This window comes from Pseudoalteromonas sp. BSi20439 (genome assembly GCF_000241165.1).
Taxonomy (GTDB): domain Bacteria; phylum Pseudomonadota; class Gammaproteobacteria; order Enterobacterales; family Alteromonadaceae; genus Pseudoalteromonas.
Map to the genome: position 1 here is coordinate 1 of NZ_BADW01000099.1, position 115,343 is coordinate 115,343.

A 115,343-nucleotide genomic window follows, 5' to 3' on the forward strand; every position below is an offset into this window, starting at 1 on the left:
CGCAGGCTGTTTTTTACTGTTGGAAAACCTTTAATGCAAAGCAAACGTTAGTTATTACAGGTAATGGAAATAATGCTGGAGATGGTTATGAGGTAGCTCGATTAATTAAACAAGCTGATAGGCATGTAGTTGTTTGTGCTATTAATCCGGGTAAAGTCTTAACCGGAGACGCGGCAAAAGCGCAAAAAAAATGGATTAATGCGGGTGGTCAGATATGTGACTTTTCGCAGGAATTACTTGATGAGTGTGATGCCATAGTTGATGCATTGCTTGGGACAGGTTTAACTAATAACGTGCATGACAAATTTGCTGAAATGATTAAAGCAGTTAATCAAAGTGCAAAACCTATCCTTAGTATTGATGTACCGTCAGGTATTAATGCAGATACTGGCTGCCCCCACGGAGCAGCCATTATGGCAACTAAAACGGTTACACTAGTTGGGATAAAACAAGGGCTCACAACGGCTACAGGGAAGCAGTATGCGGGGGATTTGCACTTCGATGATTTAGGCGTTGGCGAGCAGTTTATGAAATTAGCGACCCCTTCAGCTCAGATTATTAATATAGACAGCTTCAGACCATTGCCTGAACGCTTGGTGAGTAGTCATAAAGGCAGTCATGGTAAATTATTGTGTATAGGTGGAAACCATGGCTCTGCAGGGGCTATTAGGTTAAGTGCTGAAAGTGGATTAAGAGCTGGTGCTGGAATGGTAAAAGTATATACCCATGAACATGCCGTTTTACCTGTGAGTATCGGGCGACCAGAGCTTATGGTAACTAGTGAACATTTGGATGATGCTTTAGCGTGGTCAACGTGTGTAGTTATCGGTCCTGGTTTAGGTCAAGATGAGTGGGCCCAAAAAACCTTTGAGCGAGTTATCCGTTATTGCCAACAATATAATATGCCTACTGTTATTGATGCAGATGCCTTAAACTTATTAGCTAAGCAATCTTCTTCTTATAAATTAAGTAATACCGTGCTAACGCCTCATCCCGCAGAGGCTGCACGATTATTAGAGTTAACTACCACTGATATTGAAGCTGACCGTTTCTATTATGCTCGACAATGTGCAATTAACTTTGATGCGACCTCTATTTTAAAGGGTTCAGGTACGCTAATTGATAACACAGAGCATACTTGGGTATGTGAAAATGGTAACCCCGGTTTGGCTGTAGGAGGCAGTGGTGATGTGCTTAGCGGGATAATTGGGGCGTTAATGGCTCAAGGATTAAATAGCAGTGATGCCGCGTGCTATGGTGTTGTGTTACATGCAACGGCGGGTGATAGGGCTTGTGAACAATCAGGACAAAGAGGAATGTTAGCTAGTGATTTATTTACTCATGTAAGAGCACTGATAAATCATTTATAATTGAGCTAGTCAAAGCAGCATTGACTTGTATGTACTCGCTAATGTCTTCGCTGCTTACTTTGGCTACTATCTGTGAAGCTCACCAGCTCTTTCAGGCTGATAAATAACTTCTTTGATTGTTACTGTAACTAATCCACCGCCTGGCTTAGGCCATTCAATTTGATCTCCTTGTGAAAGGCCGAGTAGTGCACTACCGATAGGGGCTAAGATTGATATTTTGTCACCACTTGAGTCAATGTTTTTTGGGTAAACAAGCGTTAAAGTAAACTCCTCACCTGTAGATTCAACAACAAAGTTCACGGTTGAATTCATGGTTACCACAGTTGCGGGAACTTCATGCGGCTCAACTATGTTGGCTCGTCCAAGCTCTGCTTCAAGTTCTTTTTCACCCGCAAAGCTGTTTGCAGGCAACGACTCCATCAGTGCATATAATCTATCTGCATCCAGCGATGAAATGATAATTTCAGGTTTTGTATTCAACTTAATATCCTTAATCATGTTAAATAAAATTTACTCTGGGTATAGCTTGCAGGAACTCAGTTGCATTGAAATACACTGAGGTAATTTTATTGTTGTCTAGTGAATTTATTTTATCTCTATTGCTAAAAACCCAGCCGAAGCTGGGTTTTTATTTGAGCTAAGTGGTTAGGGGATGATTACATCATACCGCCCATACCACCCATGCCGCCCATGCCACCCATATCAGGAGCGCCCGCTTCTTCTTTAGGGATTTCAGCGACCATTGCTTCTGTGGTGATCATTAGTCCGGCAATCGATCCTGCAAATTGTAATGCAGAACGCGTTACTTTCGTTGGATCTAGGATGCCCATTTCAATCATGTCGTTGTATTCGCCAGTGGCTGCATTGTACCCGTAGTTACCTTCGCCGCCTTTAACTGCGTTAATAACAACTGATGCTTCATCACCTGCGTTTGTAACGATTTGACGAAGTGGTGCTTCCATCGCACGAAGTGCCACTTTAATACCGTGGTTTTGATCTTCGTTGTCGCCTAGTAAGTCTACTAATTTGCTAGCAGCACGAACTAATGCAACACCACCACCTGGTACTACGCCTTCTTCAACCGCTGCGCGAGTTGCATGTAATGCATCTTCAACACGATCTTTTTTCTCTTTCATTTCCATCTCAGTAGCGGCACCTACTTTGATCACTGCAACACCGCCAGCTAACTTAGCCATGCGCTCTTGTAGTTTTTCTTTGTCGTAGTCTGAAGTCGCTTCTTCAATTTGTGCTTTGATTTGTGCAACACGGCCGTTAATGCCGTCTTCTTCACCAGCACCATCAATGATTGTTGTGTCATCTTTAGTGATTACTACACGTTTAGCTGTACCTAAGTCTTCAACTGTTGCTTTTTCAAGCTCAAGGCCGATTTCTTCAGAAATCACAGTACCGCCAGTTAAAACCGCGATATCTTGTAGCATTGCTTTACGACGATCGCCAAAACCAGGTGCTTTAACCGCTGATACTTTTACAATACCACGCATGTTATTAACTACTAGTGTCGCTAACGCTTCACCTTCAAGGTCTTCTGCGATAATTAGTAGAGGTTTACTTGCTTTAGCAACCGCTTCTAATGTTGGTAATAATTCACGGATGTTAGATATTTTTTTATCTACAAGTAAGATAAATGGGTTATCTAGTTCAACCGCGCCTTTTTCAGCGTTGTTGATAAAGTATGGAGATAAGTAACCACGGTCAAACTGCATGCCTTCTACAACATCTAGTTCGTTTTCCAGTGATTGACCTTCTTCAACGGTGATTACACCAGTGTTACGGCCTACTTTTTCCATTGCATCAGCAATGATTTCACCAATTTCTTTATCAGAGTTAGCTGAAATAGTACCCACTTGTGCAATCGCTTTAGTATCAGCACATGGAACAGAAAGCGCTTTAAGTTCTGCAACTGCAGCAATGATTGCTTTATCAATACCGCGCTTAAGATCCATTGGGTTCATACCCGCAGCAACTGCTTTAAGACCTTCGTTTACAATAGACTGAGCAAGCACAGTTGCGGTAGTAGTACCGTCACCAGCAGCATCATTTGCTTTAGACGCTACTTCTTTAACCATTTGTGCGCCCATATTTTCAAACTTATCTTCAAGTTCGATTTCTTTTGCTACAGATACACCATCTTTGGTGATCACTGGAGAGCCAAATGATTTGTCTAGTACAACGTTACGACCTTTAGGGCCTAATGTTACTTTTACTGCGTTTGCTAAAATGTTTACGCCAGTTAGCATTTTTGCACGTGCGTCGCCTGCAAACAGTACTTCTTTTGCTGCCATGTTTAATTTCCTCTAAATTCTTAAAATGTGTGTTAAACGAAAAGTAGGTTTAGCCTACAATGCCTAAAATATTGTCTTCACGCATGATCAGGTACTCTTGACCTTCGATCTTTTCAGTTTTTTCAACATATGAGCCAAATAACACAGTGTCACCGGCTTTCACTTCTAACGCGCGAACGTCACCGTTTTCTAAAACGCGACCATTACCTACGGCAACAACTTCTCCGCGAGTTGATTTTTCAGCTGCAGAGCCAGTTAATACAATACCGCCAGCAGACTTGGTTTCTTCTTCTAGACGCTTGATGATTACGCGATCTTGTAAAGGACGAATGTTCATGTTTTTAGTTCTCCTAACAGTTTCTGAACAGTACAGAAAAAAGTGTATCTAATTTGCTTTCATTAATGGGGGTAGAGTGAAAAATTCCAAGAGAAAAAATGATAAATTTTTAATCTTTTCGCTCGTATTCACCATCTATGGTATTGGGACGGTTTTCATCTTGCTCATGATGCATAGATTGATGAGGTTGTGAAAACCCTGAAGTACTCGTTTGGTGCATACTAGCGCTCATTCTCACTGTTGCTTGGCTGGCAAGTCCTGCGGCTAATTTATTACGAATTGCAGGAGTAAGAAGCAGTAAGCCAAATACATCCGTCATAATGCCGGGTGTTAATAAAAGTACCCCTGCAATAATCACGCAAATACCGGTAAACAACTCTTTAGCCGGCATTTGCCCTTGAGCCATTTGCACTTGTACGTTTTGTAATGCGCCCATCCCTTGCTGTTTCACCATTTTCGCACCCACAATAGCGGTTAGTACCACCAAAGCGATTGTTGCGAAGCCACCTATTACGTCACTAACCTGAATTAGTAAGGCAATTTCAATAATAGGAATGATGATAAACAGCAAAAATAAAATTCTAAACATAAGACTCTCTAAAATGACACTCATTAAGGTGCTAATGAAATATAAGTGAGGGTTGTCGGGTCTATTTTCAAGCTAATAAGAGTAAGTAATAAACTTTAATGTTAGTAAAGTTATAGCTAGTGGGTTTAAGTCACTTTACTGTAAAGACCTCAAATGTTGACAGAGTTCGTGTCTACACATTATACCCGCTATCAGCTACTATGGGGCTAGACCCCCGTAAACAAGTAAAGGTTCACTATGACAACGCAATTTAAACTTATTTTTACCACTTGCAGAGATAACCATGAAGCCCGTTTATTGGCTATGGCGCTAATTGAAAAGAAACTGGCTGCTTGTGTAAATATTTTACCTGCCATGACTTCAATTTACATATGGGAAGGTGAAGTAGCCGAGGCAACTGAAGTGAAGCTGCTAATTAAAACCAAGGCCGATAAAATGAACGATGTATTTTTAACTTTGAAAGATCTTCACAGCTATGAAGTACCAGAAATACAAGTCGTTGATGTAGCAACCGGTAACTTGGCTTACTTTAATTGGATGGATGAGGTGCTTCATTAATGCGCTTTATTTTATTTTTTTTATTAAGCGTATTAATGGCGCCTGTTTGGGCAACACAAAATACCCTTGATGATTTTCTTAAACCAACTCAGCACACATTTTTACCGGTAAATGAAGCGTTTGTATTTGATTTTGATCAGCAAGGTAGTACGTTATTTGTTGGTTGGGATATCGCTGATGACTATTATTTATACAAAGATAAAATAGAAATTATTGCTAAAGGTGCCAGCATTGACTTGCCTGAGTTGGGCTCTGGTGAAGTTATTGAAGATGAGTTTTTTGGTAAAACTGAAGTGTTTTTTAATTCTCTCAGTATTATCAGCAAGCTTAGTAATGTGAGTGAAGATGGCGTTGTTAAGGTGCGTTATCAAGGCTGTGCAAAAGCAGGGCTGTGTTATCCACCTGAAATTATAAGCATTCCATTGAGTGTACTGGCAGGTGAGAATAATACTAATGACAATACCGCAACAAGTAGTGCATTCTCGGCACTTAGCCAACCTGTAGAAAAACCTGTTACTGCAGCAACACCTGAGAAAGAGCTCACCTTTACAGAGCAACTAGCTAGTCAGAGCTTAATGGTTAACCTAGCTATATTTTTTGCTGTGGGTGTAGGTTTGGCATTTACACCGTGTGTATTCCCGATGTTCCCTATTTTATCTAGCTTAATTGCGGGTCAAAAGAACCTGTCTACCAAAAAAGCATTTGCACTGTCATTTGTTTATATTCAGGGTATGGCGGTCACCTATGCTGCATTAGGCTTAGTGGTTGCTGCATTAGGCGGCCAAGTGCAAGGTTACTTACAGCACCCATATGTATTGATAAGTTTTAGTTTGCTGTTTGTATTGTTGGCTATGTCGATGTTCGGTTGGTACGAAATAAAATTACCTAGCAGTATGATGAACAAACTAACCCAAGTGAGCAATAACCAAAAAGGCGGTAATTACATTGGGGTATTCCTGATGGGGGTTTTATCAGGGCTTATTGCATCACCCTGTACCACTGCACCTTTATCAGCCGCATTATTATTTGTAGCGCAAAGCGGCGATTACTTAGTCGGTGGACTAACGCTTTACGTACTTAGCCTAGGAATGGGCTTACCACTGTTACTCCTTGGTACATCGGGAGGTAAGCTATTACCTAAAGCTGGCGGGTGGATGGAACAAGTTAAAACTTTATTTGGTTTTATTATGTTAGTTGTGCCACTTATTTTGCTAGAGCGAATTATCGATATCGAGATAATTTTATTATTAGCTGGTTTATTAGCTATCTCCACAGCGCTTTATTTTCATCATTGGCAAAGCGCCCAATCGCAAGGTAAGTTAAAAACTTTACTGTGGTTTATGGCTGTTTTATTAGTGCTCACAGGAATTAACTTAACCAAAAACTATTTTTGGCCAACACCAACAGTGAATTTGCAAACAACCTCGCAAAGCAATGAGTTTAAACATGTTGCTAACTTGGCCGAGCTTAAACAAGCCGTATCACAAGCAAATAGCGAAGGCCGCATGGTTATGGTGGACTTATACGCTGACTGGTGTGTAGCGTGCAAAGAGTTTGAGCATTACACATTTCCTGACCCGCAAGTGCAAAGTGAGTTTAGCCATTACCAATTGATTCAAATTGACCTAACCCAAAGCGATAATGAAACAATTGAGCTTATGGAAGCATACTCAGTGTTTGGTTTGCCGAGTATTTTATTCTTCAATACCCAAGGTGAAGAGTTAAGTGCACAACGTGTAACTGGCTTTTTAAATGCGGATGATTTTGCTAAGCACCTAGCTGCAGTGCGTGCCAGCGCTGAATAATCATTCTATATGGTACAACATTATATTAATGTTGTGCCATATCACTTCCCTCAAAGCATGTCCCCATAATAGAGATTAGACCAGTATTTTGCTGCTATTTACTTCGAAATCACTATAATAGTTGGTTAACGTGAGAAATTGTTGCTATCTTACTTTTTTCTGCTTACTTTTTAGAGAAAAACTAGTTAGTAACCGCTTAACTCATTACTTATAGGATATATCGCGTATTATGGCTGCAAAATTAAAGATTTTAGTTATAAATGGCCCAAATTTAAACATGCTAGGAAAGCGTGAACCTGATAAGTACGGTTCGCATTCTTTAGAGCATATTATGAGCGAGTTAAACAGCGCTGCTAATAGTTTAGGTGTGGCATTAACGCATTTCCAAAGTAATAGTGAGCAAGCGCTCATTGAACGCATTCATGATGCTTGGCAAGCGGTTGATTACATAATAATTAACCCAGCAGCATTTACGCACACAAGCGTCGCATTACGTGATGCATTGCTAAGTGTTGATATTCCGTTCTTTGAAGTGCACTTAAGTAATGTGCATGCACGTGAAACGTTTCGCCATCATTCTTATTTTTCTGATGTGGCGCAAGGCGTTATTTGTGGATTAGGTGCAATGGGTTATCACGCTGCTTTAAATGCAGCAGTCAGCCGATTGCAAAACTCAAACTAAATTTAAACTAACAAACTAATAGGCGGGCCGTTTATGGATATTCGCAAGATCAAAAAACTAATTGAATTAGTAGAAGAATCAGGTATTGCAGAACTAGAAATCACTGAAGGTGAAGAATCAGTACGTATTAACCGTAACAACATGAGTGCCGGTCCTGCGTACGCGCAATTTGCACCACAGCAATACGCTCCAGCACCGGCTCCAGTAGCGGCTGCACCATCAGCACCTGCGGCCATGGAATCTGAAGCACCTGCAGGGCCTACAGGTCATCAAGTTAAGTCTCCTATGGTAGGTTCTTTTTATGCAGCAGCTTCTCCAGAAGCACCAGCATATGTTGAAGTGGGTTCTCAGGTTAAAGTTGGCGACACACTATGTATCGTTGAAGCAATGAAGATGATGAACCAAATTGAGTCAGATAAAGCCGGTACAGTAAAAGCTATTTTAGTAGAAAACGGCGAGCCAGTAGAATTTGATCAACCTTTATTCATCATTGAATAATAGCGCAACGTAAAAGGCCAACTCTCATGTTAGATAAAGTAGTCATTGCAAACCGAGGTGAAATTGCACTTCGTATATTGCGCGCCTGCAAAGAGCTTGGGATCAAAACGGTTGCTGTGCATTCAACGGCGGATCGCGATCTTAAGCATGTATTGCTAGCAGATGAAACCATCTGTATTGGTAAACCTGCAGCAACTGAAAGTTACTTAGACATTCCACGCATTATTGCCGCAGCAGAAATTACTGATGCGGTCGCTATCCACCCAGGTTATGGTTTTCTTGCAGAAAATGCAGATTTTGCCGACCAAGTTGAGCAAAGCGGTTTTGTATTTATCGGTCCTCGTGGCGACACTATTCGTCTAATGGGCGATAAAGTATCGGCAATCGAAGCGATGCGTAAAGCGGGTGTTCCGTGTGTACCAGGTTCTGATGGTCCGGTATCGGATGATAAAGAGCGCAACATGCAAATTGCTAAGCGTATTGGTTACCCGGTAATTATTAAAGCAGCTGGTGGTGGCGGTGGCCGTGGTATGCGTGTTGTTCGCAACGAAGCTGAGTTAATCAATTCAATTGCGCTAACGCAACAAGAAGCGAAACAGTTTTTTGGCAACAGCATGGTTTACATGGAGAAATTCCTTGAAAACCCACGCCACATTGAAGTACAAGTATTGGCCGACGGTCAAGGCAATGCGGTTCACTTAGGTGAGCGTGATTGTTCAATGCAACGTCGTCACCAAAAAGTAGTGGAAGAGGCGCCAGCGCCAGGCATTACTGCAGAAGTACGTAAGTTCATTGGTGAGCGTTGTACACGCGCATGTATCGAAATTGGTTATCGTGGTGCGGGTACGTTTGAGTTTTTATACGAGAACGGTGAATTTTACTTCATTGAAATGAACACCCGTATTCAGGTTGAGCACCCAGTAACTGAAATGGTCACCGGTGTTGATTTAATCAAAGAGCAATTAAAAATTGCCGCTGGTCAGCCTTTATCATTCACTCAAGAAGATGTGGTTATTCGTGGCCATGCTATTGAGTGTCGTATTAATGCTGAAGATCCAGAAACCTTTATTCCATCACCTGGTAAAATTACCCGTTTTCATCCAGCTGGTGGTTTAGGTATTCGTTGGGACAGCCATATTTACGCTGACTACACCGTTCCTCCACATTACGATTCAATGATTGGCAAGCTAATTACTTACGGTGAAAACCGTGATGTAGCTATTGCCCGTGCACGTAATGCACTTAATGAACTCGTTATCGATGGTATTAAAACCAACACCCCACTGCATAAGCGTATTCTTGCAGATGAAAACTTCAAAAATGGTGGTACAAATATCCACTATCTTGAGAAGAAATTAGGGCTGTAAAGTCTATGCTAATTAAAAACCGGCTTAAGCCGGTTTTTTTATCTTTAAAAAAGAGGCAGTATCACCTTAAATAAATAATCTGGTATGATTAACAAATATGCGCTTTTCGTAAATTTTGAGGTAATCATGTCGTGTAGTTTTAATTTTCATTTAGTCGATGAAAATGCCACTGTTGCTATGGGTAATAAATTAGCTGCCATAATAGAACAGGGCGCAGTTATTTATTTGCATGGTGATTTGGGGGCAGGTAAAACGACATTTACTCGCGGTATAGTGCAAGGTTTTGGTCATACAGGTAAGGTTAAAAGTCCCACTTATACACTTGTTGAGCCCTACGAACTTGCGCGTGGCAATGTTTATCATTTTGATTTATACCGATTAGGTGACCCAGAAGAGCTTGAATTTATGGGGATTCGTGATTATTTTTCAGCAACGGCAATTTGTATTGTTGAGTGGCCGGAAAAAGGTGGAGAATTTATCCCTGTTCCCGATCTAAATGCTACGCTAAGTTATGTAGGTGACGAGCGTAAAATTGTTATTAACAGCGCCAGTGAGCGTGGTGTAGCAATTGTCGAAAAACTAAATAATAGATAATAAAATAGTTAAGGCAGTGATTATCAAAATGAGTCGTGGTTTAGTTAAACTTTTTATTTACCTCATGGTTTTTACAGTGAGCTTGCCATTGTGGGCGCAAAACACTATTAATAGTGTGCGTGTTTGGCCATCACCTGATAGCACTCGGGTGGTGTTTGATCTCGACGATAAACCCGACTTTAGTTACTTCATGTTAAAAAACCCAAGCCGTTTAGTCGTTGATTTAGAAAATACCGATGAGTTGAAAACATTGCCAGGTGTGCCACCAAAACACCAAATTGTTAGTAAGTTACGCTACTCAAAACCTAAAAATAAACACAGCGTGCGTTTAGTGTTTGAATTAAGCGGACCGGTCAAGCCTGTGGTATTTGCGTTGGCACCTACGGGGCCTTATAAAAACAGGTTAGTGGTCGACTTATACGACAAGAGTCAATCTCAAGGGGCGGTCAGTCCGGCACAAACGGCAGCTAAAAAACGCCAGTTAAGCCAAGAACGCGACATTGTTATTGCCATTGATGCAGGCCATGGTGGTGAAGATCCAGGCTCCATTGGTCCTTCAGGTACTTACGAAAAAGACATCACTTTACAAATTGCCAAGCGTTTAGAGCGCATGATTGATGCTGAGCGCGGTATGATTTCGCGTATGGTTCGTAGTGGCGATTACTTTGTAAAACTTAATACACGTACTAATCGTGCTCGCCAGAAAAAAGCCGATTTTTTTGTTTCTATTCATGCTGATGCGTTTACCAGTCCAGGGCCAAATGGGGCTTCGGTATGGGTGTTGTCGTTGCGACGCGCCAACTCAGAAATAGGTAAATGGATTGAGGATAAAGAAAAGCACTCTGAGTTACTTGGCGGGGCCGCTGATGTTATTAAAGATGCTGCTAATGAAAAGTACTTAGCGCAAGCCTTGCTTGATATGTCGATGGATCATTCAATGAAAACAGGGCTTAATGTTGCAGATGAAGTAATAAAAGAATTAAGAAAAGTAGCAAAAATGCATAAAAAGGCACCGCAACATGCCAGTCTTGCAGTATTAAAGTCGCCAGATATTCCGTCTATTTTAGTTGAAACTGGGTTTATCTCTAATCCACGTGAAGAGCGACTGCTTAAAAGTGCCAACCATCAAGAACGTTTGGCTAAAGCCATGTTTACCTCAATTAAAAATTACTATTTGCGCAACCCACCCGACGACTCTCTGTTTGCGTCATTAAAGTCTCAATACCCAACAAAGCACAAGGTACGTCCGGGGGAGTCATTGAGTATGTTGGCAGGGCGATATGGTGTCAGTATTAATCAAATTAAACAGGTTAATAAGCTCAGTTCAAATACGCTATTTATTGGTCAAGAACTTGATATTCCTCAGAGTTAATTTTAAAAGCGCACAACATTTAGGGTTTTTATGAGTATTGAAATATTACCTGCGCGCTTGGCAAATCAGATTGCGGCGGGTGAAGTTGTTGAGCGTCCTGCATCGGTGGTTAAAGAGTTAGTAGAAAATAGCCTAGATGCAGGCGCGACACGTATTCAAATAGATATTGAGCGCGGTGGTCATAAGCTGATTCGAATTCGTGATAATGGCTCAGGGATTGCAAAAGAGGAGCTCACATTAGCGCTCTCTCGCCATGCTACCAGTAAACTAAAGTCGCTAGACGACTTAGAAAATATTTGTTCTCTAGGCTTTAGAGGCGAAGCTCTCGCGTCCATTAGCTCAGTATCTCGCTTAACTTTAAGCTCTAAGCCCGAACAGCAAGAAGCTGCTTGGCAAGCCTTTGCACAAGGCCGAGATATGGCCGTGGAGGTAAAGCCTGTGGCACATCCCAGCGGTACTACAATTGAAGTAAAAGACTTATTTTTTAATACCCCAGCACGGCGTAAGTTTTTACGTACCGAAAAAACCGAGTTTAGCCATATTGATGAGCTTATAAAGCGGATTGCGCTGAGTCGCTTTGATGTATCAATTACGTTAACTCATAACGAAAAAGTAGTACGGCAATATCGCGCTAAAACCGATCCTGCTCAAGCGATTACACGAGTTGCCCAAGTCGCGGGTAAAGCGTTTGCTGAACAGGGACTACATATCCAATCAGGCGAATCAGGGCTGCAACTACATGGTTGGGTGTTGCCAGTTGGCTCGGCCAATACCACACAGTACACCTATGTAAATAATCGTATGATGCGCGATAAACTTATTTTGCATGCTATTCGCCAAGCATTTGAAGAGGTCAGTGGTGAGCAAGAGTTACCTGGGTTTGTGATTTATATTGATATAGATCCACGTCAAGTAGATGTGAACGTACATCCTGCTAAACATGAGGTGCGCTTTCATCAAGGGCGCTTAGTACATGACTTTATTTTACAAGCGATTAAACAAGTTGTTGTGCCCCTGCAAGCTGAGTTTGTTAATTCGCCAGCCGCTCACACGCATCATTCACCGGTTACATCGTTTAACCAAGAACACACGACCAATAGTGAACTTTTTGATTATCCTAAGTCGTCATTACAACCAAGTCATTCGCCATCTACAAGCGGTGCCTCTTATAATGGCAGTCGTCAGGGCGGAGGCGGACAGGTGCGTGCCGAAAGCCAAAATTACCATGACGTAAATGCGTTTTATCAGGGCGTGAATGAGCAACAAGCGCAGCACTTTGATAATGCGGCAGCATTTGTGCAATCTAATGAGACGCAAGTATCAGATACAGCACTGCGCACTGTCGATATAATAACCATTGAACAGGGCGTTTGTGTGTTCAATGATGCAAACCAACTTTATTGTTCACACTTTAAATATGTGCTAGCAGATGATTGGCTTGCACAAATTAAAGAGCAAGGCAGCCTTGAGGGCAAAGCATTGTTATTACCCGTGCGGGTTAACGTATCAAAACAGGATACTGAGATGCTGGCTGCGCAACAATCATGGTTTACTTTGCTTGGTTTTGAACTTTTAATTGAAAAACAGTTTGTTATGGTTAAAAAATTGCCTGTTTGCTTGTACTTACTTGATGTGAGTGCCGCAGTAGATGCCTTACTTGAGGGGTGTAAAGCCCAATTAGAAAGTATTGATAAGTGGTTAGCGTGGCAGGTAAATGTAATACCCACACGGTTCTATGCCAGTAATGCCTTTGCAGCACAGCAAACTCGCTTACAAAATAATGCGCAAACAATTGAACGTTTACGTGAAAAAGCGGTTAAAATAGAATTAAAGTCTTATCTAGCGCAATTTAATTAGGGTATTCGTGTTGAGTAATTTACCGGTCATATTTTTAATGGGCCCCACCGCTGCTGGTAAAACAGCATTGGCAATTTCACTGTGTGAGCATTTAAATACTGAAATTATCAGCGTTGATTCGGCACTGGTTTATAAAGGTATGGATATTGGTACCGCTAAACCGGATGCCGACGAATTAGCACGTGCTCCACATCACTTAATTGACTTACTTGATCCAAGCGAAACCTATTCAGTGGCTGATTTTAGACGCGATGCGATAGAAAAAATTGATAAATTTCATCAACAAGGTAAAGTGCCTGTACTGGTTGGAGGTACAATGATGTACTTTAAAGCCTTAATTGATGGACTATCTCCTTTACCTGAGGCTGATGAGCAGATAAGGGCAGAACTTGAAATGCAGGCGAAACAGCATGGCTGGCCACATTTGTATCAAGAGCTATTAAGAATAGATCCTCAAGCAGCGCAAAAGATGAGTGAAAATGATTCACAGCGAATTAATCGCGCTTTAGAGGTTTACCGTATAACAGGTAAAACAATGACTGAATTGCAAAAGCAAAAACAGCCACCTTTACCTTACACTTTTCATCAATTTGCTATTGCTCCAGATGATCGTAAAGAGTTACACCAGCGAATTGCAGAAAGGTTTAAAATAATGATTGAACAGGGGTTTGAAAAAGAAGTTTCGACCCTATATCTACGTGAGGATTTACATCCCAATATGCCTTCTATTCGTTGTGTAGGTTATAGACAGATGTGGGATTACCTTGCGGGTGAAATAGACCATGATGAAATGGTTTTTCGCGGTATTGCTGCCACTCGTCAATTGGCTAAGCGTCAATTAACGTGGTTAAGAAGTTGGCCTGACGTTACGTGGTTAACAACCGGTGATGAAGAAAACTTGCATCGTGTAGTAAGTTCGCTAAGCTAGTAGTAGCTGGACAAAATTTAGCTTTATTAAATTAGTTCAGCCACTTAATTATAATAACACCTAGAACGAAGGAATAATAACATGGCAAAAGGCCAATCGTTACAAGACCCATTTTTAAATGCATTACGCCGCGAGCGCATTCCAGTATCAATCTTTTTGGTAAATGGCATAAAATTACAAGGTAAAATTCAGTCATTTGACCAATTTGTAATTTTACTGGAAAACACTGTTAATCAAATGGTGTATAAACATGCAATTTCAACAGTTGTACCTGCACGCGCAGTCAACTTCCAAGGTGTACAGGGAAATGAAGACACTGAAGAAACTGAACCTGGAAACTTTTAAATTAGGAGCGTAATGCTTGTTTGACCGCTATGAATCTGGCGAACAGGCAATTTTAGTCCATATCGACCTACCTAAAGATGGGGATCGTGAAGATCTTCATGAATTAGAAATGTTGGTATCTTCTGCTGGTGTTAGTAGTTTGGCGGTTGTGCAAGGCAGCCGTCAAGCACCACATCCTAAGTTATTTGTCGGTACCGGCAAAGCGGAAGAAATAGCTGAAATTGTCAAAATCCACAATGCCGATGTTGTCATTTTTAACCATCAGTTGAGCCCGTCTCAAGAACGCAATTTAGAGCGTGTTTGTCAATGTCGGGTGCTTGACAGAACAACACTTATTCTTGATATTTTTGCTCAGCGTGCCCGTACTCATGAAGGTAAACTTCAAGTTGAGTTGGCGCAGCTTCGCCATATGTCTACACGCTTAATCCGTGGGTGGACTCACCTTGAGCGCCAAAAAGGGGGGATAGGCTTACGTGGTCCGGGTGAAACGCAGCTAGAAACCGATCGACGTTTATTGCGCGCACGTATTAAAAATATTCGTGCACGACTTGCCAAAGTGGCTGTACAGCGTGAACAAGGTCGACGTGCTCGTACACGTAATGAAATTCCAACAGTGTCGCTGGTGGGTTATACCAATGCCGGAAAATCAACACTGTTTAACTACATTACCGATTCAGATGTGTATGCAGCCGATCAACTATTCGCCACTCTAGATCCAACGCTACGTAAACTCGATATAGGTGATGTTGGCTCCGTTATTTTAGCGGATACTGTAGGGTTTATTCGTCACTTACCGCATGATTTAGTGGCTGCATTTAAAGCAACCCTAACCGAGACGCGTGAAGCCGATTTGCAACTGCATGTGATAGATGTAGCTGACCCTCGCCGAAAAGAAAATATTGAACAGGTACAAGAAGTCCTCAAAGAGATTGAAGCCGACGAGGTACCGCAGTTATTAGTTTATAACAAAATTGATGCGCTGGATGAGGTAACGCCACGTATTGATCGTGATGACGAGGGCCAACCTATAAGAGTGTGGCTATCGGCAAAAACTGGCGAAGGCTGTGAATTACTTAGTGAAGCTATTAGCGATTTACTCGCTAAGCAAATGCTTAATGAAACGTTATTACTCGCACCACAATATGGGCGTTTAAGAGCATCACTATTTAATTTAAGTGCAGTACACAATGAGCGGTTTGATGAACAAGGTAATTGGTTGCTTGATGTACGATTGCCTATGATTGAGTGGAACCGTTTAATTAAAGATTTTGGCCCTGAAATTGAAAGTTTTATTAGCTGCGATTAAAAACTGCAAGATTAATGTCGGTTTTAGTATAAGAAACGCAGAAGATTTGTTAGATTTAACACAATTTCCGAATTTATTTAGATAACAATGGAGTATAGCTATGGCCTGGAATGAACCGGGTAATAATGGCAATGACAAAGATCCGTGGAATAACAAAGGCGGACGTGATCAAGGCCCACCTGATTTAGACGAGGTGTTCCGTAAATTCAGTAACAAGTTTAACGGCTTATTTGGCGGTAAAAAATCCGGCAATGGTAGCGGTGGTGGACTTGGCGGAGCCGGTATTTCATTTGTACTTATTATCGCTGCAATTGTATGGGCGCTAAGCGGTATTTATACGGTGAAAGAAGCTGAGCGCGGTGTCGTTCTTCAATTTGGTAAGTTTGACCGAATTGCAGATCCAGGCTTGCGTTGGAAAATGACCTTTATTGAAACGGTTATTCCAGTTGATATCGAAGCTGTTCGCTCGTTATCAGCATCAGGTTTTATGCTAACCGAAGATGAAAACGTAGTAAGCGTTGAATTTGAAGTACAGTATCGAGTAATCGACCCTTACTTGTACAAATTTAGTGTTACTAACGCTGACAGCAGCCTTGAAGAAGCATTAGATAGTGCGTTGCGTTACGTTGTTGGTCATTCAAAAATGGACCAAGTACTGACGAACGGCCGTGAAGTTGTGCGTCAAAATACCTGGGATGAGCTAAATCAAATCATCGAACCTTATAATTTAGGTTTAATCGTAACTGACGTTAACTTCAAGGACTCACGTCCACCAATGGAAGTTAAAGATGCGTTTGATGATGCAATTGCAGCCCAAGAGGATGAGCAACGCTTTATTCGTGAAGCAGAAGCGTATGCCCGTGAAATTGAGCCGCGTGCGCGTGGTCAAGTAACTCGTATGACGCAAGAAGCTGAAGGTTACCAAGAACGTATTACTTTAGAAGCGCAAGGTGAAGTGGCTCGTTTTGAGAAATTACTTCCAGAATACCAAGCAGCTAAAGAAGTAACACGTGAGCGTTTATACATAGATACGATGCAAGAAGTGCTGGCTAATAGCTCTAAAGTATTGGTTGATGTTAAAGGCGGTAATAACATGATGTACTTACCACTTGATAAAATCATGGAGAAACAGGGTTCATCAACACGCGTTGCTTTACCTAGCTCAAGCGATATTAACGATTTACGTAACAAGGTAAATACGTCACGCAACAGCACTGTTAATAGTGGTAACGATCGCTTTAACAATGATCGTTTTAACGACGGGAGATAAGAGCAATGAAAAACTTTAGTTTAGTAATCCTATTAGCCGCCATTGTGATGTCTTTCTCGTCGGTGTTCGTGGTCTCTGAAGGTCAAAAAGCGATTGTACTTTTATTTAGTAAAGTGCAAAAAGACAGCGATGAACAAGCGGTAGTTTATGGTCCGGGTTTACACTTAAAAGTCCCATTTTTTAGCCAAGTACGTCGCATTGATGCACGTATTCAAACGCTAGATGGTACACCAGATCGCTTTGTAACTAGCGAGAAAAAAGACTTAATCGTTGATTCGTTTGTAAAGTGGCGCGTAAACGACTTTAGCTCTTTTTACCTGCGTGCACGTGGTGATAAGCAATACGCTGAAACACTACTTAAGCAAAAGGTAAACAATGGGCTACGTACTAACTTTGGTACGCGTACTATTCGTGAAATTGTATCTGGTGAGCGTAGCGAGCTGATGGAAGAAGCGTTAGTACAAGCCTCTGAAAGTGCTAGTGAGCTTGGTATTGAAGTACTTGATGTGCGTGTTAAGCAAATTAACTTACCACAAGAGGTGAGTAGCTCTATTTACCAACGTATGCGCGCTGAGCGTACTGCAGTTGCTAAAGAGCACCGCTCTGAAGGTCAGGAAAAAGCCGAAACAATTCGTGCAGGTGTTGACCGTCGTGTAACAGTAATGCTTGCCGATGCAGAACGTAATGCTCGTTCTGTTCGTGGTCAAGGTGATGCTGACGCTGCTGCGATTTACGCTAGTGCTTACAATAAAGACCCTGAGTTCTTTAGCTTTGTTCGCTCTTTAGAAGCTTATAAGCAAACTTTCAAAGGCAAGCAAGACGTGATGGTGTTATCACCGGATAGCGACTTCTTCCAATACATGAAAGGCGCGAAGGCTCAGTAATCATAGCTTTAGTTAAATTTGAAAAAGCCCTGCAATTGCAGGGCTTTTTGTTATCTCAATTTTAAGGCTATAAATGATTGTTATTTATGTGATTATTAGCTAAACACTGATGTTTACTAGCCGCACGAGGAAAAAATAAGCTAAACGGGGTGAACATTGCTTTAGTTTTCTGGTAAAATCTCGTCCTAATTTTCTCTAAGTGAATTTGCAATGGGTAAAAACGTTGTTGTACTAGGCACCCAATGGGGTGACGAAGGTAAGGGTAAGGTAGTTGACCTCCTTACAGATAAAGCATCTTTAGTAGTTCGTTATCAAGGTGGTCATAACGCTGGCCATACTTTAGTGATCGACGGTGAAAAGACAGTTCTACACCTTATTCCATCGGGTGTATTACGTGACAATGTTAAATGTGTGATTGGTAATGGTGTTGTTTTATCACCAGAAGCGCTAATGAAAGAAATTGGCATGCTTGAAGAGCGTGGCGTACCTGTACGTGATCGTCTTTTAATCAGTGAAGCATGTCCGCTAATATTGCCTTTCCATGTTGCATTAGATGTAGCTCGCGAAACTGCGCGTGGCGATAAACCAATCGGTACAACGGGTCGTGGTATCGGTCCAGCGTATGAAGATAAAGTAGCACGTCGTGGTTTACGTGTTGGCGATTTATTCAATCCTGAATTATTTGCTACCAAGTTAAAAGAAGTATTGGAATACCACAACTTCACATTAGTGAACTACTACAAAGTAGATGCTGTGGATTTTCAAAAAACGTTTGATGATGCAATGGCTGTCGCAGACATTTTAAAAGCAATGGTAGTTGATGTAACTGAGCTTTTAGATCAAACGCGTAACGCTGGTGACAACATCTTATTTGAAGGTGCACAAGGTACACTACTTGATATTGATCACGGTACTTACCCTTATGTAACATCTTCAAACACCACCGCTGGTGGCGTTGCTACAGGTGCGGGTTTTGGCCCATTACACCTCGATTATGTACTAGGTATCATTAAAGCGTACACAACACGTGTAGGTTCAGGTCCTTTCCCTACAGAGCTTTACGACGGTCTTGATAAGCAAGACCCAGTAGGTAAGCATTTAGGTGACAAAGGTCATGAGTTTGGTGCTACTACAGGTCGTTTACGTCGTACTGGTTGGTTAGATGCAGTGGCTATGCGCCGTGCAGTCCAAATCAACAGCATTTCAGGATTTTGTTTAACTAAACTTGACGTTTTAGATGGTTTAGAAACACTTAAAATCTGTACTGGTTATAAGCTTGAAGATGGCACTGTGACAAACGTGACGCCATTAGCAGCTGAAGGTTACGATAAAGTAACGCCAGTATACGAAGAAATGCCTGGTTGGTCTGAAAATACAGTGGGTGTAACATCGCTTGAAGGTTTACCTAAAGCGGCAATTGATTACATTAAACGTATTGAAGAAATCACTGGCGTACCTGTTGATATTATCTCTACAGGTCCAGATCGTGTTGAAACGATGATACTTCGTAGCCCATTTGCATAATTGGGTTTATGTTGAAAAAAGCTGCCATGTGCAGCTTTTTTTATGTCTGCAGAAAAGTGACGCTATTAATAGTGGAACGATCTTTGTATATTATTTGGTAAGTTTATTTTTAAAGTGGTTAATATGCGTTTATCTTCTCGTTGCTCTGTGTGGTCATTATCACTACTCACACTTTCTTTATTTAATGTAAGCAATAGCTTAGCTGAAGAAAGTCCTGCAGCTGTGCCGCTGTATACTGAATCTGAGTTAATAGCTTTAATTAATGAGAACACTCATCTAGCCCGCGTAAAGGCAGATAATTGCCAGTTAGTACAAGATATAGAAGCGCGAGCCAATAAAATGGCATTGCCATCATATCAATTCCTATACGGTGATATGCTCGCTTATAAAGTGTGTGTTGAGCGTGATGTTGCTTTAGGTGTGTATCACATGAAAAAAGCGGCTGAGCAGGGCTTAGCGGCTGCATTAGAGCAACTAGGTCGCTACTACGACGTTGGGCAGTTGGTCCAAAAAGACAAAACCATGGCAATAACCTACTTACGTGAGGCGTCAGCGCAAGGCAACTTAAAAGCGCAGTTACGATTAGTTGGCTTGTTTAATCAAGGTTATGGTAGTCCAAGAGATTTCGAAGATGCTTATCGTTGGCTGTTTAACACCACGGTAGCCGATAAAGCGACACATAAAAAAATAGAGCGAGCATTAACAAAACTTGCTGAAAAAATGCCAGCCAGTGTCGTTACCCGCGCGCGCTTACCTATGTAACCTAAACTCTGGATAATAAATCTATCTCTGGCTAGAGAGAATTAACCTAATTATGACTATGATTTAATATGTTAGTAAATCTCTTAACCAGAGTTCAGGTATGTAAATAAAAAGCGAGAATGCCTTTGTGGCAATCTCGCTTTTTAGTTATTACTCGTCTTTTTTATTGTCTTTGGCTTTGTTATTGGCCGGATCTTTTAATAGCGATATCTTAGGCGGCTGTAACGCAACCACTCGCTCACCTTCTTGTGGTGGCTTTTCCATATCACTGGTAAAAGGCCTCATTTTCACTGGTGCGTCTTCATCACTGTCTTTATCCCCTTTGAGAATAAACAGTGGGATCGCTTCAGGATTCATTTCTAAATACTGCTGCCAGCTAAATTCTTCAGATATTCGCGTTGCACTCACTTTGCCGCCTTTGGCTATCACGCTACTTAAACGAGCATATGCGCCGTTTTCACCGAACAAAATTTGTCGAGATAAGAACGTTGCACTGTCTTTATTTGCTTTAGCATGTGATGAAGATGAGCGTAGTGAAAATACATTTTTTTCATTCAATAAATGAGAAAAATACTGCACCCCTAATGCGTTATGATGGCGATTAGGTGAAAGCGCTAAAACACTGCGAATAGTGGTTAAAGGTAAATAGCGTTCAGCATGCTCAGATTGTGGGTTACCGTAATAACAAGGTAAACCATCCATACGTGCCATTTTACAGTTTTCCCAAGCAGGGTCTGATAAATGAACGGGAATGTTTTGTTCTTTCAATCCACGAGCAATCGCTCTAGATACATGGTTTGCACCAATAATTAAAATAGTATTAGGGGAGGGCTGGCGCACCCCAAGCAATTTAGCAACAGGGATAGCGGTTAAGCTTTGCAGTACCACAGTGACAATAATAACCGTGAATATCAATGGCACCATTTTTTGTGCATCGGCTACACCGGCTTCTATCATACTTAATGCAAATACAGAACCTACGGCTGCAGCAACTATACCGCGAGGCGCAATCCAAGCCAGCACCAAGCGAGACTTCATTGGTAAATCGGTGCCAAAGGTTGAAATAGCAATACACAATGGGCGCGCAATAAATAACACAATAGCTAAGAATATAAATACGTCGCTGTCGAGCATCATTAAGTCAGATAGTTGTAATCTGGCAGCTAGTAATATAAACAAGGTTGAGATCAGAATCATCGAAAGATCTTCTTTAAACTCAAGCACCGAATCTATTTCTAAGTCATCTTGATTAGCTAACCAAATGCCAAATACAGTCACGGCCAATAAGCCTGACTCATGACTTAAATGGTTTGAAATCGAAAAACTAATTAACACTAACGCTAAAATGCCAAATTTATGTAGCTCAAATGGCAGCCATTCGCGGCGCATTAGTTGCGTTGTGATCCAGCCTGAAACCACACCAATACTCAAACCAACGCCAACGGTTTTAACTAGTGCAACGATAGTGTGGCTAAGCACTTCACCCTGACCAACTAACATCACGGCTTCAAATACTAATACCGCGAATAATGCGCCAATAGGGTCTATGACTATGCCTTCCCAGCGTAAAATACGGTCGATGTCTTGAGTGGGTCGCATTGAGTTGAGCAGTGGCGCAATAACCGTTGGTCCGGTTACAACAAGCACAGCGCCAAGTACTGCTGCGACTCGCCAATTTAGCTCTAATAACCAATAGGCGCTTAAACTGATAACGACACAGGTCATAAGCATACCAATAGAACAGAGGTTTCTTACGACTTTACTGATCCCTTTAAGCTCCCGGAAATGCAGTGTTAATGATCCTTCAAATAAAATCACAGCAACACTTAAAGACACCACAGGAAAAAGTAAATCGCCTAATAAAGCATCAGGGTCTAATACGCCAGTAAATGGCCCTAATAAAAGCCCAGTAAGCAACAAAAACAGAATAGCGGGTACTCTGAATGCCCAGGCGACCCATTGGGCTAGCACCGAACACAATGCAATACCGGCTATATAAATTGCTGACATAGAGTAAAAACTCCTTAATATTAATAATGTTTAAAAGTATAACTGTTACCTACCAGTAATACAGTGGGTATACACGTGTAAATTCAATTTAGCTAATAAATAATACTTATTTATTTAGTGTTAACGTCATTCTCTAAAATGTTATCAAAGTTATAGTCTCTATAACTCCTATTTATAGTAGTCTAACTGTATGATAGTTAATGTAAAAAACACTCGTTTTAGCAGTGTGGACCTATTTAGCTTGAATTTTAGCCTTGATCTAAGCCGCTACTTTGACGTATTATACTTCGTGTTCGAATAATTAGTTATCTAACCAAGTTTATAGTTTAAATACTTAATCATGTTAGATATAAACATTTTAACTCTCTTACTGATTGTTTTTACTTTGTTTTGTAATATTTGAACATACAATATCATTTACCGAACTCTTTGGTATGGTTTTGCTCAAGGTGTTTATTTGCTCAGTGCAGATAAATAAAGGTTTGAGTTGAACTATTACCTTTCAATATTTAATCCCCATCGTGGCGGTTAAATCTCGGTCCTTAAGTCATCACCCTATCTGTTGGTGTACCAGACTTAAGAGGCTCTATGTATGTTGTTAATAAAAAGGCCGCACACAGCTTTTTACAGCGATACATAAACAACACTTTATATTTTTTTAGTTAGTACGATCCGATTTATTTATTGGGTTAATACTATTTATTTTTGCATCTTAATTTAAAACGCTAGTTTTAGAGACGGTGTACGTGTGTGTAAAAAGTGTGGGCAATGATAAACAAATTCGACGCTGTGTTATAAACATAGCGACCTGGTTTCATTCATCTATGTGATGAATACAAATTAAATGGAAAGTTGAGCACTTATGCAAAAGTTAAATTGGCGACGTATCGTACTTAAAGTGGGCAGTGCCTTAATTGCACCCGATCAAGATGGCTGTCGTTCACGTTATTTATTAACCATCGCACAGTTTATTGTTCGCTGTCGCGCACGTGGAATAGAAGTTATTTTAGTTTCATCTGGTTCTGTAGCGGCTGGCTCACACTTATTTCCATCAGAACAACCTCGTTCAGTGGTAATGAAAAAAGCGATGGCAGCAGCAGGTCAAACAGAAATGATGGCTATGTGGGATCGTTTCTTTGATTTTCCATCAGCACAACTATTATTAACTCATGGTGACTTACGTGACCGTGAGCGTTACCAGAGTATCCGTGAAACCGTATTTACATTGCTAGAGCACGGCGTGCTACCTATCATTAATGAAAATGATGCAGTAACAACAGATGATTTAAAAGTGGGTGATAACGATAATCTATCAGCCATGGTTGCAGCAGCCGCTGATGCCGATGCATTAATGATTTTCTCGGATGTAGATGGCTTGTATGATAAAAACCCAAATTTGCATGACGATGCCATATTATTGCCTGAAATAAAATCAATTGATGATTCTATTTATGCTATGGCAGGATGTGCTACCAGTGCGGTAGGTACAGGTGGTATGAAAACCAAAATAGAAGCGGCAGAGAAAGCGACTTCACATGGTATTGCAACTTACATTATTAATGGCTTTAAAGAAGAAACCTTTACTCGCTTGTTAGCCGGTGAAAACCCAGGAAGTGTATTCTTGCCTTATGAAAAACCAATGCAAGATTCTATTCACTGGATGACACACACCGCCAATGAACAGGGTGAAGTTGTTGTAGATGGATCGTTCGATGATTCATTAGAGGGTGAAGACGGCTGCTTACGTGGCGATGAGATCAGAGAAGTACATGGCGAGTTTGCTGTGGGCGACACTATCTTAGTGCGCAGTGAAGATGGTACGCGTTTAGCTAAAGCCACAGCAAATTACAGTAGCTGCTTGTTAAACTTTATTGCAGATAACGAGCAGAGTGAGTTCAGCGAAAAAATGCAGGATTCAATTGGACCAATTATTTCAGAAAAAGATATCGCATTATTGGAGAAGTCATGAGTTTAATTACGGATATATCACGCCAAGCAGCAAAGGCTGCACATACACTTGCTTTACTCGATACCGAGACTAAAAACAAAGTGTTAACCGATATGGCAGCGGCATTAAGAGATCAAAAAGAATTTATAATTAAAGAAAACGAAAGTGACCTAAGCGCTGCACGCGACAATAACTTAGCGGCATCAATGATAGACCGTCTAACATTGAATGATGAGCGTATTGAAGCCATGGCTGAAGGTATCGAAGTGATTGTTTCACTTGATGATCCTGTTGGTCAGTTACGTGACATTACTGAGCGCCCTAATGGGATTAAAATTCGTAAAATGCGTGTACCACTAGGTGTGGTATGTATGATTTATGAAGCGCGTCCTAATGTAACGGCTGACGCGGGTGCATTATGCTTTAAATCAGGCAATGGTGTTATTTTACGCGGTGGTAAAGAAGCGCTTAAAAGCTCACAAGCCATTGCCAGTGTAATGCATAGCGTGCTTACTAAACATGGTCTACCAACGGCGTTAATTTCAGTGATCCCAGATCCTGACCGCGCCTTGCTCATGGAATTGATGCAACAACGCGATAGCATTGACTTAATCATCCCTCGTGGCGGTGAAGGCCTGATTAACTATGTTACTGAAAACAGCACAATCCCCGTTATTCAGCACTTTAAAGGCGTTTGTCATTTATATGTAGATAAAGATGCTGATTTAGAAGTAGCGCTTAATCTACTGCTAAATGGTAAGACTCAACGTACTGGCGTATGTAATGCGCTAGAGGGCTTAGTGGTACACCAAGATGTAGCTGATGAGTTTTTAAATCTGTGTGCAGTTGTACTTCGTCAAGAAGGTGTAAAAATTAATGCTGACGCTAAAGCGGCTGAGTACTTTGATAACGCTACTGTACTTGCTGATAACGAATTTGGTGAAGAGTACTTAGACTTAGAGTTAGCAATTCGCATTGTGCCAAGTTTTGATGCAGCGGTTGAACACATTGCTCAATTTGGCTCAAATCATACTGAAGTTATCTGTACTAAAAACGATGCTGCGGCAGAGTTATTTCAGCGTAGTGTGGATGCATCGGTTGTTATGGTTAATGCGTCATCACGCTTTTCTGATGGCTCACAACTAGGCTTAGGTGCAGAGATTGGTATTGCAACGACTAAGCTACATGCTTATGGTCCTATGGGACTTGAGTCATTAACCACTGAAAAATATTTAGTGAATGGTGTTGGTCAAGTTCGCGAATAACTAACCGAACCCAATAAATGATAAAAATGCCGGGCTTTGCTCGGCATTTTTGATCTCGATTTAGCAAAATTAAACAACTAAGCAAACATAGAGATTAAAAAGATACAAAGCATTATTAACAGAAAAATTTATTTAGAATATAAAAATAGGGTATTAATAAAAGGAGAGAATAGGAAAGTGGTGGAGCTAAGCAGGATCGAACTGCTGACCTCCTGCGTGCAAGGCAGGCGCTCTCCCAGCTGAGCTATAGCCCCACATTCCTAATTTACATATACTGCAAATGCTTAAGTGCTGAGTCTTAAGCGGGGTGAACTTTAAATATTTTTACGTTTTTGGTCAAGTATTTTTTCACAAATTTTTCCGTTTTAACTAATTTTTGTTAAACTCGGCCTCAATATTTACTAAAACGACAATACATAATGAAAAAATACGCTTTAGTTTTAATGGTTTTCCTTTTTGGTTGTGCCAGTTCGGTAGATGAGCCTCCTTATGAAATTAATAATAAACAATTTTATGACACCCTTGATGAGCAAGGTAACAAGCTTTTTGCCTATGTGGTCTCTGTAAAGGCTAAGAGCCGCGAGCAAATTAATATCAATAAAAAGCTAACCCGAAGCGATGTAAAGCGTTTTGCCGAACAAGAGCATTTTGAAGAGTCGAGCGTGCTTAAGTTGCAATTAGAAGATCAAGCGGTAGAGTTTCTTAATAAAGAGCTTGCACAACGTAACTATTGTGCAGACAAGCATGAAATAAACGAAGTGCTATGGCGTGATTTAAGTGTGCAATTAAGAGGGCGTTGTTTGTAGTATGTTAGCGGATAAACAAAAATTAGCGGCGGTGTTAGCCCAACTTGATATTAACTATGATGTGATTGAGCATCCAGCGTTGCATGGTAGCTTAGATGCTGACGAGCTGATGGTGAATCGCCCAGGAACACGTTTAAAAAATCTATTTTTGCGGGATAACGAAGGTAAGCGCCATTTTTTAGTGATCACCGCGCACGATAAACAACTCGATTTAAAATCACTTTCTAAACAACAAGGACTATCGCGTTTAGGGTTTGCCTCTAATGAGCGCTTGGCTAAGTATCTAAAGGTTGCGCCGGGTTGTGTATCGATGCTCAGCTTAATGAACGATAAGCAACGAGATGTAACGCTCTGGCTTGATCAGGATATTTGGTTTGGCGACTTATTTCATTGCCATCCATTTATAAATACCCAAACATGGCTATTAACTAAGCCTGATTTACTGCGTTTCTTTGATTTTACTGAGCATCAGCCGCGGGTAATGTTTTTGCCATCGCGCTGAGCCCACAAAATAAGCCCCAGCCCACATAAGCAAACCGCAAGAAGTGTTGCCATAAACGCGGTTTGCCCATGCGTTTGATAAACCACCCCAGGTAATAATGATCCTAGTGCGCCACCGCTGTAATAAAATGACACGTAACAACCATTAGTAACACTCGGTGGAGCGTGACTAATTTTATTAGCTAGTGGGGCCGCCGTTGAATGAATTACAAACATAGCGCCACAAAAGAGTGTGAATGCAACTAAAAATAACATCAGTGAATGGCTCATTAATAACACAATACTAAGGTTATAAAATAGGAATACCAATGCTAACAAGCGCCAAGCTGAGGTCATTTTTTTTAATAACCACGGGGTAAAAATAGAGGCTAACGCGCCAATGAGATAACCGCTATAAACTAAGCCAATGTCGCGGGTGTTATTAATTAAAAAGGTCTTTTTTAAAATAAAAGGCAAGTAGTTTAATAGCGCTGCAAAGCAAAAAAACATACAAAATATGGCACCGTAGAGCTTAAGTGCTGAACCTTCTTTAAGTTGTTTAATATAATCTAATGGTGATAACACCTCATTGGAGTTACTCAGGACAAAGCGTTTATGGGGAATACTGAGCGCGAGTATTATCAACATGGCAGCAATTAAGTAATAAAAACTTTGCCATGACCACAGGTCGCTAAAGAGCGCAGCCAATACTCGGCCAAAATAACCACCGACAATCGTACTACCAATATAAAGAGTCATATTTTTTTGCAATGTATCGGCTTGATAACTCATACCAATATAACTGGTCATAGCGGTCAATGCGGCAGGCAAAGTCAACCCCTGTAAAAACCGAACCAGTAACAGTAGCTCAAAGCTAGGTGCATAAATAAATAATATACAGCCGACACCGAGGAATAACATTGCAGTGCGTAAAATTAATAATGGGTTTCGCTTGGCTAAAAACAACCCATACACCAAAGGGGCAATGGCTAAAGGCAGCATAGTGGCAGTCATTAAGCTGCCCGCAATGGCAGGCGCTACATTAAATTCAGTTGCAAATAAACTTAACAATGGCTGTGGTGCGTATAAAACAAAAAAATGAAAACAGAACAAAAGAGTAAGTGAGGTAAGCGCATCGACTGCCGTTAACATTGCTTATTAGTTGAACCGCATTATATCCCAGGGTTTTCATAAATTAATCTTTATTGCGCTAAATCATGCTTTGTTTTCAGTAGTTTGTTAGATTAATACCAATAGCGCTGTTATTTACGCTCGTTGGTGATTAAAATAGCATTAATATTCGTTTTTAGTGGGAACACGCCATGGGGTCACTACAAGAGCAATTGCTCCAAGCTGGTTTAACAACATCACATAAAGCCAAAGTTGCTAAATCAGAAAAGCGCAAGCAACAGAAAAAGCAAAAGAAGGGAGCGACAAGTAACCCAAATGATTTGCAAAAACATATTCAGCAAACCAAGCTTGAGCAGCAGCAAAAAGCCGAAGAGCTTAACAAAACGCGCCAAGAAGAATTAAAGCAACGCGAGCAAGTAGCCCGTGTTAAGCAAATTCTAGAGCATCATAATCAAGAATCAATTCGCGGTGAGCGTACCTTTAACTTTACTTATGAAAATAAAGTGAAAGGGCTTGATGTGAATGAGAAAACGCAAAAGGCGCTCTCGGGCGGACGTTTAGCTATTTGTGTATTAGAAGGCCAGTTTTACGTATTAGAAGACGAGCCTGCACGCAAAGTGGCTGAGGTTGATGAAAAGTATATTGTGTTTCATGTCGAACCTGAGAACAAAGCTAAAGACGAAGACGATCCGTATGCTGATTTTGAAGTGCCAGACGATCTTATTTGGTAAGGTGTTATTAAGTATCTGCTCAGCTAAGGCAAGCTAATATTTGTTTTATGAGGGATACACGTATTTGTTCTGATTGATCGTCAAACCTTATCAAGGACGTATGCTTTTTAAAGATTTATTGACTACAATTATCACAACCGTTTTTTTTAACCGTAAAAAGAAGAGTAAATACAATGAGCAAGATAAAAACACTTTTATTAGGCGCGGGTATTGGTTTAGCCGCAAGTTTTTCATTTTCAGCCGCCGCTGCTGATGGCGCTGCACTTTACACCGCTAAAAATTGTCAAACATGTCATGGTGCAGATGGTAAAGCACCTATTATGGCGATGTACCCTAAACTAAATGGTCAAAACAAAGAGTATTTAGTAGCGCAAATGAAAGACATCAAGTCAGGCGCACGTAGCAATGGTATGTCTATGGCGATGAAAGCAATGGTTGCGACTGTGACTGATGAAGAATTTGAAGCAATTGCCGATTACCTATCAAAAGTACAATAATCGCTAACGCAATCTAAAAAGAGCCACACCTTTGTGTGGCTTTTTTATTTGGTGATTGCCATCATGCAAATACTCATTTAGACTTCTAAACATCTACAATCACTAGCGCTATGCTGTGTTTTAAAAGGCTTGTTATGTTTGATTTACCCCAGCTCGATTTAAAAAATAAAGTATCAGAACAAGAGTGGCAACTACGTGTTGATTTAGCCGCATGTTATCGATTGGTAGACCATTTTCGTTGGGGGGATTTAATTTATACGCACCTTTCTGCTCGCCTACCGGGTACGGATCATTATTTAGTAAACGCGTTTGGTTTAACGTTTGATGAGATCACTGCATCTAACTTAGTTAAAGTCGATTTAAATGGCCGCATTATTGACGACACTCCATTTGATATTAACCCGGCGGGGTTTACCATTCACAGTGCCATTCATGAAGTACGTGAGGATGCCCATTGCGTCATACACCTGCACACTAAAGAAACCATTGCAGTTGCAACACAAAAAGAAGGGCTGTTACCGTTAAGTCAGTATTCGATGTTTTCATTACCTTCTCTGTCTTACCATGGTTATGAAGGTCTAGCGGTGAATGATGATGAGCGTAAACGCCTGCAAACAGATTTAGGCACCACCAATCATATGCTATTGGTGAACCACGGCGGCTTAACGGTAGGGCCAACAGTAGGTGATGCGTTTATGCGCTTTTATGACCTTCAGCGTGCCTGTGAAATACAGTTAGCCATTCAATCAAGCGTCCAAGAAGCGATTGCAGTACCACAAGCTATTATTGATAACATTTATAACCAAGCGAACGTCGTTCACAGCGGCAGTACTGGGGGGCAGCTAGCATGGCCTGCCATGTTACGAAAAGCGTATCGTCTTGACCCAAGTTTTGAAAAATAACCGATAAAGGTTAATAAGGAATTTTTTATGAAAGTAAATCGCGTTGAAGTCTTTGATATTCATTGTCCTGAACGTCCTGCATGGACGCCGGTATTTGTTCGCATTCATACCGATGAAGGGATTAGCGGTGTAGGTGAAGCCGGTCTTGCGTATGACTTAGGTCACAGCGCTGCCGCTGCGATGATCAAAGAAATGGCCGATGCCTTTTTAATTGGCCACGACCCGTTTCAAACTGAAAAACTATGGTCACGTATGTTGCGTGAAAGCTTTTGGGGTTTAGGCGGTGGGCCTGTAGTTTATGCAGCAATGAGTGCAATTGATACGGCGCTTTGGGATATAAAAGGTAAAGCATTGGGTTTACCTGTTTATCAGTTACTTGGTGGTAAAGTTAATGACAAACTACGTACTTATGCATCACAGTTACAGTTTGACTGGGACAGCGAATTTAAAGCATTGGTGCAGCCACAAGAATATGCTGAAGCGGCGCTTAAGGCAATTGCAGAAGGTTACGATGCAGTAAAAGTTGACCCAATTCAATATGATAAAGATGGCAATACCTATTACGATCGTACAAATATTATTTCCCGCCCAGAAATGAAACTATACCGTGCCCGTATGCAAGCTATTCGTGAAGCCGTGGGTGACGAAGTCGATATTATTTTTGAATGCCACAGTTTACCGGGTGCGACATCAGCAATTCAAATTGGTGAGATTGCAGAAGAATTCGACTGTATGTATTTTGAAGAGCCAGTGAATTATTTGAACCATTCGTTACATGCCAAAGTGGCTGATAAAGTGGCTGTGCCTATTGCTGGCGGCGAGCGCTTATATAACCGTTGGGGTGTGCGTCCATATTTGGAAGATCAAAGTATTGATGTATTGCAGCCAGATATTGGTTTATGTGGTGGCTTTACTGAAACTAAAAAAGTATGTGATTACGCCGATATTTTTGACGTGCGTATTCAGGCACACGTATGTGGTGGGCCGGTTGCAACCGCGGCAGCATTGCACTTAGAAACAGCGATCCCTAACTTTTTAATCCATGAACATCATACTTATGCGATTAAAAAGTGGAACCGAGAATTATGCTTACAAGATCCACAACCTAAAAATGGCTTTTTTGAAGTATCAGAAGAACCAGGTCTTGGGATTGAACTTAACGATGAAATTGTAATGCGCTCACAACGCGTAGAAATAAAATAAATAACCTGAACTCTGCTTGAGATGGATTTATTATCCAGAGTTCAGGTTAAATAGCTCTATTTATGAATAGCCGGTAAGTGATAACTCACTTACCGGCTTTTTATCGCTGTGGATTTATTTTACAAAGCACCTGTTTTAGTTCAATGGTTGCTTTGCTATCAAGGTGGCGAACAAAACAGCGCTCTCCCTTAATCATCAGTTCAAACTGATCCGGCATATTAAGCTGCTTGCCCATAATCGGATTTCCCTGAGAGTTTTTGTGATTAAGTTGCTCAAGCGTAACTGTGCTTGAGGTTACAAAAACGTCATCGGCTAATTGAACCTGCGAGCTATGTAGCAGTTGCGTAATAGCCTCGGCTACTTTAGCGCTATTTGGCTCAACCAGTAACGCATGTTGCAACTTAGGTGTGGGTTCTGAGCTTTGCGCTAAGCAACCCGTTAGCCCTAATGTCGCTGCAGCCATGCTTATTGCTAATAATATGTTCATTGCTTATCTCATGTTATCACTAAGAATAGTATTTTGTTCTAGCATGGTTTGAATTCGCATATCTTTTACTTCTGGTATATCGGTGGCGATAGTGGGCGCAAAACCAAGAACACTATTTATCGAGCTTGGAGCTGGGCAACTGCCAGTTGCTCTATAGCTCAGCGCAGTATCGAGTAAGCCTTCACTTGCATCACCTAAGCGTTTAGTAAAGTCATCAGCAACAGCACACCCTGCAATACGAACAGGTTGGCGTGCGTCATCAATAGTATTTTGCGGTGCAAAGCCATCTGAATACTCACCAAAACCTTTATTGTTTTCGCCAGTAAATTGAATGGTAAAATAAGTGGTGTCGCAGTTATCGGTAGGGTAAAAGCCATAGGGTTTACCACAGGTGCCTGCGCCTATCTGAATAATTTCAACATCTGCTCCGCGCAGCCCGTTAATGATAGCCTCACTAGCCGAGCAGGTACTGCTGGTAGTGAGTAAAAATACCCTTTCCAAGTTCAAGGTGGGTAACGGCGTGCCTGCTACAATTGCAGGATTATTTTCAAAGCCAACAAAACGATTTGTAAAAGGCATCGGTGTCAGTGTTTGCCCTGTCACAGGGTTAGTATTGGGGTATTTATCGTTAAAAATAGTGCGTTCGAATATTTTGCCCTGCGTGTTATTGCCCCCTACCATGTAGCCTACTTGGCTAGCCATTTGTAATAGTCCCCCTCCGTTATAGCGCACATCAATGACTAAATCTTTAATGCTACTGGCAGCGAGTTGGTTAAAGGCGTTGTAAAGCTGTGTCTCGGCTATGGCGTTGTGGCTATTAAATTGAAAATAACCTACATCACCATCGGCTAAATCGGTACGAACATTCATTACTGGTTGCGATTCGATATTTTGAGACGTGAGCGTAACAGTGCGATTTTCATTGGTGCTGATATCCCTAAATACAAATTCGGTAACTTTACCCGTTTGCTCGGGGAATAAACCTGCATTAATAATACCTACCTCACTCGATGATGTGGTGTTAATAAAATCAACACCATCAACTTCTAAAAGCTCAAAACCACGAATAATATTTTGATTACTAGCTGGGGTATTTGGCTCGGTGTAGCTAACAATAGCTTGGCGTGGCGCACTACCTGCAATTATTTTTATGTTAAAGCCATAACCAAAGCTCAGGCCAGATTGGCTTTGTCTTTGCCACTCATCGGTCGGCAAACTAAAGTGAAAATTATCTTTTTGCGCACCCGATTCAGTCAGTTGCTCAGTTTTTAAAGTATTAAAGTAATCAATAACGCCTGATGTTAATGCCGGATTGGTATCAATAATTTCGTCATACCATAGGTAGGTTTCGTTACTCCAAGAGCGTAGCCAGTTTTTTTCATTAATTGCTTGGCATTGACCTTTAAATTGTCCTGAGCTAGCAAATACACCTGAAGTCCAGCCGCTATTATCCGTTGTTGGGTTGGTCGCATTGTCGCTACCTCCACCGCCACAACCTGTTAATAAGGCGGCTAGCGAAAAAGGAAGTAATGTGTATTTAAGAGAAGGTGAATTAAAAATGGCCATACGCATGCTCGTTTTTTAAACTGTTGAGCTAAATATAGCGGTTTTTATTTAGAGTTGATAGAGGCGCGCTGCATTTTTGTAACTCAGGTGCTGCCAGATAATAGTATCGTCACATAGAGTGCGGTAATGTTGCCATAACTCATTGTAGTTAATGTTAATTTGGCACACTGGGAAGTTGCTAGCAAACATCACTCTTTGCATACCAAAATGCTTTAATATATGTTTAAAACATTGGCTTTGCTGCTCGCTATTAAGCATGAGTAACTCAAAACCTGAAAACTTAATCGCAACATTAGGCTGCTTTGCAAGTAGTTCAATTGCAGCTGTCCAGTTAGCAAGGTTGTGTGCAAGCCCAGTGTGATTAATGATTATTTGTAAGTCACTAACTTGGTTGGCATAAGAAATGAGCCGCTCGGTGATGTTGAGGTTTTCTACTTCAAATTGGGCTTCAAAATGCAGCTTTAATTGGCTCAAGTGCCGCAGGTTATCAAGGCATTGTGGGCTCAATAAGCGCTCGGCATCATGACCTTCAGTGATATCTCTAATGCCTACAAGAGAGCAATGTTCTAGCTGCTGAAGTGCTAGTTTAAATGCGTTATTTGGCTGGTTAATTGTTGCAAAGCTAATTGCTTTATAAGGTATAGTTTTAATATGTTTGGCTAACCAGTTTAACTCTTTAACGGGCTGGTTATTATCAAAGCCTGCTTCTATGTGCACTAAACCAACGAGTTCAAAGTCCGTACTTTTGATCAGTTCAGCAACGCTAATCGGTTGTTTTATTTTATCTAAGTTAGACCAAGCTGGTGGGTTAGCACCTTGCAGCCAAGTGTATTGACCCTCCAGCAAATTAAAAAAGTGCAGATGCGGGTCAATAATTTTAGTGCTCATTGTGCTGTGTAGCCGCCATCAATACGTTGCAAGCTGCCAGTAATAAAGCTGGCATCTGCACTTACTAAAAAGCTTACCAGTGCAGCAACTTCATCGGCTTGACCTAAACGGTTGAGCGGTTGTAAGGCGGCTTCTTCTGCAACAATATCGGTTTTGTTAGCACCACTTCTTTTACAATATGCATCAATTGCATTATGAAATAACGGCGTTTCTATGGTGCCAGGGCACACTGCATTAGCGCGAATATTAAAGTTTGCGTAATCCAAGGCGGTGGTTTTAGCCATTGAAGCCAATGCATGTTTAGTCAGGTTATAAGCAAATGAGTTTTGTTTACCAATAATGGCCTGATCTGAGGCAATTAACACAATAGCGCCATCTTGCTGTGCTTTCATAGTTGGTAATACGCTTTGTATAGCCGCGTACGCACCTTTAACATTAAGTGCCATTAGCGCATCGAATGTCGCTTCATCGGTTTGCTCAATTGTGGCACTTAAATGTTTACCAGCATTTGAAACAAGTACATCAATTCGTTGTGTTTTTTCAATAATAGCCTGTATACACAGGCGTACGGCGGTTACATCACTAACATCACATTGATGAAAAACACCACTCTCACTGGGCCCAATATCTAAGTTATGAACCTGATAGCCGCTCGTTAATAATCGCTGAACCACAGCAAAGCCAATGCCTTTAGAGCCACCGGTTACTATTGCAACTTTTGACATACTTGTTCCTTTAATTAGCAATTAATGTGCGTGGCCGCAACCACCTTCAGCATGAACATGGCCGTGAGAAATCTCTTCGTTTGTTGCTTCTCGAACTGAGACAACCTCAACATCAAAAGTCAGCGTTTTACCAGCAAATGGGTGGTTTAAATCACAATCAGCATTAAAGCGGCCTACTTTTACAATGGTTACTTGGTGGCGACCTTGGTTTGATTGCACCATAGCAGTCATGCCTGGTTTCCACACTTTTACATCACCTTGAAGGTGCTTAAGCGGAATGCGCTGAATTAAGTCATCAACACGCTCACCGTATGATTCACTTGGAGATAACGTAACGCTAAATTTATCACCAGCGGCTTTACCTTCAAGTGCGGTTTCTAAACCGGGTAGCATGCCTTCGCTGCCGTGAATATAACTTAATGGCGCGTCGTTTAGGCTGCTTTCGATTTGTTCACCCGCTTCGCTTAGGGTGTAATGAAATTCAACGGCCGAATTTTTACTGATTTGCATGCTTGTCTCTTTGAGTTTTAAATTAATTAAAGGCAATTTTACGCGAAATACTGCGCTTTAGAAACTTAACGTGGATGATTTAATGTATTTTGTAAGTCGAGTAACAGGTCTTTTTTCGCCGGTGTAGTTTTTGGCGTAGCGGCTTGAGGTATAAATAAAACCAACTGAGTCCCAGGTTTTAATACGCTTGAGGCAGATAATTTATTCCAACGCGCTAAATCGCTATGAGCAACGCCGTATAACTGACTTATATTCCAAAGGTTATCACCGGGTTTTACGTGGTAATCTACCTCGATGGTTGGAATGATTTGCTCTTTTTGTTCTAAGTAAGGACTTATTTTATAGTTAATAGTGAGCGACTCAGGCAAAGTTTGCGGCTCCCCTAAAACAAGTTTTTCGCCAACGCCAATAAAGTTATTTTGCTTATTATTGAGCTGTTTTAGTACTTTTAAGGGCAAGCCAAAATGCCTAGCAATACCGTATAGCGTGTCATTTTTTTTGACTATGTATTCCCCTGCAAAATTGGCTTTAAAAAAGCGGTTTTTTAATAAAGCTTGTTGCTCAATAGGGAGTAGCAAAGTGTGCGGGCCATGGGGTGAGCTTTGGTTTTTTAAATAGCCTCGATTAAGAGCATGTAGCTGTTTTGCACCCATACCAGAGAGCTTGGCCATAATTGAAAAATCAAACTGTTTTGCCACATTTAACGAGGTAGTCAGTGCTTTATAAGGAAGCTTTGGGCGTTTAAACTTTGCCTTAGGGTGTTTTACTAAATAGCTTAGTGCTAATAGTTTTGGTACATAGTCAGCTGTTTCATTTGGTAGGGTTAGTGCCCAAAAGTCAGTTGATTTACCTCGTTTTTGATTGCGTTTTATAGCGCGCTTAACTCGACCTTCACCGGTATTATAGGCAGCAAGTGCATGCAGCCAATTACCATCAAAACGCTTATGTAAATAGCTTAAGTAATCAAGTGCCGCATCGGTTGAGGCCAATACATCTTGGCGTCCGTCGTACCATTGATCAGATTTAACCCCAAAATGATGCGCGGTTGCTGCAACCAGTTGCCACACACCCACAGCGTGCTCACTTGAGCGGGCGGTAGGCCTAAAGCCACTTTCTACAAATGGCAGTAATGCCAGTTCCATGGGGAGCTGCTTTTGCTCTACTTTTTTTACGATATGATATAAAAAAGGCTCTGCACGGCGAGACACTATTTTTAAATAATTCGGCTGTTTTAAATACCAGTTAATGCGTTTTTTTAACGCCTGATTTTGCTCAACCGGTAAATGTAAGTTATCAGCAATATGTGCCCATAAGTCAGTCGGTTGAGTCACTTTTAGGGCTTTAGGTATTGTTTTTTTATTAATAACTTTGTTGGTGTTTGTAGAGGTTGGCGTGTTTGATTGTGCGGCTTTTTGTTCTACAGGTGCAGGGGCTACAGGCGCAATGATCTCTGGCTGTGTGGTTTTACAGCTACATAGCAATACAATGGCAAAGCATAAGATCAAGTGACGCATTTTGTTCCTTTTTAAAAAATATATTTCCATATTTTAACACAATCCATTGTGTTCAGTTATTGGCTGTTTTTAGCGCGAAGTAATCCCGATTGCAAAAACAAGTGACTTGATTTTATATCAAGTGGTTCTTGTTGATAAGGTTTTAGAGCTTCACTTGGAAAGTTTTTTTGTAATTGCTCAATATTGGCGTCGGGGTTGTTTTTAGCATGCTCCGTAATTGCTTCTAAAAAACGTGAGTGATTGTTTTAATTTAACTTTATCTACCAAATTGCCATGCCCAGGAATAAAAAGTGACAGCGTATTATTATTTATATATTTTTTTAATAAGTTTTGCCATTGCTTAAGCTCGCCATGCCCTGGGTAGGGTAGCCAGTCAATTATATCACCACCTATTAAGGTTTTACCCTTGTCGGCAAGTAATGTTAAATCGCCATTAGTATGTGCCTGATGCGGGCTTATAGTGAGCGTATAGCCACCTAAATCTAATGTTTTAGATTCACTAATACTCATTTTTGGTGGTGTTAGTTGATAGCCTTGCCAGCGAAATAAGCGTGTTTTAGCGCGAGTGAGCTTTTCTCGCCATTGAGTTTGCTCAGCATCGGGTAAGGTGGCTAATCGCTGATAGCTCAGCTCAATGCTTTTCTCGAACCCCTCTAGCTTGTCTGTTAATGCTTGCTGATAACGGGAAAAATCGTTAGCGACTTGTTGGTGAGTAATCAGTTTTGCGTCTGGGAAGTAATGCTGCATAACCGCCATGCCCAGCAAGTGATCGTCATGAAAATGAGTTGCAACCAAGTAACATAAAGGCGTCTTTAGCTGTTGTTTTAGTTCGGTAACCAGTTGTTCTACTGCTGCAAAGTTACCACTGGCATCTACCAGTAAGGCACATTCACTGCCCTGAATTAACACTTGATTAGAGTCGTAAAAACGTAACCTATCTGGCTGCTGGATAAATTGAATATTAGCCGATAACGATTGCCACTCAACTGCTGCATTGCTTTTTGTATGTATAAATAGGCCGATTAAAGGCAGTAAGCACTTACCTATTTTTTGAGCTTTAGTTAAAAATGGTTTCATCTTTTCTCTAGCTGTATTTTGACGGTAAAAACAATAAAAGCGCAAAATGCGCTTTTATTTAATGTGCTCAGGGTTCGAGCTTAAGTACTGACTCAGCTTATCAATCAGTTGATCTTGATGTTCAAGTTCAACTGATTTTTGCGTTTTTGCTTCAAGCAATTCGTGGCTTAAGTTCAACGCAGCCATTAATAATGCTTTTTGATCGTTTCTGACCGTTGAACGTTGTTTCATTTGTTCAACTAAATCATTCAAATTTTTAGCGGCCGCTTTTAGTGCCTCTTCTTGCCCAGCCGGACAAGCAAATTGCTGCTCTTTCCCAAGCAATTCAACAGTGACTCGCTGGTTTTGCAGCTCAGACATTAGCTTGCCTGTTGTGCGCTTTGTAATTTATCTAATAATGATGACAAGGTGGTGCTTGCATCTTTTTGCTTTTCTTCGTTTTCGAGAGCCTCTAACTGTAATAATTCATTTTCATCAAGCAGTTTACTATTTTGTTCTTTAAGCTCTGAAATATCAGTTTGCAACTGATTATTACGGGTAATTAGTTGGTCGATCAGTTGTTCGAGTTGTTGAAGAGTATTGTTGTTCATAAATGCGCTCATATAACTGTAATTAATGTCATGCAAATGTAAAGCAAAGTGTGTTTATTTGCCAGCATTTACGCTGGTTTTAGGTGATTTTTATTCTATGTTAAGGGATAATTCATGCTATTGGCTTTTTCATTCATAAATGGTTCACGTAAACACTAGCTAAAGCTGGTATCGATTGCCAAAGTAGTGTGCTTTATGGTTCACTAATTTTATTAAATAGCGTATGGCGAAAATAAATAATGCTTAGTTACAGACACTCCTTTCATGCGGGTAACCCTGCCGATGTACTTAAACATTTAGTACTAGCGCAAGTGCTGGGTTATCAAACTATAAAAGATAAGCCGCTTGACTATATTGATACGCATTCGGGGGCTGGTTTTTTTGAACTGGCAGCACCAGACGCGCAAAAAACCCAAGAGTACCAAGACGGTATTGAAAAACTGTGGCAACATACTAGTCAGCATAGCGCACTAAATGACTACATTGAGTTAATAAAATCTTTTAATGAGAGTTCGTCTCTGACGTTTTACCCAGGCTCACCAAAAATAGCCGAGCACTTTTTACGCCGTCAAGATAAGGGCTGGTTTTTTGAGTTGCATCCGCGAGATTTGGTATTACTTGAAGAAAACATGCAAGGTAAACGCTCTATTCGGGTGCGCGGCGAAAATGGGTTTGCGGGCTTAATTGGTTTATTACCGCCAGCTTCACGCAGAGCCTGCGTGTTAATAGACCCACCTTATGAAATAAAAGACGATTACAACACGGTAGTACAAACCATTGTAAAAGCCCATCAGCGCTTCGCGACAGGGACTTACATGATTTGGTATCCGGTTGTAGACAGAGAACGTATTGATACTATGGAGCAGGGATTAATTGACGCGGGAATTAGAAATATTCAATTATTTGAATTAGGTACTGAAGCAGATACAGAAGTACATGGTATGACCGCCTCTGGAATGATAGTAATAAACCCACCATGGAAATTAAAGCAAGCAATGGATGACGTGTTGCCTGAACTAGTAAGTTTGTTGAGTAAGCCAGGTGGCTTTTACCGTAGCGAGCAGTTAGTCGCCGAATAAAAATAAAAAAGCCCAGTTTAACCGGGCTTTATACTGATCTACTTAGATGCGGAGTATCGTTACGCTTAATTAAAAGTAAACAGCGTTAAAGGTTGCAAGTTGTTTGCCTGCCTCATTTTGTAATACTAACTTTTCACCGTTAATTTGCCATTGCGATGCTGCTTGCAGCACACCTGCCATTGCGCTTTCTTGTTCCATATTGTCATGACACATTTTTTGCGTGGTTGCTAACTGGGTAAAAGTAACCATTTGCTTCGATACTTCATAACCGCCATTAAAGTTATTGCACCCTAAAAAGCCGTGCACAGTGTTGTCACTATTAAATTGAATAAATGGTTCTTTGGTATTCACTACAACGGGGTTGCCGTCGATTGAAACTGCTTTGAAGTAGGTATTTACTAAATCAACGTCTGGCTTTGGCGCTACTTTTGAAACAATAATCTCTAAAGGTTCAGATGAGCTAGTATCAGCAAAAGGCGAGTTACTGGTTGTACTGGTGTAAATTAATTTCCCTTGATTATTAATGGTTGCACGCACGCTATAGCGGTGAGTTGGGTCAATCTTTTCAAGGTTATACTCAAGCTCTACTTTATAAGGCGGTGCGCCTACTAAATCAATTACCTGCTCAGAAATAACGGTTGCTGCCACATCCATTTTTGACACATCAACCAAGGTAACGGTTAGCTGTGAATTAGGCGCAATTAGGCTGCGATCTAAGTAACTAACTTGCACAGGTAAGGTGGTCATTGTTTGCGCCACAGCACTATTTTGCTGCGCTGCGTCATCGTTACATGCGCTCAGCATAAGTGTGCCACTTGATATAAAACACAAGCCTGCAATCGACTTTAACATTGAATTTGGCTTAGATGAGAACATAAGAGTTCCTTGATGGAGTATGGTATAAGGTCGCTAGCATACGGTTGAATTGCTTAATCATTGCTTAACTAGCAAATAGAGCAAATAATGAAAGTCGAGATATAAAAAAAGGCGCTACGCGCCTTAGTTTGTTACTTATTTTTTACGTATTTAGTTAAAATAACAATACGTTGTCCATCAACACGCCCTTCAATGTGTTCAGGGTTGCTAGTTAAGCCAATATTGCGCACGGCTGTACCGCGCTTTGCTGTTAAGCTGCTACCTTTCACATCTAAATCTTTTATTAACGTGACGGTGTCGCCAGCTTGTAGTACTACACCATTGCTATCAATGTGTTTAATATCATCATCTTCAGCAAGCGCTTGCTGCGCCCATGTTAATGTGCCTTCTTCAAGGTAAATCATATCTAGCGCGTCTTGTGCCCATCCGTTATCAGCTGCTAACTGAGTCAGCATGCGATAAGCAACAACTTGTACCGCAGGTGTTTGACTCCACATACTGTCATTTAAGCAATGCCAATGGGTCGGGGTTAAATCGCTATTGCCTTCAATTTGATCTTTACATGTTTGACAGGTGTAGATACATTTATCTGAATGAGCTTCGGTAACAGGAGGAACTTCGTATACAGTTAGGTCGTCTGTTGCTGCGCAGAGTTCACATTGGTTACTGCTACGTTCTATTAAGGCTTGTTCAATGCTCATATAAGGGACTCTTTTTTGTGAGTTTATAAAAAATTAATAATCGCATTATACCTTATAACCATAACCTTTGGGTATGCTTAGAGCAGTTGTAAACTCAAAAACCCTATAAAAAATGAGGATACTAATAATTCTGCTCTAGGGTTATAAATTTAGTCTTATTTGTTTGTTTTTAATCTAATTAAAATTGCAGCAAGTCTTTAAAGTTTCACTATACTGGTTAAATAATAAAAAATAATGATGACATCACTGTTAAGTAGGAAGATTAATGCCAAATAATCTAGAGGTAAAAAATTCATCTATTTTGGTTACTCAATATATTGCTAGGCAACCAATTTTTGACGGTGATAAAAGTATTTTTGCTTATGAATTGCTCTATCGAGATTCAGTTAATAATGCCTTTCCTGCGGGAACAACCGACGGGCAGGCCACTGGGCGACTTTTTTTTAATGCGTTAATGCTGGTTGGGGTGGAAAAGCTGGCGCTCAATCAAACTGCGTTTATTAATTTATCGAGCGAGGGGCTTTTAGAGGATTTGCCTAAATTATTACAGCCTGAGAATACTGTAATTGAAATTGTTGAGCGTACTGAAAATATAGAGCTTGTTGTTGAGAGAGTGATAGAGTTAAAAAAAGCAGGGTATGTATTTGCGTTAGATGACTACGACTCACATAAAAAATGGCAACCATTACTCAGTTTGGTTGATTATATTAAGCTTGAAGTTGAAGAACCTGTAATAAAAACCAGCATGTTGCTGAAAAAGCTCAAACGCAATTTTCCTAATATTAAAATAGTGGTTGAGCGAATTGAAACCTATGATGAATTTAGGCAGCTTAAAGAGGCTGGATGCGATTACTTTCAAGGGTTCTTTTTTGCACATCCGGAAATGTTAAGTTACAACAGTATCGAACCTCTAAAAATGGCTGTTTTAGACTTACTGCGTTGCACATCCCGCACAGATTTAGACTTTAATGAAATTAATCAACGCATTTCTAAAGATGTCGGTTTGACTGCACGCGTCCTAAAACTAGTGAATACTCGCTCTGCTAATAAAAATTTAGTGATAACGTCTATTCCTCAGGCGGTTGTTTATTTAGGGGAAGATTCTATTAGAAAGTTTGTACGAGTATTGGCGCTAAGCGAACTTGGCTCAGACAAGCCCAGTGAACTTACTCGTTTAGGCTTATGTCGAGCGCAGTTTATGCAAATAATTTTAGAACCAGGCGGAAAAGTCATTGCAGAGCAAGGCTATTTAGTCGGCTTGATGTCGGTGCTTGATGCTATTTTAGATATGGAACTGGAAGCTATTGCCAAAGAGTTTAGTTTAGGGGCTGAGTTATCTGGTGCACTATTAAGTTTTGAAGGCATGATGGGTCATTCTTTACATTTAATAAAAGCGGTAGAGGAAGATAATTGGCAATTGGCTAAAAAGTTGTTAGAGACTATTCGACCTGCATCAAATATAGAGCTGGTGTATACAGCCATGTTAGATGCACGCCAATATGCGGATGAGTTATTAGCCACCATTATTGAGCAGACTAACGCAAAACGTTTGGGTATGATTGGCACATATTGATTTTACTTAGTATTACACCATGCGTTTATTTTTACCTATCACGACTATTTTAATTGCCTTAGCTTTATTAATTCCCGGGGTGACCCAGCCAGTGCTGAGTATGGAAGGCAAAATTGATAAATCTAAACTTGCTCAAGCCGGTATTGAAATGCTGGCAGATGAAGGAAATCAAAACACCCGTAATATGCTAATGATGGTCTCGAGTATGTTGGGGTTAGACAAACTTGAAGGTGAGATCAGCGCTTATCAAAAAACGCGTAGTATTTGGGGCACCGTTAACGAACTGGCCGATAACAAAAACTACTTAGTGGCGATATTAGTGGCGTTTTTTTCAATAGTGATCCCAACTATTAAGCTGTTGCTTCAATTGTTTTATTGTGCACTGAAGGAGACTTCGTTTAAGTACAAGCTTGGTAAAGTGATAATTGGCTTAAGTAAATGGAGTATGGTGGATGTGTTTGTTATTGCATTAATCGTGGCTTACATGGCTGGTAATGCAAACGCGAACTCAGAAGACTTACTTAATATGCATGCTGAGTTTGGTACTGGTTTTTGGTATTTTACCAGCTATTGCCTGTTCGCTATTGCGGCTAGTAGCTTGATAAAGCCAGTGGTAAAAACCAGTTAATGATTGAGTTTTAAAGCCAGTTACCATAAACTTTAAATGTTTATTTATTTTTAGGTTAATTCATTGCAACGTATTTACTGTATTTTACTCACGCTAACTTTGTTACTCACTTTTGTGGGTCAAGCTGTTGCGTCTGTATCTATGGTATGTGATGTGCCGCATATGAACATGGCAACCCATGCAGCATAGTGAAATGGCAATGAGTGACGACGCTGATACAACAACCATGTCTATGGATTGCTGTAGTGAGCAAAGCACGTTAACCCAAGATTGCAGTTGCCCAATGAGTGCTTGTAATTCGCATTCGGCCTTGCATGTAAACTCGCTATTTATAGCTTCCAAATTACCCTCTGAAAAAGTGCACCTTGCTGTCATGCAGCGCCAACCTAATTTTGCACGATCTCTTTATCGTCCTCCTATGCCTGCATAACCGCAGGATAGGTGTATTCAAAATCTAGCCATTTAGCTTTTTGTCATCTATCTGCTTAAAAATTTAATCGTTTTTTATTTTTTAAATTTAAGTGGAGCAAGTGATGAATCACTTCGCAGTATTAAAAGCCGTTTGTGTGAGCAGCTTATTGAGCATTAGTGTCTCTGTACACAGTGCTGAACTGAGTTTAAATGAGGCAATTAACTATGCCTTAAACCATGAGCCTTGGCTTAAAGCCAGCAAACAAAAACAAGCATCAATTGAAGCAAAAAGTATTGCCGCAGGTACCTTACCTGATCCGGTACTCACGCTAGGACTAATGAACCTACCAACCAATGGTTATGCTTTTGATCAAGAAAATATGACCCAATTTAAAGTAGGAATTAGCCAGTCGTTAAGCCGGGGCGATAGTTTAGCATTGCAGCAAAAGGCACTGTCTCAGTCGGCTGCGGCAGAGCCTTGGCTCCGTAAAGACAGACTTGCGCAGGTAAAAACCACAGTGACCGAGTCATGGCTCAATGCTTACAGAGCGCAGCGAACTGTTGCGCTTATTGAGCAGGACAAAGTGTTGTTTACTCAGTTAATCGATATTACCGAATCAAGTTATGTAAGCTCGGTGGGTAAAACACGCCAACAAGATATTATTCGTGCGCAATTAGAGCTAACCCGCCTTGAAGATAAATTAATGCAACTTGATCAACAGCTACAAGGTGCTAAAAAGCGGTTAACACAATGGTTGCCCATCGACATGCTAAGCCAGCCTGTTGGTGAGGACTTTTCACAGGTTTCAGCGTTAAAAAACTACACGGAATTAGAGTTTCAGCAATTAATGGCATTGCTATTAAAGCACCCCGCTATTATGGCGATTGATAATGCAATAGAGGCAAAGCAAACTCAAATCAGTGTGGCTGAGCAAGGCTATAAACCGCAAATTGGTGTGAATATGGGATATGGTTATCGCGATGATATGCCAATGGGGGGCTCGCGAGCCGACCTTTTCTCTGTAGGAGTGAGTATAGATTTACCGCTATTTACCGATAATCGCCAAGACCAACTCGTTAATGCCGCTGTTGCTGATAGCGAAGAGGCAAAAACACAAAAATTAATTGCCCTTAAAAAGCTAAAAGGAATGTACTTTAAGGAAGTCAGCCAACTAACACGATTAAGTCAGCGAGCAGCGCTCTATAAAACTAAATTATTGCCGCAAATGGCCGAGCAATCCCAAGCGACCCTTAATGCCTACACCCGCGATGATGGTAATTTTTCGGATGTGATGCAAGCGCGGATCAGCGAATTAAATGCCAAAATAGACGCACTTAATATTCACGTTGATCAAAAAATTATTATTGCACGGTTAAATTATTACGCCAGTGCTGATGACGCCAGCTTAAAGAACTTAACACAACAGGAGCTAACCTATGAATACTAATTTAAAATTGTCATTGGTGGCTATATGCAGTGCATCGCTGACGGCCGGGGTGTTATTGAGCTTGCCAGCTGAGCACACTATGCCAAGCAATGACAAAACCAGTAGTAAAAAAGAGCCGCTTTATTGGGTGGCACCAATGGACAGTAATTATCGTCGTGATGAACCGGGTTTATCACCTATGGGTATGGATTTAGTGCCTGTTTATGAAGAGTCAGACAGTGATGTAAATGAAGGCCCCGGCAGTGTTAAAATTTCACCTACCGTGATCAATAACTTAGGTGTACGCACGGCACCGGTGGAGTTTGCAGCGCTGGAAAATGAAGTCAACACGGTAGGCTATGTACAGTATAACCAAGACCAGCTCATTCATATTCATCCGCGGGTAGAGGGCTGGGTAGAGACATTATATGTGAAGGCAGCAGGCGATCAGGTTAAACAAGATGAGTCACTTTATACCTTGTATTCACCGCAATTAGTCAATGCCCAAGAAGAGTTTGTTTTAGCGTTAAAGCGCAATAATCCGGTGTTAATTCGGGCGGCTAAAGCACGTTTAAAATCGCTTAATGTGTCTGAGGGTTTTATTTCACGCTTACAAAAAAGTCAGCAAGTGCTACAAAACATTACTTTTTATTCTCGCCAAGGCGGCGTTGTTGATGAGCTTAATATTCGTGAAGGGTTTTACGTTAAACCAGATACATCAATGATGAGTATTGCTCAGCTTGACGAAGTGTGGGTTGAGGCTGAGGTATTTGAACGCCAAGCAGAACTTATTCGTGTTGGCTTACCGGTAACCATGACACTCGATTATTTAAGTGGTCAACGTTGGCAAGGGCAAGTGGATTATATTTACCCTACTTTAGATGCTAAAAATCGTACTTTACGAGTGCGTTTGCGCTTTAATAACGAAGGTCATCAGTTAAAACCAAATATGTTTGCGCAAGTGAGTATTCATAGCCAAAAAGCTGAAAAGCAGTTAATTGTGCCTAAAGAGGCGGTTATTCGCACTGGTAGCCAAAACCGCATTGTAATTGCGCTTGGTGAGGGGCGTTTTAAATCGGTTGAAGTAACCTTAGGGCGAAGCGATGCGACTCATACTGAGATTTTATCGGGTGTTATGGCTGAAGATGAAGTGGTTACTTCTGCGCAGTTTTTAATTGATTCAGAGTCGAGTAAAAGCTCTGACTTTAAGCGTATGCAAGCCCCTTCGCACAGCACCATGACAATGAGTGATAGTGCCCCAAGTATGGCTACTGTGAATGGAGTGATTAATAGCATAGACCCTAGCACACGGGTTATGAATATTAGCCGTGAGGCGATTGAAAAGTGGGGGCGCGGACCTGCAACTATGGACTTTGTGTTAGCAAAAAATGTAACCATTGAGGCGTTTAAGCTAAATGATGAAGTTACATTTACCTTTAGTATTGAGCAAGGTGAGTTTGTGATCCATACAATGACTTCTGTGCATGCTATGCACAGTCAGCACGAGTAGGAGTGGTTATGATTACTGCAATTATTCGCTGGTCTGTTGTTAATCGTTTTTTTGTACTGTTACTGACCGCAATACTTATTGGTGGCGGCTTGTATGCTGTAAAAAACACCCCAGTAGATGCCTTACCCGATTTATCTGATGTACAGGTTATTGTTAAAACATCTTACCCTGGGCAAGCGCCGCAAGTAGTGCAAGATCAGGTCACATTTCCTATAACCACGGCGATGTTATCGGTACCAGGGGCGCAAACAGTACGCGGTTTTTCGTTTTTTGGTGACTCCTACGTGTACGTTATTTTTGACGAAGACACCGATTTATACTGGGCGCGAAGTCGTGTTCAAGAATATTTAAGTCAAGTATCTGCGCGTTTACCCAATACGGCAATTGCAGAGCTTGGCCCCGATGCCACAGGAGTTGGTTGGGTGTATTTATATGCACTCACTGATACCACAGGTAAGCATGACCTAAGCCAGCTACGCAGTTTACAAGATTGGTTTTTAAAGTTTGAACTGCAAACTGTGCCTGGTGTATCCGAAGTAGCATCAGTAGGTGGCATGGTGAAACAATACCAAGTTAACGTACAGCCCGATAAGTTACGTGCTTATGGTATTCCGCTAAGCCTTATTCAAACTGCCATTAAGCAAGGCAACCAAGAAATGGGGGCATCAGTTGTTGAAATGGCAGAAGCCGAATACATGGTTACCAGCACTGGTTATGTAAAAAGTGTGGCTGATTTAGAAGCGATTCCTTTAGGTATAAACGCTAACGGTACTGCACTACAGTTACGTGATGTTGCTAATGTGCGTTTAGGTCCTCAAATGCGCCGTGGTGTTGCCGAGCTTAACGGCGAAGGCGAAGTGGCTGGTGGCGTAGTGGTTATGCGCTTTGGTGAAAACGCCCAAAAAACCATAGAACTCGTCAAAGCTAAATTGGAGTCTCTTAAAAAAGGGCTACCAGAGGGGGTTGAAATTGTACCTGTGTACGATCGCTCTCACTTAATAAAAGACGCAGTTGATAACCTCACCTCTAAATTGACGGAAGAACTTATTGTAGTGGCTTTAGTGTGTGTGGTGTTTTTATTTCATGTACGCTCATCGCTGGTGGCTATTATTACCTTACCGTTAGGCATACTCACCGCTTTTATTATGATGTATTGGCAGGGGATTAACGCCAATATCATGTCATTAGGCGGGATTGCTATAGCGATTGGTGCTATGACCGATGGTGCGATTGTGATGATTGAAAACATGCACAAGCACATGGAGAAAAAACCGCTAACAGATGAAAACCGTTGGCAAGTGGTGATTGATTCTGCCAGTGAAGTAGGGCCTGCGTTATTTTTTAGCTTATTAATAATTACAGTGAGCTTTATGCCGGTATTTATTTTAGAAGCTCAGGAAGGACGAATGTTTGCGCCATTGGCTTACACAAAAACCTATGCAATGGCGGCCTCTGCCGGCTTAGCAATTACCTTAGTACCCGTACTGATGGGGTACTTTATTCGCGGTAAGGTGATATCTGAAAATAAAAATCCAGTTAACCGTTTACTGGTAAATAGTTATAAGCCGCTGTTAAATCTAGTATTAAAATTTCCGAAAAGTACCTTGCTGATTGCGCTAGTTATCACTTTAATGGGCTTTTATCCGATAAATAAAATAGGCAGTGAATTTATTCCACCTCTTGATGAGGGGGATCTGATGTATATGCCGACTACTTATCCAGGAATTTCAATAGGTAAGGCGCGCGAGCTATTGCAGCAAACCGATAAATTGATTGCCACTGTGCCCGAGGTGAAAACCGTATTTGGTAAAATTGGACGAGCGGAAACGGCAACTGATCCGGCACCACTGACCATGATTGAAACCTTCATACAGTTTAAGCCTAAAGATCAGTGGCGCGAAGGCATGACCACTGAAAAACTCAAACAAGAGCTGGATGCTTTAGTTAAGTTTCCTGGGCTGACTAACGCTTGGGTAATGCCAATTAAAACGCGGATAGATATGTTGGCTACAGGGATTAAAACCCCTGTGGGTATAAAAGTAGCGGGGCCAAATTTGAATGAGATTCAAAAAATAGGTCAACAAATAGAGATATTACTTAAAGATCTTCCCGGTACGGCGTCTGTTTACTCAGAGCGTGTAGCGGGTGGGCGTTATATTAAGGTAGATATTAACCGTGAAAAAGCAGCGCGCTACAGTTTAAATATTGCTGATGTGCAACAAGTAGTCGCAACCGCTATTGGTGGCATGAACGTGACTGAAACGGTTGAGGGTCAAGAGCGCTACCCGGTTAATATTCGTTATCCGCAAGCGTACCGTGACTCCCCCGAAGAACTGATGCTTTTACCTATAGTTACTCCAACGGGGCAACGAATTGCACTTGCTGATGTGGCGGATGTATTTATTAGTGATGGTCCGCCTGGCATAAAAAGTGAAAATGCCCGTTTAAATGGTTGGAGCTTTATTGATATTAAAGATACTGATATTGGTAGCTATGTAGCAAATGCTCAACAATTATTGAATGAGCAGCTTATTTTACCTGCTGGATACTCTATAACTTGGGCTGGGCAATACGAATACATGGAGCGCGCTAAAGCTAAACTGAGTTATGTGTTGCCGTTAACCTTAGCCATTATTGTAGTGCTGCTTTATCTTAACTTTAGAAGCTTCACCGAGGTATTTATCATTATGGCGACTTTACCACTAGCAATGATAGGTGGCATTTGGCTAATGTACTTAGAAGGCTTTAACTTCTCTGTTGCTGTGGGGGTCGGCTTTATTGCCCTTGCAGGGGTAGCTGTTGAAATTGGCGTTATAATGTTGGTGTATTTAAACCAAGCTTATAAAGCGCAGGTAGAGGCCGCTTCTCAAGTGGGAAAAAGCTTGAGTATTGAGCAGCTTAAGCATGCCATATTAGAAGGCGCCGGTTTACGTGTTCGCCCGGTAATGATGACGGTAGCAACCATAGTAATTGGCCTATTACCTGTATTATATGGCACCGGCACGGGGAGTGAAGTAATGAGCCGTATAGCGGCACCTATGGTCGGTGGTATGTTCAGTGCTATTATTTTAACACTGCTGGTGTTGCCTGCGGTGTATTTATTGTGGCGAAAGCGAAACCTATAATATTTACATTGGTTGTGTAACTTGTACTGAAAATATCAGTACAAGTTAGGCAACCTTTTCTTTATCTACTGATTTTATTGTGTTTTTTATTGGCATGATTCACGCATCTATTTAATCATTAGGGTTAAAAAGTAAGGAACGCACATGCAAGTAAAAACAATTCAAGAAGTGTTCGATTGGACCGTTCAATTTCATACACAAATGGCGGCTAATTTCTTTAGTGTTAGGGAGTTAATGGGTGAGCGAAATGTGGCGCTGGCTGATTATTGTGTTGATTATGAAAAAAAGCTCGCAGAGGATTTAATTGGATTCAAGGCAATCAGCGAAATTAATACCTTAAACACCTACTGTTATGAATACTTTTTAGAAAATAACGAGATTGTTCAATTTACTGATTTAGACCGAGACCAAGATCTTAATGCACAAGCGATTCAAGAATACTTATCTACGCAGCATCAAAAAGTGCTGGATGTTTATAGTTACTTATCGGATAAGGCTCAATCGCCCGAGGCGCAAGAAAAGTTAAATCAGCTTCATGAATTAGAAGAGCAAGGTTTGAAGCAAATGATGCAAAGTATTAATCGTCATGCTGATATGTAGTTTTAAGAGTTACTCATAAAAAGGGCGCTATAGTTAGCGCCTTTTTTGTGTTTTGAATTATAAAGCAAATTTAACTTTGTTCTATATCAACCACTAAGTCGCTAGTAATTGATTCAAGTGCGTTAATAACCTCTTCTTTATTCAGTCCGTTAGGTAAGCTCACGGTGGCAACGGCACTAAATATAGGCACTCCCCAGTTTGGCGCACTTTGCTGCCTAGAATTTAAGTTTGTAATATTCGCGCCTTTATGGCGAATAACACTTGCCAGCTCTTGCACTATACCTGGGCGATCATTACCGGTAATCACAAAATTAAGTTGCTCCAGCTCTACAGGCTCAATTTCAATGTTACCCTTTTCAATACGAACATCTAACTTAGGAAGCCCGTTAAGCGCATCTTGAAATGTCTGTAAATGCTCTTCAGCTACTTCAACTTGAATGATGCCTGCAAAGTGACCGAGTAAGTGACTTAAATTACTGCTTAACCAATTGCCGTGGTTTTCCAATATAACCGATGAAATACTTTCTACTAAACCGGGGCGATCTTCCCCTAAAATAGTTATTACCAACTGCTTCATAATAGTTCTCTTTTTTAAGCCCAAATGAAAAAAATAAATGCATAGGCATTAAGTGATGCGATCTAATGTATGTGATTCTAAATGTATGTAAAAGCTAACCACAAAAGGATTGTTACAGCTTAAGAGGTTACTTTATTGTTGTTATATTAGATGCCCATTGAGTATTGTCTTGGATAAATAGTTTGTCCAATTAATAATTGATTTAGTTCATTAATAACGCATAAATAAATACAATTACTACTACAAACAATACTTTAATATTATTTAAAATCGCAATTTAGCCTAAAATCCGCTCATAAAGCTGAAAATTTAATCTGCAAAGATGAACAGACTCTGTATAAGTAAAGAATTATTACGACTGTAACATTACTGTCACTTTGATGAAATATAATGCGCCCAACGTTAAGATATAAGGGTGTTTTGATGACTTCAAATCCGAATAAACCGACTTTTAATACGGATCGAAGCCGTCTATTTAAAGACCGGTTTGCTAAGTTTGGCATAACCGCAGGCGGTATAATGGTATTAATAGCACTGCTATTAATCTTTTTTTACCTTCTTTATGTAGTGCAGCCTATTTTTGAGTCAGCCAAAGTTGAAAAGCGCGCTAGCTTTAATGTTGCTAATACTGAGCAAATAGTAGGGCTTGGTGTTGAAGAGCAAACTGAGGTTGCTTACTTACTTGATAATCAAGGTCAAGTTAACTTCTATAGTGTTGATAAAGCACAGTTTGGTAAAAAACTAAAAACACTTAATGCCACTTTACCCGCGCAGGTAACCAGCTTTGCAAATAGTGCTCCTTTTCAAGGGCATTATGCGTATGGCCTAGAAAACGGCACCGTGACTATTGTCGCACCTAAGTTTTTAGTTACCTTCCCTAATAATGAACGTAAATTAACCCCGCGTTTAGGTTATCCACTGGGGGAAATGGCACTCGAAGTTGATGAGCAAGGTGCCGCTATTAAGCGTTTTGCCTTTAGCCATTATGAAGACAAAACAGCCGTGGTGGCACTTACCGCCGATAAACGAGTGGTATTTAGTAGCTTTGTAGCCGAAGAAAACATGTTTACTGGTGAAGTTGAGTGGCAAGTGGAACGCACTGAACTTAACGTTGATGGTCGCGTAGATGAGCTATTAATGTCGCCAGATACCACCCGTACCTTTGTTCGTTCAGCTAATCAAATTTATGTATTCGATACTCGCTACCCAAGTGAAGTTGAGCAAATTCAATTATTATCTGCCAATGAAGAAAACGCCAATATAGTGTCATCGCAATTATTGGCGGGTGCAAACTCACTGATGTTGGCCAATGATAATGGTGAAATATCGCAGTGGTTTGAAATCAATACAGATTCAGGACGTGAGTTTCAAAAAATCCGTTCATTTGAAACGACTAAGCAAAGTAAGCTGAATATTTTTACCGAGTTTTACCGTCGCACCTTTTTTACAACCGGTCAAAATGGTGAATTAGGGCTTTATTACACAACCAGCGAAGCAAAGTTATGGCAAGGTAAAGTCAGTGACGGTGCAATTGAACAATTTGCTATTGCTCCGCGTTCAAATGCGGCGCTAATTTTAGCTGATAACAAGCTAACGGTTTTAGAAATTCATAACGAGCACCCAGAAGTAACGTGGTCAGCGCTTTGGCAAGAAGTGTGGTACGAAGGCTACCCTGAACCCGGCTATATTTGGCAATCTACTTCTGCCAGTGATGATTTTGAATCGAAATTTTCACTAGTACCTATTTCATTTGGTACTTTAAAAGCAGCGCTTTATGCGATGTTATTTGCAGTACCTATTGCTATATCAGCCGCTATTTATACTGCTTATTTTATGTCGAGCGAATTGCGTCGCGTGGTTAAGCCGACGGTAGAAATAATGGAAGCTCTACCAACGGTTATTCTAGGCTTTTTAGCTGGCTTGTGGTTAGCGCCTTTAATTGAAGAGCACTTGCCGGCTATTGTTGGTTTACTGGTGTTACTGCCATTAGGTATTTTAGCAACGGCGTTAGGCTGGACTAAATTACCTGCGGTTATTCGCCATAAAATTCCTGAAGGTTCACATTCAATTTTACTAATACCTGTGGTGTTATTTATTGGTTGGTTGTCGTTTGCGATGAGCGAAAGTATCGAACTATGGATGTTTGATGGCAATGTGCGTCAATACCTAACCAATGAATTAGGCATGACCTTCGATCAGCGTAATTCATTAGTAGTAGGTATTGCGATGGGCTTTGCGGTTATTCCCACTATTTTCTCAATTGCCGAAGATGCGGTATTTAGTGTGCCTAAGCATTTATCAAATGGCTCGTTAGCGTTAGGTGCAACGCAGTGGCAAACGCTAATTCGCGTGGTGTTACTAACCGCCAGCCCAGGTATTTTCTCTGCGGTAATGATGGGATTAGGCCGTGCCGTAGGCGAAACTATGATTGTACTTATGGCTACCGGTAATACCCCGATTATGGATTGGAGTATTTTCCAAGGCATGCGTACTTTAGCCGCTAATATCGCCGTCGAAATGCCAGAGTCGGAAGTAGGGAGTTCGCATTACCGAATTCTATTCTTAGCCGCCTTTGTATTATTCATATTCACCTTTATTTTCAACACCGTTGCTGAGTTTGTTCGTCAGCAGCTGCGTGAAAAATACAGCTCAATGTAAGTGGAGAAACACGACATGGTAAAGCAGTGGTTTAGGTCTGGTTCTCCTTGGATTTGGATGACCGGTGGTGCTGTCAGCATCAGTTTAATTTCAGTAATTGGTTTACTCGCCATGATTGCATGGAAGGGGTTAAGCTTTTTTTGGCCATCTCAAGTTATGCAGTATGAGCTTGAAGGCTCAATTGCGAAGCAAACCGTTATTGGTGAAATTTATGACCGTGAATTGGTACCTAAGTCGCGTTTAGCGGCAACCGGTATTGATGTTTCTAAATTTGAAAAAGATGAGGTTGAGCGTTTACTAATTAAAACAGGTAACCGTGAGTATGTTGATTTAGATTTTCGCTGGATACTCGAAACCGATATTAAACAAAGTTCAGCACCCAAAGCACTCGCGGTATTCGAGCGCAGTAAAAACGGTAATTTTTACGGGTATGTAGAAAGCGTCATTAAAGACGGTCAGACGGTAACAGCAGATAAAGTAGAAACCTTACATGACCTTGTAGAGCGTGCAGTCGACTTAAATGACGAAGCGCTTGATTTACAAAATGGCGACATAGGACATATAAACTATGAGCTAGAGCGTTTACGTTTACAAGAAAAAGCCTACTTGCTTGATAACGAGCTAACTGACGAGCGTGTTGCTGAGCTTGCTCAAGCGCGTGCTGATTTACGTGCACAATATGGTGAATTAGAAAAAGAGCTATTCGCACTGCGTAAACAAGCTAAACGTGATCAAGTAACCGTAAAAGATATGCGTGGTGAGGTTGTTACTATCCCGCTTTATCAAGTGTTGGATGTATGGTTTCCAAACGATATGGGCTTTTTTGCTAAACTAGGTCATTACTTTGTGCAGTTAGGTAAGTTTGTTGCAGATGACCCACGTGAAGCTAATACCGAAGGCGGCGTATTTCCTGCTATTTTTGGTACGGTATTTATGGTGATGTTAATGGCTGTGATTGTAACGCCATTTGGCGTGGTTGCTGCTATTTACTTACATGAATATGCAGCCAAAAATGCAATTACTAAAATGATCCGTATTGCGGTTATTAACTTGGCGGGTGTTCCGTCTATTGTATACGGTGTATTTGGCTTAGGTTTCTTTGTTTATATGGTTGGTGGTAGTGTTGACCAATTATTTTATCCAGAGTCATCGCCTACCCCTGTGTTTGGTACCCCAGGTGTTTTATGGTCAGCACTTACCTTGGCGATATTAACGTTGCCAGTAGTGATAGTGTCTACCGAAGAAGGTTTATCTCGTATTCCAAGCACGGTCCGTGATGGTTCGCTAGCACTGGGCGCGACTAAGGTAGAAACGCTATGGCGAATCATAATTCCTATGGCCAGTCCTGCAATTATGACGGGTTTAATTTTAGCGGTTGCTCGTGCAGCGGGTGAGGTTGCACCACTTATGCTGGTGGGTGTGGTAAAAATGGCGCCAACGCTGCCGCTTGATGGTAACTTCCCATATATACATTTAGACAGAAAATTCATGCACTTAGGTTTTCATATTTACGATGTTGGCTTTCAAAGCCCGAACGTTGAAGCGGCGCGTCCGCTGGTATATGCAACGGCCTTTTTGTTAGTGTCGGTTATTATTACCCTTAACATCACCGCCATTGGTATACGTAACCATTTACGTGAAAAATTCAGATCGCTTGAGCATTAATTTAGTATAGGTAACAAACATGATTACAGTCGCTCCAAAAGTAAACCAAGCAAAGCCAAGCTTGAAGTTAGATTTAAATAATTTAACAGACGAACAAAAAGCGCTAGAAATTAAAGATCTCGACCTTTACTACGGTGATAAACAAGCACTGAGTAAAGTAAATATGAATATTCCTAAAGGCCAAGTAACGGCATTTATCGGCCCGTCGGGTTGTGGTAAATCAACCTTATTACGTTGTATTAACCGCATGAACGACTTGGTAGATATTTGTCGTATTGAAGGCGAAATCATGCTGCATGGGCAAAATATTTACGATAAAAGCGTTGATGTTGCAGCGCTTCGCCGTAATGTTGGCATGGTGTTCCAGCGCCCAAACCCATTTCCAAAATCAATTTATGAGAATGTGGTATATGGTCTTCGCCTGCAAGGCATTAAAGAAAAGCGTAAGCTTGATGAAGTGGTCGAGCAATCGCTTCGCGGTGCAGCTCTTTGGGATGAAGTAAAAGATAGACTTCACGATAGCGCATTTGGTTTATCGGGCGGTCAGCAGCAACGTTTAGTGATTGCTCGCTCTATTGCGATTGAGCCAGAGGTATTACTGCTTGATGAGCCAACATCAGCACTGGATCCGATTTCAACGTTAGTAATCGAAGAACTAATTAATGATTTAAAGAATAAATTTACTGTGGTTATTGTTACTCACAACATGCAACAAGCAGCTCGTGTTTCTGATCAAACAGCGTTTATGTATATGGGGGAGCTGATTGAGTATTCAGATACCAATACCTTGTTTACAACGCCTACAAAGAAAAAACGGAAGATTATATTACCGGTCGCTACGGCTAGTCGGATTAAAACGCGAAAGCAATAAATTATTAAAGAAGGTCATTATGGAACACAACATTAATAAACATATTTCTGGTCGTTTTAATCAAGAACTAGAAGATGTGCGAAACCATGTACTGAGTATGGGTGGGTTGGTTGAGCAGCAACTAAATAGTGCCCTTGACGCGGTAAGTCAAAACGATGCGGTACTAGCACAAAAAGTGCGTGAGAATGATTATAAAGTTAATGCAATGGAAGTGAGTATTGATGAAGACTGTACTCGCATTATCGCGCGTCGTCAGCCAGCTGCTAGCGACCTGCGTTTAGTGGTGGCAATTGCAAAAACCATTGCCGATTTAGAGCGAATTGGTGATGAAGCTAAGCGAATTGCTAAAGTTGCACTAGACTCATTTACTAAGGATCAACAAGATTTATTAGTAAATATCGAAAATATGGGACGCCAAGTATCTAAAATGTTGCATGACGTTTTAGATGCATTTGCACGTATGGATGTGCAACGTGCATTTGAAGTGCATAAAGAGGATGCCAAAGTGGATAGGGAATATGAAGCAATCACCCGTCAAATAATGACTTACATGATGGAAGATCCGCGCTCAATTCCAAAAATTATGGATTTAGTATGGTCTGTTCGCTCATTAGAGCGCATTGGTGATCGCTGTCAAAACATCGCTGAATATATTATCTATTTTGTAAATGGAAAAGATATTCGTCATACATCTCAAGAAGATATAGAGAAGTCTTTGTAATTTTGAACCATCATCCTTTTTAATTATAGGGATGAATATTCATTTTTCTTTTAGTCTGCTGGTCATTGAGCAATAAAAAGCGTTCACAATCGAGCTTAATGCTGTAAAATTCACGCTGATCAGCATACTAAATTGATTTAAGGGTCAGTTATGCATACAAACGCGTTTCTAGGAGTATTTGCAAAATCTCCTATAAAACCAATGGAAGAACATATCCGAAAGGTTCATCAAGCTAGTAAAACCTTGATACCTTTTTTCAATCACGTTTTTAAAGAAGAATGGCAACAAGCTGAAGAGCTACGTTTAACTATTCGAAACTTAGAGCGTGAAGCCGATGAAATGAAAAGAAACATACGCCTACAATTACCGCGTGGATTATTCATGCCGGTAGAGCGTACAGATCTGCTCGAATTAGTAACCCAACAAGACAAAATTGCTAATAAAGCAAAAGACATTGCTGGGCGCGTAATTGGTCGTGAGATGATCATACCAAAAGAGATTCAAGAAGACTTTTTGGCATATGTAACTCGTTGTGTAGATGCAACTAAACAAGCATCTAAAGCGATTAATGAATTAGAAGAATTGTTAGAAACAGGCTTTAAAGGCAGAGAAGTAACTCTGGTTGAAAAAATGCTTGTTGAATTGGATGCCATAGAACAAGACACGGATGAAATGCAAATTAAAATACGCCGTCAACTACGTAAAGTAGAAGATGGGCTAAACCCAGTTGATGTAATGTTTTTATACAAAATCATTGAATGGGTTGGCGAGCTTGCAGATATTGCAGAGCGCGTAGGATCACGTCTTGAGCTGATGTTAGCTCGTTAATTTAAAATCAGTTCAAACACGAAAGATTAAGGTTACACAATGGATATCATTGCATCTTACGGCACGGTATTAATTTTAATTGCCGCAGCAGTCGGCTTTTTTATGGCTTATGGTATTGGCGCAAACGACGTTGCCAATGCGATGGGTACATCGGTGGGTTCAAAAGCACTTACCATTAAACAAGCGATTTTTATCGCGATGATTTTTGAATTCGCAGGTGCTTATTTAGCAGGGGGTGAAGTAACATCAACAATTCGTAAAGGGATTATTGATGCGACCCCATTTGCTGACATTCCTGAACTGATGGTTTTAGGTATGATCGCCTCTTTATTCGCCGCTGGCAGTTGGTTATTAATGGCCTCGTTTTTAGGTTGGCCGGTATCGACGACTCATTCAATCATTGGCGCTATCATTGGTTTTGCTCTTGTTGCAGTAGGCACAGAGGCTATTCAATGGGGTAAGGTTGCCGGTATCGTAGGTAGCTGGATTGTAACGCCGGCGATATCTGGTTTTATAGCGTACTTAATATTTATGAGTGCGCAAAAGCTGATTTTTGACACCGATGCTCCACTTAAAAATGCAAAGCGCTTTGTACCAATATACATGGGTTTAGCTGGCTTTATTATGGCACTTGTGACCATTAAAAAAGGCTTAAAGCACATTGGTATTAATTTAGGTACATTTGAAGGTTTTGCTATTTCTATTGGTATAGCGGTACTAGTTGCTGTTATTGGTAAAATTGCTATTTCTCGTTTAAATATCGATCCTAAAGCGGATAGAGAAATGCAGTTTAACAATGTAGAAAAAGTGTTTGCGGTACTTATGGTGCTAACTGCTTGTTGTATGGCATTTGCTCATGGTTCTAACGACGTTGCTAACGCAATTGGACCTCTAGCTGCTGTTGTAAACATTGTTGAAAACAATGGTGAAATTGCTAAAAAGGCGGCTATCGCTTGGTGGATATTACCACTAGGTGGTTTAGGTATTGTTGCCGGTCTTGCTATTTTAGGTAAAAAAGTAATTAAAACCATTGGTGAAGGTATTACCCATTTAACACCAAGTCGTGGTTTTGCTGCTGAATTAGCCGCGGCCTCTACGGTTGTTATTGCATCGGGCACAGGCTTACCTATCTCAACCACACAAACCCTAGTGGGCGCTGTGTTGGGCGTAGGTATGGCACGTGGTATTGCCGCACTTAACATGGGTGTAATAAGAAATATTGTAGTTTCTTGGGTAATTACATTGCCAGTTGGTGCTGCCCTTGCTATTGTTATTTTCTACGTACTAAGAACCGCTTTTGGGGTTTAATAAAAAGTACTTAAAAGATTTTTAGCTTGAAAAGATCTCAACGCCCTTGGTGTTGGGGTCTTTTTATTTGTGGAAAGAAAAATGACCAATCTCCCTAGTATTAAACAGCTGCAGTATTTATTAGCTGTGCATCAACATCAACATTTTGGCCGAGCAGCCAGTGCTTGTTTTATCGGTCAGTCTACGCTGAGTACAGCGATTCAAAACCTAGAAGAAACTTTAGGATGTCAGCTTATAGAGCGAGAAAATCGCAGCCTAATGTTTACCACCATTGGTGAAGAGGTGGTTGAGCGTTCAAGAAAAATAATCAACGATACAATTAGTTTAAAAGAGTTAACTAAAAGCTTTTTAACACCGCTTAGTGGTACATTAACGGTGGGTGTTATTCCTACTATAGCCAGCTTTATCGCAGCGCCTTTATATCATTTTTGTCAGCAAACATTTGTAGATTTAGAGTTGGTATTAATTGAAGACACCAGCGACAAGCTTCTCGACAAGTTAGAACATGGGCAAATTGATTTAGCATTATTAGCGCTGCCCTACGAAACCGATAAATTTCATACCCAAGTATTAGCACAAGATCACTTTAGCTTAGTGCATCATAAAGATTACATGCCAGCTAAAGGTATTGAAGACTTTAATTTACTACCAGAAGCCAGTGTATTCTTGCTTGAGCGAGAGCACTGTATGACAGGGCATGCGCTTAGTGCGTGTCATTTAAACCGCTCTAGTTGTATAAACCCCTTTGAGGCGGCTAGCCTTCATACCTTATTGAGTATGGTTGAGTATAAACTTGGCGTGACGTTTTTACCGCAAATGGCAATTAACGCGGGTATTTTAGAGAACAAAGATATGCTTGCTACACCATCGCAAGGTGATGCCTATCGTGATATTGGTGTATTGTGGCGCAAAACAACGGGGCGCATTCGTGACTTTAAATTGTTTAGCCAACAATTAGAGGTTTTTTTGAAAAAGCAGTGCAGTGTTGATTTTAAATAGGTAAAAAAAAGCGTATTTTAATTAATACGCTAAATAACACGGGGGAATTAAAGTGGCTGCTTGTGCTGGCCGTGATAGCTTTCTAGCGGCGGTAAAAATAGTAAGTAAACCCAAACAACTACATTAAAGTAAGGGACTAGCCCAAGCACTGTAAAGGTTTTTACAGGGTAACCCTTGATCTGAGCATATTTGTAACATTGAAGCGCAATAGCAAAGTGTATAAACAATAATAACGTGATTAGTTGCGTCATAAACATCCTCCTTATGCCCTATGTCCACCTTTAAAAGTATAGACATCTAGACGATAAGAAATAAAGATGTCATGTAAAATCAAGGTAATCACTTAATTTTCATGACATTGTGCTGCCGATAAGCAAAGTATAGGTTAGATAGGCAAATTTGAAAGTAATAAATTGCTTAAATTTGTTTATTAATGTTTATAGTGACGTGAGGGTGTCTTGATAAAAAATAGGATTATTTTTTATTTTTTCTAACTCAATCAGTACCTTGTCAATAGGTACAGGGCGAGCAATAAAGTAACCTTGCCCGTAGTCGATACCAATTTCTTTAAGTGCAAAAAACACTTCTGCGGTTTCAACATATTCGGCTACAGAGCGCTTATCTAGTGAGCGACTGATGTCATTTATGGCCTTTACTAGCGCTAAATCAATGGAGTCATTAAGCATATCGCGAACAAATGAGCCGTCAATTTTTACGTGTTGAGCTGGTAATTGTTTAAGGTAATTAAAAGTACTGAAGCCGGTGCCAAAGTCATCAATTGAAAAGTGGCAGCCTAAATTATTTAGCCGCTCAATCATTTTACGCGTCGCCGCTAAATTATTAATACTGGCCGACTCGGTTATTTCAAAAATAATTTTCGCCGGAGATACTTGATACTTCTCAAGGGTCGACTCTATTAATGGCAATAAACGCTCATCTAAAAATGACTGTGCCGATAAGTTTATTGCAATCTGAAGAAGTTCTGGATGTGCAGCAACACTCGCAATGCTGTTACGAATAACACATTGGTCCATTAAAAAGGTATCGTTAAGCATTTCCAATGAGGGAATAAATTGATTTGGGTAAATAAGCTCGCCATCGAGTTTTAACCTTAGCAGTACTTCAAAGTAGGCAACTTGATTGGTTTTAAAATCCCAAATGGGTTGGTAATGAAGCTCTATGCTGTCTTGTTGGAGTGCTTGGCGTACTCCATGACCCCACTCTAAACCCGTTTGCAGCGCATTGTTTTCACCATCTTGTTTTGAATAGCAATGTACTAGGTTACGGCCTAAATTTTTAGCAATATACAACGCAATATCTGACTGCTTTAAGCATTCATTTGGATCGCAGTTATCAGCAGTGATTTGGGTTAAACCAATAGAGCAACTAATTGAATAGATTTGCTCTTCAGATTTAAATTGGTTGCCTTCAATGGCACTACAAATCCCTTCTGCGATTAAATGGGCATCCAATAAATTGGTATTTTTAAGTATCACCGCAAACTCATCACCACCGACACGGCAGATCAGATGCTCATTACTAATATTGGCAATAAATAGCTGCGCTACTTCTTTTAAAACAATGTCACCTTGTTGGTGGCCTTTACTGTCATTTATTATTTTAAAGTGGTCAAGGTCAATATAAATAAGCGCATGTTCAATATTTGTATGAGTATTTTCGCTCTGGCAAATATAGTTAAGCTGTTGGTCGAAGTAATAACGATTATGTAGGCCAGTTAAAGTATCATGCAATGCCAAATGGCGTAATTGCAGCTCTGCTTGCTTGCGCTCATGAATATTATCGAGTGTGGCGGTAATGGTAGCGTTGTTGCTGCTATTTTTTATTAACTGAAGCCGACATTCAACCCACACTGAATTACCATTTTTTTGGCTTAGTTTAACTTCTATTTTTTGTTTGTTTGCGCCACCTTGTAAAATATCATCAATCGTCGCTTGTAATGACTGTTGATACTCTGTGGTACAAAATGCAGTGAGTGGTTGTTGTAAGGTCGACTTAACTCCAAAGCCGCTCAGAGATTCCCACGCAGGGTTTATAAAGCGAATATTCCCTTGTTGGTCTAATTCAAGTACAACTGTGTTTAGGTGCAATAAAATACGTTGATGCGCTGAAAATAGGTCGCGATACTTTACTTCACTAATACTTAGCTGCTGTACCTTATTAGCAAATTCAGCATAGCTGACCATAAAGTCTTCACGACGAGCTGCGTGATCACAGACTTTATTTAAAAATGAGGGGTCGTAAGGGGCGCGAATAAAGTCGGTAACGCCTGAAAGTAATAACTGCTCGGCGTAATCGGCATCGTTTTTATCAATAATAGTAACAATGGCTTGCTGAGGGTTATGCTGTAGGATCTTTTCGACTAATTGATTTGAGCTCTCAGCTTGTGCTGCAGTGGCATCAAGTAGCACGATAGCAAACGGCTGCTGATTATAGGCACTGAGCGCGTCTTTTTCGTTAGTAACATGAGTAATTGAAAAGTTAAGCTTTAATTGTTCACTCATGTCGTTTGCTCTGCTGGTAAAGGGTTCTAATAACAACAGGTTTAAGCGACTGCTTTTTTCTAAATGACTCGACAGCACATTTGCTAGTATTTGCGGCAATATATCTTGGCGCTCAAAAGGCAGTACTGCATCAATGCCATAGCTACGCGCGGTGGTTTCAGCGATACGCTCACAATAAATGGGCGGAATTAGCAAAATAGGCGTGTTTTTCGGCGTGTTTAGCAAACCAGAGCGGATCATACGTGAAAACCGCCAACCATCAATTTTACCTACATCTAAGCCGGTTATGATTATATTTACGCTTTGGTTCTTTAAGATTTTTAACGCATCTTGGCTGTCTGAGGCTTCAATAAACTCAAACACACTAAGCCTCTCCAGCGTGGCACGTATAGTCTGGCGCTCATCATTACTTGCATTTAATATTAGCAATTTAAGCTGTTTTGCCACTTAGGTACCACTCCGAGAAATGCAGATAATAATTCAATTAGTAAGAGTAATGATATTTAGCGATAAGAACAAGCGTATTTAACCGCTATTTTAAATGTAGCTCATTGATGGCTAATTAGGGGGAATATAGGGGATATCTTGAGCTTCATTACTAATAGCTAAATACCCAAACCATCTCAAAATGCAGAATTCAGCGCTTCACAGGGGCTTAATATCAAGGCGATACTTTGCAGTAATGGTCGTCCCTTTCAAGAAGTAGCAACGATGAGAGTATGCCCCTGTGAAACGCCCAAGGGTTGGCTTAAAAGCGATTTATACTGCGTTATTGATATTAATAATAGAACCACTATTATTTGCTATCAATGCCTTGCCTAAATCGCTTTTAATTCCGACGACACTCGCATTTTGAGGTGGTTTGGGTATACACTTGGCGCGATTTTAAATGATGTGGAATTCTAACAATGCGCGTAGCTGATTTTAGCTTTGACTTACCTGATGAATTAATTGCTCGTTTTCCTAAAGCAGACAGAACCAGTAGCCGTTTATTGAGCTTAGACGGGCCGAGTGGTGCTGTTGAGCATAAAATATTTAGTGACATTCTTGAGCTTGTAAACGAAAACGACTTACTGGTTTTTAACAACACCAAAGTAATACCTGCGCGTATGTTTGGTCAAAAAGAATCTGGCGGTAAAGTTGAGGTGCTGGTAGAACGCGTATTAGACGAACACCGCGTGCTCGCGCACATTCGCGCTAGTAAATCGCCAAAACCGGGCAATGTGCTCATTTTAGAGGGCAAAGCAAAAGCTATTATGGTGGCACGCCACGATACGTTATTTGAGCTTGAGTTTGACCGCAGTGAAAATGTGCTCGACATTTTAAATGATGTTGGCCATATGCCGCTTCCTCCTTACATTGACCGCCCAGATAACGAAGCGGATCGTGAGCGTTACCAAACAGTATATGGTGAAAAGCCAGGCGCGGTTGCGGCACCAACAGCAGGCCTTCATTTTGACGATAAACTCATGACTGCGCTTAAAGACAAAGGCGTACAAATGGCGTTTGTTACCTTGCATGTTGGTGCAGGTACATTCCAGCCAGTTAGGGTAGAAAGTGTTGATGAGCACATCATGCACTCTGAATATATTGAAGTACCGCAAGATGTGGTGGATGCGGTTGCAAGCACTAAAGCCAAGGGCGGGCGTGTGATTGCGGTAGGTACAACTTCAGTTCGTTCACTTGAGTCGGCAGCAAAAATACATGGCGGCAAGTTAGATACTTACTTTGGTGATACCGATATTTTTATTTTTCCGGGTTATCAATTTAATGTTGTTGATGCCATGGTTACCAACTTCCATTTACCTGAATCAACCCTAATCATGCTGGTCAGTGCCTTTGCAGGGCAAGACAATATTATGGGTGCTTACAATACTGCGATTGAACAACAGTATCGCTTTTTTAGCTATGGCGATGCGATGTTTTTGACCCGTAAATAATTTACAGCGTTATCGGTTTTTATTTTACTCCCAAGCACAGTGAATTTATCACTGCTAATAGTAATAGGGTGGTAAAAAGGGTAGAATCGAGCGGTTAAATTATAGCTTGTTGGACTGTTTTTCCGACACAGAGGATATTATGAAATTTGAATTAGACTGCACCGATGGCAAAGCACGCCGCGGTCGCTTGATTTTTGACCGAGGTGTAATAGAAACACCAGCGTTTATGCCTGTAGGCACTTATGGCACGGTTAAAGGCATGACACCTGATGAAGTTAAAGCAACGGGTGCACAAATCTGTTTAGGCAATACATTTCACTTAATGTTGCGTCCAGGTACTGAAATCATCAAACAGCATGGTGATTTACACGATTTTATGAACTGGGACTTCCCAATTCTTACTGACTCAGGCGGTTTCCAAGTATTTAGCCTTGGCGCAATGCGTAAAATCACTGAAGAAGGCGTAATGTTCCAATCGCCAGTTAATGGTGATCAAATTATGATGTCGCCAGAGAAATCAATGGAAGTGCAGCGTGATCTTGGCTCAGATATCGTGATGATATTTGACGAATGTACGCCATATCCTGCCACTGAAAAAGAAGCCAAAGACTCTATGGAGCTTTCTCTTCGTTGGGCTAAGCGCTCAAAAGAAGGGCATGGCGACAACCCGTCAGCATTGTTTGGTATTATTCAAGGCGGTATGTATCCTGAGCTTCGTGCACAATCACAAGCGGGCCTTGAAGAGATTGGTTTTGATGGCTATGCGCTTGGTGGTTTATCGGTTGGTGAACCTAAAAATGAAATGATTAATATTCTTGATCATTGTGCTTATAAAATGCCAGAAAACAAACCACGTTATTTGATGGGTGTTGGCAAGCCAGAAGACTTAGTTGAGTCGGTTCGTCGTGGTATTGATATGTTTGACTGTGTAATGCCAACGCGTAATGCACGTAATGGTCACTTATTTATTACAACGGGTACCATTAAAATCCGTAACGCAGTGCATAAAACAGATACGGGTCCACTTGATCCAGAGTGTGATTGCCATACCTGTAATAATTATTCGCGCGCCTATTTGCATCATTTAGACAAATGTAACGAAATTTTGGGTGCACGACTAAACACTATCCATAACTTACGATACTATCAACGTGTTATGGAAGGTTTGCGTAATGCTATTAGCGAAGGTCAACTAGAGACATTTGTCCACGATTTTTACGCTCGCCGAGGCCAAGAAGTGCCAGAGCTAGCTGATACAACAAATTAAAATTTAAAAATTAAAGAGGAAGTATTATGAGTTTATTTATTTCAAACGCACATGCAAGCGCTGGCGCACCTGCGGCAGGCGGCGGTATGGAAATGCTAATTATGTTAGCGATTTTTGGTTTGGTTTTTTACTTTTTAATTTACCGCCCGCAAGCAAAGCGTGTAAAAGAGCATAAAAGTTTAATGAGTGCGATGGCAAAAGGCGATGAAGTGCTAACCCAAGGTGGTTTAGTGGGTAAAATCGTAAAAATTGCCGATGATAAAGACTTCATCGTGATCTCATTAAATGAGCAAGCAGAAGTAACAGTACAAAAATCAGCGGTATCTGCTGTATTGCCTAAAGGCACAATGAAGTCGCTATAAAAATAATAAGGACGACCCCGTGTTAAACAAGTTTCCAATTTGGAAGTATTTACTTGTTTTAGCTGTGTTAGCCATTGGCCTTTTATATGCTTCACCAAACCTGTATGGCCGCGATCCGGCCATACAGGTTTCTGGCGCTAAAGGCACCGATGTTGACCTCAGTGTTGTAGACAAAGTAAACGCAATCCTCAAAAAAGATAACGTTAGCGCTAAATCGACAAAGCTCGAAGACGGGCAAATTCTTGTTCGCTTTAAAAACGTTGAAGACCAACTTAAAGCGCAAGACTTACTGCGTAACTCGCTTAGTAACGATTATATCTCAGCAATTAATATGGCTCCTGCACAACCGGCTTGGTTAAAGTCGCTGGGCGGTAATCCTATGAAGTTAGGCCTAGATCTAAGTGGTGGTGTGCATTTCACCATGGAAATCGATATGGTCACTGCGGTGGATAATCAGTTAGAGCAAATGGAGCAAGATTTTCGCAGCGACCTGCGCGAAGAAAAACTACGTTATCGTAGTGTGCGCCGTGTAGCTGGCACTGAGCGTATGCGTGTAGAAATGCGTAACGAAGAAGATAAAGACGCTGCAGAGCGCTTTTTAGAAAGTCGTTACCCTCTAAACGTTTACATTGATGATAGCAGTAACGATAACGCATTCTTTGCCACCATGAGTGAGCTAAAGCTAAAAGAAATTCGTGACTACGCTATCAAGCAAAACGAAACGATTATTCGTAATCGTATCAATCAAATTGGGGTTGCAGAGCCAAACGTACAGCGCCAAGGTGCTGAACGTATTATTGTGCAATTACCAGGGATTCAAGATACCGCTCGCGCTAAAGAAATTTTAGGTGCTACGGCAACGCTTGAGTTTCGTGAAGTTGACGAAAATGCTGACATAAGCGCGGCTGCTCAAGGTCGTATCCCTCCGGGTACTGAAATGATCATGAGTCGTGATGGTTACCCTGTAGTACTAAAAAAACGCATTATTCTTGAAGGCAGCCATATTACTGGCGCGCAGTCAGGTGCGGATGAGTACCAGCGCCCACAAGTAAGCATTAAACTCGATAGTAAAGGTGGGGCAAAAATGAATGCCTTTACCAAGCGTGCTATCGGTAAACGCATGGCTACCGTGTTTATTGAATACAAGCCATCAGGTAAAAAAGACAGTGACGGTAAAGCACTTCCGCCAATTAAAGTGGAAGAAGTTATTAACGTAGCAACCATTCAAGCGCGTCTTGACCGTTCATTCCGCATTACCGGTATTGATAACCCAGCTGAAGCACATAACTTAAGTTTACTACTACGTGCGGGTGCACTGGTTGCGCCTATTCAAATTGTAGAAGAACGTACGGTTGGGCCAAGCCTAGGTCAAGAAAACATTGAAGCAGGTATGACCGCTGTAGCTCTTGGCTTTGCGTTTGTACTGGCCTTTATGCTTATTTACTACAAAGGTTTTGGCCTTGTTGCGAATATTGCACTGGCTGCCAACTTAGTACTTATTATTGGTGTTATGTCATTAATTCCTGGTGCAACGCTTACTCTACCGGGTATAGCTGGTATTGTACTGACTGTTGGTATGGCTGTTGATGCGAACGTACTTATATTTGAGCGTATTCGTGAAGAGCTAGCCGATGGCCGCAGCCCTCAACAAGCGGTCCATTTTGGTTACGATAGCGCCTTTAGTACTATTTTTGATGCCAATATCACCACATTAATTGCGGCGATTATCTTGTTTGCTGTTGGTACCGGTCCTGTTGCAGGCTTTGCGGTAACCCTAGCAATTGGTATTTTAACGTCTATGTTTACAGCAATTGTAGGTACCCGTGCGGTGATCAACCTATTTATTGGTGGTAAACGTGTTGATAAACTTTCAATTTAAGGAGCAGACATGCAAATTTTAAGATTGGGCGGAAAAACCCTTCGTTTCATGTCTCTTCGAAAAGTGGCAATGGGCTTTTCTACGTTATTAATCATAGCGTCGCTGGCGTCACTTTTTGTTAAAGGCTTAAATTTCGGTTTAGATTTTACTGGCGGTACAGCAGTTGAGGTAGGTTTTTCGCAACCTGCCGATCTGAAAAAAGTACGTAATGTACTGGCTGAAAACGACTTTGCTGATGCATCGGTACAGCTTTTTGGCTCAAGCCAAGAAATACTGGTCCGTTTAGCCCCTCGCGGTGATGATGTAAAAGCAGAAGTAATTGGTAACCAAGTAATTGCTGCCCTTAAACAAGCTGATGATAGCGTAGTAATGCGCCGCATTGAGTTTGTAGGCCCAAGCGTAGGTGAAGACTTAAAAGAGCAGGGTGGCCTTGCCATGTTAACTGCGCTTATTTGTATCTTAATTTACGTGGCGTTTCGCTTTGAATGGCGTTTTGCTGTGGGCGCAGTTGGCGCGCTTTTACACGATGTAATCATTACGATTGGTTTATTCTCGGTGCTTGGTTTAGAGTTTGACTTAACTATTTTGGCAGCAATACTTGCCGTGATTGGTTACTCACTAAACGATACCATTGTTGTATCAGACCGTATTCGTGAAAACTTCCGCAAAGTGCGTATTGACGACACGATTGAAATTATCGATATCTCGCTTACGCAAACACTTAACCGTACCTTAGTAACCTCAATCACTACTATTTTAGTATTGATTGCGTTATTTGTATGGGGTGGCCAAACCATTCATGGCTTTGCTACTGCACTACTATTTGGTGTGTTTATTGGTACTTATTCTTCAGTTTACGTTGCCAGTTCGGTGGCTATTGCCATGGGCGTAAGTAAAGAAGATTTAATACCAGAAGTAATTGAAAAAGAAGGCGCTGATTTAGATCCAATGCCTTAATTGAGATTAAACTATTCTTAAAACAAAGCCGCTCCTAGTGAGCGGTTTTTTATTGCCTCCTAGATAAGTCACATAATAGTCATACTCAGTTGGTATTTTATTGCTCTTATTAAATTTTTATTTGAGCTAGTAGTGACTGAGCAACGACAAGTCTTAGAATCAATTTTACAACAAGGAGCAATAACAACCTTGTTCCAACCTATTTTCGATATAGCTAAGCAATCTATTATTGGGTATGAAGCGCTTAGCCGTGGCCCTAAAAATGGTCCGTTAGCCATGCCAAATAAGCTATTCGAAGCAGCTCATAAATACCAATTGATTTCAGAGCTTGAGCTTTTATGCCGTTCTCGCGCCATTGAAAATTTTGTAAAACTCAGTCTGCAAGGGAAGTTATTTTTAAATGTCAGCCCAAAAATTCTACTCGATCCGAGCCACCCTAAAGGCGAAACCTTACATTTAATTGAACAGTTTGGTCTTGCTGCCAATCGAGTGGTGATTGAAGTAACTGAACAAGAAAAAGTAGATGATGGTTTTTTACTGTTAAAAACCATCGCTCATTATCGAGAGCTAGGCTTTACGATTGCTATTGACGATCTCGGTGCAGGTTATTCAGGACTAAAGCAATGGTCGCAGTTATGCCCAGATATTGTAAAAATTGATCGTTACTTTATTGATCATTGCGATCAAAGCGAAGTTAAAAAAGAATTTCTAAAATCAATCATGGTGTTAGCACGGGCAACAAATACAGCGGTGATTGCAGAGGGAATTGAACGTTCCGAAGAGCTAGATTTAGTTAAAAGTATAGGCATAAGTCATGTTCAAGGGTTTTTGTTAGAAAGACCGAGTCAACAGCCAAGTTATGACTACAACTGTAAACAGTTACAATCGCTCACTTCGACCCAAGCCGCCTCAAAGTTTGAACAATCAATGGCAATAGGTGTGCTTGCTGTTGCTCAGCCTGCTATTAGCAGTCATACGCGTTGTAAAGAAGCTCATGCACTTTTTGAGCAAGACAAAAGCATAATCAGCTTACCGGTATTAAATAGCAGTCAGCAGCCAATAGGGCTGTTACACAAAGATCAGCTAACAGAAGTGTTTGCCGCGCCTTATGGGCATGCACTTTATGATAAATGTGAAGTCACTGAGTTAATGGATAAACAACCTTTGGTGGTTGATGAAAATCAAATGCTTGATATTGTCTCCCAGCAAATAACAGAGCAAGACTTTGATATTCGTCGCCATATTGTTATCACCTGCAACAATAAGTATTTAGGCTTGGCACCGCTCAGAGACATACTAAAGCACATTACAGCAGAAAAAATCCGCCACGCTCAACATGCTAACCCTTTGACCATGTTACCGGGTAATGTGGCAATTAGTGAGGTAATAGAGCAGCGTCTACAACATAAACAGCCATTTTCACTAGCTTATATCGATTTAAATCACTTTAAACAATTTAACGATTTATATGGCTATGCCAGTGGTGACAGCGTAATAAAACTTCTGGCCGATGTGACTGTAAAAGCGTGTGCGCACAGCGCTAACTTTGTCGGGCATATTGGCGGCGATGACTTTATGGTGGTGTTTGAAAAAAAAGATGCCGTGGAGATTTGTAATACTATTATCACGCAATTTGAATTGCAGTCACGCGTATTTTTTACGCCAGAGCATATTGCTGGAAAAGGGTATTGGGCAACTAATCGAGAGGGCGAAAAGCAGTTTGTACCTTTACTTACATTATCGATAGGTTTAGTTGAGCCGGACCTGCAGCAGTGTAAAAATAGCCATCAAGTAGCGGCATTAGCGACAGATGCTAAAAAAGAAGCAAAACGTTATCGTCACAGCTACTTATTTATATGTAATCGAAGAAGGCCTGCTCCCGCTATTGTACGTTTATCCAATAGTAAAAAAAGTGGCTAACAAAAAGCAAAAAAGGAGCCTAGGCTCCTTTTTTAGTACGTAATTACGATTAACGTAATAGCGACTCAGATAATACTGGGCGCATTTCGCGAACAATTGCCTGTGTTAGCTTAGGTGCACCACAGATTACGTTACCGCTCACGTTGTAGTTATTACCGCCAGCAAAATCAACAATCATGCCGCCAGCTTCTTTAACTAATAGCTCGCCTGCTGCTGTATCCCAAGGTTTTAAACCAATTTCAAAGAAGCCATCAACACGGCCCGCTGCAACATACGCCATATCTAGCGAAGCAGAGCCTGCACGACGAATATCAGCCGTGTGAACAAATAACGCTTTAAACGCTTCAGAGTATGCATCTAAGTGATGTTTTTGTTTGAAAGGAAAGCCTGTAGCAAGAACAGAACCAGCAAGTTCAACAGTTTTAGATACACGTAAACGTTTGCTGTTTAACTGTGCGCCTTGACCGCGAGAAGCAGTGAAAAGCTCGCCACGAATTGGATCGTAAATTACGGCTTGGTCTAAACGACCTTTAACTTTAAGTGCAATAGATACTGCGAAATGAGGGATACCCTTGATGAAGTTAGTTGTGCCATCAAGTGGGTCAACAATCCATTGGTAATCAGCATCCTTACCTTTGTGTTCGCCTAACTCTTCACCAACGATGCAGTGATCAGGGTAAGAACGTAAAATAGTTTCACGAATTACGGCTTCGGCTTCTTTATCAATGTTAGTAACTAAATCGTTGGTGCCTTTTTGTTGCACTTCAACTTTTGATAAATCTTCACTTGCACGAAGAATAAGTTTGCCTGCGTTACGCGCAGCGCGAACCGCAATGTTTAACATTGGATGCATGGTATTACCTTTGGGTTGTAAAAGAACGTTTATATATTTAAGCCGGCGTATTTTAGCGGTTTTTGCCATAAAGTAAACCATAAAGCCTAAATACTTGTGAGTGTTTTTTGTACAGGTATGATCTTTCGATATATTTATCGAAATAAAAACAAGCAATAAATTTGTAAATTAGCGCTTTACCTAAAGTGAACTTGAGGTTTTATGATGTTCTATATTCAATTAACAGGAAGAAAATTATGAAATTAGAACACGTAAATTTAGTTGTCAGTGATATAAACGCCATGCTTAAGTTTTACCAAGCAGCATTTCCCTATTGGTCAATTAGAAGTGAGGGAGAAGGAACTTGGTATGGTAAAGCAAGGCGCTGGGTACATTTTGGTGATAACGATCAATATATTGCTATAAGCGATCACGGTGAAGGGAAAAATCGTGACTTATCAGGGCATCAAATTGGTTTGGCACACTTTGCTTATATAACCAATAATTTAAATGCAGTAATAGCGCGCTTAAAGGATGCAGGCTTTGCAATAAGTAAGCAAGGCGCTGTAAATCCATTTAGAAAGAACATTTATTATATTGATCCCGCAGGGTTTGAGATTGAGTTTGTAGAGTACATGAGTGATGTACCAAGTGAGCGAAATAACGACTTATAATATGAATGAAGCCAACAATTTTGGCTTCATCAAATGTTTAGCATATTTAATAATGTTTACCATTCATGCCAAGTTGAGTTTTCAGATCATTTGCAAAGCTAATAAATTTTTCTTTAATAGTGCGCTTAACTTTAACTTCCACAGAGCCTAAAACAGTTTTTCCTTCAATTTGAATCGTTGGCCCTTGGCGTTTATTGAGTGAAACAGTTTTATTTTCAAAACTGCCTAAAATACAAAACATTTTAGAAACTACATTAACGTGCTCAGGTACATATATTTCTTCGCTGCCAAAGTAACAATTAACGTGAATAGTGACATGTTGGTGGGTAAAAATAGCATCCGTAAAATCAAGATTGATTGACCCCATGTAGTTTTCTATATAAATGTTTTGAGGCACTACCCATTGGCCGCTTCGTTCACTTGAACCAAGAATGCTTCTTAATGTAAGTGGCTCTTCATCAGTCTCATGCTGCGCACTATAATTAGGTGCAAACTGCGAGTGCTTTTGTGCCTTATATTGCTGGTCAGTATTTAAGGTTAAATCTTCAACAAGGGCCATAAGCGCGCTATTGTCACTCGCTGCCATTGCATCGTCTAAGCGCCTCTCAAATGCTTCTACAGAAATGACACCATGGCTGTAATTATAAATGAGTTGATCAATTACTTGCTCACGAACTTGCTCGATAGGGCGGTCTTCAATTTTAACAGACATTTAAATTATCCTTTTAAGGTTGCTGGCTAGTTCAAAGCAAGCCTTATACCAAATATTAATTCATTTAAAATCATTGCTTTATGTTTTTTTGTTTTTTCATCCTTTATTATATTAACGACAGATTAACCAAATATACAATTATTTAGTAAGTTTCGCTATTCGAGAAAGTTTTACGCAATGGTCTGTAAATGTTTACTTTGTAGGTTTAAGTCAGTATCGGTAGTTTTAATTTAAGTTATTGAAATTTAAGTGTAAAAATAGTTGGCCCGATGTTCGCATTAGTTCAAGTGTCTTTAATCAAAAGGAGAACGATTATGAAAACATTTAATAAGTCTATGATTGCAGCCCTAGTATTAGGAACAACCGCAATGGGCGCTCAAGCAAGCAGCTGGGAAAACGAAAGCAAAGATGCTTGGATTGATGGAAAGGCAGAAACAGTACTGCTGATGAACACCAATCTAAACAACTTTGATATCAACACGGACGTAAAAAACGGCAAGGTAATGCTGACAGGTAAAGTAAACAGCGATGTAGATAAAGAACTTGCTGAAGAACTCGTGCTAAGCCTAGATGGTGTAACTGATGTTGAAAACAGTCTAACTGTGGTAAAAAACACCGACATGAAGAAGCATGATTCTAAAATGATGGGTAACGATACCGAAAGTGATTTAACCGATGCCAAAATCACAACAGTCATCACAACGCGATACTTATTTGATTCTGAAGTAGGTGGTACAGACATTGATGTTGATACCGATAATGGTGTAGTAACTCTTAAAGGTTCAGTTGAGTCTGATGCTGAAAAGCAATTAGCGATGGAAATTGCTAAGAACGCTGAAGATGTTCGCAAAGTAGTTGATGAATTAACTGTTATTGCAGAATAATACACTATACTAAAAGCCCAGCCTTGCTGGGCTTTTTGCTTTGCTAACGTTAGAAGGGTTAAATTATGGATATTATCAGGATTATTTTTTCTATTTTATTACCACCACTGGGTGTATTTTTACAGGTGGGGCTAGGGATGCACTTTTGGTTAAATATTCTGCTAACCTTGCTCGGCTATTTCCCAGGATTAATTCATGCGATTTATATTATCGCCAAAAAATAACACCATATCGCAGTAATACATTTAATACTGAGTTGCTAATTGCCATCGTAAGGTATGTGTATTAGTTACTCAGACTACTATTATTTAATGAGTTCGTTTCTTCGAAGTCATCATCAATAAATCTAAAAGCCTACTATTTGAGCAGTTAGCCCCTTGATTGTTAAAATAAAGCTTTTTGCTAGTGACAAGCCCCTAAAAACTTTTTATACTGCAACCCGCTTTAGTCGCTCTGTGGCTAAACGCTTCAAAAATTAACTGCTTACAGTTATACAAAGTTGGCCCCTTAGCTCAGTTGGTTAGAGCACACGACTCATAATCGTTAGGTCCCCAGTTCGAGTCTGGGAGGGGCCACCACTTTTACAAGCTTTCCAAGTAAATAGAAACTCATCTTCCTCGTTTATAAAATTCGTTTTTATTATTTCTATCGTATTTTTACCAGTGCACTGATTTTTGTATTAATTCTATTGAATACATTGCAATAAACACAGTTGGATCTACTATTAAAGTGTTATGGGGTTTTATTATAAAAATCTTTACTTTATGCCCTTTAATGTCGCTACTGTTAATTGTGTGCGGTATATAAAATACTGCTTAGTTACCCCTTAGGTGCTCTATGTTATTAAAACGAAAAGTATACCTCAGCCTTATTCTGGCTGTTGTTGCTCCTTTAGCAATATCTACTCTAATCTTTTCCAATAGTATTCGCTCAAATACAGAAGAAAAACTAGCAAAAGTAGATTTACCGACTGCGCTTAGTGAAGTTAAAAGCCAAATAGAGCTGGAACTTTCTACACCTATTGTTGTAGGCAAAGAAATAGCGCAAAACTTATTTGTGCAGCAATGGATGAATAATAATGAAGATGCGCAAAGTCGAGGTAAATTTATTGATTACCTCAAACATATAAAAAATAAAAACCAAGCCAGTAACGCATATATTATTTCTAAAAACTCCCGTAACTATTACACCGATGAGGGTATTTCCAGGCAAATAGATAGTAGTGATACTTGGTTTGATGCTTTTTTAGCATCGGATAGACCATTTGAAGTAGCGCTCGACATAGATAAAGGCAGCTCTGAGGTGATGGTATTTATTAATTATGCCATTGAGCTTGATGGGCAACGACAAGGAATTGCCGGAATTGGCCGTTCGCTCGATTCTATGGTGGATCTCATAAGTGAATATAGGATAGGTGAGGGCGGCATTGTTTATTTGGTCTCTGGTAGTGGCGAGATTATGCTGCATGGTAATAAAACTAAAATAGGGAAATCTGTTGACTTGACGCCGATTAAAAATGGGGCAATTCAAAGTAAAGTAATTGATGGTGATGACTATGTTGTATCAAGTACGCCTGTAAACTCATTAGGTTGGCATCTAGTTGCTGAAATTCCCCAAGAGCAATTATATGGCCCAATTAATAGTGCTATTAATACTAATATCATTTTTGGTGTAATTATTGCTCTTGTCGGTTTAGCGTCAGCACGCGTGTTGGTAGGGCAAATATTTAGACCCATTGAAAACATTACTTCAGCAGTGAATGCGTTAACAGAAAAAGATGGCGATTTAACAGCGCGACTTCCTACTGACGATAATAATGAAATTTCAGACTTGGCGATTAAGTTTAATCTGTTTTTAGAGCAGTTACATTATATGTTTAAACAGGTTTCTGAGTCGGCAATTCATGTTAAAGGTATTTCCCAAGATGTACTTGAGCAAGTACAAGGAGCAGCTAATTTAGCTGAGGTACAGTCATCGAGTACACAAACGGTGGCGGCAGCGGTTAATGAGATGGAAGTTACGGTTCAGGATATTTCTGGCAGTGCCAGCAATGCGGCAGATATTGCGACTAAAACCGAAGAAACGACGCATAAAGGCGTTGGTTTTGTGCAAAGCACAATTAAACAAATGGAACAGTTAGAAGCATCGATGGCCAATTCTGTGGCTTCGGTGTTAGAGCTCTCGACAGAGATTAAATCAATTTCTCATGTATTGGATGTCATTAAAGGGATTTCTGAGCAAACTAACTTATTGGCGTTAAATGCGGCAATTGAAGCGGCGAGAGCTGGAGAGCAAGGGCGTGGTTTTGCAGTAGTTGCTGATGAAGTGAGAACGCTTGCACAGCGTACTGCGGAGTCTACAGAGCAAATTAATGAGATGATTGCTTCGTTAAATGCTAAAGCTTCAAGCACGGTAACTGCGATTGAATTGGGCAGCAAAAACACTTTAGAAAATGCCGAACGATTAAAAGAAACAGGCCATACATTAAATGGTATTTCACAGGAAATTGTACTGTTAAGCGAGTTAAATAACTCAGTGGCTACAGCAACGCGAGAGCAAACGTTAGCAACCTCAGAAATTAGCCAAAATATTGTAATGATCTCCGACTCGGCAGAGCAAACCAAAGAAAATATGAAAAAGTCAGAGCAGCTTTGTAATGGTTTAAATAAAGAGTCGAATATTTTAAGGGATTTACTAGGTAAGTTTACGCTTTAACCGCGGTTTTATAAAAATTAGCAGAGCGGGGATACCATCATAGTTATAGAGCACTTGCCTATAACTATGATGTTTTAATAGCCGTTAATTTTTACGATAAATCTCGTGATTCATTTCGTAAATATTAACGCTTAAGCTATCAGAGGCTCTGCAATATGTTTGTAGGCACGCTAGTAACTGCTCACTTAGCTTTTGCTTTTGCTCAATAGAGCGCCCAGCCATAATATGTACAGCAATATGAATAAACCCTTCTTTACCCACACCTAATTGGTAATGTTGATACGCAATCGCACGAGTTTTTATTGTTTCTAAATCAAATAAGCCACTTTCAAATGTTGTTGTGTGGATTTTTTCCACTAGAACCTGAGGTAATAAAGGCAGATCTTCTGAGTGTTCAATAATAATGTGTGGCATTTAGCGTATCCTCTTTAGATTGGTTTGTTTAATTATACCAAACGGGTTTGTACACGCTAACCCTATAGAGCTTAATTTTTAAAAATTTGGCTTAGCATAGTTCAGGCTGTTGCTTTTAGGGCAAATATTTTTGGTTGATACGTTTTATGTCAATTTGTGGTGACTTATACGAAGAGTATACCAGCCAGTTGGTATTTGAAATATAGGTTAAGCCAGAGGTACGACTAAATGCGCGTTCGGGAAGGCGTATAACGTCATGATGGCTTTTGGTTGAGAAGTCGTAATAACTCAAACGGTAATCACCTTGTTTTACATTAAAATAGTAAATACGCGATGTCGCTAAGGTGTCGCCTTCAAAAAAGTACCACGAATTATGATTAGATAAATTAATTTCGCTAACCAGTGGTTGCTCAGTTTGGCTATCAGGATCTTTGATCCATAATTGATTAGTTGCTTGGTTGGCAAAAACTAAAGCGCCTTGCTTGTTTTCATAAGCATATAATGTTGATGAATCTATGGCTTGTTCGAGTTTATTACCATTTAAATCGAAGCGATACACGTGCTGATCATCAGAGACTAATACGCTTTTACTGTCTGCAGCCCAACTAGGTTTACCATGATCGCTAAAGCCCGTAGGTAATAATTCACTGGTTTGTTTATTAAAGTCATACAGGTATAACGCATGACCACTAGGGTGCGAGGCAACAAAAGCAATATAATCACCATCAGGCGACCATACTGGGTGGTAAATATTGGCATTGAGATTAGTGAGCTGCTTTCGAGACGTACCGTCTTTATTTGCGGTCCACAATTCCATTGAGCCCGACTCATTAGAGACAAACGCGAGTTTGTTTCTGGCTTTATTGTAATTAGGAAAGCGGGTACTAAAATGGCTCGATAACACTGGGAAAGGAGAGCTTGCAACCGCATTATTAACCTCTAAACGCATTAAAGCCGAGTCTATATTCCACTGATGAAAATACAAACTGCCATCACTGGCAAATTCTGGATAGCTTAAGCCATCTATGCGGGCATTGATCATTTGTTGTGTTTTAAGGTTGTAAAAGTACCCTTGGCGTTTACCTTTTTTCACACCAGAAAAAACGAGTTGCGTCTTAGAGGGGTGCCAATCAACGCCTCTCATATCAATAAACCCAGTAGTTAACTGCTTTGCATTGCCTGTTTTTATATCGATTAAAAATAATTCTTCAAACCCCGTTGGTAAGTTACGAGATACTACAAGTTGAGTTGCATCTGGGGAGAACACAACCGACTCATCGCTATATTGGCATGCTGAAATACAAGGTATTTGAGTAATTGTGTATGGCGATGAGGTTAAATCAACAAGGTTAAGTTGAGTCAGATTATTTTCATCATCTTCACTAATATAAACCAGTTTAGTGCCCGGGGCATTTATGTCTATATCGGTACTCGCTTTGCTGCCGCATTGTCCTAAAATAGTGGTATTTCCCGAGGCAATATTTTGCTGAATAACCTCACAACCTTGACCCGATATGCGGCGATAATAATAAACAAAGGTTAAGTCGGGGCTAAATACCGCTCGCCCTTCAATGAATGGGGTGTCGGTAAGAGCTATTGCAGCTTGTTCGGGTAAATGTAAATCACGTAAGTATAAATTTGCTTTATGACCAGGGCGGCGCCAAGAATATGCTAAAAAATGACTGTCGCTGGATATAGCGGGGAACAGCTCTCGTCCTGGGCTGGTGGTAATGGTTTCAACATGATCGTATAACCGCTCTGCTTGTCGCGATAGCGCAAGTGGCTTATTTTCATCGCTAAAAGCGTTGTAACCCCAGACTCCAGCGAATAACAAGACCATGATAGCCATGGCTACAGCAAAAATATATTTAGGACGAGTAGAGGATGTATTAATACTGTTCTGCGCGTTTGGCATTATTGGCTTTTGCACTAAGCGATAACCTGTTTTACGCAGTGTTTCTATGTAGGTGTTGTCGGGGTCAAGCTCTTTAAAGCTTTTACGAAGGTGCCATATGGCATTAGTGAGTGCTTTTTCACCCACATATTGATTACCATCCCATACGTTTTCGATTAGTTGTTCCCGACTCACCGCATTTGGATAACACGCTACTAAGTAGGTCAGCAGCTCTATAAATTTAGGTTGTAAAATACAGGCTTTATCAGCACAAAACAGCTTATTTTCAAACGCCGATATTTGGCAACTTCCAATTGAAAAAGGCTGTTGAGTATTCATAGTATGTGTATTTAAACCTCTTCCTAGTATGAGTTATTAGCGATGTTTGTACGTGTTGTTTAATGCAAAGTAACACGATAATTAGTTAATATTCAATTTTACAACATTCTAACACAATAAATGTAAGTCCATGATTATAAATAAATAGATGTTAAATAGATGTAAAATAGGGATATAAACGAGACACCTCTCATTGTGCTTTTATTCACGATTACTTACAACCTGTTATTAGTAAAACAAACCAATTAGTACAAAACAGATTTAATAACTAAAAAGTTAATAAAAAAGCTACTAATGGGATAATAAAAAATGAGGGAAGTCTGTGAGTAAAATATCAACCAAAAAATGCGCTTTAGCTTTGGCTATAACAGCGAGTCTATCTGGGCATGTAATAGCAAATGACGAGGCAATTGATCGTCAATCAACTGCTAAGGCAAGCGAAGAAGTGGTACAAGAAGTACCAGAGAAAATAACAGTAACAGGCTCGCGTTTAAAGCGTGATAGTTTTTCGGTCACAACTCCGCTGGTTACCATGGACAGAGCATCAATTCAGGATACAGGCTTAGGCAATCTTTCAGATGTATTAATCGATAATATGCCTGCACTGAGCCAAAGTATTGGCAACACAACCAGCCAATCAAGCATTTCGGGTACTGGTTTATCAACAGTCCAGCTTCGTGACTTAGGCGCTAATAGAACGTTGACATTGATTGATGGCCGCCGTGTTGTCTCTAATAGTTACGGCGGTAATTATGTCAGTTTAAATACCATTCCTAGTGGTATGGTAGAACGCGTTGAAATTATTAGTGGTGGTGCGTCGGCCACTTATGGTGCCGATGCGGTAGCCGGTGTTGTTAATATTATTACCCAGTCAAAAAAAGAAGGTTTTGAATTTCAAGCCCGTGGCGGTGAAACAACAGATGGTGGCGGTCGCGAATTTACGCTTGATTTAAACTACGGAACGTCATTTGCTGATGATCGCGGTTATGTATTTGTCAGCTCAAACTGGGACCGTGATTTTGGTATGACCTTTTACGATCGCGACCGTGCACAAATAGAAGCGGCGCATAGTTACGATGATGAGCTTATGTGTAATCAAATGTACACCGCCGATGGCTATCAGTGTATGAGCGGTATTACACAAGCTGATTGGGCAAGCAAAAGCGATGGTACCTTAGGTGGTGTATTTTTAGAGAATAATAATAACGACACTCAGTTTTGGTACGACGGTCAAACGCTACGTGATGATTGGAAAGGCAATGAAGAAATTTATGGTATTAATTCACAGCAGTACGTTATGCTTGATGTGCCGAGTGATAACTTTTCGACTGCAATAAAAGTCGATTATGATGTAACAGACGACATCATGAGTTATTTCCAAATTCAATACAGTAAGAGTGGCTCGTTCAACGATAAGTCACCAGAAGATGAATACGAAGGGGCTTACGTACCTCGCTACGACCCAGTGACAGGGGATCCTATCGATGATATTGCGCCAGGTTATATTCCTATTGATAACCCATATGTGCCACAAGAAATTATTGACAGTAACCCATACAAAGACCGTATTTATTGGGATCGTCGTTTTGGTGAAGTAGGTAATATCAGCACCGATAACGACCGTACGACTATTCGTACCTGGGCTGGCCTGCAAGGTATGATGTTTGATGATACATGGGATTGGGATATTTCTGCCGGATATGGTCAATTTAAACAGCATCAAATCCGCAGTAACGAGTTAAACACGGTACGTGTTAACCAAGCCCTGCAAGCTGAAAAGCTAGCCGATGGCACTATTCAATGTAAAGACGCCGAAGCGCGAGCGCAAGGATGTGTCCCGCTTAATTTATTTGGTGAAGGGTCTATTACCCCTGAAATGGCTGACTGGATCCGTACAAATCCAATTATTGATACTGAGATTCAACAGTACACGGTAATGGGTTATATCACCGGTGACTTATATGAATTGCCAGCAGGTAATGTGTCTGCAGTATTTGGTGCAGAGTATCGTAAAGACTCGCAAAGCTTAGATACCAGCGATGATATGAAAGCGGGCGGTATTACGTTTAACGTTGTGCCTTCTTTTTATGGTGAAGTAGAAGTATATGAGGCGTTTGCAGAGCTTGCAGTGCCACTACTTAAAGATGTGCCATTTGCTAAAAGCTTATCGGCAGAAACATCGTTGCGTTTAGCAAATTACAGTATTGATAATATCAGCACCGTAGCCAGTTATAAGTTAGGATTATTGTGGCAGCCAATTGACGGGTACATGCTACGTGCTAACTATGCGCGTGCACAGCGTGCCCCAACTATTACAGAGCTATTGTCACCCCCTCGTGGCGATTTTGATTCATTTGATGATATTTGTGATGGCTTAACGGCAACATCAACAAACCCAGGGCACGATAACTGCCGTTTAGAGCCAACCTTGGCACAAAAGCTGGCTGATGATCCTGACTTTGAATTTGAAAGTGAAGACAATAACTATTCACCAAATACGGGTAATCCAAACTTAAAAGAAGAAACAGCCGATACCTATACCTTTGGTATTACTGTTTCACCTGAGTTTTTAGATGGCTTTAACTTAGCGGTTGATTATTACGACATTGCCATTGTTGATGCAATTGATGAAATAAGTAACGAAAACATCATGCGTGAATGTTATGACTCAGAGGCTGCGTGGGGTAGTGATAACGAATATTGTAACGATATTACCCGTAACGACGAAGGTAACATTGTAAAAATACTACAGCGTGAATATAACTTAGATGAGTTAACAGCGCGCGGTTACGATGTAGTTGCAACTTACAAATATGACATAGGTAGCTATGGTAACCTGTCATTTAAGCTTGATTACAATCATATTATTGAAAACTCGCAAACCTATGAAGGGTTAGATGGTTCTAGTGTGACTTCTCAGTATGCAGGTTATGGCCGTTCAAAAGATAAAGCCGCTATGTCGATTGTATGGAAAATGGATGACTTACGTATCCGCTGGCGTACAAATTACGTAGGTGCTTTTAAAGCAAGCCAAGAAGATGAAAAAGATTACCTTGAGTATGTTGCTGCAAATGATGAACGCTGTGCTGCGGGCGATGCCGGTTGTATTGCTAACCCCGAGCCACTGGCATATCAAAACTATGGCTCATTTTTAAAGCATAGTTTATCAGCGTCTTACACTATGGCACTGACTGATAAGAGTGACTTGCGTGTATTTGGCGGGATTAATAATGTATTTGACGACAAAGGGGCATTTTATCCAAGTGGCCGAGGCAACTTTTATAGTGGCTACAGCGGCGGTGCCGGTCGTTATGTTTATCTAGGTGCACAATATAGCTTTTAATTATTTTTAGCTGTATTTGTTTGCAAAGGCACTCCTTCGGGTGTGCCTTTTTTATTGCTTATAAAATTTGTTTTATCGCAGTGAAAGCGTTTAGTATAAGGCATAACTTAATTTTATTATGAACGAAGGACTTGCTATGAAGTATCTCAAAATGGGTAGTCTAATTGCGTGTTTAGCAGGGCTTACAGGGTGTTCTGATGATGTTGCTTCAGTGAGTTTAGGGCTGTTTACCACTAAAGATGTGGTGGTTAACTCACAGCAAGACCCGCTTGTTACAGGGGTTACTTGTCATATTAGTCACATTGAGGCTAATTTAGATTTTTCAGATCCTTCAGATATGTCGATTGCTTGTCGTCAAACAGGGCCAATTACCGCAGACCAATTACAGTCTATTGACCGTAGTAAGTCGGGTGAAGTCGTGTTTAAATCATCTAAGAGTATTTTGTTTAAGTCGTTAAAAGTTCGTCGCATTTATGATGCTAAAACCCATACGTTGTTGTATTTATCGTACTCAACGAAAGAATCTACGGGTAGTCATCATCACGCGCTTTCTACGGTGCCTTTATACAATACACAAGCATGGCAATGGGCCCAGGGGCAAGAGTAGTTTATGTTAACCCTATTTAAATCAAAGCCCTTATTGGCAGAACAAGAACAACAGTGGCTAGTTGATACCTTTATTTGGGCTGCAGAAAACTTTGACCTGAATTTTTTTACTAAGCATAGCCAAATTATTTTACCAACGGTCGAGTTTTTTCCTGATTCTGTTTCAAGCATTGAAGAAATGGCCAGTAAAGTGTTTGCGCGTGTTAAACACTATGCTGGTATGGATGAGTGGCCTATAACACTTGTTGCACCGCAACAATTACAACCTCAGGTGTTTCCACATTTTGAATTTAGTGAGCATCTACGTGGTGAGCACTGCCATTTAATGGTGCCACCAAGCCATACAATTAATGTGTCGTTTAACCCCAACCAAATTAATCAGCCACAAGATTTAGTAGCTAGCTTTGCAGGTACTCTTGCTACCATTTTAATTCATCATGTAGGCGTATTACCTCCAGGTGGTAAAGAGTTCTTACCTCAAGCAACGGATGCTTTAGCGTGCTTTTTAGGTTTTGGGGTGATGATGAGCAATACCGTATACCAGTTTAAGGGGGGTTGTGGCTCATGTTACAACCCATATGCCAATCGCGAAGCCACGCTCAGTGAAACCCATACTGTATTTATGCATGCTTTAGTAAGCTATTTTAAGCAAGATAAACACTCTAAAAAACATTTAAAACCGCATTTAAGAGGTCAGTTTAAAAAAGCGCAAAAAGAAATAAAAACGCTGGTTAACCAATCGGCTAACCCATTATTATTGGCTTTTGCGCCAGAGCAAGCCAGTTAACCATGGCCTATATTGATGAGTTTTTATTAATTGCCATTGCTCACTTTTTTGCAGTGGCCAGCCCCGGGCCCGATTTTGCAGTGGTACTTAAGCAAAGCGTACAATATGGAAGGCATAATGCGCTATGGACCAGTGCAGGTGTAGGCGCAGCTATTTTATTACACATAGCTTATTGCGTGTTGGGAGTCGCGCTGGTTTTAACTCAATCGCCTTCGTTGTTTATGGCACTTAAATATATAGCCGGTGCTTATTTAGCGTATTTAGGTGTGCAGGCGCTGCGCGCTGCCAAACCTTCAAATACCGCCAATAATGAGCAGATAAAACCCAGTCTTGCCGCTGAGTCATCATGGCATGCGTTTCGCCGTGGTTTTTTTACCAACGCATTAAACCCTAAGGCTACACTATTTTTTATGTCGCTGTTTACCTTAGTGATTAGTCCAACCACACCGGTAATAGTGCAAGTGGGGTATGGTGTTTATATGGCGCTTGCTACTTGGGCTTGGTTTTCTATTTTGTCGCTATTGTTATCAAAAGCACGGGTGCGTAACTTTTTTCAACAAAGTGGTTATTGGTTCGATCGCGGCATTGGCATTATTTTAATCGCACTGGCTGTGCGAGTTGTTATATAAAAAGGAATAGTATGGCGTTATATAATTTTTCGTTTGGCTCCAATATGTCATCTAATCGTTTATTGGCACGTTTACCTAATGCAAAACGTATGGGTACGGCGCTTTTAAAAGGTTATAAGTTAACCTTTAATATGGCCTTTGCTGATGGTTCAGGTAAATGCACTATTGTACCCACCAATGAACCCGATGCTCTGGTATATGGGGTGGTGTATCAGCTTAATGAGGCCGAAAAAGAGATCTTAGATAAAATTGAAGGCCCTAATTACGACTGTGTTGATTTAACCGTGAGCCTTTTAGATGACGATGACATTAATGTGCACTGTTACATAGCAAACACACATGACGACACACTGCTACCTTATGACTGGTACGTGCAGCATGTATACCGTGGTGCGCTTGAGGCCGGTGTGCCAGAGCATTATAGTCAACGCATTTTAGCTTACCCGAGTAAGCAAGATACTAATAAAGCGCGCGCCGAAATAGAATTTGCGGTTCATCGAGACTAAACAAAAATAATAACCTAAGGTAACACTATGAAACTCACAAAATTGGCTGCAGCCGCATTGCTTGCAGGCTGGGCATTTACAAGTTCTGCAGCGGTTGATACCGATAAAATAGCAGAGGTGATCAATACCTCAATGGCACGGTTTAATGTACCCGGAATGGCCGTTGCTATTGTTGAAAATGACAAAGTCGTATTCGCTAAAGGCTTTGGTGTTGCCAACCTTGATACGAATAGTAAGGTGAATAAAGACACTTTATTTGGCATTGCTTCAAATACCAAAGCATTTACCAGTGCAGCATTGGCTAAGCTGGTGGATGAAGGCAAGTTAAGCTGGGATGACCGCGTAATTGACCATCTTCCTGAATTTAGATTGTACGACCCATACGTTACTCGTGAAATGCGCATACGCGATTTACTTAGTCATCGTAGCGGTTTAGGGCTTGGTCAAGGCGATTTAATGATTTGGCCAAGTACAGATAAATCGGTAGCCGATATTTTATCTGGGCTGAAATATTTAAAACCTACGAGCAGTTTTCGTAGCCAATATGCTTACAACAACCTAATGTTTGTTACCGCTGGTGAAGTTGTTGCGCGTATATCGGGGATGAGCTGGAACGACTACATTGAAAAAAATATTTTACAGCCGCTCAATATGAGCAACTCACGGGCTGGCTTTTCGCGTATCGCTAAAAATAACAAAAACTGGGCAATTGGGCATATCCCAATGGACGGTAAATTACATCCCTTTTTTGTTAATTACCTTGAAGATTTTAGAGGGGCAGGAGCCATTGCATCAAGCGTAAATGATATGAGCCAATGGCTACGTACTCAACTTGCTGGTGGTAAAATGCCTAATGGCGAGCAGCTGTTTAGCGAAAAACAACAAGCACAAATGTGGCACCCACATATTACCTCACTGGCATCTAAAAGTGCTTATGAAGCGTACCATCAGCAATTTAGAGGTTATGGGTTAGGTTGGAGTATAGAAGATTACCATGGCGTTAAGAAGCTGGCACATGGTGGTGGTATTTTAGGTATGGTATCGCAGGTTACTCTTTTGCCAGAGAAAAACGTGGGGATTGTGATATTAAGCAACCAACAAGCGTTTTCTGCGTTATCGGCGGTGACCCATGAGGTACTTGAAGATGTACTAGAGCTTGAAGATAAAGACTGGGTTGAAGATTTAGCTAAAAAGCATTTTGCAGGTAAAGAAAAAGCTTATGCTAACGCGGCTCCATCAGTACCAACAGATATTCAGCCAGCATTACCAGCGATTAATTACACCGGTACGTTGCATGATGATTGGTATGGCGATGTCATTATAGAAGATCTAGCTGGTAAATTACGCATTGATTTTACCCACACAAAGCGCCTTAAAGGTGAACTGGAGCATTACACTGGCAATACCTTTATCGTTAAGTGGGATGAAAAACTATTAGAAGCAGATGCCTTCATTCGTTTTTCTATGAGTGCAGATAACCGCGTAGAATCAGCGAAAATGAATGCAGTTTCAACGCAGGTGACCGATTTTAGCTTTGATTTTAGAAATCTCGACTTAAAAGCTAAATAACCTGAACCTTGGTTATATAGTCGTTTAGTATCAACCAAAGTCGCAAAGCCACCCTCAGGTGGCTTTGTTATACTTGTCAAGCAACTTATCTTTGGAGTTAGCTATGCGCACTGCGATTATTTCTCACCCCCACTGTCGTAAACATAAAATGATTGACGATCATCCAGAGTGCCCTGAGCGTTTGGATGCCATTAACGACCGTTTACTTGCAAGTGGACTGGATGTCGCTATTGAGCAAAAACAAGCGCCTAAGGCCTCGCGTGAGCACTATTTATTAGCGCATAGTGAGCAACACATTAAGCATGTAGAAAGTATGATCCCAATCGAAGGGCTTAGCGATTTGGACGGCGATACCTGGTTGTGCCCCGATTCACTGAAAGCCATTGAGCGTGCAGTAGGAGCTGGGTTACTCGCTGTTGATGAGATTTTAGAGGGTAAATTGGATGCCGCGTTTTGCTCAGTGCGCCCGCCAGGGCATCACGCTAATCGCGACAGCTCTTCTGGTTTTTGTGTGTTTAACAACCTTGCGATTGCGGTTAAATATGCACAAAGCAAAGGGGTGAAACGCATTGCCATTATCGATTTTGATGTGCACCATGGCAATGGCACGCAAGATATTTTTATGGATGATGAAAATGTGTTGCTGTGCTCGTTATTTCAATATCCATTTTATCCAAATACCGCCATTAAAAATAACGCCACACTGGTAAATTCACCTTTGCCTATAGCTAGTGATGGTACTGATTTAAAAGCGCTTTATGAGCAGCAGTGGTTGCCAAAATTAACAGAATTTAAGCCTGAGCTACTTTTTATAAGCGCAGGGTTTGATGCGCACCTTGAAGATGATATGGCCAGTTTAAAGTTTGTTGAAAGTGATTATATATGGCTTACTGAGCAATTAGCGCAATTTAGCCAACAACATGATTGCTTAGGTATTATCTCTTATTTAGAGGGAGGATACTCACTGTCTGCCCTCGGGCGCAGCGCAATTGCACACGTTAAAGCCTTAGTTGATTTCGGCGAGTAACCTAAATGCCTGTTCAGGAGTAACCTGCTCTATTTTACTGAGACAGCATTGTCCTTCTTTTGCTAAATATTCTTTTACCAATTGCGCTAATTGTATTGCACTGAGTGCCTTATGTGCATCACCATTTAAACCTTGATAGCCACTTACCTTATCTAAAATAACCACGTTTTGCTGCTCATTCACGTCCAGAGTATAAATAAAGTCATGTAACTCATCGGCATACTCTAATAGCTCAATCTCATTATTATAAATAATAATTAATGGGTAACTGATGCTCATATATTGTCCTAAATCAAATTGTCATTTACTGAATAATTTATAATCGTGCATTGGTTTAATTTTGGAAGTAGAAGCAATGCCTCACACTAGCCGCTATCAAAAAGTATGCGATGTTTTTACCAATAAGGTGATCGCTTGCACTAAGGATACCTCTTTAATTGAAGCGGTGAAACTAATGCGTGCGCACAATGTTAGCGCTATTTTTGTTAAATATCAGCAGCAAATAGTGGGGGTATGGACTGAAACAGATTGCTTAACGCTTAACTTTTCTGATCAGACACTAAGACAGGTAATGATTGAGAATGTGATGTCGAGCCCAGTATTAAGTGTACCCGGCCAACAATTATTAACCGACACCGCGATGGTATTTAATAAGCACGGGGTTAAGCATTTACTAGTAACCGATGCCAACGATAACCCAAGTGGGGTGATCAGTATTACTGATATTGTGAGTAATCAAGGATTAGAGCATTACCTGCAATTTAGGCCGATAAACGATCAGTATAATAAAAAAATAAGAGTCGTCCCCAGTTCATTAGCAATTAATGACGCGGTTAACTTAATGCGCGAATACGCTGAAAAAGTGATTTTAGTCTTTAATGAAGATGAAAATGTCCATGGCATTATTACCCAACGTGATTTACTAAAGCTCATCACCGAGCAGCATAACCATCTTGTTTGTTGGGATTTAGCGAGCCGTCCTCTTTATAAAATAAGCCCTCAAGACAGCCTTTTTGATGCTTACAGGTTAATGTCTGAAAGTAATATTCGGCATTTAGTGGTAAGCGAAAATAATCAAATTAATGGTGTATTGTCGCTTGAAAACCTAATTAATGAAATTGAAACCGCTTATTGTTGTGAGCTTGAAAAGGTACTTCAGCAGCGTGATATTGCACTGCAGCACTCACAGCGTAATTTATTTTTAGCCAATAAAATTATCGACTCCTCTCTAGATGGCATCATGATCACCGACTCGAATGGGGTGATTATGCAAGTAAATCCTGCATTTACCCATTTAACCGGTTACAAAGAATATGAGGTGATAGGTAAGCGGCCAAATATGTTGAGTTCAGGGCGTCATGATAAAAACTTTTACATAAAAATGTGGGATTCACTGACCAAAACAGGGGTATGGCAGGGGGAAATTCATAATCGTAAAAAATCTGGCGATATTTATATTGAATGGCTCAGTATTATAGAGATAAAAGAGCCAAGTCATAGTGATGTGATTTATGCCGCTATTTTTAGTGACATAACAGAGCGAAAAAGTGCAGAAGAAAAAGTGGTGCAGCTCGCGTATTTTGATGAGCTAACTGGCTTACCTAACCGGCGCTTATTTAACGATAGACTCTCTATGGCACTGGCCGCAGCTCACAGAGATAAACAAATGTTGGCGGTAATGTTTATTGACCTAGACCGTTTTAAAGAGGTAAACGACAGCTTAGGCCATAACGCCGGTGATACCTTATTAAAATTAGTCTCTGAGCGCATTATTAACACTCTTAATGAGGGAGATACACTGGCGCGATTAGGGGGGGATGAGTTTATTGTATTGTGTGAGGTTGAAAACGTAGCAGCTGTTATCAGACTTGCAGAAGGGATTTTAAATCACTTAAATACCCCCTTCAAATTGGAAGGATTTGAAGTGGGTGTTACCGCCTCTATAGGGGCTGCCGTTTATCCCGACGATGGCTTGGACAGTGAAACATTATTAAAGCATGCTGATATTGCCATGTATCGCTCAAAAGATGTAGGGCGTAATTCGTTTCAGTTGTTTCAACCCTCAATGAATGCACGCTCTCTAGAGCGCTTAGCGATGATGAGCCGCTTTCAACATGCACTCGAACATGATGAGTTTGAGCTTTATTTTCAGCCTAAAAAATGTTTAAAAGCAGGGGCGATTATGGGGGCTGAAGCATTACTGCGTTGGCATGACCCTGATTTAGGCACTATTTCACCAGCGCAGTTTATTCCACTCGCTGAAGAGTTAGGTTTAGTTGTACGTCTCGATTTATGGGTTATTAACCAAGCCGGTAAAGAGTTAACTCTTTGGCAAGCAAAAGGAATGAACCCTGGGCGTTTAGCAATTAATGTATCTGCTTGCCACCTAAGCCAAGGTAAGTTGGCTGATAATATTAAGGCCATGCTTACTCACTATCAATTACCAGGAAGTTTACTTGAAATAGAGCTGACAGAAAGTAGCTTTATAGGCTCTTTTTCACAGGCAAAAGAACAATTACAACAGCTTAAAGCGTTAGGTGTACATATCGCGCTTGATGATTTCGGCACCGGGTATTCGGCGTTAAGTTATTTAACCAAATTGCCTTTTAATACGTTAAAAATAGATGCCAGCTTTATTGCGAAAATTCCTGATGAATACGGCAATAGCCAAATTGTTGCGGCGATTATAGCCATGGCGACAAGTTTAGGATTGGATGTGGTTGCTGAGGGGGTAGAGCATGCCTCTCAAGAGGCACACTTAGCAACAATAGGCTGCAATATTATTCAGGGTTACCATTATTGCTATCCATTAACACGACAGCAATGGATAGCATTTTATAACCAAGCAGCAAATGGTTATTCTGAGTCTACACTCACTTCATAAGAGGTGAATTTTCGAATATTAATCACACCACTATCAAAAATTAAGTACTGACCTTTTATACCTTGTAAAACGCCGCTAACAACGGGGTTTTTGTCAAAGTTAAATGAGCTAATTTTAGTTGGGTATTCACTGACTGGAAAATCAAGGTTTACTACGTCTTCATCAAGTTGTTCAATGGCGGTTGCGCCAAACAACTCACTCAGCTCTGTAAGCTTTTCGCTTATTTGTGGAATAAGTTCAGCGGCCGCTGCTTTTAAATCAAGCGCGTCGTTTTGCCCTTTAAGCATATTGCGCCAATTGGTTTTATCAGCAATAAACTGTGCCAATGCTACTTCAACTAAGCCCGATTGCAAACGAGTCTGCACTTTAAAAATGGGTAAGGCTTGGGTTGCCCCTTGGTCAATCCAACGGGTAGGGATTTGTGTATGGCGAGTAATGCCCACTTTTAATCCTGAGGTATTTGCTAGGTATACATAATGCGGGATCATGCAATTTGCTTCACCCCACTCTGGCTCGCGACAGGTGCCTTGGTCGTAATGGCAGGTTTCAGGTTTCATGATACACATATCGCAACTGGCAAGTTTGCGCATACATACAAAGCAATGCCCTTGAGAGTAGCTCTTTTTGGTTTTTTTACCACAGTTAGAGCACAAAATTGTGCCACTAAAAGTAAGTGTCAGCTGTTTGCCAATTAAGGCATTTAAATCAACCAGCTGCTCACCTACAGGTAGATGATATTGAACTGGCTCTGTTAAGCTCGACTTTAATTTACGCAGTGTACCTTGCATCTTTTCTTGGCCCCAAAGATGTTAAAAAGGGGAGTTTAACATTTTTAGGCTGTATTGGCTTTTTAAGAACTCTAAATAATTATCATAAGAGAGTGCTTTGGCATATAAGTAGCCTTGGGTACGATCGGCTCTCATGGCTGTAAGTAGTTGATGAACCTCTTGAGTCTCTACGCCCTCAATCGTAATCGTTAGGCCCAGGTTATGCGCCATATCTATGGCTGTTTGTACAATAACCTGATGTGCACGGTTATCAGTTAAATCAAACACGAACGACTTATCTACTTTAAGTTCGCTAAAATGATAGTTAACTAAGTAGCTAAGCGATGAATAACCTGTACCAAAGTCATCTAGCACTACTTTAACGCCTAAAGTGGCAAGTTCATCCACTAAGGTGACTAACGCATCTTGGTTTTCGACAAAAGCAGATTCAGTCAGCTCAAACTTTAATAAATGAGGTGCGACCTGATACTTAATTAAAATATTCTCTACTTTTTCCGTTAAATTGGCGATGGCTAAATTTTTTGCACTTAAATTCACACTAACACTGTGATTTTTGATGCCATCGTTTGCCAGCCTTGCAATGTCTTTACAGGCTTGCTCAATAACCCAAAGGGTTAGCTCATTAATAATACCGGTGTGCTCAGCGAGCATAATCAGCTTTTCTATCGAAATATTTTTAAAGTCAGCATCTGGCCAGCGTAGTAGGGCTTCCGCGCCGTGTATACTGCACTCCTCTAAGCTCACTTGTGGTTGATAATAAAGGGCAAGTTGATCCTCTCTTATCGCTTGCTGTAGCTTGGCTGCAAGAGCAACGTCCATGGTAAGGTTATCATGCGCAAGTGATGAGCTTACTTTGCTTAGGTTATGTTTAGCGTCGTGTAATGCTAAATAGCCTCGTTTTAACCAAAACTCAAAATCATCACGTTTACCGTAACCACTAATGCCAACACTGTAATTAAGTTGTAAGTCTAGACCTTTAATTTGATATGTTTTTGGTAACTTATTTAAGATCTGTTTGAGTAATTCTTCGAGTGTATGCTGACTCTGATTTTTAGTGGAAATACAGGCAAATACGCCACTGCCTAAATCAGCAATTTTAGCAGGCTGATTAATGCCACTGTTGAGCTGAGAGAACTCTCGTTCAAAGCTCAATTGGCGTTCTAACTCCTGAGCAACATGTTTAATGAGCTCATACCCTTGCGAAGGGGTAATAATAGTATTTAGAGAATTAAAGTGACGTATTTTCACTAAACATAAAGTGGTAGAGCGCTGTTGTGCTTTGAGTGCCATAAAGGCATATTTTAACTTTGCACTATTGAGTAGCTTGGTTTGCTGAGTATGTGTTGCATGGTACAGCGCTTGCTCACGCTGATAACGAATCCGATCAGCGAGTGCCATTGCCATTAAGACAATTTCACACAAAATGGCAATCAAAAATGCATGGCGTATTGAAAAACTATAGGAAATTACGCCTGTCAGTTCTAAGGGTTGTATCGCAGCGCCAATGATCAGTGGCACCCACGAAAACACGTAAAACTTAGCCCAGCGAAAACCACTTCTTAATTTGTTATAAATTAAAATGAAGCAGACGATATAGAGCGATCCTAAAATCACAAAAAATATCGGTGCTGCTATATTTTCAGGAATAAAAAAACTCAATATAGCAAGCACTAGCATTAGCCTTAATAAGCCGATGCTCAATTTATAACGCCAGCAACCATCTTTGTGATAACGCAAAAACAGTGTGCAAAAAGCAAGGGTAAAAAATGCAATAGCGTAATTCGCTACAATTACTTTTTCGTGAATAAATAACTGCCATTCAAGCGGCCATAAGTAAAAGCCAAACCCAAGCACCGTGCCCATTAATGCAATAGCGCTAATAATGTAGCCAATATAAACCAAATATACGCGGTCTTTAATACCAAAATAAAGCAATAGGTTATACAGTGAAGCCATTAACAGTACGCCAACAAAAATTCCCCAAATGCCCGTTTGAGAGCGCATCAAGTCAACAAATACTGTATGGCGATATAAATGAATTGGGGTTTTACTGATCCCCACGGTATCTATTTTTATAATGAGGCGTTGCGTAGATTGACCATCAAGCTTAAAACGAATATGGGGTACACTGTATTCAAACAGAGTCAGGCGCGGCTCTTTGTCGCCAAGCTTATAAGTATCGAGTAGCTGGTTGTTATTATTAAGTCGGTATATGGTGAGATGATCCGCCATTGGGTTATCAAAGTGCGCCACTACATCTTCTTGTTGGCTACTTTTATTTTCTAAATCAAGGCGTAACCAATAATTTTGCTGTTTAAAGCTCCAAGGAATATCGTTAAATTCTTGCTGTGTAAACTGCGTTTGTGTACTCATTACTTCTGCGAAGTTTTGTGTCTTGGTTTCATCTATGTAATAAGCATGATCGAGGTAAACAGGGGTGATTTTATCTATAGTATAGCGAGAGGGCATCACAAAGTTTGATGACAATGTGCTGATAATAAAAAATAAAAATAAGTATCACGACCGCTATCGCATGATAGCGCAAGGTTTTAAAATCCAATATTAATCTGTGCCCTGATTGTTTTTTATAGTGTAGCAGTAAAAAGCGCAGATAATCTGCGCTTATAAAGTTTAATGAGTAAAACTCAATAATTATTGTTCACGAGCAATTGCACGATAGGCTATATCTGTACGGTATTCCATGCCGTCCCAGCTGATTTCATCAACCAGTTTATAGGCACGTTGTTGCGCTTCGGTAACGGTATTACCTAGTGCCGTTGCACATAATACTCTACCACCGGCAGTTACTACGTTATCGCCATCTTGCTTAGTCCCTGCGTGAAAAACTTTTTCGCCTTCAGGGTAGGTTACTTTTAGGCCACTTATTGCATCGCCTTTCGGGTAGTTATCTGGGTAACCTTTGGCAGCTAAAACAACACCTACAGCAGCACGTGAATCAAACTCAATGGTGGTTTTATCAAGTTCTACACGGTTAGCAGCTTCAATTAGTTCAACTAAATCTGATTGTAAGCGAAGCATCATAGGTTGTGTTTCAGGGTCGCCAAAACGACAGTTATATTCAATAACTTTTGGTGTGCCGGTGTCATCTATCATCAAGCCTGCATATAAAAAGCCAGTGTACGGATGGCCTTCATCAGCCATACCTTCTACCGTTGGGTAAATCACTTCATTCATAATGCGTTGATGAATTTCATCGGTGACTACAGGCGCTGGTGAGTATGCACCCATGCCGCCAGTATTAGGGCCTGCATCGCCATTGTAAGCGCGTTTATGGTCTTGGCTGGTTGCAAACGGCAGTACGTTTTTACCATCAACCATTACAATAAACGACGCTTCTTCACCTTCTAAAAACTCTTCGATGACAACACGGCTGCCAGCTTCACCAAAGGCATTACCCGCAAGCATATCGCGAATAGCTTCTTCTGCATCGCGCTCGTCCATAGCTACAATCACGCCTTTACCGGCCGCTAAACCATCAGCTTTTATAACAATCGGTGCGCCTTTCTCTTTTAAGTAGGCAAGCGCGGGGTCGATTTGTTCAAACGTTTGGTAATCAGCCGTTGGAATAGCATGACGTGCTAAAAAGTCTTTAGTGAACGATTTAGACCCTTCAAGCTGCGCTGCACCGGCTGTTGGGCCAAAAATGGCTAAGCCGTGTTCACGAAACTTATCAACAACGCCTAACACCAATGGCACTTCTGGACCAACAATGGTTAGCTCAACATTATTTTGTTGTGCAAAGCTCAGTAGCCCATCAAGGTCTTCAACGTTAATTGCTACGTTCTCAAGTTTTGGCTCAAGGGCTGTGCCGGCATTACCTGGTGCAACATAAACAGTGTTTACTTTTGTATTTTGAGCGGCCTTAAACGCAAGTGCGTGTTCGCGGCCGCCGCTGCCAATGACTAATACATTCATGGCGAATATCCTATTTAAAGCGGTTTTTTAAATTTCAGCGTCATACGGTCGCTTTCACCTATGGCTTTATATTTAGCGGCATCTTGCTCGCCAAGTCTAAGGCTAGGTGGAAGGGTCCATACCCCTTTAGGGTGATCGGCTGTATCAAGAGGGTTTGCATTAATATCGCTTTTTGCTTCAAGTTCAAAACCTGCTTGTTCAGCAAGTGCAATAACCACACTTTGCTTCATATAACCTGATGACTTTTGCATTTCATCGGCTTGCTCTTCGGGTAGGCGATGTTCAACTACACCTAAAGTGCCGCCAGGTTTAAGTGCTGTATAAAAAGACTTAAATGCATTGCTTGCAGCTTCTTTATCTTTACTCATGTACCAGTTATGGACATTACGAAAAGTAAGTACCATATCGGCGCTACTCGCAGGGGCAATATCTAAATGAGTAGAAGGAGCAAACTCAGTAAGTTTAACGTCACTAAAGCGGGCATCTTCAGCGATTTTAGCTTTAAAACCAGCAAGAGAACGTTGGTAGTAACCTACCGATGAATCAGCAGGAAAATGCGCGGCATAATAGGTGCCTTGCTCTTTTAATGCTGGCGCTAAAATTTCACTATACCAACCACCGCCAGGCGCAATTTCTACCACAGTCATTGTTGGTTTAAAGCCAAAAAACTCCAGAGTTTCTACAGGATTGCGGTATTGATCGCGCTCACTGCTGCGCTCGCTTGCTTTAACTGCATTTGTTAATGCTGATTCGTGGCCGTGGTTGTGTGCCAATACCATTGTTGAACTTAATGACAGTGTGGCAACCAGTAGAGATTTTAGTGCAAATTTCATCGTCTAATCCTTCACATTATAATTGTTAGTCATGGTTATAGAATAAGCAGAATACGTGAATTTGATGCAAACAAAAAGAGCTAACTGAAGTAGTTAGCTCTTTAAGCGATTAATGGCGGAAATGGCGCATACCCGTAAACACCATTGCCATACCGGCTTCATCAGCGGCGGCAATTACTTCTTTATCGCGCATTGAACCACCCGGTTGAATAACCGCGGTAATGCCTGCAGCGGCTGCAGCATCAATACCATCACGGAATGGGAAAAATGCATCTGATGCCATTACCGAACCTTTTACTTCAAGGTTTTCATCGGCGGCTTTAATACCGGCGATTTTAGCTGAGTAAACGCGGCTCATTTGGCCTGCGCCTACACCAATAGTCATACCGTCGCGGGCATAAACAATGGCGTTTGATTTTACAAATTTAGCGACTTTCCAGCAAAATAATAAATCTTTAAGTTCTTGCTCAGAAGGCTGGCGCTTAGAGACAACCGTTAAGTCGCCTTGCGTTACCATACCTAAATCACGGTCTTGAATTAGAACGCCGCCATTAACGCGTTTAATGTCATGGCCTGTGCCTTTAGCTGAAAACTCACCACACTCTAATAAGCGAACATTTTGCTTAGCCGAGACTATTTGAGCCGCTTCTGCACTCACGCTTGGCGCAATAATAACTTCAACAAATTGACGTTCAACAATCGCTTGTGCAGTTTTTGCATCAAGTTCTTGGTTAAAAGCAATAATGCCGCCAAACGCTGATGTTGGGTCAGTTTTAAAAGCACGATCGTATGCTTCTAAGATATTGTCGCCAATTGAAACACCACATGGATTAGCATGTTTTACAATAACACACGCAGGTACATCAAATTCTTTAACACACTCAAGTGCGGCATCGGTATCGGCAATATTGTTAAACGATAGTGCTTTACCTTGCAGTTGAGTGGCTGTCGCAACTGATGCTTCAGAGATGTCGTTTTCAACATAAAACGCGGCATCCTGATGCGAATTTTCACCGTAACGCATATCTTGTTTTTTAGTGAATTGCATATTGATAGTACGAGGGAACTTAGTATCTTCAGCCGCTTCCTCTGTGTAATCAGGAACCATTTTACCGAAGTAGTTAGCAATCATACCATCGTATTGCGCTGTATGCTCATAAGCTGCAATAGCTAAATCAAAGCGGGTTTTGTAAGTCGTTGAGCCGTTGTTATTTTGCATTTCGCTAATAACACGGTCATAGTCGTTTGCGTTAACAACAATGGTCACATCTTTGTGATTTTTAGCCGCTGCACGCACCATAGTTGGGCCGCCAATATCGATGTTTTCAATAGCATCTTCAAGGCTGCAGTTTTCTTGAGCGACAGTATTCGCAAAGGGGTATAAGTTAACTACAACGATGTCGATAGCAGCAATGTTGTTATCTGCCATTACGCCTTCATCTTGGCCACGACGAGCAAGAATACCGCCATGAATTTTTGGGTGTAGGGTTTTTACGCGACCATCCATGATCTCAGGGTGACCGGTGTGATCTGATACTTCGGTAACTTTGATCGCATTATCAGCAAGTAGTTTACAAGTGCCGCCAGTTGAAAGTATTTCAACACCTTGTGCTTCGAGTGCACGGGCAAATTCAACAATACCGGTTTTGTCTGACACACTCAAAAGTGCGCGACGTATAGGACGATGTGTATCCATTGTAGTTTGATTCCCTCAGTTAATGAGCTAGCTTAGAAGCGCGTATTTTAACTGATTCCGACCCAAAAAACGACTTATAACGACCCATAAAGCGTGAGCATTTTGCAATTTCGTTAATAAATTTTGCATATAAAAAAAGCACCCTAAGGTGCTTTCTACTCAAAATACTTTATACCAGTTGTATTGGATTAGTAAGCAATTATAACGACAGATAAATAAGTCAATAACAAGGCAAAAATTTTGCTGTGTAGTTATTCTACATAAAAAATTTTTAACGCAGTTAGGGACTTATTTAGCTCGTTAGAATGATTACGGTTTCAATATAGCTGGTATCAGTTCATACCGTATTTTTTAAGCTTTTTACGTAAAGTACCACGGTTGATACCTAGTAAAATTGCCGCACGAGTTTGGTTACCACGTGTGTAAGTCATTACTTCTTCAAGCAATGGCGCTTCTAGCTCAGAAAGAACAAGGTCGTAAACGTCTTGCACATCTTGACCGTTAAGCTGCTTTAAGTAGTGGTGAACAGCTTTTTTTACTGCATCACGCAATGGCTGCGGTTTCTCGTGTGACTGAACATGAGGGTTAGTGATAAATGGAGAAGTCACGTTTTGTTCGAACATTATAAAGTCTCTTTCTTTCTTAGTTAGCTGCTAGTGTTTTAAAGTATTGCTCTAATGCGACGACCTGTGCCTCTGAATTGTCGAGCGCATTAAATACTCGCCTAAACTGACCGTCACTGTCATGGGTTTGCAAATACCAAGATACATGTTTGCGAGCGATTCGTGCTCCCATTGGCTCACCGTAAAACATATGGAGGTTAGTTAAATGCTCCATTAAAATACTGCGCACCTCTGCTATAGCAGGTGGCTGCATATGTTCACCAGTTCGCAAATAGTGGTCTATCTCCCTAAATATCCAAGGGCGACCTTGGGCGGCTCGACCAATCATAATGGCATCTGCACCCGTATAGTCCAAAACCTGTTTTGCTTTTTCTGGTGATGTAATATCACCATTAGCAACCACAGGTATCGACACTGAACGTTTTATATCCCTAATAGTGGCGTACTCAGCATCACCTTTATACATACATGCGCGCGTGCGCCCATGTACAGCCAGTGATGCAATGCCATAACGTTCAGCTATTCTTGCAATCTCTACACCATTACGGTTGTCCTGATCCCATCCAGTACGGATTTTAAGTGTCACAGGTATATCAACCGCATTAACGACGGCATCAATAATCTCTTCCACGAGTTCTGGAAACTGTAATAAGGCTGAGCCTGCAAGTTTCTTGTTCACTTTTTTTGCTGGGCACCCCATATTGATATCTATGATCTGTGCACCGTTTGCAACATTGAATTGTGCGGCCTGTGCCATAAGCTCAGGGTCTGCTCCTGCAATTTGCACCGCACGTATACCCGACTCACCAGAATGATCCATTCGGTTCATCGACTTTTCGGTTTTCCAAACCTTCGGATTCGACGACAGCATTTCAGACACAGCAAGGCCAGCGCCTAAACGACGACATAGCTGTCTAAATGGTCTGTCTGTTATGCCCGCCATAGGCGCGACAATGACATTATTCTCAAGTTGGTATGAACCGATACGCACGATATTCAATAGGCCTCTTTTCAAGGGGCGCTAAGTTTACGGCTTTTTGCGCAAAAATCAAAGGCTATAAATTGAACAAAAGTGACTTTTTTTTGCTCTTTTCGTATTGACATTTGATAACCGTATGACGAAGCGGTTTATTTGTGTGAATTTTGAACGGTCGTTGTTTTTATAATAAAAAATCTTTATTTTTTATTATGTAAAAAAAATAGTAAAGCCTGTTAAATACAGGCTCTAGATACGACTTTTGAGTTAATACTCTAAATTTTTTAAAAACGCACTATTACGCTTTTTTAGTGCCACTGACTCGGGTCCAATCACCTTCAATGGCAATTTCATCGAGTTCAATAAAGGGCGCGTATATATCGGCAACCGATTGTGCTTGTTCTTCTAAAATGCCAGACATGGCAATTTTACCGCCTGGCTTTAATAATCCTAAAATAACACTATGAAGCTCACGCAGTGGTTGCGCTAAAATATTTGCCACTACAATGTCAGCAGTAAACTCAGGCTGGTTTTCTGGAAGGTAAACTTCAAGCTTGTCAGCAACGCCATTACGATTAGCGTTATCTAGGCTTGCTTCTAGCGCTTGTGGGTCTATATCTATCCCAATCATGCGCTCAGCACCTAATTTAATTGCTGCAATGCCTAATATGCCTGAGCCACAGCCAAAATCGACTACCGTTTTACCAGTTAAGTCTTGGCTTTCAAGCCACTTTAAACACAGCGCGGTGGTGGCGTGTGTGCCAGTTCCAAATGCAAGGCCTGGATCAAGCAGTACATTGACTGCGTCAGGGTCTGGAATATCGCGCCAGCTAGGACAAATCCAGAGTTTTTCGCCAAATTGAATGGGGTGGAAATTATCCATCCATTCACGTTCCCAGTCTTTGTCTTCGAGTTGCTCAATTTTGTAAACTAAATTGTCTTTTAGTTCATCATGGCGCTTTAATAGCGCAACCACGGCGTTCATATCATGATTAGCTTCGAACAGGCCAATTACTGTGGTGTCAGCCCAAAAAACGACAGTGCCAATTTTAGGCTCATAAATAGGGGTGTCTTTTGCATCAATAAAGGTGACTGAAGCACTACCAGCTTCCATTAATAGGTCACTGACGGCATCAGCAGTTGCAGCATTGGCATTGATACGGATTTGGATCCAGGCCATGTTTATTTCCTTGAAATAGAAAAAAGGCCGCTACAGCGGCCTTTTAAGTTAACTCATAATGTAACGCTAGATTACTTAGCGTCTAAAAAGCTTTTCAGTAAATCAGAGCGAGAAGGGTGACGTAATTTACGCAGTGCCTTCGCTTCAATTTGACGAATACGCTCACGTGTTACGTCAAATTGCTTACCTACTTCTTCTAACGTGTGGTCGGTATTCATATCAATACCAAAACGCATACGTAATACTTTCGCTTCACGGGCTGTTAAGCCAGCTAGCACATCGTTAGTTGCGCCACGAAGAGACTCCATTGTTGCCGAATCGATAGGCGAATCAATAGTGGTATCTTCGATGAAGTCGCCTAAGTGCGAATCTTCATCATCACCAATCGGTGTTTCCATTGAAATTGGCTCTTTTGCAATCTTAAGTACCTTACGGATTTTATCCTCAGGCATCATCATGCGTTCAGCTAATTCTTCTGGATTTGGCTCACGACCCATTTCTTGTAACATTTGACGTGAAATACGGTTCAATTTATTGATCGTTTCAATCATATGTACTGGAATACGGATCGTTCTTGCTTGGTCAGCAATAGAGCGCGTAATTGCTTGGCGGATCCACCACGTAGCATAAGTAGAGAACTTATAACCACGACGGTATTCAAATTTATCAACCGCTTTCATCAGACCAATGTTACCTTCTTGAATTAAATCCAAGAACTGTAAGCCACGGTTGGTGTATTTTTTCGCAATTGAAATTACAAGACGTAAGTTTGCTTCTACCATCTCTTTTTTAGCACGGCGCGCTTTCGCTTCACCAATACTCATGCGACGGTTTATGTCTTTAATACGTTCAATGCTTAAGCCAGTGCTTTCTTCCATTGAAGTAAGTTTGCTAATACAACGAAGTATTTCAGGCTTCACTTCTTCAAGTTTAGCTGAATGCTTTTCGTTGGCTGCAATTTCAATATCAAGCCATGCTGTGTCAGTTTCGTTGTTTGCAAAATGCTTAACAAAGGTTTTCTTTGGAAGCTTTGAAACTTGTACTGCATGCTTCATGATAAGACGTTCTTGAACGCGAACTCGGTCCATCATTTCACGCATGTTATTAACCATACGATCAAATTGTTTAGGCACAAGTTTGAAGGTTCTGAACAACTCACCGATTTCTAAAATAGCGGCTTGAGATTCTGGGTGAGAGCGACCTTTTTTATCGAATGTTTCACGTGCTTTAGTGTATAAATCACGTAAGTTTTCGAAATGGATGCGCGCTTCTTCAGGATCTGGCCCTGTATCTACTTCTTCTTCGTCTTCATCATCGCTGTCATCGTCATCATCATCGCTGTCATCAAGCTGTTTTTCGCTTAATTCAGAACCAATGTTAGTGGCAGCAATCGGTGGTGCTTCGTCTGCATCAGGATCGAAAAAGCCAGAGATAATGTCGCTAAGACGCATCTCTTCTGCTTCAAACTTATCCCACTGTTCAAGTAGGTAAGTGATCGCTTCTGGGTATTCAGCAACCGAAATTTGTACTTGGTTAATGCCTTCTTCAATACGTTTAGCGATAACAATTTCGCCTTCACGGGTAAGAAGCTCAACAGTACCCATTTCACGCATATACATGCGAACAGGGTCAGTTGTACGGCCAATTTCTTTTTCTACAGTAGCAAGGGCTGCAGCGGCAGCTTCCGCTGCGTCTTCGTCTGTCGTGGTTTCTTGCATCATTAATTCATCAGCATCAGGCGCGTTTTCGCTAACCTTGATACCCATGTCATTAATCATGCTAATGATATCTTCTACTTGATCTGAGTCGATAATATCTTGTGGAAGGTGATCATTAACTTCTGCAAAAGTTAAGTAACCTTGCTCTTTACCTTTTTGAATCAGAAGTTTTAATTGTGACTGAGGAGTTGGATCCATAGAGATTGTTTCTTCCACTCTGATAAGTTGATACAACAGGCGCCATCATGGAGTTTGCTCAAAGGCTAACCAGAATAATGTGACGCAGTGAATAGCACAGTATAACAGCCTAAATCAAATCTGACTAGGGTCTGTTGGTCTTTCAGGATTAAAGTTTATTCAATCCAAGGGTGGTTTAATCGCGGCGTGAGGTTTGTAACCTAGTGGGCTAAGTAAAAACCGAGCAACAAAGAGTAAACCTCCTTTGGGTCGAACCCAAAGGGCAGCGCGTGTTTGGCATTTATGCTGCGTTATCGCCTATTTATGTGGAATAACCACACTACATAGGCTCTGCCTTGTCTAAATACCAAACACACTGCTGTAAACTTAACCTCGAAAGATAAACAGACCCTAACTGTTAGTCGTTTTTAACGCTGTCATTAGCAAATGACATTCTAGTCGTTCATCGCTATTTAAGCCCTGTGTCTTATCTTTTATTAATAGGGTCTCTAGTCGATAATTTAAACACTGATCTTCAATAAATTTAAAAGTATTTTGAAAAACAGTTTCTAAACGCTCTTCATTTATTTGATGTTGCCATGTCGCTAACTTAGTTAGTGGCTCGTAGTCATCAGTATCTCTAAATGATTCGAGAATTTGTGCAGTGGTAATGCCATCTTTTTGTAATGCTTGATGTTGCAGGCGCAATAATAAGCCAATACCCGCTATATTCATTTGTGCTAAATCAGGCAAGTAGGGCACGCTTTTTGCCAAATTAGGATGCTGAATTAAAATACCTATCGCTTGGCGCATGGGGGTAATTTTAAATTTGCGTTCAATTGCTTGCTGTTGTTTTGGCGTTTTTAAGTGATTATTAAGTTGCTCACGGGTGCGACCAATTAATCTGCCTAACTGCTCTAGGATATTTTCTTGATAGAACTCACTTGGGATCTTTTCAATTAATGGCAATGCTGCACTAAGTAGCTTAGCTTTACCGGAATCAAGCGTTAAATCAATCTCTTTACTTAGTTTATTAAACAGCACTTTAGTGAAGTCATCGGCGTTTTCAAGGCGCTGCTCAAAAGCCTCTTTACCTTCTTGTTGTACAAGTGAATCAGGGTCTTCACCATCGGGTAAAAATACAAAATGCAGTGCTTTACCATCGTTTAAGTAAGGAAGTGCATTTTCCAGTGCACGCCACGCAGCATCTTTACCTGCACGGTCACCATCGTAGCAACAAATAACTTTGTCAGTGGTTCTAAATAAAGTGTGCATATGCTCGCTAGTTGTCGCTGTGCCAAGGGCTGCTACGGCATATTCAATACCTTGTTCTGCCAGCGCTACTACGTCCATGTAGCCTTCTACAATCAGTACATGGTCAAGCTTTTTGTGCGCTTGTTTAGCTTCATAAAGCCCATAGAGTTCAAAGCCCTTATGAAATATGCGCGTCTCCGGAGAGTTTAAATATTTAGGCCCTTGATCCGCTTGCATTACTCGCCCACCAAAAGCAATAACGCGACCGCGTTTATCACGAATAGGGAACATTAAGCGATCACGGAAAAAGTCGAACTGTTTACCTGGGGTTTTCTCTGATGCGAGTTTTAGCTCAACTAATTGCTCTTTTTGTTCTTGGTTTCGCCCAAGTTGTTGGCAGAGGCCTTCCCATTCGCTGGGCGCATAACCCATCATAAACTTTTTAACTGTTGCGCCGCTTAAGCCGCGACCTTTTACATAATCTATTACTGTTTCAGAATTACTATGATGTTTTAACTGGTGTTGATAGAAACGCGCTGCATGGAGCATTAAGTCGTAGTCTGAACGTTTTTGTGCTGCGGTGCGCTCTGGGCCATTACTGCTTCCTTGCTCGCGAGGAACATCAAGGTTAAGTAAACTGGCTAGTTCTTCAATTGCATCAACAAACTCGAGTTTGTCATACTCCATAACAAAAGAAATAGCGTTGCCGTTAGCGCCACAGCCAAAGCAATGATAAAACTGTTTATCTTGCGATACAGTAAACGAAGGCGACTTTTCATTATGAAAAGGACAGCAAGCTTGATAGTCTTTGCCCGCTTTTTTCAACCCTACCTTTGAGTCAATCAGGTCGACAATATCGGTTCGTGCCAATAAATCATCGATAAAGTTGCGTGGGATCTTTCCAGCCATTGTTTAAAGTACAGCCCTAAGGTAAATATAAAAGTGTTAAAAGCGAATTATAATACGCAGAGATTGGAACACAAATGCATATTTTTTTGAAGTGCTCTAAACGAAGAAACCGAGCTCAAGGCTCGGTTTACTTCAATCATACTTAATGTATGTGGGAGTGTTAGGCTGTTAATCGTTGCTTAATTAAACCTGAGATTTTGCCCATATCGGCACGACCTTCGGCTTTGCTTTTGATTATACCCATTACTTTACCCATGTCTTGCATACCTGCTGCGTTAGTATCAGCAATAGCCGCGTCAATGAGAGCAATGATTTCTTCTTCACTCAATTGTTGAGGTAAAAAAGCTTCAAGCGCTGTAATTTCATTGGCTTCAATTTCAGCTAAATCATCACGCCCAGCATCTTTATACTGAGTGTAAGAGTCGCGACGTTGTTTAACAAGCTTCACTATAACGGAGGTAATACCTGCGTCGTCTAGTGTTATTTGCTCGTCAATTTCACGTTGCTTGATTGCAGCAAGTACCATACGAATAGGGTTAAGACGCTGTTTGTCTTTGGCTCTCATCGCATCTTTTTGCGCATCTTTTAGCGTTATTAAAAGGCTCATTTATACAAGACCTAATATAATTAGTATAATTTAACGCGACGAGCGTTATCACGAGAAAGTTTTTTCATGTGACGTTTTACAGCAGCTGCTTTTTTACGCTTACGCTCAGCTGTTGGTTTTTCATAGTGCTCGCGACGACGAACTTCTGAAAGGATACCTGCTTTTTCACATGAACGCTTGAAGCGACGAAGTGCTACGTCAAACGGTTCGTTTTCTCTTACTTTAATTACTGGCATTAAAAATTCACCTACCTAAATTATGAGCGTTGCTCAAGTTGATCAAACATTGATCAAGTGGTTCAAAAATGGTGCGGTATTGTAATCCGAAGCAACACCACATGTAAAGGATAATATTAACAGAAACCTGACCGCTAAAACAGTGTTAATTTATATGGCGTTGGTACAGCCTACAAAAAACTTGACCAGCTTTTTTCTCTTTTATTAACAACCAGTTACTTGGTGCTTTAAACGAAGTTAATTCTGTTTCTACCTCAACGTATATCAGTGCATCAGAGTCGAGCCATTGATTATTTTCTAATAAATCACAGCATGATTGAGCCAAATTTTTACGAAATGGCGGGTCAATAAAAACTAAATTAAATGCCTCACTGGTGTTTTTACTCTCAAGAAAGGTCAAGGTATTAGTATTGAGTACCTGTGCATTTTGCGCATTCAGCGTGGCAATATTTTGCGTGAGTTGTTTTGCTGCTAACGCATCAAGTTCTATAAATGTGGTGTTTTTAGCAAAGCGAGATAGCGCTTCGAATCCTAAACCACCGGAACCGGCAAAGCAATCGAGAGTGCGCGCATCGCGGGTATCGTGCATTAACCAATTAAATACTGTTTCTTTTATTCTGTCGGTTGTAGGACGCAGGCCTTGGACATCTTTTACTGGCAGTTTACGACCGCGAAATTGGCCGCTAATGATTCTAATAACGCCATCGGCTGATTTATGACTGGTGTTATTTTGTGTGGTTTTTTTTCTCATTTAACTCACTAAAAATTGGTATCTATGATCTAGCTCAGATAATATTGCAATCATATCATGGCGTGTCATTTTTCAACTGCGCTAAAAGTGTTACTATTATGCACCCTCGAGGATAACGTGTGGCTAAAAAGCAATTATTTAGGCTTAAAAGCACGCTATCATTATCGTTAGTTTATCAGATTTTTATAAGTGGTTATTAGCAAGTATGGCAAAAAAAAGTAAATTCATGTCGTGGCTCGGCTTTGGCAAGTCAGATAAAAAACAAGCGGAAGCTGATAAACAAAAAGCATTAGCAAACGAGCAGGCAGAAAAAGCCGAACAGGAACGTTTAGCAGCAGAGCAAGCTGAACAACAACGTCTAGCTGCTGAAAAAGCTGAGGCCGAGCGTTTAGAGCAAGAAAAACAGGCGCAAGCACAACGCGCAGCGGCTGCAGAAAAACAAGCGATTGAACACGCTAACGCTGAGCTATTAGCCAAACAACAGGCAGATGCAGAGCAACAAAGACAAGAGCAAGCTAAACGCTTAGCTGAGCAAGAAGCGCAAATGCAGTTAGAGCAAGAGCGTATCGCGGCAGAACAGGCAGAGAATGAACGCTTAGAGCAACAACGCATTGCGGCTGAAGAAGAGGCTGAACGCTTAGAGCAACAGCGCATTGCAGCAGAACAAGCTGAGCATGAGCGTTTAGAACAACAGCGTATTGCAGCAGAGCAAGCTGAAATTGAGCGTTTAGAGCAACAACGCATTGCGGCTGAACAGGCAGAGAATGAACGCTTAGAGCAACAACGCATTGCAGCAGAGCAGGCTGAGAATGAACGCTTAGAGCAACAGCGTATTGCGGCTGAACAAGCTGAAAATGAGCGTTTAGAGCAACAGCGTATTGCAGCAGAGCAAGCTGAAAATGAGCGTTTAGAGCAACAACGCATTGCAGCAGAACAAGCTGAGAATGAACGTTTAGAGCAACAGCGCATTGCAGCAGAACAAGCTGAGAATGAGCGTTTAGAACAACAGCGTATTGCGGCTGAACAAGCTGAGAATGAGCGTTTAGAGCAAGAACGCATTGCGGCTGAAGAAGAGGCTGAACGCTTAGAGCAACAGCGACTGACTGCAGAGCTTGCAGAGGAAGATGCAAAAAAAGTTGAACAGCCTAAAAAGAAGGCTTTTTCTCTCGTCTTAAAAAAGGTTTACTTAAAACTCGCGTTAATATTGGCTCTGGTTTTTCGTCTATTTTTAGCGGTAAAAAAATTGATGACGAGTTATTTGAAGAGCTAGAAACTCAGTTACTTACAGCTGATCTTGGGGTTGATACCACCATGAAGCTCATTGATAACTTGACTGATGCTGCTGATCGCAAGCAACTTAAAGATGGTGATGCCCTTTATGAGCTTATGAAACAAGAAATGGCAACTATGCTCAAAACAGCAGAGCAGCCTTTAGAAATACCAGCAGAGAAAAAACCTTTTGTTATCCTTATGGTAGGTGTAAACGGCGTAGGTAAAACCACCACCATTGGTAAAATGGCCAAACAATTTCAAAACCAAGGTAAGTCGGTCATGCTTGCTGCAGGTGATACCTTTAGAGCGGCAGCGGTAGAGCAGCTTCAAGTATGGGGTGAACGCAACAGCATTCCGGTAATAGCTCAACATACAGGTGCTGATAGTGCATCGGTAGTATTTGATGCTTTTCAAGCTGCAAAAGCACGTAATGTCGATGTGTTAATTGCTGATACAGCAGGGCGCTTGCAAAATAAAGATAACTTAATGCAAGAGCTTGAAAAAATAGCCCGTGTTATGAAAAAAGTAGACCCTGATGCACCGCATGAAGTGATGCTGACTATTGATGCTGGTACCGGCCAAAATGCAATTAGCCAAGTAAACTTATTTAATCAATGCGTAGGTTTAACGGGTATCACACTATCAAAACTCGATGGTACTGCTAAAGGCGGGGTTATTTTTGCCGTTGCCGATAAGTTTAATATTCCTATTCGTTACATTGGCGTAGGTGAGAGTATTGATGATTTACGCACCTTCAAGAGCGATGACTTTATTGACGCGCTATTTAGTCAAGATGAGGACGACGCTTAATTTATCAAAAGGGAGCCTGCTCCCTTTTTAATTGCGAGGAATACCATTTTATTTTTAAGCCTAAGGCTCACAATAAATTGGCAATAATAAAAAATGATAAATTTTCAGCAAGTAAGTAAAACCTATGCCGGTGGGCACCGCGCGCTTGAAAAAGTGAACTTTCATATAAAGCCTGGTGAATTGGCCTTTTTAACGGGCCACAGTGGTGCCGGTAAAAGTACACTGTTAAAGCTTATTAGCTTGATGGAACGCCCTTCTGCGGGCAATGTGTTTATCAATGGCGTGGATTTAAATAAATTAAATTCGCGTCAAATTCCTTATGCACGTCGCGATATTGGTATTATTTTTCAAAATCATCGGTTATTAGAGCGATATACGGTATTTGATAACGTTGCTTTGCCCTTAATTATTGAAGGGACTCACCACAAGCAGGTTGCCAAACGTGTACATGGCGCGCTCGATAAAGTGGGCTTGTTAGATAAAGTTCGCTGTCACCCCTCAACACTTTCTGGCGGTGAGCAACAACGAGTAGGGATTGCACGAGCCATCGTCAATTCTCCACCTATACTGCTAGCCGATGAACCTACCGGTAACTTAGACCCTGAATTGTCAATGGAAATATTACGCCTGTTTGAAGACTTTAATAAACATGGCACCACGGTTTTAATTGCCACCCATGATTTAGGCTTGGTGTCGCGAATGAAGTACCGTAGCTTAACGCTTCATGATGGGCGCATGAGCCAAGATCCATTGGCTGAGGGGATATTATGAGTTTACTATTTAAAAGCCGTCAAAATAGTAATGATAAACAAAAAAATCAGTATTCTCTGGTGGTTACTTTTTCATTATTAATATTTTTCGCCAAGGTGTGTACAGCCTTGGAGAAATGTGGCGCACGCCATTGGCTTCAATGATGACCATTGCAGTACTCGGTTTGAGTTTAACCTTGCCCGCTACACTATATTTAGTGGTTAAAAATGTGCAGCAAGTGAGTAGTGGTTTTGAGCAAGCCAGCGAAATATCCTTGTTTGTAAAAGAAAATATGAGCGAGCAAGAAACACAAACTTTAGTTAAACGTTTAGCGCTATATCCAGAAATACAAAGTGTGACTTTTATTTCTCGCACTGAGGCTTTGGATGAGTTCAAAGAAATGTCTGGGTTTGGTCAGGCTTTAGAATATTTAGATAGCAACCCATTACCGAATGTGGTTTTAGTTACACCAACACAGCGACATAGCCAACCTAATGCGGCTAAGCTATTGCTTAAAAAACTCGAAGCCGAGCGCGAAGTTGACTTTGGTAAGCTTGATATTGCTTGGCTTGAGCGCCTAAATGCATTACTAAGTTTGTTAAAAGAGAGTGTAATCACTATTGCGCTACTATTACTTACCTCAGTGACGCTTATTATAGGCAACACAATTCGTTTATCTATTATGGATAAAAAAGAAGAAATACAGGTAATGAAGCTAGTGGGGGCAACCAATACCTTTATACACGCTCCATTTTTATGGACCGGCATTTGGTATGGCGTGATTGGCGGATTGTTTGCTTTTATTTGCGTGGCATTAATGATGTGGTGGCTATCGGCTGCGGTAAGTAGTGTGGCAGGGGTATATCAAACTAGCTTTACATTAATAGGGCTTAGCCTTAATGAATTTGGCGCTTTGGTATTATTGGCCACTAGCTTGGGCTTTATTGGTTCTTATTTATCGGTTAACCGTTATATCTCAGAAATAGAACCCGATAAGATTTAGCGCCCACATAAACTTAAAACTGTCATGTTTTAAGTTTAAAATTATAAAAAAGCCAAAGTAAAAAGGTTAATCTTTGCTTTGGCTAAATCAATTCATAGGTTATTCAGTCGCCTAGCGTAGACTGGCTTAACACTAAAAAAACCACTTGATTTATGATTCAAAAAAGTTTTAAATTCAAGTTAGCACTCTTACTAAAAGAGTGCTAAGATGGTTTCAAATGTTTATCACCGAGGTGAAAAATGAGTAAAGATTTATACGCAATGGCACTTACAGTTGGGCAACAAAGCGCAAGTATGGATGGCTACCTTCAAGCTGTTAGTACTATTCCTATGCTTAAAGTTGAGCAAGAGCAGGAACTTGCAAAAAGACTTCAGGAAGAAGGCGATCTTAGTGCTGCAAAGCAACTCATTATGTCGCACTTGCGCTTTGTAGCGCACATAGCTAAAAGCTACTCGGGTTACGGGTTACCACAAGCTGATTTGATTCAAGAAGGTAACATCGGGCTAATGAAAGCAGTAAAACGTTTTGACCCATCAGTGGGTGTACGTTTGGTTTCATTTGCGGTTCATTGGATCAAAGCTGAAATCCATGAATTTGTGCTTAAAAACTGGCGTATCGTTAAAGTAGCGACGACCAAAGCACAGCGTAAATTGTTTTTTAATTTACGTAAAAATAAAAAGCGTTTAGGTTGGTTTAACCAAGCTGAAGTAAGCACAGTAGCGAGTGAGCTAGGTGTGAGTGAAAAAGAAGTGCGTGAAATGGAGTCGCGTATGAGCGGCCAAGACATGGGCTTTGATTTAACTGGCGACGATAACGATGACGCGCCAACCAGCACTTACTCACCGGTGCAATACTTAACCGATGGTTCTGCTGATTTAGCTGACGACATTGAACAACAGCAATGGCAAGAACAGTCGCATACGCGTTTATTTAGCGCCTTGAAAACACTCGATGAGCGTTCTCAAGATATCGTTAGTGCTCGTTGGCTGTCAGACGATAAAGCAACACTGCAAGAGCTGGCTGAAAAGTATAGCGTATCAGCAGAGCGTGTTCGCCAGCTGGAAAAAACAGCAATGAAAAAATTACAAAGCGCGATGAGTTAATCGTACTTAAAAAACTGACAAAGCCCTGCATGAAAATGTGGGGCTTTTTTATTGTGTGGTTCTACAAGCGCAGCAGCGTAAATACGCTAACCTGTATTTATTGAAATAAGTAACTAATAATATTTATTTCTGTTTCTACTAAGGGGCTCATACTTTAAATACTAAAGTCTATGGTCTGGCTTCTATGTCTTGAACAACATACTGCGGGCAATCTAAAGTAGACCGTTTTCCATTTAAGTATCACAGTAAAAAATTCTTTTCTTATCTCGGAGTACATTTAACTTTTTTATTAAAGCGTGAGTTATCGAGCATTAATCCCTTTACCATGAGCTTGTGCTAGTTGAATATACTTTTTCTCTACCAGTTGTGATACTGGCACCAATTCAAATCCTTGCTCGGTTAATTGCGGCAAAGCGTGGCGTAAAAAATCGATGGTTTCGGGGTAGGGATGCGCTATTGCAATGGCAAACTGATACTTAGTTGCTTTTGATTTTAGTTCTTCTAGCCTAAATTGTAGCTGCTCAGGGGTCGTTATATTATCTAAAAATACATGCCGACCAATATTCTCTACCCCTAAAAAGTTAGCTGCATTCTGTGCTTGGCTTAAGTCGGTTGTTCGGCTATCAAGAAAATACAACTGACGCTTTTTAAGTACTTCCATGGTCCATTTCATTGCTTGGGTTTGCTGAGTGAGCGCAGAGCCCATATGGTTATTAACCCCTTTAACTTGTGGCAAACTAGCCAGCGCATTACCGAGTGTTTGTTGAAGTTGGGCTTTGTCCATATTTAAAGTGAGCGCCCCAGGGCCCAGCTTTTTACCATTTAAAGCTTGCATAGGAACATGCAACAGGAGCTCTTTATTTGACTGACTAGCAAGGGTTGCAAATATTTGAGAATAGGGGGTGTGGGGCAATATTGAATAGGACAACTGCCCAGGTAAACTCAGGAATTCTAAATCACGTTGATGATAACCTATGTCATCGATCACTATGGCTATTTGTTTGGCTTTAACAGCACTCGATGTTGCAAATAAGGCTAAAAAAAGCCCTGCTAACACCATTAAATTTATAGTTTTCACGTTTTATAATTTTTATTATCTTTGTCGTGTTTAAAATAATTTACCGAATTTAGTGCATATTGAGTAGCTGCTTTGCCTTGGTTAACTGGATGTCGGCTAAATCTTCAGTGCTAAAAACGGTGTTTTGTTCTAATTGTTCATTTTTTATTATAACGGCTTTATTTGTTTGTGGAAGCGTTGTTTGATTAATCGCCACATTCGGGGTCACGCCAATACCTTCAATCGATTCACCTGATGGCGTAAAGTAGCGTGCGGTAGTTAGTTTTAAGGCGGTATCACCATCGCCTAATGGAATGAGTGATTGTACCGACCCTTTGCCAAATGACTGACTCCCCACTATTTTTGCACGCATATTTTCTTTTAGTGCTGCAGCCAGTATTTCTGCTGCAGAGGCTGAGTTTTCGTTAATCAGTACAACAATAGGTGCGCCTTTTAAAATATCGCCGCGTTTAGCGTAAAACGACTGATTAGAATCATAAAAACGTCCTTTGGTTGTTACTATTAGACCATCTTGTAAAAAGAGATCTGCCACAGCAACCGCGCTTTTTAAAGTCCCGCCAGGGTTGTCTCGTAAATCAATAATCAGGCCTTTTAATGCGTGGCCGTAATGGTTTTGCATAGCGGCTATTTGTAAGGCAACTTCATGCAAGGTGTGGTTTGAAAAGGTATTTATAGCAATATAACCGCTACCCGCATCAAGTAGTTGCTTAGTTACACTGGCCAGTTTTATTTGTTTTCTGCTGAGGTTAAATATGAGCGGTTTTAGATTGTTATTTCGGATAATACTTAGTTGTACTTTATTGTTGGGGCTGTCTTTAATTTGCTGCGCGACTATATCAATAGGACTATTTTTAATCTGCTGATTATTAACTGCTGTAATAATATCGCCAGCTCGCAGGCCGACTTGTTTAGCAGGCGAATTATTAATTACTTTAACAATCGTGGTGCGCTGCTCAATATTTTTGACCTCAATGCCTAAGCCAGTATAGCGACCATTGGTATTATCAAATAACGCATTTAGCTCATTTTTATCTAAATATTTAGAGTAGGGATCGAGTTTAGAGTATAAGCGTTCAAATTGAGAGGTGTTGTATTCAATGTATTCACTGTTATGCAGTGCTAAATCATCAACGTAGTAGGTATGAATATTAAACAGTATTTCATTTATTTTTTGGCTTTCTAAATCTTTGACCGAACTGGCATGAGCATTATTTATAAAGCCAAAAAGTGCCAATAAAAAAATACCTGCAAACAAAACCAAGATATTGATTTTTTTGTGATACTTTTTTTTGGCAAATGTGTGTGTTTATCATAACTGCCTCTACTAGGATGCAGTTATTTTAAGATTAAATACGTCTGCACCATTTTATGGGATTAACAGCACGCCCTTTGTGGCGTATTTCAAAGTATAGACCAGAATCGGCTTGTCCACCGCTTTGCCCAACTAAAGCAACGCTTTCACCCTCTCTGACCATATCACCCACATCTTTGAGTAAGGTTTGTGCATGCCCGTATAAGCTCATAAAGCCTTCACCGTGGTCCACAACAATCACCCAGCCGTAACCTTTTAACCAATCTGCAAATACCACCTGACCGTTATGAATGCTATTTACTGAAGTGCCCTCTGCAGCAGAAATTAACACGCCTTTCCAGTTAATTCCGCCGTGCTTACGTTGGCCAAACTTGTGCGTTAGTTTGCCTTTACTCGGCCAGCTTAATCTTCCTTTATTTTTATTTAGGCCCAATAGCTCAATTTTTGTGGTTTTTTCTTCTTCAAGTTCTTTAATAGTTGCGATCAGCGTTTGTTCGTTTTCTTCTAAATAGCTAATGGAATTTTTGGTTTTATTTAACTGCTTTTTTAGGTTTTGTAAGCTTGCTTGGCGCTCATTTTTAGCCCCAAGAAGTGCTGCTTGTCGTCTTTTTTGCTCCTCAAATAAAGCAACGAGCCTCTCTTTTGTTTTCGCAAGCTCAGCTTGATTTTTTGCAATCTCAACTTGCAGTGCTTTAAGATCATCAAGTTGCTTTATACGAGCTTTATTCAGGTAGTTATAGTAGCTAAGTGTGCGTTCAAATTTGGCGGTATCTTCTTGGTTAAGTAGCATTTTTGAATAGTCATCGCTACCTGCCATATAAGCACTTTTTAACTGTGCTGCTAAAATACGTTGAAATTGGGCCTGTTGTTTTTCAAGCTTTGCCGCGCGTTGTTGTTGCTCTGCTTGCTGTTGTTGTGTTTTTTTAACGGATTGCTCAGCCATATTAAGTGCTTTAGCGTTTTTCGCTATAGCGAGCTCATGTGTTTTTAGTTTTTGCTGCTGTTTAGCTATTTCTTTTTGCTGTTGTTGAAACTCAGCTTGGCTTTGCTCTAAAGCAACTTGTACTTGGGATAGGTCTTTTTTGGTACGATCTTCATTAGCCACGGCAACGGCAGTGGCTAATGAGTTTAGTACACATATACACGCAATGATGCGGCATGCGCTTTTATTCATAAATTATTTCAACACCATAATTGGCGAACCTGTCATTTCTGCAGGTTGTTCCAAACCCATTAAATGCAGCATAGTAGGTGCAACATCGCTCAAGGCTTTACCGGTATGCGCTTGTGCGTCACGACCTACATAAATAAAGGGTACTGGCTCGCTAGTATGTGCTGTGTGCGCTTGGCCTGTTTTAAGGTTTGCCATTTGCTCTGCATTACCATGATCAGCAGTTATTAGTGCTTCTCCACCATATTCTTTAAGGGCAT

The 115,343-nt window shown here is 40.8% G+C and carries 97 protein-coding genes, 2 tRNA genes and 7 pseudogenes (1 of these 106 running past the window's edge); 63 read left to right on the forward strand and 43 right to left on the reverse strand.

Features of this window, described 5'->3' with window-relative positions:
• Positions 1–1,370, forward strand: a 1,370-nt coding sequence (locus tag P20439_RS08920; protein ID WP_036933404.1) for a bifunctional ADP-dependent NAD(P)H-hydrate dehydratase/NAD(P)H-hydrate epimerase, incomplete at its 5' end; no start/stop codon positions are given.
• A 66-nt stretch (positions 1,371–1,436) separates the two neighbouring features.
• Here the strand turns inward: P20439_RS08920 and rnk are convergent.
• From rnk to P20439_RS08940, 4 genes are all read right to left on the reverse strand, one after another.
• Positions 1,437–1,850: a nucleoside diphosphate kinase regulator gene (gene rnk, locus P20439_RS08925; RefSeq protein ID WP_008113515.1), complete on the reverse strand. Its 414-nt coding sequence runs from the start codon at positions 1,848–1,850 to the stop codon at positions 1,437–1,439.
• Positions 1,851–2,026: 176 nt separating this feature from the next.
• Positions 2,027–3,673: a chaperonin GroEL gene (gene groL / locus P20439_RS08930; protein ID WP_008113513.1), complete on the reverse strand. Its 1,647-nt coding sequence runs from the start codon at positions 3,671–3,673 to the stop codon at positions 2,027–2,029.
• Between the two features lie 49 nt (positions 3,674–3,722).
• On the reverse strand, positions 3,723–4,010 hold the full coding sequence (locus P20439_RS08935) for a co-chaperone GroES (protein ID WP_008113511.1): 288 nt from the start codon (positions 4,008–4,010) through the stop codon (positions 3,723–3,725).
• 109 nt (positions 4,011–4,119) lie between these two features.
• On the reverse strand, positions 4,120–4,599 hold the full coding sequence (locus P20439_RS08940; RefSeq protein ID WP_008113509.1) for an FxsA family protein: 480 nt from the start codon (positions 4,597–4,599) through the stop codon (positions 4,120–4,122).
• Between the two features lie 237 nt (positions 4,600–4,836).
• Between P20439_RS08940 and cutA the strand changes: the two genes are divergently transcribed.
• From cutA to P20439_RS09015, 15 genes are all read left to right on the forward strand, one after another.
• Positions 4,837–5,157, forward strand: a complete 321-nt coding sequence (gene cutA / locus P20439_RS08945; RefSeq protein ID WP_008113508.1) for a divalent-cation tolerance protein CutA — start codon at positions 4,837–4,839, stop codon at positions 5,155–5,157.
• Positions 5,157–6,962, forward strand: coding sequence for a protein-disulfide reductase DsbD (locus P20439_RS08950; protein WP_008466293.1), 1,806 nt, complete (start codon positions 5,157–5,159; stop codon positions 6,960–6,962). The genes cutA and P20439_RS08950 overlap by 1 nt, the downstream gene beginning before the upstream one ends.
• Before the next feature lie 229 nt (positions 6,963–7,191).
• Complete coding sequence (gene aroQ / locus P20439_RS08955; protein WP_008113504.1) at positions 7,192–7,644, forward strand: type II 3-dehydroquinate dehydratase; 453 nt, start codon at positions 7,192–7,194, stop codon at positions 7,642–7,644.
• Positions 7,645–7,677: 33 nt separating this feature from the next.
• Positions 7,678–8,142 carry an acetyl-CoA carboxylase biotin carboxyl carrier protein gene (gene accB / locus P20439_RS08960; RefSeq protein ID WP_008466295.1) on the forward strand — a complete coding sequence of 155 codons (465 nt, stop codon included), beginning with the start codon at positions 7,678–7,680 and terminating at the stop codon, positions 8,140–8,142.
• A gap of 26 nt (positions 8,143–8,168) precedes the next feature.
• Positions 8,169–9,509, forward strand: coding sequence for an acetyl-CoA carboxylase biotin carboxylase subunit (accC, locus tag P20439_RS08965; protein WP_008113500.1), 1,341 nt, complete (start codon positions 8,169–8,171; stop codon positions 9,507–9,509).
• A 126-nt stretch (positions 9,510–9,635) separates the two neighbouring features.
• On the forward strand, positions 9,636–10,103 hold the full coding sequence (tsaE, locus tag P20439_RS08970; RefSeq protein ID WP_008113499.1) for a tRNA (adenosine(37)-N6)-threonylcarbamoyltransferase complex ATPase subunit type 1 TsaE: 468 nt from the start codon (positions 9,636–9,638) through the stop codon (positions 10,101–10,103).
• A gap of 28 nt (positions 10,104–10,131) precedes the next feature.
• Positions 10,132–11,475: an N-acetylmuramoyl-L-alanine amidase gene (locus P20439_RS08975; protein ID WP_008466296.1), complete on the forward strand. Its 1,344-nt coding sequence runs from the start codon at positions 10,132–10,134 to the stop codon at positions 11,473–11,475.
• 30 nt (positions 11,476–11,505) lie between these two features.
• Positions 11,506–13,332 carry a DNA mismatch repair endonuclease MutL gene (gene mutL / locus P20439_RS08980; protein ID WP_008113496.1) on the forward strand — a complete coding sequence of 609 codons (1,827 nt, stop codon included), beginning with the start codon at positions 11,506–11,508 and terminating at the stop codon, positions 13,330–13,332.
• A gap of 10 nt (positions 13,333–13,342) precedes the next feature.
• On the forward strand, positions 13,343–14,260 hold the full coding sequence (gene miaA / locus P20439_RS08985; protein ID WP_008113495.1) for a tRNA (adenosine(37)-N6)-dimethylallyltransferase MiaA: 918 nt from the start codon (positions 13,343–13,345) through the stop codon (positions 14,258–14,260).
• Between the two features lie 81 nt (positions 14,261–14,341).
• Positions 14,342–14,605, forward strand: a complete 264-nt coding sequence (gene hfq / locus P20439_RS08990) for an RNA chaperone Hfq (RefSeq protein WP_008113494.1) — start codon at positions 14,342–14,344, stop codon at positions 14,603–14,605.
• Between the two features lie 16 nt (positions 14,606–14,621).
• Positions 14,622–15,911 carry a ribosome rescue GTPase HflX gene (hflX, locus tag P20439_RS08995; protein WP_008113493.1) on the forward strand — a complete coding sequence of 430 codons (1,290 nt, stop codon included), beginning with the start codon at positions 14,622–14,624 and terminating at the stop codon, positions 15,909–15,911.
• A gap of 100 nt (positions 15,912–16,011) precedes the next feature.
• Entirely contained in the window at positions 16,012–17,181 is a 1,170-nt protein-coding gene (gene hflK / locus P20439_RS09000) for an FtsH protease activity modulator HflK (protein ID WP_008113492.1), read from the forward strand.
• A gap of 5 nt (positions 17,182–17,186) precedes the next feature.
• Entirely contained in the window at positions 17,187–18,065 is an 879-nt protein-coding gene (gene hflC, locus P20439_RS09005) for a protease modulator HflC (protein ID WP_008466298.1), read from the forward strand.
• 210 nt (positions 18,066–18,275) lie between these two features.
• Positions 18,276–19,589: an adenylosuccinate synthase gene (locus P20439_RS09010; protein ID WP_008113490.1), complete on the forward strand. Its 1,314-nt coding sequence runs from the start codon at positions 18,276–18,278 to the stop codon at positions 19,587–19,589.
• A gap of 123 nt (positions 19,590–19,712) precedes the next feature.
• Positions 19,713–20,351, forward strand: coding sequence for a tetratricopeptide repeat protein (locus P20439_RS09015; protein ID WP_008466299.1), 639 nt, complete (start codon positions 19,713–19,715; stop codon positions 20,349–20,351).
• A gap of 150 nt (positions 20,352–20,501) precedes the next feature.
• Here P20439_RS09015 and P20439_RS09020 read toward each other — a convergent pair whose 3' ends face one another.
• Positions 20,502–22,361 carry a sodium:proton antiporter gene (locus P20439_RS09020; protein WP_008113488.1) on the reverse strand — a complete coding sequence of 620 codons (1,860 nt, stop codon included), beginning with the start codon at positions 22,359–22,361 and terminating at the stop codon, positions 20,502–20,504.
• 862 nt (positions 22,362–23,223) lie between these two features.
• On the opposite strand from P20439_RS09020, the gene proB reads away from it, so the two are divergent.
• Together proB and P20439_RS09030 are read left to right on the forward strand one after the other, a co-directional pair.
• Complete coding sequence (gene proB, locus P20439_RS09025; RefSeq protein WP_008466300.1) at positions 23,224–24,330, forward strand: glutamate 5-kinase; 1,107 nt, start codon at positions 23,224–23,226, stop codon at positions 24,328–24,330.
• On the forward strand, positions 24,327–25,574 hold the full coding sequence (locus P20439_RS09030) for a glutamate-5-semialdehyde dehydrogenase (RefSeq protein ID WP_008466301.1): 1,248 nt from the start codon (positions 24,327–24,329) through the stop codon (positions 25,572–25,574). The genes proB and P20439_RS09030 overlap by 4 nt, the downstream gene beginning before the upstream one ends.
• 178 nt (positions 25,575–25,752) lie before the next feature.
• Here P20439_RS09030 and P20439_RS09035 read toward each other — a convergent pair.
• A tRNA-Ala gene (locus tag P20439_RS09035) sits at positions 25,753–25,828 on the reverse strand.
• Positions 25,829–25,993: 165 nt separating this feature from the next.
• Here P20439_RS09035 and P20439_RS09040 point away from each other — a divergent pair.
• Both P20439_RS09040 and P20439_RS09045 read left to right on the forward strand, forming a co-directional pair.
• Positions 25,994–26,380 carry a hypothetical protein gene (locus tag P20439_RS09040; protein ID WP_008466302.1) on the forward strand — a complete coding sequence of 129 codons (387 nt, stop codon included), beginning with the start codon at positions 25,994–25,996 and terminating at the stop codon, positions 26,378–26,380.
• A 1-nt stretch (position 26,381) separates the two neighbouring features.
• Complete coding sequence (locus P20439_RS09045) at positions 26,382–26,882, forward strand: prolyl-tRNA synthetase associated domain-containing protein (RefSeq protein ID WP_008113480.1); 501 nt, start codon at positions 26,382–26,384, stop codon at positions 26,880–26,882.
• On the opposite strand, the pseudogene P20439_RS09050 reads toward P20439_RS09045, so the two are convergent.
• Positions 26,849–27,996, reverse strand: a pseudogene (locus P20439_RS09050) (MFS transporter). The gene P20439_RS09045 and the pseudogene P20439_RS09050 sit on opposite strands and share 34 nt — an antisense overlap.
• Positions 27,997–28,182: 186 nt before the next feature.
• On the opposite strand from P20439_RS09050, the gene P20439_RS09055 reads away from it, so the two are divergent.
• The 4 genes from P20439_RS09055 (at position 28,183) to P20439_RS09070 (ending at position 31,324) form a co-directional block, all read left to right on the forward strand.
• Positions 28,183–28,722: a DUF2058 domain-containing protein gene (locus tag P20439_RS09055; protein ID WP_008113474.1), complete on the forward strand. Its 540-nt coding sequence runs from the start codon at positions 28,183–28,185 to the stop codon at positions 28,720–28,722.
• Positions 28,723–28,895: 173 nt separating this feature from the next.
• Complete coding sequence (locus P20439_RS09060; RefSeq protein WP_008113473.1) at positions 28,896–29,219, forward strand: c-type cytochrome; 324 nt, start codon at positions 28,896–28,898, stop codon at positions 29,217–29,219.
• Between the two features lie 134 nt (positions 29,220–29,353).
• Positions 29,354–30,121, forward strand: coding sequence for a class II aldolase/adducin family protein (locus tag P20439_RS09065; protein ID WP_008466304.1), 768 nt, complete (start codon positions 29,354–29,356; stop codon positions 30,119–30,121).
• Positions 30,122–30,148: 27 nt separating this feature from the next.
• Positions 30,149–31,324 carry a mandelate racemase/muconate lactonizing enzyme family protein gene (locus tag P20439_RS09070; RefSeq protein ID WP_008113468.1) on the forward strand — a complete coding sequence of 392 codons (1,176 nt, stop codon included), beginning with the start codon at positions 30,149–30,151 and terminating at the stop codon, positions 31,322–31,324.
• A gap of 100 nt (positions 31,325–31,424) precedes the next feature.
• Here the strand turns inward: P20439_RS09070 and P20439_RS09075 are convergent, their stop codons facing one another.
• The 9 genes and pseudogenes from P20439_RS09075 to P20439_RS09115 all read right to left on the reverse strand — a co-directional run bounded on the left by P20439_RS09075 (position 31,425) and on the right by P20439_RS09115 (position 38,681).
• A complete protein-coding gene (locus tag P20439_RS09075) occupies positions 31,425–31,811 on the reverse strand; it encodes a hypothetical protein (RefSeq protein WP_036933410.1) in 387 nt (128 codons plus the stop codon).
• A 3-nt stretch (positions 31,812–31,814) separates the two neighbouring features.
• Positions 31,815–33,377 (reverse strand): S41 family peptidase, encoded by a 1,563-nt coding sequence (locus tag P20439_RS09080; protein WP_008113464.1) that lies wholly within the window; start codon positions 33,375–33,377, stop codon positions 31,815–31,817.
• A gap of 48 nt (positions 33,378–33,425) precedes the next feature.
• Positions 33,426–34,265: an amidohydrolase gene (locus tag P20439_RS09085; RefSeq protein ID WP_008466305.1), complete on the reverse strand. Its 840-nt coding sequence runs from the start codon at positions 34,263–34,265 to the stop codon at positions 33,426–33,428.
• A complete protein-coding gene (locus P20439_RS09090) occupies positions 34,262–34,990 on the reverse strand; it encodes an SDR family NAD(P)-dependent oxidoreductase (RefSeq protein WP_008466306.1) in 729 nt (242 codons plus the stop codon). Before P20439_RS09090 ends, P20439_RS09085 begins: the two co-directional genes overlap by 4 nt.
• Before the next feature lie 21 nt (positions 34,991–35,011).
• A complete protein-coding gene (locus P20439_RS09095; RefSeq protein ID WP_008466307.1) occupies positions 35,012–35,500 on the reverse strand; it encodes a peptidylprolyl isomerase in 489 nt (162 codons plus the stop codon).
• Positions 35,501–35,565: 65 nt separating this feature from the next.
• The gene (locus P20439_RS09100; RefSeq protein ID WP_008466308.1) at positions 35,566–37,014 is read right to left on the reverse strand and encodes a transglycosylase SLT domain-containing protein; all 1,449 of its coding nucleotides are present in this window, start codon (positions 37,012–37,014) and stop codon (positions 35,566–35,568) included.
• A 56-nt stretch (positions 37,015–37,070) separates the two neighbouring features.
• Positions 37,071–38,091, reverse strand: a pseudogene (locus P20439_RS09105) (MBL fold metallo-hydrolase).
• 54 nt (positions 38,092–38,145) lie between these two features.
• Entirely contained in the window at positions 38,146–38,451 is a 306-nt protein-coding gene (locus P20439_RS09110; protein ID WP_008466310.1) for a cell division protein ZapA, read from the reverse strand.
• A complete protein-coding gene (locus tag P20439_RS09115; RefSeq protein WP_008466311.1) occupies positions 38,451–38,681 on the reverse strand; it encodes a hypothetical protein in 231 nt (76 codons plus the stop codon). Before P20439_RS09115 ends, P20439_RS09110 begins: the two co-directional genes overlap by 1 nt.
• A 239-nt stretch (positions 38,682–38,920) precedes the next feature.
• Between P20439_RS09115 and P20439_RS09120 the strand changes: the two genes are divergently transcribed.
• Positions 38,921–39,760, forward strand: a complete 840-nt coding sequence (locus P20439_RS09120; RefSeq protein WP_008466312.1) for a 23S rRNA (adenine(2030)-N(6))-methyltransferase RlmJ — start codon at positions 38,921–38,923, stop codon at positions 39,758–39,760.
• A gap of 69 nt (positions 39,761–39,829) precedes the next feature.
• Here the strand turns inward: P20439_RS09120 and P20439_RS09125 are convergent, their stop codons facing one another.
• Positions 39,830–40,636, reverse strand: coding sequence for an META domain-containing protein (locus P20439_RS09125; RefSeq protein WP_008466314.1), 807 nt, complete (start codon positions 40,634–40,636; stop codon positions 39,830–39,832).
• A gap of 131 nt (positions 40,637–40,767) precedes the next feature.
• Positions 40,768–41,337 (reverse strand): alkylphosphonate utilization protein, encoded by a 570-nt coding sequence (locus P20439_RS09130; protein ID WP_008466315.1) that lies wholly within the window; start codon positions 41,335–41,337, stop codon positions 40,768–40,770.
• Positions 41,338–41,602: 265 nt separating this feature from the next.
• Here P20439_RS09130 and P20439_RS09135 point away from each other — a divergent pair, with 265 nt between their 5' ends.
• The 8 genes from P20439_RS09135 (at position 41,603) to P20439_RS09165 (ending at position 50,611) form a co-directional block, all read left to right on the forward strand.
• Positions 41,603–42,910, forward strand: coding sequence for an EAL and HDOD domain-containing protein (locus tag P20439_RS09135; RefSeq protein ID WP_008466316.1), 1,308 nt, complete (start codon positions 41,603–41,605; stop codon positions 42,908–42,910).
• A gap of 19 nt (positions 42,911–42,929) precedes the next feature.
• Entirely contained in the window at positions 42,930–43,538 is a 609-nt protein-coding gene (locus tag P20439_RS09140) for a paraquat-inducible protein A (RefSeq protein ID WP_008466318.1), read from the forward strand.
• 63 nt (positions 43,539–43,601) lie between these two features.
• On the forward strand, positions 43,602–43,727 hold the full coding sequence (locus P20439_RS19095; protein WP_008466320.1) for a hypothetical protein: 126 nt from the start codon (positions 43,602–43,604) through the stop codon (positions 43,725–43,727).
• Positions 43,717–43,968: a hypothetical protein gene (locus tag P20439_RS09145; RefSeq protein WP_008466322.1), complete on the forward strand. Its 252-nt coding sequence runs from the start codon at positions 43,717–43,719 to the stop codon at positions 43,966–43,968. Before P20439_RS19095 ends, P20439_RS09145 begins: the two co-directional genes overlap by 11 nt.
• 103 nt (positions 43,969–44,071) lie before the next feature.
• Complete coding sequence (locus tag P20439_RS09150; protein ID WP_008466324.1) at positions 44,072–45,397, forward strand: TolC family protein; 1,326 nt, start codon at positions 44,072–44,074, stop codon at positions 45,395–45,397.
• Positions 45,387–46,886, forward strand: coding sequence for an efflux RND transporter periplasmic adaptor subunit (locus tag P20439_RS09155; protein ID WP_008466325.1), 1,500 nt, complete (start codon positions 45,387–45,389; stop codon positions 46,884–46,886). Before P20439_RS09150 ends, P20439_RS09155 begins: the two co-directional genes overlap by 11 nt.
• An 8-nt stretch (positions 46,887–46,894) precedes the next feature.
• The gene (locus tag P20439_RS09160; RefSeq protein WP_008466327.1) at positions 46,895–50,011 is read left to right on the forward strand and encodes an efflux RND transporter permease subunit; all 3,117 of its coding nucleotides are present in this window, start codon (positions 46,895–46,897) and stop codon (positions 50,009–50,011) included.
• A 144-nt stretch (positions 50,012–50,155) separates the two neighbouring features.
• Positions 50,156–50,611, forward strand: a complete 456-nt coding sequence (locus tag P20439_RS09165) for a hypothetical protein (protein ID WP_008466330.1) — start codon at positions 50,156–50,158, stop codon at positions 50,609–50,611.
• Between the two features lie 70 nt (positions 50,612–50,681).
• Here P20439_RS09165 and P20439_RS09170 read toward each other — a convergent pair whose 3' ends face one another.
• On the reverse strand, positions 50,682–51,188 hold the full coding sequence (locus P20439_RS09170) for a glycine cleavage system protein R (protein ID WP_008466332.1): 507 nt from the start codon (positions 51,186–51,188) through the stop codon (positions 50,682–50,684).
• Positions 51,189–51,611: 423 nt separating this feature from the next.
• Between P20439_RS09170 and P20439_RS09175 the strand changes: the two genes are divergently transcribed.
• The 7 genes and pseudogenes from P20439_RS09175 (at position 51,612) to P20439_RS09205 (ending at position 60,238) form a co-directional block, all read left to right on the forward strand.
• Positions 51,612–53,846 carry an ABC transporter permease subunit gene (locus P20439_RS09175; RefSeq protein ID WP_036933415.1) on the forward strand — a complete coding sequence of 745 codons (2,235 nt, stop codon included), beginning with the start codon at positions 51,612–51,614 and terminating at the stop codon, positions 53,844–53,846.
• A 15-nt stretch (positions 53,847–53,861) separates the two neighbouring features.
• Entirely contained in the window at positions 53,862–55,511 is a 1,650-nt protein-coding gene (gene pstA / locus P20439_RS09180) for a phosphate ABC transporter permease PstA (RefSeq protein ID WP_008466335.1), read from the forward strand.
• A 19-nt stretch (positions 55,512–55,530) separates the two neighbouring features.
• Positions 55,531–56,357, forward strand: a pseudogene (gene pstB / locus P20439_RS09185) (phosphate ABC transporter ATP-binding protein PstB).
• Between the two features lie 44 nt (positions 56,358–56,401).
• Entirely contained in the window at positions 56,402–57,103 is a 702-nt protein-coding gene (gene phoU / locus P20439_RS09190) for a phosphate signaling complex protein PhoU (protein WP_008466339.1), read from the forward strand.
• 150 nt (positions 57,104–57,253) lie between these two features.
• Positions 57,254–57,931, forward strand: coding sequence for a TIGR00153 family protein (locus tag P20439_RS09195; protein ID WP_036933418.1), 678 nt, complete (start codon positions 57,254–57,256; stop codon positions 57,929–57,931).
• A gap of 39 nt (positions 57,932–57,970) precedes the next feature.
• A complete protein-coding gene (locus P20439_RS09200; protein WP_008466343.1) occupies positions 57,971–59,239 on the forward strand; it encodes an inorganic phosphate transporter in 1,269 nt (422 codons plus the stop codon).
• 81 nt (positions 59,240–59,320) lie between these two features.
• Positions 59,321–60,238 (forward strand): hydrogen peroxide-inducible genes activator, encoded by a 918-nt coding sequence (locus P20439_RS09205; protein ID WP_008466345.1) that lies wholly within the window; start codon positions 59,321–59,323, stop codon positions 60,236–60,238.
• Between the two features lie 47 nt (positions 60,239–60,285).
• Here P20439_RS09205 and P20439_RS09210 read toward each other — a convergent pair whose 3' ends face one another.
• Together P20439_RS09210 and P20439_RS09215 are read right to left on the reverse strand one after the other, a co-directional pair.
• Positions 60,286–60,489, reverse strand: a complete 204-nt coding sequence (locus tag P20439_RS09210; protein ID WP_008114823.1) for a hypothetical protein — start codon at positions 60,487–60,489, stop codon at positions 60,286–60,288.
• A 186-nt stretch (positions 60,490–60,675) separates the two neighbouring features.
• Positions 60,676–63,207: an EAL domain-containing protein gene (locus P20439_RS09215; RefSeq protein WP_008466347.1), complete on the reverse strand. Its 2,532-nt coding sequence runs from the start codon at positions 63,205–63,207 to the stop codon at positions 60,676–60,678.
• A gap of 461 nt (positions 63,208–63,668) precedes the next feature.
• Between P20439_RS09215 and queA the strand changes: the two genes are divergently transcribed.
• The 6 genes from queA to P20439_RS09245 all read left to right on the forward strand — a co-directional run bounded on the left by queA (position 63,669) and on the right by P20439_RS09245 (position 71,085).
• A complete protein-coding gene (gene queA, locus P20439_RS09220) occupies positions 63,669–64,700 on the forward strand; it encodes a tRNA preQ1(34) S-adenosylmethionine ribosyltransferase-isomerase QueA (RefSeq protein ID WP_008466350.1) in 1,032 nt (343 codons plus the stop codon).
• A gap of 139 nt (positions 64,701–64,839) precedes the next feature.
• Positions 64,840–65,967, forward strand: a complete 1,128-nt coding sequence (tgt, locus tag P20439_RS09225; protein ID WP_008114828.1) for a tRNA guanosine(34) transglycosylase Tgt — start codon at positions 64,840–64,842, stop codon at positions 65,965–65,967.
• A gap of 26 nt (positions 65,968–65,993) precedes the next feature.
• Positions 65,994–66,329, forward strand: coding sequence for a preprotein translocase subunit YajC (gene yajC, locus P20439_RS09230; RefSeq protein WP_008114830.1), 336 nt, complete (start codon positions 65,994–65,996; stop codon positions 66,327–66,329).
• 19 nt (positions 66,330–66,348) lie between these two features.
• Entirely contained in the window at positions 66,349–68,208 is a 1,860-nt protein-coding gene (gene secD, locus P20439_RS09235) for a protein translocase subunit SecD (protein ID WP_008466352.1), read from the forward strand.
• A gap of 9 nt (positions 68,209–68,217) precedes the next feature.
• Positions 68,218–69,165, forward strand: a complete 948-nt coding sequence (gene secF, locus P20439_RS09240; protein WP_008466355.1) for a protein translocase subunit SecF — start codon at positions 68,218–68,220, stop codon at positions 69,163–69,165.
• Between the two features lie 132 nt (positions 69,166–69,297).
• Positions 69,298–71,085, forward strand: coding sequence for a bifunctional diguanylate cyclase/phosphodiesterase (locus P20439_RS09245; RefSeq protein WP_036933425.1), 1,788 nt, complete (start codon positions 69,298–69,300; stop codon positions 71,083–71,085).
• 49 nt (positions 71,086–71,134) lie between these two features.
• Here P20439_RS09245 and suhB read toward each other — a convergent pair whose 3' ends face one another.
• A complete protein-coding gene (gene suhB, locus P20439_RS09250; RefSeq protein WP_036933460.1) occupies positions 71,135–71,938 on the reverse strand; it encodes an inositol-1-monophosphatase in 804 nt (267 codons plus the stop codon).
• A 236-nt stretch (positions 71,939–72,174) separates the two neighbouring features.
• Between suhB and P20439_RS09255 the strand changes: the two genes are divergently transcribed.
• Positions 72,175–72,591, forward strand: a complete 417-nt coding sequence (locus P20439_RS09255) for a VOC family protein (protein ID WP_008466360.1) — start codon at positions 72,175–72,177, stop codon at positions 72,589–72,591.
• 46 nt (positions 72,592–72,637) lie between these two features.
• Here the strand turns inward: P20439_RS09255 and P20439_RS09260 are convergent, their stop codons facing one another.
• The gene (locus P20439_RS09260; protein WP_008466362.1) at positions 72,638–73,303 is read right to left on the reverse strand and encodes a LiaF domain-containing protein; all 666 of its coding nucleotides are present in this window, start codon (positions 73,301–73,303) and stop codon (positions 72,638–72,640) included.
• A 314-nt stretch (positions 73,304–73,617) separates the two neighbouring features.
• Between P20439_RS09260 and P20439_RS09265 the strand changes: the two genes are divergently transcribed.
• The 4 genes from P20439_RS09265 (at position 73,618) to P20439_RS09280 (ending at position 76,902) form a co-directional block, all read left to right on the forward strand.
• A complete protein-coding gene (locus P20439_RS09265) occupies positions 73,618–74,187 on the forward strand; it encodes a BON domain-containing protein (RefSeq protein WP_008466365.1) in 570 nt (189 codons plus the stop codon).
• Between the two features lie 65 nt (positions 74,188–74,252).
• On the forward strand, positions 74,253–74,411 hold the full coding sequence (locus tag P20439_RS18230; RefSeq protein WP_008466367.1) for a YqaE/Pmp3 family membrane protein: 159 nt from the start codon (positions 74,253–74,255) through the stop codon (positions 74,409–74,411).
• A gap of 277 nt (positions 74,412–74,688) precedes the next feature.
• A tRNA-Ile gene (locus tag P20439_RS09275) sits at positions 74,689–74,765 on the forward strand.
• A gap of 259 nt (positions 74,766–75,024) precedes the next feature.
• On the forward strand, positions 75,025–76,902 hold the full coding sequence (locus tag P20439_RS09280) for a methyl-accepting chemotaxis protein (RefSeq protein WP_008466368.1): 1,878 nt from the start codon (positions 75,025–75,027) through the stop codon (positions 76,900–76,902).
• Between the two features lie 84 nt (positions 76,903–76,986).
• Here P20439_RS09280 and P20439_RS09285 read toward each other — a convergent pair whose 3' ends face one another.
• Both P20439_RS09285 and P20439_RS09290 read right to left on the reverse strand, forming a co-directional pair.
• Entirely contained in the window at positions 76,987–77,316 is a 330-nt protein-coding gene (locus P20439_RS09285) for a 5-carboxymethyl-2-hydroxymuconate Delta-isomerase (protein ID WP_008114843.1), read from the reverse strand.
• A gap of 115 nt (positions 77,317–77,431) precedes the next feature.
• The gene (locus tag P20439_RS09290) at positions 77,432–79,549 is read right to left on the reverse strand and encodes a winged helix-turn-helix domain-containing protein (protein ID WP_008466370.1); all 2,118 of its coding nucleotides are present in this window, start codon (positions 79,547–79,549) and stop codon (positions 77,432–77,434) included.
• A 322-nt stretch (positions 79,550–79,871) separates the two neighbouring features.
• On the opposite strand from P20439_RS09290, the gene P20439_RS09295 reads away from it, so the two are divergent.
• The 7 genes from P20439_RS09295 to P20439_RS09325 all read left to right on the forward strand — a co-directional run bounded on the left by P20439_RS09295 (position 79,872) and on the right by P20439_RS09325 (position 88,016).
• Entirely contained in the window at positions 79,872–82,892 is a 3,021-nt protein-coding gene (locus P20439_RS09295; protein WP_008466372.1) for a TonB-dependent receptor domain-containing protein, read from the forward strand.
• A gap of 136 nt (positions 82,893–83,028) precedes the next feature.
• Positions 83,029–83,499: a CreA family protein gene (locus P20439_RS09300; protein WP_008466374.1), complete on the forward strand. Its 471-nt coding sequence runs from the start codon at positions 83,029–83,031 to the stop codon at positions 83,497–83,499.
• A gap of 3 nt (positions 83,500–83,502) precedes the next feature.
• Positions 83,503–84,285, forward strand: a complete 783-nt coding sequence (locus tag P20439_RS09305; protein WP_008466375.1) for a hypothetical protein — start codon at positions 83,503–83,505, stop codon at positions 84,283–84,285.
• A gap of 2 nt (positions 84,286–84,287) precedes the next feature.
• Complete coding sequence (locus tag P20439_RS09310; protein ID WP_008114848.1) at positions 84,288–84,914, forward strand: LysE family translocator; 627 nt, start codon at positions 84,288–84,290, stop codon at positions 84,912–84,914.
• Between the two features lie 11 nt (positions 84,915–84,925).
• Positions 84,926–85,420, forward strand: a complete 495-nt coding sequence (locus P20439_RS09315) for a gamma-glutamylcyclotransferase family protein (protein WP_008114849.1) — start codon at positions 84,926–84,928, stop codon at positions 85,418–85,420.
• A 27-nt stretch (positions 85,421–85,447) separates the two neighbouring features.
• Positions 85,448–86,989, forward strand: a complete 1,542-nt coding sequence (locus P20439_RS09320) for a serine hydrolase (RefSeq protein ID WP_008114850.1) — start codon at positions 85,448–85,450, stop codon at positions 86,987–86,989.
• 103 nt (positions 86,990–87,092) lie between these two features.
• Positions 87,093–88,016, forward strand: a complete 924-nt coding sequence (locus tag P20439_RS09325; protein ID WP_008114852.1) for a histone deacetylase family protein — start codon at positions 87,093–87,095, stop codon at positions 88,014–88,016.
• Here P20439_RS09325 and P20439_RS09330 read toward each other — a convergent pair.
• A complete protein-coding gene (locus P20439_RS09330; protein WP_008114855.1) occupies positions 87,996–88,295 on the reverse strand; it encodes a DUF4144 family protein in 300 nt (99 codons plus the stop codon). The genes P20439_RS09325 and P20439_RS09330 overlap by 21 nt on opposite strands.
• A gap of 76 nt (positions 88,296–88,371) precedes the next feature.
• Here P20439_RS09330 and P20439_RS09335 point away from each other — a divergent pair, with 76 nt between their 5' ends.
• Positions 88,372–90,900 (forward strand): EAL domain-containing protein, encoded by a 2,529-nt coding sequence (locus P20439_RS09335; protein ID WP_008466378.1) that lies wholly within the window; start codon positions 88,372–88,374, stop codon positions 90,898–90,900.
• Here P20439_RS09335 and P20439_RS09340 read toward each other — a convergent pair.
• The 13 genes and pseudogenes from P20439_RS09340 to rsmD all read right to left on the reverse strand — a co-directional run bounded on the left by P20439_RS09340 (position 90,873) and on the right by rsmD (position 106,584).
• A complete protein-coding gene (locus P20439_RS09340; protein ID WP_008114859.1) occupies positions 90,873–91,688 on the reverse strand; it encodes a DUF2797 domain-containing protein in 816 nt (271 codons plus the stop codon). The genes P20439_RS09335 and P20439_RS09340 overlap by 28 nt on opposite strands.
• A gap of 21 nt (positions 91,689–91,709) precedes the next feature.
• Positions 91,710–94,248, reverse strand: a pseudogene (locus P20439_RS09345) (EAL domain-containing protein).
• Positions 94,249–94,340: 92 nt separating this feature from the next.
• Complete coding sequence (gene purD, locus P20439_RS09350) at positions 94,341–95,624, reverse strand: phosphoribosylamine--glycine ligase (RefSeq protein WP_008114861.1); 1,284 nt, start codon at positions 95,622–95,624, stop codon at positions 94,341–94,343.
• Between the two features lie 14 nt (positions 95,625–95,638).
• Positions 95,639–96,457 (reverse strand): class I SAM-dependent methyltransferase, encoded by an 819-nt coding sequence (locus tag P20439_RS09355; protein ID WP_008114862.1) that lies wholly within the window; start codon positions 96,455–96,457, stop codon positions 95,639–95,641.
• Positions 96,458–96,566: 109 nt separating this feature from the next.
• Complete coding sequence (purH, locus tag P20439_RS09360) at positions 96,567–98,153, reverse strand: bifunctional phosphoribosylaminoimidazolecarboxamide formyltransferase/IMP cyclohydrolase (protein WP_008466382.1); 1,587 nt, start codon at positions 98,151–98,153, stop codon at positions 96,567–96,569.
• Between the two features lie 332 nt (positions 98,154–98,485).
• Positions 98,486–98,776, reverse strand: coding sequence for a DNA-binding transcriptional regulator Fis (fis, locus tag P20439_RS09365; protein ID WP_002957804.1), 291 nt, complete (start codon positions 98,774–98,776; stop codon positions 98,486–98,488).
• Between the two features lie 19 nt (positions 98,777–98,795).
• Positions 98,796–99,767, reverse strand: a complete 972-nt coding sequence (gene dusB / locus P20439_RS09370; RefSeq protein WP_171034673.1) for a tRNA dihydrouridine synthase DusB — start codon at positions 99,765–99,767, stop codon at positions 98,796–98,798.
• 283 nt (positions 99,768–100,050) lie between these two features.
• Positions 100,051–100,932 (reverse strand): 50S ribosomal protein L11 methyltransferase, encoded by an 882-nt coding sequence (gene prmA, locus P20439_RS09375; protein WP_008466387.1) that lies wholly within the window; start codon positions 100,930–100,932, stop codon positions 100,051–100,053.
• Positions 100,933–101,003: 71 nt separating this feature from the next.
• A complete protein-coding gene (gene rpoD / locus P20439_RS09380) occupies positions 101,004–102,848 on the reverse strand; it encodes an RNA polymerase sigma factor RpoD (RefSeq protein ID WP_008114873.1) in 1,845 nt (614 codons plus the stop codon).
• A 390-nt stretch (positions 102,849–103,238) separates the two neighbouring features.
• The gene (dnaG, locus tag P20439_RS09385) at positions 103,239–104,990 is read right to left on the reverse strand and encodes a DNA primase (protein WP_008466388.1); all 1,752 of its coding nucleotides are present in this window, start codon (positions 104,988–104,990) and stop codon (positions 103,239–103,241) included.
• Positions 104,991–105,150: 160 nt separating this feature from the next.
• Positions 105,151–105,597, reverse strand: a complete 447-nt coding sequence (locus P20439_RS09390) for a GatB/YqeY domain-containing protein (protein WP_008114877.1) — start codon at positions 105,595–105,597, stop codon at positions 105,151–105,153.
• A gap of 20 nt (positions 105,598–105,617) precedes the next feature.
• Positions 105,618–105,833, reverse strand: coding sequence for a 30S ribosomal protein S21 (gene rpsU, locus P20439_RS09395; protein WP_002957797.1), 216 nt, complete (start codon positions 105,831–105,833; stop codon positions 105,618–105,620).
• A 145-nt stretch (positions 105,834–105,978) separates the two neighbouring features.
• Positions 105,979–106,584: a 16S rRNA (guanine(966)-N(2))-methyltransferase RsmD gene (gene rsmD, locus P20439_RS09400; RefSeq protein WP_008466391.1), complete on the reverse strand. Its 606-nt coding sequence runs from the start codon at positions 106,582–106,584 to the stop codon at positions 105,979–105,981.
• A gap of 205 nt (positions 106,585–106,789) precedes the next feature.
• Between rsmD and ftsY the strand changes: the two are divergent.
• The 4 genes and pseudogenes from ftsY to rpoH all read left to right on the forward strand — a co-directional run bounded on the left by ftsY (position 106,790) and on the right by rpoH (position 111,522).
• Positions 106,790–108,666: pseudogene (gene ftsY / locus P20439_RS18235) on the forward strand (signal recognition particle-docking protein FtsY).
• Between the two features lie 93 nt (positions 108,667–108,759).
• Positions 108,760–109,437: a cell division ATP-binding protein FtsE gene (gene ftsE / locus P20439_RS09415; RefSeq protein ID WP_008466397.1), complete on the forward strand. Its 678-nt coding sequence runs from the start codon at positions 108,760–108,762 to the stop codon at positions 109,435–109,437.
• Positions 109,434–110,419, forward strand: a pseudogene (gene ftsX, locus P20439_RS09420) (permease-like cell division protein FtsX). Before ftsE ends, ftsX begins: the two are co-directional and overlap by 4 nt.
• A gap of 239 nt (positions 110,420–110,658) precedes the next feature.
• On the forward strand, positions 110,659–111,522 hold the full coding sequence (rpoH, locus tag P20439_RS09425; RefSeq protein WP_008114893.1) for an RNA polymerase sigma factor RpoH: 864 nt from the start codon (positions 110,659–110,661) through the stop codon (positions 111,520–111,522).
• A gap of 301 nt (positions 111,523–111,823) precedes the next feature.
• Here the strand turns inward: rpoH and P20439_RS09430 are convergent, their stop codons facing one another.
• From P20439_RS09430 to gpmM, 4 genes and pseudogenes are all read right to left on the reverse strand, one after another.
• Positions 111,824–112,582 carry a divergent polysaccharide deacetylase family protein gene (locus P20439_RS09430; RefSeq protein ID WP_008466400.1) on the reverse strand — a complete coding sequence of 253 codons (759 nt, stop codon included), beginning with the start codon at positions 112,580–112,582 and terminating at the stop codon, positions 111,824–111,826.
• A 67-nt stretch (positions 112,583–112,649) separates the two neighbouring features.
• Positions 112,650–113,855, reverse strand: coding sequence for a S41 family peptidase (locus P20439_RS09435; protein ID WP_008466402.1), 1,206 nt, complete (start codon positions 113,853–113,855; stop codon positions 112,650–112,652).
• Positions 113,856–113,946: 91 nt separating this feature from the next.
• Positions 113,947–115,086 (reverse strand): murein hydrolase activator EnvC, encoded by a 1,140-nt coding sequence (locus P20439_RS09440; RefSeq protein ID WP_008466404.1) that lies wholly within the window; start codon positions 115,084–115,086, stop codon positions 113,947–113,949.
• A 3-nt stretch (positions 115,087–115,089) separates the two neighbouring features.
• A pseudogene (gene gpmM / locus P20439_RS09445) lies at positions 115,090–115,343 on the reverse strand (2,3-bisphosphoglycerate-independent phosphoglycerate mutase); it runs 1,290 nt beyond the window's last position.

What these genes read in the sequence shown, in the direction of transcription:
- P20439_RS09045 (WP_008113480.1), top strand. Translation starts at nt 26,382, where the DNA reads ATGTTAGCGGATAAACAAAAATTAGCGGCGGTGTTAGCCCAACTTGAT.
- P20439_RS08935 (WP_008113511.1), bottom strand. Translation starts at nt 4,010, where the DNA reads ATGAACATTCGTCCTTTACAAGATCGCGTAATCATCAAGCGTCTAGAA.
- P20439_RS09150 (WP_008466324.1), top strand. Translation starts at nt 44,072, where the DNA reads ATGAATCACTTCGCAGTATTAAAAGCCGTTTGTGTGAGCAGCTTATTG.
- P20439_RS09125 (WP_008466314.1), bottom strand. Translation starts at nt 40,636, where the DNA reads ATGTTCTCATCTAAGCCAAATTCAATGTTAAAGTCGATTGCAGGCTTG.
- P20439_RS09080 (WP_008113464.1), bottom strand. Translation starts at nt 33,377, where the DNA reads ATGGCCATTTTTAATTCACCTTCTCTTAAATACACATTACTTCCTTTT.
- P20439_RS09020 (WP_008113488.1), bottom strand. Translation starts at nt 22,361, where the DNA reads ATGTCAGCAATTTATATAGCCGGTATTGCATTGTGTTCGGTGCTAGCC.
- P20439_RS08950 (WP_008466293.1), top strand. Translation starts at nt 5,157, where the DNA reads ATGCGCTTTATTTTATTTTTTTTATTAAGCGTATTAATGGCGCCTGTT.
- P20439_RS09160 (WP_008466327.1), top strand. Translation starts at nt 46,895, where the DNA reads ATGATTACTGCAATTATTCGCTGGTCTGTTGTTAATCGTTTTTTTGTA.
- P20439_RS09335 (WP_008466378.1), top strand. Translation starts at nt 88,372, where the DNA reads ATGCCTCACACTAGCCGCTATCAAAAAGTATGCGATGTTTTTACCAAT.
- P20439_RS09170 (WP_008466332.1), bottom strand. Translation starts at nt 51,188, where the DNA reads ATGAAGCAGTTGGTAATAACTATTTTAGGGGAAGATCGCCCCGGTTTA.
- P20439_RS09070 (WP_008113468.1), top strand. Translation starts at nt 30,149, where the DNA reads ATGAAAGTAAATCGCGTTGAAGTCTTTGATATTCATTGTCCTGAACGT.
- mutL (WP_008113496.1), top strand. Translation starts at nt 11,506, where the DNA reads ATGAGTATTGAAATATTACCTGCGCGCTTGGCAAATCAGATTGCGGCG.
- aroQ (WP_008113504.1), top strand. Translation starts at nt 7,192, where the DNA reads ATGGCTGCAAAATTAAAGATTTTAGTTATAAATGGCCCAAATTTAAAC.
- yajC (WP_008114830.1), top strand. Translation starts at nt 65,994, where the DNA reads ATGAGTTTATTTATTTCAAACGCACATGCAAGCGCTGGCGCACCTGCG.
- P20439_RS09120 (WP_008466312.1), top strand. Translation starts at nt 38,921, where the DNA reads ATGCTTAGTTACAGACACTCCTTTCATGCGGGTAACCCTGCCGATGTA.
- P20439_RS09205 (WP_008466345.1), top strand. Translation starts at nt 59,321, where the DNA reads ATGACCAATCTCCCTAGTATTAAACAGCTGCAGTATTTATTAGCTGTG.
- fis (WP_002957804.1), bottom strand. Translation starts at nt 98,776, where the DNA reads ATGTTCGAACAAAACGTGACTTCTCCATTTATCACTAACCCTCATGTT.
- P20439_RS09260 (WP_008466362.1), bottom strand. Translation starts at nt 73,303, where the DNA reads ATGTCTGTTAAAATTGAAGACCGCCCTATCGAGCAAGTTCGTGAGCAA.
- P20439_RS09255 (WP_008466360.1), top strand. Translation starts at nt 72,175, where the DNA reads ATGAAATTAGAACACGTAAATTTAGTTGTCAGTGATATAAACGCCATG.
- P20439_RS09100 (WP_008466308.1), bottom strand. Translation starts at nt 37,014, where the DNA reads ATGCGTCACTTGATCTTATGCTTTGCCATTGTATTGCTATGTAGCTGT.
- accB (WP_008466295.1), top strand. Translation starts at nt 7,678, where the DNA reads ATGGATATTCGCAAGATCAAAAAACTAATTGAATTAGTAGAAGAATCA.
- hflK (WP_008113492.1), top strand. Translation starts at nt 16,012, where the DNA reads ATGGCCTGGAATGAACCGGGTAATAATGGCAATGACAAAGATCCGTGG.
- P20439_RS09110 (WP_008466310.1), bottom strand. Translation starts at nt 38,451, where the DNA reads ATGTCTGAGCTGCAAAACCAGCGAGTCACTGTTGAATTGCTTGGGAAA.
- P20439_RS09325 (WP_008114852.1), top strand. Translation starts at nt 87,093, where the DNA reads ATGCGCACTGCGATTATTTCTCACCCCCACTGTCGTAAACATAAAATG.
- rpsU (WP_002957797.1), bottom strand. Translation starts at nt 105,833, where the DNA reads ATGCCAGTAATTAAAGTAAGAGAAAACGAACCGTTTGACGTAGCACTT.
- P20439_RS09265 (WP_008466365.1), top strand. Translation starts at nt 73,618, where the DNA reads ATGAAAACATTTAATAAGTCTATGATTGCAGCCCTAGTATTAGGAACA.
- P20439_RS09060 (WP_008113473.1), top strand. Translation starts at nt 28,896, where the DNA reads ATGAGCAAGATAAAAACACTTTTATTAGGCGCGGGTATTGGTTTAGCC.
- groL (WP_008113513.1), bottom strand. Translation starts at nt 3,673, where the DNA reads ATGGCAGCAAAAGAAGTACTGTTTGCAGGCGACGCACGTGCAAAAATG.
- P20439_RS09300 (WP_008466374.1), top strand. Translation starts at nt 83,029, where the DNA reads ATGAAGTATCTCAAAATGGGTAGTCTAATTGCGTGTTTAGCAGGGCTT.
- P20439_RS09290 (WP_008466370.1), bottom strand. Translation starts at nt 79,549, where the DNA reads ATGAATACTCAACAGCCTTTTTCAATTGGAAGTTGCCAAATATCGGCG.
- rpoD (WP_008114873.1), bottom strand. Translation starts at nt 102,848, where the DNA reads ATGGATCCAACTCCTCAGTCACAATTAAAACTTCTGATTCAAAAAGGT.
- P20439_RS09140 (WP_008466318.1), top strand. Translation starts at nt 42,930, where the DNA reads ATGCGTTTATTTTTACCTATCACGACTATTTTAATTGCCTTAGCTTTA.
- prmA (WP_008466387.1), bottom strand. Translation starts at nt 100,932, where the DNA reads ATGGCCTGGATCCAAATCCGTATCAATGCCAATGCTGCAACTGCTGAT.
- P20439_RS09330 (WP_008114855.1), bottom strand. Translation starts at nt 88,295, where the DNA reads ATGAGCATCAGTTACCCATTAATTATTATTTATAATAATGAGATTGAG.
- P20439_RS09155 (WP_008466325.1), top strand. Translation starts at nt 45,387, where the DNA reads ATGAATACTAATTTAAAATTGTCATTGGTGGCTATATGCAGTGCATCG.
- P20439_RS09340 (WP_008114859.1), bottom strand. Translation starts at nt 91,688, where the DNA reads ATGCAAGGTACACTGCGTAAATTAAAGTCGAGCTTAACAGAGCCAGTT.
- tgt (WP_008114828.1), top strand. Translation starts at nt 64,840, where the DNA reads ATGAAATTTGAATTAGACTGCACCGATGGCAAAGCACGCCGCGGTCGC.
- P20439_RS09015 (WP_008466299.1), top strand. Translation starts at nt 19,713, where the DNA reads ATGCGTTTATCTTCTCGTTGCTCTGTGTGGTCATTATCACTACTCACA.
- tsaE (WP_008113499.1), top strand. Translation starts at nt 9,636, where the DNA reads ATGTCGTGTAGTTTTAATTTTCATTTAGTCGATGAAAATGCCACTGTT.
- P20439_RS09195 (WP_036933418.1), top strand. Translation starts at nt 57,254, where the DNA reads ATGCATACAAACGCGTTTCTAGGAGTATTTGCAAAATCTCCTATAAAA.
- P20439_RS09175 (WP_036933415.1), top strand. Translation starts at nt 51,612, where the DNA reads ATGACTTCAAATCCGAATAAACCGACTTTTAATACGGATCGAAGCCGT.
- dnaG (WP_008466388.1), bottom strand. Translation starts at nt 104,990, where the DNA reads ATGGCTGGAAAGATCCCACGCAACTTTATCGATGATTTATTGGCACGA.
- P20439_RS09095 (WP_008466307.1), bottom strand. Translation starts at nt 35,500, where the DNA reads ATGCAAATCAGTAAAAATTCGGCCGTTGAATTTCATTACACCCTAAGC.
- P20439_RS09285 (WP_008114843.1), bottom strand. Translation starts at nt 77,316, where the DNA reads ATGCCACACATTATTATTGAACACTCAGAAGATCTGCCTTTATTACCT.
- P20439_RS09390 (WP_008114877.1), bottom strand. Translation starts at nt 105,597, where the DNA reads ATGAGCCTTTTAATAACGCTAAAAGATGCGCAAAAAGATGCGATGAGA.
- cutA (WP_008113508.1), top strand. Translation starts at nt 4,837, where the DNA reads ATGACAACGCAATTTAAACTTATTTTTACCACTTGCAGAGATAACCAT.
- P20439_RS09010 (WP_008113490.1), top strand. Translation starts at nt 18,276, where the DNA reads ATGGGTAAAAACGTTGTTGTACTAGGCACCCAATGGGGTGACGAAGGT.
- proB (WP_008466300.1), top strand. Translation starts at nt 23,224, where the DNA reads ATGCAAAAGTTAAATTGGCGACGTATCGTACTTAAAGTGGGCAGTGCC.
- P20439_RS08940 (WP_008113509.1), bottom strand. Translation starts at nt 4,599, where the DNA reads ATGTTTAGAATTTTATTTTTGCTGTTTATCATCATTCCTATTATTGAA.
- P20439_RS09130 (WP_008466315.1), bottom strand. Translation starts at nt 41,337, where the DNA reads ATGAGCATTGAACAAGCCTTAATAGAACGTAGCAGTAACCAATGTGAA.
- P20439_RS09200 (WP_008466343.1), top strand. Translation starts at nt 57,971, where the DNA reads ATGGATATCATTGCATCTTACGGCACGGTATTAATTTTAATTGCCGCA.
- P20439_RS08975 (WP_008466296.1), top strand. Translation starts at nt 10,132, where the DNA reads ATGAGTCGTGGTTTAGTTAAACTTTTTATTTACCTCATGGTTTTTACA.
- P20439_RS09055 (WP_008113474.1), top strand. Translation starts at nt 28,183, where the DNA reads ATGGGGTCACTACAAGAGCAATTGCTCCAAGCTGGTTTAACAACATCA.
- P20439_RS09065 (WP_008466304.1), top strand. Translation starts at nt 29,354, where the DNA reads ATGTTTGATTTACCCCAGCTCGATTTAAAAAATAAAGTATCAGAACAA.
- P20439_RS09075 (WP_036933410.1), bottom strand. Translation starts at nt 31,811, where the DNA reads ATGAACATATTATTAGCAATAAGCATGGCTGCAGCGACATTAGGGCTA.
- P20439_RS09280 (WP_008466368.1), top strand. Translation starts at nt 75,025, where the DNA reads ATGTTATTAAAACGAAAAGTATACCTCAGCCTTATTCTGGCTGTTGTT.
- P20439_RS09090 (WP_008466306.1), bottom strand. Translation starts at nt 34,990, where the DNA reads ATGTCAAAAGTTGCAATAGTAACCGGTGGCTCTAAAGGCATTGGCTTT.
- ftsE (WP_008466397.1), top strand. Translation starts at nt 108,760, where the DNA reads ATGATAAATTTTCAGCAAGTAAGTAAAACCTATGCCGGTGGGCACCGC.
- rsmD (WP_008466391.1), bottom strand. Translation starts at nt 106,584, where the DNA reads ATGAGAAAAAAAACCACACAAAATAACACCAGTCATAAATCAGCCGAT.
- P20439_RS09040 (WP_008466302.1), top strand. Translation starts at nt 25,994, where the DNA reads ATGAAAAAATACGCTTTAGTTTTAATGGTTTTCCTTTTTGGTTGTGCC.
- purD (WP_008114861.1), bottom strand. Translation starts at nt 95,624, where the DNA reads ATGAATGTATTAGTCATTGGCAGCGGCGGCCGCGAACACGCACTTGCG.
- P20439_RS09305 (WP_008466375.1), top strand. Translation starts at nt 83,503, where the DNA reads ATGTTAACCCTATTTAAATCAAAGCCCTTATTGGCAGAACAAGAACAA.
- accC (WP_008113500.1), top strand. Translation starts at nt 8,169, where the DNA reads ATGTTAGATAAAGTAGTCATTGCAAACCGAGGTGAAATTGCACTTCGT.
- queA (WP_008466350.1), top strand. Translation starts at nt 63,669, where the DNA reads ATGCGCGTAGCTGATTTTAGCTTTGACTTACCTGATGAATTAATTGCT.
- P20439_RS18230 (WP_008466367.1), top strand. Translation starts at nt 74,253, where the DNA reads ATGGATATTATCAGGATTATTTTTTCTATTTTATTACCACCACTGGGT.
- P20439_RS09355 (WP_008114862.1), bottom strand. Translation starts at nt 96,457, where the DNA reads ATGAAATTTGCACTAAAATCTCTACTGGTTGCCACACTGTCATTAAGT.
- P20439_RS09315 (WP_008114849.1), top strand. Translation starts at nt 84,926, where the DNA reads ATGGCGTTATATAATTTTTCGTTTGGCTCCAATATGTCATCTAATCGT.
- P20439_RS09165 (WP_008466330.1), top strand. Translation starts at nt 50,156, where the DNA reads ATGCAAGTAAAAACAATTCAAGAAGTGTTCGATTGGACCGTTCAATTT.
- rpoH (WP_008114893.1), top strand. Translation starts at nt 110,659, where the DNA reads ATGAGTAAAGATTTATACGCAATGGCACTTACAGTTGGGCAACAAAGC.
- P20439_RS09320 (WP_008114850.1), top strand. Translation starts at nt 85,448, where the DNA reads ATGAAACTCACAAAATTGGCTGCAGCCGCATTGCTTGCAGGCTGGGCA.
- P20439_RS09145 (WP_008466322.1), top strand. Translation starts at nt 43,717, where the DNA reads ATGCAGCATAGTGAAATGGCAATGAGTGACGACGCTGATACAACAACC.
- P20439_RS09430 (WP_008466400.1), bottom strand. Translation starts at nt 112,582, where the DNA reads ATGGTGTTAGCAGGGCTTTTTTTAGCCTTATTTGCAACATCGAGTGCT.
- P20439_RS09085 (WP_008466305.1), bottom strand. Translation starts at nt 34,265, where the DNA reads ATGAGCACTAAAATTATTGACCCGCATCTGCACTTTTTTAATTTGCTG.
- P20439_RS09310 (WP_008114848.1), top strand. Translation starts at nt 84,288, where the DNA reads ATGGCCTATATTGATGAGTTTTTATTAATTGCCATTGCTCACTTTTTT.
- P20439_RS09210 (WP_008114823.1), bottom strand. Translation starts at nt 60,489, where the DNA reads ATGACGCAACTAATCACGTTATTATTGTTTATACACTTTGCTATTGCG.
- suhB (WP_036933460.1), bottom strand. Translation starts at nt 71,938, where the DNA reads ATGCATCCAATGTTAAACATTGCGGTTCGCGCTGCGCGTAACGCAGGC.
- hflC (WP_008466298.1), top strand. Translation starts at nt 17,187, where the DNA reads ATGAAAAACTTTAGTTTAGTAATCCTATTAGCCGCCATTGTGATGTCT.
- hfq (WP_008113494.1), top strand. Translation starts at nt 14,342, where the DNA reads ATGGCAAAAGGCCAATCGTTACAAGACCCATTTTTAAATGCATTACGC.
- pstA (WP_008466335.1), top strand. Translation starts at nt 53,862, where the DNA reads ATGGTAAAGCAGTGGTTTAGGTCTGGTTCTCCTTGGATTTGGATGACC.
- secF (WP_008466355.1), top strand. Translation starts at nt 68,218, where the DNA reads ATGCAAATTTTAAGATTGGGCGGAAAAACCCTTCGTTTCATGTCTCTT.
- P20439_RS09115 (WP_008466311.1), bottom strand. Translation starts at nt 38,681, where the DNA reads ATGAACAACAATACTCTTCAACAACTCGAACAACTGATCGACCAACTA.
- phoU (WP_008466339.1), top strand. Translation starts at nt 56,402, where the DNA reads ATGGAACACAACATTAATAAACATATTTCTGGTCGTTTTAATCAAGAA.
- P20439_RS09135 (WP_008466316.1), top strand. Translation starts at nt 41,603, where the DNA reads ATGCCAAATAATCTAGAGGTAAAAAATTCATCTATTTTGGTTACTCAA.
- P20439_RS09030 (WP_008466301.1), top strand. Translation starts at nt 24,327, where the DNA reads ATGAGTTTAATTACGGATATATCACGCCAAGCAGCAAAGGCTGCACAT.
- P20439_RS09440 (WP_008466404.1), bottom strand. Translation starts at nt 115,086, where the DNA reads ATGAATAAAAGCGCATGCCGCATCATTGCGTGTATATGTGTACTAAAC.
- purH (WP_008466382.1), bottom strand. Translation starts at nt 98,153, where the DNA reads ATGGATACACATCGTCCTATACGTCGCGCACTTTTGAGTGTGTCAGAC.